This window comes from Roseovarius tolerans (genome assembly GCF_900109855.1).
GTDB lineage: Bacteria > Pseudomonadota > Alphaproteobacteria > Rhodobacterales > Rhodobacteraceae > Roseovarius > Roseovarius tolerans.
This window is the reverse complement of record NZ_FOBO01000001.1, coordinates 1-112,049: the sequence shown is the minus strand read 5'-3', so window position 1 is coordinate 112,049 and position 112,049 is coordinate 1. Positions and strand designations below refer to the sequence as shown.

At 64.3% G+C, this 112,049-nt stretch carries 114 protein-coding genes and 3 tRNA genes; 60 read left to right on the top strand and 57 right to left on the bottom strand.

Annotated elements, in window-relative coordinates; translation table 11 throughout:
- The first annotated feature begins 22 nt into the window (after window positions 1-22).
- From BMX04_RS00570 to BMX04_RS00540, 7 genes are all read left to right on the top strand, one after another.
- Complete coding sequence (locus BMX04_RS00570; protein ID WP_074784202.1) at window positions 23-922, top strand: DMT family transporter; 900 nt, start codon at window positions 23-25, stop codon at window positions 920-922.
- 42 nt (window positions 923-964) lie between these two features.
- Window positions 965-1,657, top strand: coding sequence for a M48 family metallopeptidase (locus BMX04_RS00565; protein WP_074784200.1), 693 nt, complete (start codon window positions 965-967; stop codon window positions 1,655-1,657).
- Window positions 1,658-1,846: 189 nt separating this feature from the next.
- Window positions 1,847-3,163 carry a glutamine synthetase family protein gene (locus BMX04_RS00560; RefSeq protein WP_074784197.1) on the top strand — a complete coding sequence of 439 codons (1,317 nt, stop codon included), beginning with the start codon at window positions 1,847-1,849 and terminating at the stop codon, window positions 3,161-3,163.
- A 50-nt stretch (window positions 3,164-3,213) separates the two neighbouring features.
- On the top strand, window positions 3,214-3,891 hold the full coding sequence (locus tag BMX04_RS00555) for a type 1 glutamine amidotransferase (RefSeq protein WP_074784682.1): 678 nt from the start codon (window positions 3,214-3,216) through the stop codon (window positions 3,889-3,891).
- A gap of 1 nt (window position 3,892) precedes the next feature.
- Window positions 3,893-5,260 carry a glutamine synthetase family protein gene (locus BMX04_RS00550; protein ID WP_050662144.1) on the top strand — a complete coding sequence of 456 codons (1,368 nt, stop codon included), beginning with the start codon at window positions 3,893-3,895 and terminating at the stop codon, window positions 5,258-5,260.
- A gap of 47 nt (window positions 5,261-5,307) precedes the next feature.
- Window positions 5,308-6,612 carry an NAD(P)/FAD-dependent oxidoreductase gene (locus BMX04_RS00545; protein WP_074784195.1) on the top strand — a complete coding sequence of 435 codons (1,305 nt, stop codon included), beginning with the start codon at window positions 5,308-5,310 and terminating at the stop codon, window positions 6,610-6,612.
- Window positions 6,613-6,739: 127 nt separating this feature from the next.
- A complete protein-coding gene (locus BMX04_RS00540) occupies window positions 6,740-7,948 on the top strand; it encodes a DegT/DnrJ/EryC1/StrS family aminotransferase (protein ID WP_074784192.1) in 1,209 nt (402 codons plus the stop codon).
- Between the two features lie 72 nt (window positions 7,949-8,020).
- Here the strand turns inward: BMX04_RS00540 and BMX04_RS00535 are convergent, their stop codons facing one another.
- A complete protein-coding gene (locus BMX04_RS00535) occupies window positions 8,021-8,596 on the bottom strand; it encodes a YceI family protein (RefSeq protein WP_050662147.1) in 576 nt (191 codons plus the stop codon).
- Window positions 8,597-8,722: 126 nt separating this feature from the next.
- A complete protein-coding gene (locus BMX04_RS00530; RefSeq protein WP_050662194.1) occupies window positions 8,723-9,232 on the bottom strand; it encodes a hypothetical protein in 510 nt (169 codons plus the stop codon).
- Window positions 9,233-9,474: 242 nt separating this feature from the next.
- On the opposite strand from BMX04_RS00530, the gene rpsF reads away from it, so the two are divergent.
- The 5 genes from rpsF to BMX04_RS00505 all read left to right on the top strand — a co-directional run bounded on the left by rpsF (window position 9,475) and on the right by BMX04_RS00505 (window position 12,538).
- The gene (gene rpsF / locus BMX04_RS00525) at window positions 9,475-9,828 is read left to right on the top strand and encodes a 30S ribosomal protein S6 (protein WP_050662148.1); all 354 of its coding nucleotides are present in this window, start codon (window positions 9,475-9,477) and stop codon (window positions 9,826-9,828) included.
- A gap of 29 nt (window positions 9,829-9,857) precedes the next feature.
- A complete protein-coding gene (gene rpsR / locus BMX04_RS00520; protein WP_013961325.1) occupies window positions 9,858-10,085 on the top strand; it encodes a 30S ribosomal protein S18 in 228 nt (75 codons plus the stop codon).
- Between the two features lie 11 nt (window positions 10,086-10,096).
- Window positions 10,097-10,717 (top strand): 50S ribosomal protein L9, encoded by a 621-nt coding sequence (rplI, locus tag BMX04_RS00515; RefSeq protein ID WP_074784190.1) that lies wholly within the window; start codon window positions 10,097-10,099, stop codon window positions 10,715-10,717.
- A gap of 189 nt (window positions 10,718-10,906) precedes the next feature.
- Window positions 10,907-11,608, top strand: a complete 702-nt coding sequence (locus tag BMX04_RS00510; protein WP_074784188.1) for an autoinducer binding domain-containing protein — start codon at window positions 10,907-10,909, stop codon at window positions 11,606-11,608.
- Window positions 11,609-11,731: 123 nt separating this feature from the next.
- Window positions 11,732-12,538 (top strand): acyl-homoserine-lactone synthase, encoded by an 807-nt coding sequence (locus BMX04_RS00505; RefSeq protein ID WP_074784185.1) that lies wholly within the window; start codon window positions 11,732-11,734, stop codon window positions 12,536-12,538.
- A gap of 127 nt (window positions 12,539-12,665) precedes the next feature.
- Here the strand turns inward: BMX04_RS00505 and tig are convergent, their stop codons facing one another.
- Together tig and BMX04_RS00495 are read right to left on the bottom strand one after the other, a co-directional pair.
- Window positions 12,666-14,000: a trigger factor gene (gene tig / locus BMX04_RS00500; RefSeq protein WP_074784183.1), complete on the bottom strand. Its 1,335-nt coding sequence runs from the start codon at window positions 13,998-14,000 to the stop codon at window positions 12,666-12,668.
- 123 nt (window positions 14,001-14,123) lie between these two features.
- A tRNA-Leu gene (locus BMX04_RS00495) sits at window positions 14,124-14,208 on the bottom strand.
- Between the two features lie 178 nt (window positions 14,209-14,386).
- Here BMX04_RS00495 and BMX04_RS00490 point away from each other — a divergent pair.
- Window positions 14,387-14,869, top strand: coding sequence for a Hint domain-containing protein (locus BMX04_RS00490; RefSeq protein WP_074784180.1), 483 nt, complete (start codon window positions 14,387-14,389; stop codon window positions 14,867-14,869).
- A 9-nt stretch (window positions 14,870-14,878) separates the two neighbouring features.
- Here BMX04_RS00490 and tspO read toward each other — a convergent pair whose 3' ends face one another.
- The 3 genes from tspO to BMX04_RS00475 are packed head-to-tail and all read right to left on the bottom strand — an operon-like array spanning window position 14,879 to window position 17,936.
- The gene (gene tspO, locus BMX04_RS00485) at window positions 14,879-15,340 is read right to left on the bottom strand and encodes a tryptophan-rich sensory protein TspO (RefSeq protein ID WP_050662154.1); all 462 of its coding nucleotides are present in this window, start codon (window positions 15,338-15,340) and stop codon (window positions 14,879-14,881) included.
- The gene (gene crtB, locus BMX04_RS00480) at window positions 15,337-16,386 is read right to left on the bottom strand and encodes a 15-cis-phytoene synthase (protein ID WP_074784177.1); all 1,050 of its coding nucleotides are present in this window, start codon (window positions 16,384-16,386) and stop codon (window positions 15,337-15,339) included. The genes tspO and crtB overlap by 4 nt, the downstream gene beginning before the upstream one ends.
- A complete protein-coding gene (locus tag BMX04_RS00475) occupies window positions 16,383-17,936 on the bottom strand; it encodes a phytoene desaturase (RefSeq protein WP_074784174.1) in 1,554 nt (517 codons plus the stop codon). The genes crtB and BMX04_RS00475 overlap by 4 nt, the downstream gene beginning before the upstream one ends.
- A gap of 110 nt (window positions 17,937-18,046) precedes the next feature.
- Between BMX04_RS00475 and crtA the strand changes: the two genes are divergently transcribed.
- The 4 genes from crtA to bchO are packed head-to-tail and all read left to right on the top strand — an operon-like array spanning window position 18,047 to window position 22,315.
- The gene (crtA, locus tag BMX04_RS00470) at window positions 18,047-18,751 is read left to right on the top strand and encodes a spheroidene monooxygenase (RefSeq protein ID WP_139194457.1); all 705 of its coding nucleotides are present in this window, start codon (window positions 18,047-18,049) and stop codon (window positions 18,749-18,751) included.
- Window positions 18,748-19,752, top strand: a complete 1,005-nt coding sequence (gene bchI, locus BMX04_RS00465; RefSeq protein ID WP_074784168.1) for a magnesium chelatase ATPase subunit I — start codon at window positions 18,748-18,750, stop codon at window positions 19,750-19,752. The genes crtA and bchI overlap by 4 nt, the downstream gene beginning before the upstream one ends.
- A complete protein-coding gene (locus BMX04_RS00460; RefSeq protein WP_074784165.1) occupies window positions 19,749-21,431 on the top strand; it encodes a magnesium chelatase subunit D in 1,683 nt (560 codons plus the stop codon). The genes bchI and BMX04_RS00460 overlap by 4 nt, the downstream gene beginning before the upstream one ends.
- Entirely contained in the window at window positions 21,428-22,315 is an 888-nt protein-coding gene (gene bchO, locus BMX04_RS00455; RefSeq protein WP_074784162.1) for an alpha/beta fold hydrolase BchO, read from the top strand. Before BMX04_RS00460 ends, bchO begins: the two co-directional genes overlap by 4 nt.
- A gap of 302 nt (window positions 22,316-22,617) precedes the next feature.
- Here bchO and BMX04_RS00450 read toward each other — a convergent pair whose 3' ends face one another.
- The 7 genes from BMX04_RS00450 to BMX04_RS00420 form a co-directional block, all read right to left on the bottom strand.
- Window positions 22,618-23,409, bottom strand: coding sequence for an FAD binding domain-containing protein (locus tag BMX04_RS00450; protein WP_074784160.1), 792 nt, complete (start codon window positions 23,407-23,409; stop codon window positions 22,618-22,620).
- 11 nt (window positions 23,410-23,420) lie between these two features.
- Window positions 23,421-25,784: a xanthine dehydrogenase family protein molybdopterin-binding subunit gene (locus BMX04_RS00445; protein WP_074784157.1), complete on the bottom strand. Its 2,364-nt coding sequence runs from the start codon at window positions 25,782-25,784 to the stop codon at window positions 23,421-23,423.
- Between the two features lie 118 nt (window positions 25,785-25,902).
- Complete coding sequence (locus BMX04_RS00440) at window positions 25,903-26,388, bottom strand: (2Fe-2S)-binding protein (protein WP_050662163.1); 486 nt, start codon at window positions 26,386-26,388, stop codon at window positions 25,903-25,905.
- 117 nt (window positions 26,389-26,505) lie between these two features.
- Entirely contained in the window at window positions 26,506-27,498 is a 993-nt protein-coding gene (locus tag BMX04_RS00435) for a molybdopterin-binding protein (protein WP_074784154.1), read from the bottom strand.
- On the bottom strand, window positions 27,495-28,457 hold the full coding sequence (locus BMX04_RS00430) for an XdhC family protein (protein ID WP_074784151.1): 963 nt from the start codon (window positions 28,455-28,457) through the stop codon (window positions 27,495-27,497). The genes BMX04_RS00435 and BMX04_RS00430 overlap by 4 nt, the downstream gene beginning before the upstream one ends.
- Before the next feature lie 4 nt (window positions 28,458-28,461).
- Window positions 28,462-29,724 carry a vWA domain-containing protein gene (locus tag BMX04_RS00425; protein WP_074784148.1) on the bottom strand — a complete coding sequence of 421 codons (1,263 nt, stop codon included), beginning with the start codon at window positions 29,722-29,724 and terminating at the stop codon, window positions 28,462-28,464.
- A gap of 58 nt (window positions 29,725-29,782) precedes the next feature.
- Entirely contained in the window at window positions 29,783-30,691 is a 909-nt protein-coding gene (locus BMX04_RS00420; RefSeq protein ID WP_139194456.1) for an AAA family ATPase, read from the bottom strand.
- A gap of 205 nt (window positions 30,692-30,896) precedes the next feature.
- Between BMX04_RS00420 and BMX04_RS00415 the strand changes: the two genes are divergently transcribed.
- The 4 genes from BMX04_RS00415 to BMX04_RS00400 all read left to right on the top strand — a co-directional run bounded on the left by BMX04_RS00415 (window position 30,897) and on the right by BMX04_RS00400 (window position 35,398).
- The gene (locus BMX04_RS00415; RefSeq protein ID WP_074784143.1) at window positions 30,897-31,847 is read left to right on the top strand and encodes a phosphoadenosine phosphosulfate reductase; all 951 of its coding nucleotides are present in this window, start codon (window positions 30,897-30,899) and stop codon (window positions 31,845-31,847) included.
- Window positions 31,848-31,889: 42 nt separating this feature from the next.
- Entirely contained in the window at window positions 31,890-32,927 is a 1,038-nt protein-coding gene (gene pyrC / locus BMX04_RS00410; RefSeq protein WP_074784140.1) for a dihydroorotase, read from the top strand.
- 76 nt (window positions 32,928-33,003) lie between these two features.
- Window positions 33,004-33,681, top strand: a complete 678-nt coding sequence (locus BMX04_RS00405; protein WP_074784137.1) for an orotate phosphoribosyltransferase — start codon at window positions 33,004-33,006, stop codon at window positions 33,679-33,681.
- A 229-nt stretch (window positions 33,682-33,910) separates the two neighbouring features.
- Window positions 33,911-35,398 carry a replicative DNA helicase gene (locus tag BMX04_RS00400; RefSeq protein ID WP_050662196.1) on the top strand — a complete coding sequence of 496 codons (1,488 nt, stop codon included), beginning with the start codon at window positions 33,911-33,913 and terminating at the stop codon, window positions 35,396-35,398.
- 18 nt (window positions 35,399-35,416) lie between these two features.
- On the opposite strand, the gene dusA is transcribed toward BMX04_RS00400, so the two are convergent.
- The 7 genes from dusA to BMX04_RS19280 all read right to left on the bottom strand — a co-directional run bounded on the left by dusA (window position 35,417) and on the right by BMX04_RS19280 (window position 42,179).
- Complete coding sequence (gene dusA / locus BMX04_RS00395; protein WP_074784134.1) at window positions 35,417-36,424, bottom strand: tRNA dihydrouridine(20/20a) synthase DusA; 1,008 nt, start codon at window positions 36,422-36,424, stop codon at window positions 35,417-35,419.
- A gap of 177 nt (window positions 36,425-36,601) precedes the next feature.
- Window positions 36,602-37,930: a type III glutamate--ammonia ligase gene (gene glnT / locus BMX04_RS00390; protein ID WP_074784680.1), complete on the bottom strand. Its 1,329-nt coding sequence runs from the start codon at window positions 37,928-37,930 to the stop codon at window positions 36,602-36,604.
- Between the two features lie 72 nt (window positions 37,931-38,002).
- Window positions 38,003-39,346, bottom strand: a complete 1,344-nt coding sequence (locus tag BMX04_RS00385) for an FMN-binding glutamate synthase family protein (protein ID WP_074784131.1) — start codon at window positions 39,344-39,346, stop codon at window positions 38,003-38,005.
- A gap of 10 nt (window positions 39,347-39,356) precedes the next feature.
- The gene (locus BMX04_RS00380) at window positions 39,357-40,034 is read right to left on the bottom strand and encodes a GltB/FmdC/FwdC-like GXGXG domain-containing protein (RefSeq protein ID WP_074784128.1); all 678 of its coding nucleotides are present in this window, start codon (window positions 40,032-40,034) and stop codon (window positions 39,357-39,359) included.
- Window position 40,035: 1 nt separating this feature from the next.
- Entirely contained in the window at window positions 40,036-40,965 is a 930-nt protein-coding gene (locus BMX04_RS00375) for a class II glutamine amidotransferase (protein ID WP_074784125.1), read from the bottom strand.
- 163 nt (window positions 40,966-41,128) lie between these two features.
- A complete protein-coding gene (locus BMX04_RS00370) occupies window positions 41,129-41,776 on the bottom strand; it encodes a helix-turn-helix domain-containing protein (RefSeq protein ID WP_074784678.1) in 648 nt (215 codons plus the stop codon).
- A 244-nt stretch (window positions 41,777-42,020) separates the two neighbouring features.
- On the bottom strand, window positions 42,021-42,179 hold the full coding sequence (locus tag BMX04_RS19280; protein ID WP_175477305.1) for a hypothetical protein: 159 nt from the start codon (window positions 42,177-42,179) through the stop codon (window positions 42,021-42,023).
- Here BMX04_RS19280 and BMX04_RS00365 point away from each other — a divergent pair.
- Window positions 42,165-42,503, top strand: a complete 339-nt coding sequence (locus BMX04_RS00365) for a hypothetical protein (RefSeq protein ID WP_074784122.1) — start codon at window positions 42,165-42,167, stop codon at window positions 42,501-42,503. The genes BMX04_RS19280 and BMX04_RS00365 overlap by 15 nt on opposite strands.
- A gap of 19 nt (window positions 42,504-42,522) precedes the next feature.
- Here the strand turns inward: BMX04_RS00365 and BMX04_RS00360 are convergent.
- The 11 genes from BMX04_RS00360 to iscR all read right to left on the bottom strand — a co-directional run bounded on the left by BMX04_RS00360 (window position 42,523) and on the right by iscR (window position 51,049).
- Window positions 42,523-42,599 (bottom strand) — tRNA-Arg (locus BMX04_RS00360).
- A gap of 48 nt (window positions 42,600-42,647) precedes the next feature.
- Entirely contained in the window at window positions 42,648-43,868 is a 1,221-nt protein-coding gene (locus BMX04_RS00355) for a cysteine desulfurase (RefSeq protein WP_074784119.1), read from the bottom strand.
- A 1-nt stretch (window position 43,869) separates the two neighbouring features.
- Entirely contained in the window at window positions 43,870-44,466 is a 597-nt protein-coding gene (locus BMX04_RS00350; RefSeq protein ID WP_244888440.1) for a YIP1 family protein, read from the bottom strand.
- Entirely contained in the window at window positions 44,463-44,948 is a 486-nt protein-coding gene (locus BMX04_RS00345; protein ID WP_074784113.1) for a YIP1 family protein, read from the bottom strand. Before BMX04_RS00345 ends, BMX04_RS00350 begins: the two co-directional genes overlap by 4 nt.
- Window positions 44,948-46,231, bottom strand: a complete 1,284-nt coding sequence (locus BMX04_RS00340) for a SufB/SufD family protein (protein WP_074784110.1) — start codon at window positions 46,229-46,231, stop codon at window positions 44,948-44,950. Before BMX04_RS00340 ends, BMX04_RS00345 begins: the two co-directional genes overlap by 1 nt.
- A complete protein-coding gene (gene sufC, locus BMX04_RS00335) occupies window positions 46,231-46,986 on the bottom strand; it encodes a Fe-S cluster assembly ATPase SufC (RefSeq protein ID WP_074784107.1) in 756 nt (251 codons plus the stop codon). The genes BMX04_RS00340 and sufC overlap by 1 nt, the downstream gene beginning before the upstream one ends.
- Window positions 46,987-47,018: 32 nt before the next feature.
- A complete protein-coding gene (locus BMX04_RS00330) occupies window positions 47,019-47,624 on the bottom strand; it encodes a hypothetical protein (RefSeq protein WP_074784104.1) in 606 nt (201 codons plus the stop codon).
- 1 nt (window position 47,625) lies between these two features.
- Window positions 47,626-47,934, bottom strand: a complete 309-nt coding sequence (locus BMX04_RS00325) for a hypothetical protein (protein WP_050662182.1) — start codon at window positions 47,932-47,934, stop codon at window positions 47,626-47,628.
- On the bottom strand, window positions 47,934-49,457 hold the full coding sequence (gene sufB, locus BMX04_RS00320; RefSeq protein ID WP_074784101.1) for a Fe-S cluster assembly protein SufB: 1,524 nt from the start codon (window positions 49,455-49,457) through the stop codon (window positions 47,934-47,936). The genes BMX04_RS00325 and sufB overlap by 1 nt, the downstream gene beginning before the upstream one ends.
- 18 nt (window positions 49,458-49,475) lie before the next feature.
- Entirely contained in the window at window positions 49,476-50,519 is a 1,044-nt protein-coding gene (locus BMX04_RS00315; RefSeq protein ID WP_074784098.1) for a cysteine desulfurase family protein, read from the bottom strand.
- 68 nt (window positions 50,520-50,587) lie between these two features.
- On the bottom strand, window positions 50,588-51,049 hold the full coding sequence (iscR, locus tag BMX04_RS00310; RefSeq protein ID WP_074784095.1) for a Fe-S cluster assembly transcriptional regulator IscR: 462 nt from the start codon (window positions 51,047-51,049) through the stop codon (window positions 50,588-50,590).
- A gap of 159 nt (window positions 51,050-51,208) precedes the next feature.
- Between iscR and BMX04_RS00305 the strand changes: the two genes are divergently transcribed.
- Complete coding sequence (locus tag BMX04_RS00305; RefSeq protein ID WP_074784092.1) at window positions 51,209-51,862, top strand: alpha/beta hydrolase; 654 nt, start codon at window positions 51,209-51,211, stop codon at window positions 51,860-51,862.
- Window positions 51,863-51,873: 11 nt separating this feature from the next.
- Window positions 51,874-52,119, top strand: coding sequence for a hypothetical protein (locus tag BMX04_RS00300; RefSeq protein ID WP_050662187.1), 246 nt, complete (start codon window positions 51,874-51,876; stop codon window positions 52,117-52,119).
- Between the two features lie 278 nt (window positions 52,120-52,397).
- On the opposite strand, the gene BMX04_RS00295 is transcribed toward BMX04_RS00300, so the two are convergent.
- Window positions 52,398-54,824: a GcvT family protein gene (locus tag BMX04_RS00295; protein ID WP_074784089.1), complete on the bottom strand. Its 2,427-nt coding sequence runs from the start codon at window positions 54,822-54,824 to the stop codon at window positions 52,398-52,400.
- Between the two features lie 186 nt (window positions 54,825-55,010).
- Window positions 55,011-55,379, bottom strand: a complete 369-nt coding sequence (locus BMX04_RS00290; RefSeq protein WP_050663443.1) for a hypothetical protein — start codon at window positions 55,377-55,379, stop codon at window positions 55,011-55,013.
- 252 nt (window positions 55,380-55,631) lie between these two features.
- Here BMX04_RS00290 and BMX04_RS00285 point away from each other — a divergent pair, with 252 nt between their 5' ends.
- Window positions 55,632-58,040: a GcvT family protein gene (locus tag BMX04_RS00285; protein WP_074784086.1), complete on the top strand. Its 2,409-nt coding sequence runs from the start codon at window positions 55,632-55,634 to the stop codon at window positions 58,038-58,040.
- 74 nt (window positions 58,041-58,114) lie between these two features.
- On the opposite strand, the gene BMX04_RS00280 is transcribed toward BMX04_RS00285, so the two are convergent.
- Together BMX04_RS00280 and BMX04_RS00275 are read right to left on the bottom strand one after the other, a co-directional pair.
- Window positions 58,115-58,336 carry a DUF2842 domain-containing protein gene (locus tag BMX04_RS00280; RefSeq protein WP_074784083.1) on the bottom strand — a complete coding sequence of 74 codons (222 nt, stop codon included), beginning with the start codon at window positions 58,334-58,336 and terminating at the stop codon, window positions 58,115-58,117.
- A 9-nt stretch (window positions 58,337-58,345) separates the two neighbouring features.
- Complete coding sequence (locus BMX04_RS00275; RefSeq protein WP_050663441.1) at window positions 58,346-59,641, bottom strand: adenylosuccinate synthase; 1,296 nt, start codon at window positions 59,639-59,641, stop codon at window positions 58,346-58,348.
- 146 nt (window positions 59,642-59,787) lie between these two features.
- On the opposite strand from BMX04_RS00275, the gene BMX04_RS00270 reads away from it, so the two are divergent.
- The 3 genes from BMX04_RS00270 to BMX04_RS00260 all read left to right on the top strand — a co-directional run bounded on the left by BMX04_RS00270 (window position 59,788) and on the right by BMX04_RS00260 (window position 62,863).
- Window positions 59,788-60,183 (top strand): DUF6524 family protein, encoded by a 396-nt coding sequence (locus tag BMX04_RS00270; protein ID WP_074784080.1) that lies wholly within the window; start codon window positions 59,788-59,790, stop codon window positions 60,181-60,183.
- A gap of 501 nt (window positions 60,184-60,684) precedes the next feature.
- Complete coding sequence (secG, locus tag BMX04_RS00265; RefSeq protein WP_074784077.1) at window positions 60,685-61,047, top strand: preprotein translocase subunit SecG; 363 nt, start codon at window positions 60,685-60,687, stop codon at window positions 61,045-61,047.
- A gap of 172 nt (window positions 61,048-61,219) precedes the next feature.
- A complete protein-coding gene (locus tag BMX04_RS00260) occupies window positions 61,220-62,863 on the top strand; it encodes a CTP synthase (protein WP_074784074.1) in 1,644 nt (547 codons plus the stop codon).
- A gap of 4 nt (window positions 62,864-62,867) precedes the next feature.
- Here the strand turns inward: BMX04_RS00260 and BMX04_RS00255 are convergent, their stop codons facing one another.
- Window positions 62,868-63,440, bottom strand: a complete 573-nt coding sequence (locus tag BMX04_RS00255) for a hypothetical protein (protein WP_074784071.1) — start codon at window positions 63,438-63,440, stop codon at window positions 62,868-62,870.
- A gap of 168 nt (window positions 63,441-63,608) precedes the next feature.
- Here BMX04_RS00255 and BMX04_RS00250 point away from each other — a divergent pair, with 168 nt between their 5' ends.
- From BMX04_RS00250 to BMX04_RS00215, 8 genes are all read left to right on the top strand, one after another.
- On the top strand, window positions 63,609-64,046 hold the full coding sequence (locus BMX04_RS00250; RefSeq protein ID WP_074784676.1) for a tellurite resistance TerB family protein: 438 nt from the start codon (window positions 63,609-63,611) through the stop codon (window positions 64,044-64,046).
- A 53-nt stretch (window positions 64,047-64,099) separates the two neighbouring features.
- Window positions 64,100-64,540 carry a tellurite resistance TerB family protein gene (locus BMX04_RS00245; RefSeq protein ID WP_050663437.1) on the top strand — a complete coding sequence of 147 codons (441 nt, stop codon included), beginning with the start codon at window positions 64,100-64,102 and terminating at the stop codon, window positions 64,538-64,540.
- On the top strand, window positions 64,537-65,280 hold the full coding sequence (locus tag BMX04_RS00240) for a phosphate/phosphite/phosphonate ABC transporter substrate-binding protein (RefSeq protein WP_074784068.1): 744 nt from the start codon (window positions 64,537-64,539) through the stop codon (window positions 65,278-65,280). The genes BMX04_RS00245 and BMX04_RS00240 overlap by 4 nt, the downstream gene beginning before the upstream one ends.
- A gap of 123 nt (window positions 65,281-65,403) precedes the next feature.
- The gene (locus tag BMX04_RS00235; RefSeq protein ID WP_074784064.1) at window positions 65,404-66,177 is read left to right on the top strand and encodes an ABC transporter ATP-binding protein; all 774 of its coding nucleotides are present in this window, start codon (window positions 65,404-65,406) and stop codon (window positions 66,175-66,177) included.
- 30 nt (window positions 66,178-66,207) lie between these two features.
- Window positions 66,208-66,927: a transporter substrate-binding domain-containing protein gene (locus BMX04_RS00230; protein ID WP_074784061.1), complete on the top strand. Its 720-nt coding sequence runs from the start codon at window positions 66,208-66,210 to the stop codon at window positions 66,925-66,927.
- A 57-nt stretch (window positions 66,928-66,984) separates the two neighbouring features.
- The gene (locus tag BMX04_RS00225) at window positions 66,985-67,866 is read left to right on the top strand and encodes an ABC transporter permease (RefSeq protein ID WP_074784058.1); all 882 of its coding nucleotides are present in this window, start codon (window positions 66,985-66,987) and stop codon (window positions 67,864-67,866) included.
- A complete protein-coding gene (locus BMX04_RS00220; protein ID WP_074784055.1) occupies window positions 67,863-68,669 on the top strand; it encodes an ABC transporter permease in 807 nt (268 codons plus the stop codon). Before BMX04_RS00225 ends, BMX04_RS00220 begins: the two co-directional genes overlap by 4 nt.
- Before the next feature lie 4 nt (window positions 68,670-68,673).
- The gene (locus tag BMX04_RS00215; protein WP_074784052.1) at window positions 68,674-69,282 is read left to right on the top strand and encodes a nucleotidyltransferase family protein; all 609 of its coding nucleotides are present in this window, start codon (window positions 68,674-68,676) and stop codon (window positions 69,280-69,282) included.
- Here BMX04_RS00215 and BMX04_RS19275 read toward each other — a convergent pair.
- The 10 genes from BMX04_RS19275 to BMX04_RS00170 form a co-directional block, all read right to left on the bottom strand.
- Entirely contained in the window at window positions 69,270-69,419 is a 150-nt protein-coding gene (locus tag BMX04_RS19275; RefSeq protein ID WP_160316373.1) for a hypothetical protein, read from the bottom strand. The two genes, BMX04_RS00215 and BMX04_RS19275, sit on opposite strands and share 13 nt — an antisense overlap.
- Window positions 69,420-69,517: 98 nt before the next feature.
- Entirely contained in the window at window positions 69,518-70,180 is a 663-nt protein-coding gene (gene scpB / locus BMX04_RS00210) for an SMC-Scp complex subunit ScpB (protein WP_074784049.1), read from the bottom strand.
- A gap of 4 nt (window positions 70,181-70,184) precedes the next feature.
- Window positions 70,185-70,973 carry a segregation and condensation protein A gene (locus BMX04_RS00205; RefSeq protein ID WP_074784046.1) on the bottom strand — a complete coding sequence of 263 codons (789 nt, stop codon included), beginning with the start codon at window positions 70,971-70,973 and terminating at the stop codon, window positions 70,185-70,187.
- Complete coding sequence (gene nagZ, locus BMX04_RS00200; protein WP_244888439.1) at window positions 70,966-71,973, bottom strand: beta-N-acetylhexosaminidase; 1,008 nt, start codon at window positions 71,971-71,973, stop codon at window positions 70,966-70,968. Before nagZ ends, BMX04_RS00205 begins: the two co-directional genes overlap by 8 nt.
- On the bottom strand, window positions 71,970-72,893 hold the full coding sequence (locus BMX04_RS00195; protein WP_074784043.1) for an SPOR domain-containing protein: 924 nt from the start codon (window positions 72,891-72,893) through the stop codon (window positions 71,970-71,972). The genes nagZ and BMX04_RS00195 overlap by 4 nt, the downstream gene beginning before the upstream one ends.
- An 82-nt stretch (window positions 72,894-72,975) precedes the next feature.
- Window positions 72,976-74,721, bottom strand: coding sequence for an arginine--tRNA ligase (gene argS, locus BMX04_RS00190; protein WP_074784040.1), 1,746 nt, complete (start codon window positions 74,719-74,721; stop codon window positions 72,976-72,978).
- Window positions 74,722-74,778: 57 nt separating this feature from the next.
- Entirely contained in the window at window positions 74,779-75,030 is a 252-nt protein-coding gene (locus BMX04_RS00185) for a hypothetical protein (protein WP_074784037.1), read from the bottom strand.
- Window positions 75,027-75,338, bottom strand: a complete 312-nt coding sequence (locus tag BMX04_RS00180; protein ID WP_139194455.1) for a hypothetical protein — start codon at window positions 75,336-75,338, stop codon at window positions 75,027-75,029. Before BMX04_RS00180 ends, BMX04_RS00185 begins: the two co-directional genes overlap by 4 nt.
- 83 nt (window positions 75,339-75,421) lie before the next feature.
- Window positions 75,422-77,236 (bottom strand): cation:proton antiporter, encoded by a 1,815-nt coding sequence (locus BMX04_RS00175; protein WP_074784031.1) that lies wholly within the window; start codon window positions 77,234-77,236, stop codon window positions 75,422-75,424.
- Between the two features lie 3 nt (window positions 77,237-77,239).
- Window positions 77,240-78,409, bottom strand: coding sequence for a deoxyguanosinetriphosphate triphosphohydrolase (locus BMX04_RS00170; protein ID WP_074784028.1), 1,170 nt, complete (start codon window positions 78,407-78,409; stop codon window positions 77,240-77,242).
- A 103-nt stretch (window positions 78,410-78,512) separates the two neighbouring features.
- Between BMX04_RS00170 and erpA the strand changes: the two genes are divergently transcribed.
- Complete coding sequence (gene erpA / locus BMX04_RS00165; protein ID WP_050663425.1) at window positions 78,513-78,836, top strand: iron-sulfur cluster insertion protein ErpA; 324 nt, start codon at window positions 78,513-78,515, stop codon at window positions 78,834-78,836.
- 2 nt (window positions 78,837-78,838) lie between these two features.
- On the opposite strand, the gene BMX04_RS00160 is transcribed toward erpA, so the two are convergent.
- On the bottom strand, window positions 78,839-79,684 hold the full coding sequence (locus BMX04_RS00160) for a Hint domain-containing protein (protein WP_139194454.1): 846 nt from the start codon (window positions 79,682-79,684) through the stop codon (window positions 78,839-78,841).
- Window positions 79,685-79,963: 279 nt separating this feature from the next.
- On the opposite strand from BMX04_RS00160, the gene xth reads away from it, so the two are divergent.
- Entirely contained in the window at window positions 79,964-80,746 is a 783-nt protein-coding gene (gene xth / locus BMX04_RS00155; RefSeq protein WP_074784022.1) for an exodeoxyribonuclease III, read from the top strand.
- A 16-nt stretch (window positions 80,747-80,762) separates the two neighbouring features.
- Here the strand turns inward: xth and BMX04_RS00150 are convergent, their stop codons facing one another.
- Together BMX04_RS00150 and dksA are read right to left on the bottom strand one after the other, a co-directional pair.
- Entirely contained in the window at window positions 80,763-81,932 is a 1,170-nt protein-coding gene (locus BMX04_RS00150) for an FAD-dependent oxidoreductase (protein WP_074784019.1), read from the bottom strand.
- A gap of 85 nt (window positions 81,933-82,017) precedes the next feature.
- Window positions 82,018-82,473, bottom strand: a complete 456-nt coding sequence (gene dksA, locus BMX04_RS00145; protein ID WP_074784016.1) for an RNA polymerase-binding protein DksA — start codon at window positions 82,471-82,473, stop codon at window positions 82,018-82,020.
- Window positions 82,474-82,632: 159 nt separating this feature from the next.
- Here dksA and BMX04_RS00140 point away from each other — a divergent pair, with 159 nt between their 5' ends.
- The 4 genes from BMX04_RS00140 to BMX04_RS00130 all read left to right on the top strand — a co-directional run bounded on the left by BMX04_RS00140 (window position 82,633) and on the right by BMX04_RS00130 (window position 86,484).
- Window positions 82,633-83,472, top strand: a complete 840-nt coding sequence (locus BMX04_RS00140) for an AAA family ATPase (RefSeq protein WP_074784013.1) — start codon at window positions 82,633-82,635, stop codon at window positions 83,470-83,472.
- 276 nt (window positions 83,473-83,748) lie between these two features.
- Window positions 83,749-85,122, top strand: a complete 1,374-nt coding sequence (locus tag BMX04_RS00135; protein WP_074784010.1) for a DUF2927 domain-containing protein — start codon at window positions 83,749-83,751, stop codon at window positions 85,120-85,122.
- Between the two features lie 3 nt (window positions 85,123-85,125).
- A complete protein-coding gene (locus BMX04_RS19270) occupies window positions 85,126-85,293 on the top strand; it encodes a hypothetical protein (protein ID WP_050663419.1) in 168 nt (55 codons plus the stop codon).
- Window positions 85,294-85,299: 6 nt separating this feature from the next.
- Window positions 85,300-86,484, top strand: a complete 1,185-nt coding sequence (locus tag BMX04_RS00130; protein WP_074784007.1) for a vWA domain-containing protein — start codon at window positions 85,300-85,302, stop codon at window positions 86,482-86,484.
- Window positions 86,485-86,757: 273 nt separating this feature from the next.
- On the opposite strand, the gene BMX04_RS00125 is transcribed toward BMX04_RS00130, so the two are convergent.
- The 5 genes from BMX04_RS00125 to BMX04_RS00105 form a co-directional block, all read right to left on the bottom strand.
- On the bottom strand, window positions 86,758-87,303 hold the full coding sequence (locus tag BMX04_RS00125; RefSeq protein WP_074784004.1) for an RSP_2648 family PIN domain-containing protein: 546 nt from the start codon (window positions 87,301-87,303) through the stop codon (window positions 86,758-86,760).
- Window positions 87,300-88,496, bottom strand: coding sequence for an RSP_2647 family RNA methyltransferase (locus tag BMX04_RS00120; protein WP_074784001.1), 1,197 nt, complete (start codon window positions 88,494-88,496; stop codon window positions 87,300-87,302). Before BMX04_RS00120 ends, BMX04_RS00125 begins: the two co-directional genes overlap by 4 nt.
- A gap of 37 nt (window positions 88,497-88,533) precedes the next feature.
- Window positions 88,534-89,169 (bottom strand): DUF6778 family protein, encoded by a 636-nt coding sequence (locus BMX04_RS00115; protein ID WP_050663538.1) that lies wholly within the window; start codon window positions 89,167-89,169, stop codon window positions 88,534-88,536.
- 128 nt (window positions 89,170-89,297) lie between these two features.
- On the bottom strand, window positions 89,298-89,570 hold the full coding sequence (locus BMX04_RS00110) for a hypothetical protein (protein WP_074784672.1): 273 nt from the start codon (window positions 89,568-89,570) through the stop codon (window positions 89,298-89,300).
- A gap of 9 nt (window positions 89,571-89,579) precedes the next feature.
- Window positions 89,580-92,366 carry a [protein-PII] uridylyltransferase family protein gene (locus BMX04_RS00105; protein ID WP_074783999.1) on the bottom strand — a complete coding sequence of 929 codons (2,787 nt, stop codon included), beginning with the start codon at window positions 92,364-92,366 and terminating at the stop codon, window positions 89,580-89,582.
- A 79-nt stretch (window positions 92,367-92,445) separates the two neighbouring features.
- Here BMX04_RS00105 and BMX04_RS00100 point away from each other — a divergent pair, with 79 nt between their 5' ends.
- From BMX04_RS00100 to BMX04_RS00090, 3 genes are all read left to right on the top strand, one after another.
- Window positions 92,446-92,913, top strand: a complete 468-nt coding sequence (locus tag BMX04_RS00100; RefSeq protein WP_074783996.1) for a YbaK/EbsC family protein — start codon at window positions 92,446-92,448, stop codon at window positions 92,911-92,913.
- A gap of 66 nt (window positions 92,914-92,979) precedes the next feature.
- Window positions 92,980-93,429, top strand: a complete 450-nt coding sequence (locus tag BMX04_RS00095) for an RDD family protein (RefSeq protein WP_050663535.1) — start codon at window positions 92,980-92,982, stop codon at window positions 93,427-93,429.
- A gap of 77 nt (window positions 93,430-93,506) precedes the next feature.
- Window positions 93,507-94,337 (top strand): arginyltransferase, encoded by an 831-nt coding sequence (locus BMX04_RS00090; protein WP_074783993.1) that lies wholly within the window; start codon window positions 93,507-93,509, stop codon window positions 94,335-94,337.
- Between the two features lie 6 nt (window positions 94,338-94,343).
- Here BMX04_RS00090 and BMX04_RS00085 read toward each other — a convergent pair whose 3' ends face one another.
- Entirely contained in the window at window positions 94,344-95,156 is an 813-nt protein-coding gene (locus tag BMX04_RS00085) for a protein-disulfide reductase DsbD domain-containing protein (RefSeq protein WP_074783990.1), read from the bottom strand.
- A 134-nt stretch (window positions 95,157-95,290) separates the two neighbouring features.
- Here BMX04_RS00085 and BMX04_RS00080 point away from each other — a divergent pair, with 134 nt between their 5' ends.
- From BMX04_RS00080 to BMX04_RS00030, 11 genes are all read left to right on the top strand, one after another.
- Entirely contained in the window at window positions 95,291-95,857 is a 567-nt protein-coding gene (locus BMX04_RS00080; RefSeq protein ID WP_074783987.1) for a YqgE/AlgH family protein, read from the top strand.
- Window positions 95,858-95,906: 49 nt separating this feature from the next.
- The gene (locus BMX04_RS00075; protein ID WP_074783983.1) at window positions 95,907-97,667 is read left to right on the top strand and encodes a sensor histidine kinase; all 1,761 of its coding nucleotides are present in this window, start codon (window positions 95,907-95,909) and stop codon (window positions 97,665-97,667) included.
- Window positions 97,664-98,893: a sigma-54-dependent transcriptional regulator gene (locus tag BMX04_RS00070; RefSeq protein ID WP_074783981.1), complete on the top strand. Its 1,230-nt coding sequence runs from the start codon at window positions 97,664-97,666 to the stop codon at window positions 98,891-98,893. The genes BMX04_RS00075 and BMX04_RS00070 overlap by 4 nt, the downstream gene beginning before the upstream one ends.
- Window positions 98,894-99,147: 254 nt before the next feature.
- Window positions 99,148-100,149: a DctP family TRAP transporter solute-binding subunit gene (locus tag BMX04_RS00065; RefSeq protein WP_074783978.1), complete on the top strand. Its 1,002-nt coding sequence runs from the start codon at window positions 99,148-99,150 to the stop codon at window positions 100,147-100,149.
- Between the two features lie 114 nt (window positions 100,150-100,263).
- Entirely contained in the window at window positions 100,264-100,944 is a 681-nt protein-coding gene (locus tag BMX04_RS00060; RefSeq protein WP_074783975.1) for a TRAP transporter small permease, read from the top strand.
- Complete coding sequence (locus tag BMX04_RS00055) at window positions 100,944-102,320, top strand: TRAP transporter large permease (RefSeq protein WP_050663529.1); 1,377 nt, start codon at window positions 100,944-100,946, stop codon at window positions 102,318-102,320. The genes BMX04_RS00060 and BMX04_RS00055 overlap by 1 nt, the downstream gene beginning before the upstream one ends.
- A gap of 183 nt (window positions 102,321-102,503) precedes the next feature.
- Entirely contained in the window at window positions 102,504-103,007 is a 504-nt protein-coding gene (locus tag BMX04_RS00050; RefSeq protein ID WP_082237726.1) for a flavin reductase family protein, read from the top strand.
- A gap of 103 nt (window positions 103,008-103,110) precedes the next feature.
- Window positions 103,111-103,983, top strand: a complete 873-nt coding sequence (locus BMX04_RS00045) for a TIGR01459 family HAD-type hydrolase (RefSeq protein WP_074783972.1) — start codon at window positions 103,111-103,113, stop codon at window positions 103,981-103,983.
- Between the two features lie 101 nt (window positions 103,984-104,084).
- Window positions 104,085-104,528 carry a MaoC family dehydratase gene (locus BMX04_RS00040; protein WP_050663526.1) on the top strand — a complete coding sequence of 148 codons (444 nt, stop codon included), beginning with the start codon at window positions 104,085-104,087 and terminating at the stop codon, window positions 104,526-104,528.
- Between the two features lie 420 nt (window positions 104,529-104,948).
- Window positions 104,949-105,917, top strand: a complete 969-nt coding sequence (locus BMX04_RS00035; RefSeq protein WP_074783969.1) for a glycosyltransferase family 2 protein — start codon at window positions 104,949-104,951, stop codon at window positions 105,915-105,917.
- A 198-nt stretch (window positions 105,918-106,115) separates the two neighbouring features.
- Entirely contained in the window at window positions 106,116-107,633 is a 1,518-nt protein-coding gene (locus BMX04_RS00030) for a DEAD/DEAH box helicase (RefSeq protein ID WP_074783966.1), read from the top strand.
- 48 nt (window positions 107,634-107,681) lie between these two features.
- Here BMX04_RS00030 and BMX04_RS00025 read toward each other — a convergent pair whose 3' ends face one another.
- On the bottom strand, window positions 107,682-108,968 hold the full coding sequence (locus tag BMX04_RS00025; RefSeq protein WP_074783963.1) for an ATP-binding protein: 1,287 nt from the start codon (window positions 108,966-108,968) through the stop codon (window positions 107,682-107,684).
- A gap of 39 nt (window positions 108,969-109,007) precedes the next feature.
- Between BMX04_RS00025 and BMX04_RS00020 the strand changes: the two genes are divergently transcribed.
- The 4 genes from BMX04_RS00020 to BMX04_RS00005 all read left to right on the top strand — a co-directional run.
- Entirely contained in the window at window positions 109,008-109,940 is a 933-nt protein-coding gene (locus tag BMX04_RS00020; RefSeq protein ID WP_074783960.1) for an MBL fold metallo-hydrolase, read from the top strand.
- A 60-nt stretch (window positions 109,941-110,000) separates the two neighbouring features.
- A tRNA-Asn gene (locus tag BMX04_RS00015) sits at window positions 110,001-110,075 on the top strand.
- Between the two features lie 137 nt (window positions 110,076-110,212).
- Window positions 110,213-111,757: a DUF6538 domain-containing protein gene (locus tag BMX04_RS00010; RefSeq protein WP_074783956.1), complete on the top strand. Its 1,545-nt coding sequence runs from the start codon at window positions 110,213-110,215 to the stop codon at window positions 111,755-111,757.
- A gap of 40 nt (window positions 111,758-111,797) precedes the next feature.
- A partial coding sequence (locus BMX04_RS00005) for a transposase (RefSeq protein ID WP_139194453.1) occupies window positions 111,798-112,049 on the top strand: 252 nt, incomplete at its 3' end.

The window sequence follows — 112,049 nt, the reverse complement described above, 5'->3', positions numbered from 1 at the left end:
CCCTGACACGAAAGCCTCTGAAATGGAAAACCTGCGCGGCAGTATCCTGATGGTCCTCGCGATGGCCGGCTTCGCGCTGGAGGACATGTTCATCAAGCGGCTGGCGGATGCGCTGCCGGTGGGACAAATCATCATCTTTCTGGGCCTCGGCGGCGCTCTCATTTTCGGGGCGATCACGTTCGCCCAAGGCCGCAGACTCTGGTCGCGCGACTTGCTGTCGCGCCCGGTTCTGCTACGCAATTTCGGCGAGATTGTCGGCACCCTGGGCTTTGTCACCGCCATTGCGCTCACGCCCTTGTCCTCGGCCTCGGCGATCCTTCAGGCCACGCCGCTCGCGGTCACGCTCGGCGCGGCGCTGTTTCTCGGCGAGGCCGTGGGCTGGCGGCGGTGGAGCGCCATTCTGGTGGGTTTCATGGGCGTGCTGATGGTGATCCGCCCGGGGCTGGAAGGGTTCGAGCCTGCCTCGCTTTTCGCCGTACAGGGCGTGATCGGTCTGGCGATCCGTGATCTGGCGACCCGCGCGGTGCCGCGCAGCATCTCCTCGATGCAGCTTTCGACCTATGCCTTTGCCACGCTGGTGCCCACCGGGCTGATCCTCTTGGCGTTCAGCGGCACGCCTGCCCTGCCCTCGGGCCTCAACTGGCGCGATCTGGTGCTGGCGCTCATTTGCGGGGTGGCGGCCTATTACGCCATCGTGGCGGCGATGCGACTGGGCGATGTGGCGGTGATCACGCCGTTCCGCTATTCGCGGCTGATCTTTGCGCTGATCATCGGCGTGACGCTCTTTGACGAACGCCCGGATGTCTGGACCCTGACCGGGGCCGCGATCATCATCGCTTCGGGCATCTACACCTTCTGGCGCGAGCGGCGGCTGGCGCGGCGCGGCGCCACCCCCTCGGCTCCGATCTCGCCACGCGGCTAGCTATCGCTTGCCAGCCATGGTCCGTCGCCCCATATTCACGTCATGCTCAAGTTCACGCCGATCCTGCTCGCCATCCTCTACGCGCTCGCCATGTACCGCTTCTCGGTCTGGCGCACCACACGCGAGCTTGACACCCAATCGACCGAACTGGCCGATCCGGTGCTCAAACGCATGACCGACAGGCTCGCCTCAGCACTCGACCTGCCGCGCGTGCGCGTGCATATCTACGAGATCGACCCGGTGAACGGGTTGGCCGCCCCCGATGGCCGCATCTTCATCACCCGCGGGTTCTATCGCAAATTCAAGACCGGTGAGGTCTCGGCAGAGGAAATGGCCTCGGTCATCGCGCATGAGCTGGGACACGTCGCATTGGGGCATTCGCGTCGCCGGATGATCGACTTTTCGGGCCAGAACGCGCTGCGCACGGCGCTTGCCATGCTGCTGTCGCGGTTTCTGCCCGGGATCGGTGTCTGGATCGCCAATGGTCTGACCACACTTCTGGCCGCGCGCCTGTCGCGCGGTGACGAGTATGAGGCCGACGCCTATGCCGCCGCGCTGCTGACCAAGGCCGGGATCGGCACCGCGCCGCAAAAATCCCTGTTCAAGAAACTCGAGGCGCTGACCTCGGGCGCGGGTGGCGCGATGCCCGCATGGCTGCTCAGCCACCCCAAGACCGACGAACGCATCGCCGCGATCGAAACCCTTGAAACCCGCTGGCAGCAGAGCCTGAGTTGACCCGCGCGCCGCGTCATCCTCGGGCCTGACCCGAGGACCTTGCGGCCAAGAGATCGTCCGGTCGAGCCGGACGATGACGGTGAGAAAGACACGTGCCGCGCACAGCTCGAAATTTTTTGATCAAATTATCTTGGCAAAGCCCCTGCAGCCGGGATAGGTTGCGGCAAATCTCTATCAGGACGCCTCTCAATGGACCTCACACAGTTCCAGACCTTCCGCGTGGCCGCCTGCGATCTCAACGGTCGCATGCGCGGCAAGCGCCTGCCTGCAAGCCACGGCGACAAACTCGGCGGCGGCACCCTGCGCATGCCGCTCAGCTCGCTCAACCTCGATGTTTTTGGCGCCGATATCGAAAACTCTCCGCTGGTGTTCGAGACCGGCGATATCGACGGCTGCCTCTTTCCGACCGAGCGCGGCGCAGTCCCCCTGCCCTGGCTCGACGTGCCGCAGGCGCTGGTGCCGATGGTCATGCATACCGAGGACGGCGCGCCCTTCGCGGGTGACCCGCGCCACGCGCTAGCCGCCGTCCTCGACCGATACGCCGCGCGCGGGTGGGAAGTCTTTGCCGCGACAGAGCTGGAATTTACCCTCGTCGATCCGTCCGGCAAATCCTTGAAAACCGTGCGCGATCCGCGTTCTGGCCGGCGCATGAAGGCCCCCGGCATTCTCAGTCTCGGGCAAATGGATGCCTTCGACGCGTTCCTGTCTGACCTCTATTCCGCCGGGGCCGAAATGGAAATCCCCGTCGAAACCGCGATCAGCGAGGCAGGGATCGGGCAGTTCGAGCTGACCCTGCATCACCAATCCGCAATGCGCGCCGCCGACGACACCTGGCTCTTCAAGACCATGATCAAGGGGCTCGCGCGTCAACACGGATATGTCGCCACCTTCATGGCCAAACCCTTTGGCGACGATACTGGCAACGGCATGCACATGCATTTCTCAGTGCTGGACGGCGACGGTCGCAACGTGTTTGACGATGGTACGGATCAGGGCACCGACATCCTGCGCAGCGCGGTCGCGGGCTGCCTTGCCGCGATGCCGCCCTCGACGCTGATTTTCGCGCCCCACGCCAACAGTTACGCTCGTCTCGTGCCCGGCGCACACGCGCCGACCGGCGCGGGCTGGGGCTATGAGAACCGCACCGCCGCAGTGCGCATTCCCGGCGGGCCCAATGCCGCGCGCCGGATCGAGCACCGTGTCGCGGGCGGTGACATCAACCCCTATCTAAGCTTTGCCGCCATCCTTGGTGCTGCGATCACCGGCATCGAGGACGGCATGACACCCCCTGCCCCGATCACCGGCAATGCGTATGAGGCTGACCTGCCGCAACTCGCCGCCGATTGGGGCGCGGCCATCGACCTTTTCGAGGCCGATCCGCTGATCGCGCGCATCTTTCCGGCGGAGCTGATCCGCAATCTTGTGATGACCAAGCGACAGGAACATGCGCATATCTCGAAGATCGACGCAGAGGACCACTGGAAGACTTATCTCGAAACGGTGTAGCCTCTGTGCAGCAGCACCACGTCAGAATTTGATCAAATAACGAGCCAATGATGAAAATAGGCATCCTCCAAACCGGCCACGCCCCCGACATGCTCCTGCCGGACACGGGCGATTACGACGCAATGATGGCGCGCATGCTGGACGGCCAAGGATTTGAATTCGAGACCTACGCGGTCGTCGATCAAGAGTTCCCAAAAGGCCCGCACGCTGCCGATGGCTGGCTCATTACCGGATCGAAGCACGGCGCTTACGAGGATCACCCATGGATTCCGCCGCTTGAAGAGCTGATCCGCGCCATTCACACCGCAAACCTGCCGATGGTCGGCATCTGCTTTGGCCATCAGATCATCGCGCAGGCGCTTGGCGGCAAGGTGGTGAAACACCCTGATGGCTGGCGCGTGGGGGCCACGCAATACGATATCGAGGGCACCCCCCTCACCCTCAACGCGTGGCACCAAGACCAGGTGATCGAGGCCCCCGACGGTGCCGAAATCATAGGCCGCGCCGAGGGCTGTGACATCGCCGCAATGCGCATTGGCGAGCGGATATACACGGTCCAGCCGCATCCCGAATACGGGGCCACCTTCATGCAGGGCTTGCTGGACCATCGCGCGCCCGGCGTCGTGCCCGACCCGCTGAGCGACCATGCACGCGGGCTGCTCTCCACGCACACCGACAACGCCGCCATGGCCACGCGCATCGCGGATGTCTTCAGGAAAGGGGCCTGACATGGCCGATCTACGCGACTTTACCAAGACGCTGCCACAGGCGGCCCAGACCTATCTGGAGAACCGCAGGCTGGACGAGGTGGAATGCATCATCTCGGACCTGCCCGGCATCGCGCGGGGCAAGGCCGTCCCGGCCTCGAAATTCGCTCGTCAGCAATATTTCCACCTGCCGGACTCGATCTTTTACCAGACCATCACCGGCGACTGGGGCGAGGCCGCGGACGAAGACGGGTTCATCGAGAAGGACATGATCCTGCGACCCGACATGTCGACCACCTCCGCCGCGCCCTGGACGGCGGATTGGACGCTTCAGGTGATCCATGACGCGTTCGACCGCGACGGCGCGCCGATCCCGTTCTCGCCCCGCAACGTGCTGCGCCGGGTGGTCGAAATGTATCACAAGCGCGGCATGAAACCGGTCGTCGCCCCGGAAATGGAATTCTTCCTCGTGGCGCGCAATCTCGATCCGGCGCATGCGATCAAGCCGATGATGGGCCGATCGGGCCGCCCTGCCGCCGCGCGGCAGGCCTATTCGATGACCGCCGTCGATGAATTCGGCCCCGTCATCGACGACATCTACGATTTCGCCGAGGCGCAGGGCTTCGAGATCGACGGCATCACGCAGGAAGGCGGCGCCGGGCAGCTGGAAATCAACCTGCGCCACGGCGACCCGATCAAGCTGGCCGACGAGGTGTTCTACTTCAAGCGCCTCATTCGCGAGGCGGCGCTGCGCCACGATTGTTTCGCCACCTTCATGGCCAAGCCCATCGAGGACGAGCCGGGCAGCGCCATGCATATCCACCACTCGATCCTCGACATCGAAACCGGGCGCAACCTGTTCTCGGGGCCGCAGGGCGGCGAGACGGATGCGTTTTTCCACTTCATCGGCGGCTTGCAGAAACACCTGCCCTCGGCGATCGCGGTGCTCGCCCCATACGTCAATTCCTATCGCCGCTACGTCAAAGACCACGCCGCGCCGATCAACCTCGCCTGGGGCCGGGACAACCGCACCACCGGCATACGCGTGCCGCTCTCGGGGCCGGAATCGCGCCGCGTGGAAAACCGCATGGCCGGGATGGACTGCAATCCCTATCTCGGCATCGCGGCAAGCCTCGCCTGCGGTCTGTTGGGCATCATCAAGGAAGACTGGCCCGACAAGCAGTTCAAGGGCGACGCCTATGCCGGAGAGCCGGATATCCCCAACGTCATGGGCGAGGCGCTCAACGTGTTCGAGGAGGCGAGCGATCTGCACGAAATCCTCGGATCGGAATTCTGCCGCGTCTACAACATCGTGAAACGTACCGAATACGAGGAATTCCTGCAGGTGATCAGCCCGTGGGAACGTGAGCACCTGCTGCTCAACGTCTGATCCGGTCCAAGCGGTCGGATTTTGAGTATTTTGACCAAGAAGACGCCATGAACCTGCTCTATGCCAATGACCGGCGCGGCGAGTACCCGCCAAGCTGGTATGCCGCGACCACCGCACCGCTGGCCCCCTTTGCGCCCCTGCGCGGCGAGGTGCGGGCGGATGTCTGTGTGGTTGGAGCGGGCTATACGGGCCTCTCGGCGGCGCTGCATCTGGCCGAGGCGGGGCTCGACGTGGTGCTGCTCGAGGCGCAGCGCGTGGGCTTTGGTGCCTCGGGGCGCAATGGCGGCCAACTCGGCAGCGGGCAGCGGATGGAGCAGACGGGCCTCGAGCGGTTGGTCGGGCAAGAGGATGCGTCGAAACTCTGGGATTTGGCCGAGGATGCCAAGGCGCTGGTCAAGTCGCTGGTGGCGCGACACGGCATCGACTGTCACCTGAAACCCGGCGTGGCGCATGCCTGTTTCTCGGCTCGCGAAACGGCTCACGAGCATGCCTATGCCGATCATCTGGCCGAGAGATATGGCTACAATCAGCTTGAGAAGCTCGATGAAGGCGCCATGCAGACGCTGTGCCCCTCGCCCGCCTACAGCGGCGGAACCCTCGATATTGGCGCGGGCCATCTGCACCCGTTGGCCTATGTGCTCGGCCTCGCCCGCGCCGCGCAGGCGGCGGGCGTGCGTATCTTCGAGGGGTCGGCAGTGCATCACGTCACGCGCGGCATCCCGGCGCGCGTCGCCACCGATGCAGGCGCGGTCAAGGCCGATCACGTGATCCTCGCCTGCAACGGTTATCTCGGCGGGCTCGACCGCAAGGTTGCCGCCCGCGTCATGCCAATCAACAATTTCATCGCTGCAACCGAACCCCTGGGCAATGAGGCCGCGCGCGTGCTGGCCCGCGACGTGGCCGTGGCCGATAGCAAATTCGTGGTGAACTACTTTCGCCTCAGCCATGACAAGCGCCTGCTTTTCGGCGGCGGCGAGAGCTATGGCTACCGCTTTCCGCGCGACATCGCGGCACTGGTGCGCAAGCCGATGCTGGAGATCTTTCCGCATCTGCGCGACGCGCGCATCGACTATGCCTGGGGCGGCACGCTGGCGATCACCATGAAACGCATGCCCTATCTTGCGCGGCTTGCGCCCAACATGCTCTCGGCCTCGGGCTATTCGGGGCATGGCGTGGGCACCGCGACCCATGCGGGCAAGCTCATGGCCGATGCGGTGCGCGGCGAAGCAGCAGGGTTCGAGACGCTGTCGCGCGTGCCTGCCCCAAACTTCCCCGGTGGAACCGCGCTGCGCACGCCGCTTCTGGTGCTGGCGATGACCTGGTTTTCGATGCGCGATCGGCTTGGCATCTGATTACGGTACCGCTTCGGCTGAAAAACGCACCCCTCACGGGTGAGGCGGGGTTTTCTTTGACAAACTGTCACAATTGCGGCCTATATGTTCCGGAAAACCGAAAGCTACATTCAGGAAACCTGAAAACATGGCAGCCACACCCAATGTCTATGACGCGGAACCCATCCCCGAAGCCGCTCGCGCGGAAATCGACCGGATGCTGCAATCGGGCGACCTCTTTCGCTACACCGCGCCCGAGAATGCGCCGGTCACGTTACTGGAGCAGGAATTCGCAGAGCTTTTGGGCTCGAAATACGCGCTCGCCGTCTCGTCCTGCTCGGCGGCGCTCTTTCTCTCGCTCAAGGCCCTTGGCCTGCCGCGCGATTCGCGCGTGCTGATCCCCGGCTTTACCTTCGCCGCCGTGCCCTCTTCGGTGGTGCATGCCGATTGCGTGCCGGTGCTCTGCGAAGTGGGCGAGAATTACCGCATCGACATTGCGGATTTCGAGGCGCGGCTGGACAATGTGCAGGCCGTCATCATCAGCCATATGCGCGGCCACACCTCGGATATGGACCGGATCATGGCGCTCTGCGACGCGCGCGGCGTGCCGGTGATCGAGGATGCGGCGCATTCGCTCGGCACCACGTGGGGCGGACGCAATATCGGCACCATCGGGCGCGTCGGCTGTTTCAGCTTTCAGTCCTACAAGCTGGTGAATGCGGGCGAAGGCGGGATCATGGTAAGCGACGATGCCGATCTGATTGCCCGTGCCGTCATCATGTCAGGGGCCTATGAGCATAACTGGGCCAAGCATCTGGCCACGCCCGACCCGGAGATCGAGGCCGCGTTCGCCCGTTGGCAGAACCACCTGCCACTCTACAATCTTCGCCTCAACAACCTGTCGGCCGCGATCATCCGCCCGCAACTGCCCGATGTGGCGCGACGGGTGCGCGACGGGCGCGCCAATCACGACTATGTCGCTGACCGGTTCAATACCTCGACCTGGCTGTCGGTTCCGGCAAAACTGCCACCAGAAGAGCGCGCCCCGGACTCCATCCAGTTCAACCTTGTGGGTCTGAGCGACGACGAGACCCGCGCCTTTGCCGAGGCGGCGGCGGCGCGCGGGGTCAAGGTGCAGATTTTTGGCCTCAGCACTGACAATGCCCGTGCCTTCTGGAACTGGCAATTCCTGCCGGGAGAGATGCCCGATCTGCCGCAAACCCGCGCCATGCTGATGCGCGCCTGCGATGCTCGCCTGCCCGCCCGCCTGACGCGGCCTGAATTGGATATGATCGTCGCGGCAGTTTTGGCAGCTGCAGACGATATCATGGCCCCGGACCGCGCCTACGGCACCTGAAAAGCACGATGAAAAAAAGGCCGTTCGCATCCCCGCGAACGGCCCCGCTTTTCCGTGAGTGGAGCAGCGGTTTTATTCGCCCTTGCCAGCCTCGATCGAGATTTTCACCTCGACCTCGTCGCTGACATAGGGGGCGAACTTGTCGACCCCAAAATCCGAACGCAATAGCGTAGTGCTGGCGTCAAAGCCCAGCCACGGCTTGTTGTTCATCGGATGCGCGTCGGCCTTCTGATTGAGCGTGGTGTCGAGCACGACCGATTTGGTGACACCGTTCATCGTCAGATCGCCGGTGATGTTGGCGGTGTTGTCGCCGGTCACTTCAATGCCCGTCGAGGTAAAGGTGACCATGTCACCCTCGCTCGCGCCGAAGAAATCATCGGACATGAAGTGCTCTTCGCGCTTTTCCCAGCCTGTGAACATCGACATCACCGGCATCGAGACATTGACAGAAGAGGCCGCCGGGTCTTCGGCGTCGAACATGATCTCGCCTTCAAAGCCCGAGAACATGCCATAGGTGGTCGAGAACCCGAGGTGATTATAGGAAAACACGACCTGACTGTGGCTCGGGTCAAGCGTATAGGCCTCGGGTGCGGCGAATGCGCCGGTTGCCCCAAAGGCAAGCGCGGCGGCGATCAATGTCTGTCTCATCACGGAAACCTCCAAACAGATTATGTCGAATTGACATGATCGAAATTGGCATGGTTGCCGCGAAGCACAATACTACAGTTTCAAACAGACCCTGTGGATTGGCGAACAATCGCCGGTAGAGCGCCGTCAGGCAACCAGGCTCAGCGCACGGCGCAAGGTCTGCTCGGTGCGCGCATCGTGCAATTCCAGCGTCACGATCTGGCGTCCATCACGGTCCCGCGCGGTCAGCATCCGGTCGCACAGCGACAATTCCGTCAGGTCGTCGAGGTCATGCACCATTACGCGCGCCGTGCGCCCGCCGGGCTGAGGGTAGAGCACGCGCAACTGCCGGGCGTGGGTATCAAGCGCAATCTCGGGAAGATCGCTGTCGCGATCCGACCGGAACAGGCACAACATTCCCGCCCAGAAAAGAGACAGCGAGAACAAGAGTTTGATCAGCATCATCGCCGGATCACCGGCGCCGGTCGGCACGATCCAGACACCGAATGTCGATGCCATCAGTGCCGTGCCACACAATCCGCGCAGCACCCGGGACGCCTCGATCCGGATCATTCGTTGCTCGGGCAGGTGCGCAGGCTCCTGAAAGCTGTGCGGGGCCTCGGTGAATTCACGTTCGAAATCGGGCAATGCAACCATGGTCTTGTCCTTCTGCTTGTACTCTTCAAAAAGTGCCCTCGAAAAGCGCCGGAAATGGGGCGCCGACACGGCAATCCGTGGGCTTGCGACGGACCTTGAAATCGGCTTGCGCCATTCCATGCGGCCATGTATGAGCTAACGACCTTTCGCATTCGTTATTTACCGCGCAGTCTCTCGTGGGTGGGCCGCGAAAGGGAAAATGCCCGTCCTATGAAATGCGCCTTGATAGAAATGGAGCTGACATGCCGCTATATGAGCATGTGATGATCGCGCGTCAGGACCTGTCCAACGCGCAAGCCGAAGGCCTTGTCGAACATTTTGGCGCCGTGCTGACCGACAATGGCGGCACACTCGTGGATAGCGAGTATTGGGGCGTCAAGACGATGGCCTACAAGATCAACAAGAACCGCAAGGGCCATTATGCCTTTCTGCGCACCGACGCACCCGCCTCGGCCGTGCAGGAGATGGAACGCCTGATGCGCCTGCATGACGACGTGATGCGCGTCCTGACCATCAAGGTCGACGAGCACGCCGAGGGCCCCTCGGTCCAGATGCAGAAGCGCGAAGAGCGTGGCGAGCGCCGCGAGCGCCGCTGAACCATCACCTGAAGAAAGGAACATAAACCATGGCTACAAAACCGTTTTTCCGTCGCCGCAAGGTCTGCCCCTTCTCGGGTGATAACGCACCCAAGATCGACTACAAGGACACGCGCCTGCTGCAACGCTATATCTCCGAACGCGGTAAGATCGTGCCGTCGCGCATCACCGCCGTATCCGCCAAGAAGCAGCGTGAGCTGGCCCGCGCTATCAAGCGCGCCCGCTTTCTCGCCCTGCTGCCCTACGCTGTGAAATAAGGAGAAATCAGATGCAAGTGATCCTTCTTGAACGCGTGGCAAAACTCGGCCAGATGGGCGAAGTCGTCGAAGTGAAGCCCGGCTTTGCGCGCAACTACCTGCTGCCTCAGGGCAAAGCACTGTCGGCCTCGGCGCAGAACATCGCCGATTTCGAAGCCCGCAAGGCGCAGTACGAGGCCCAGAACCTCGAAACCCGCAAAGAAGCCGAAGCGATGGCCGACAAACTGAACGGCCAGCAGTTCATCGTGATTCGCCAGGCCTCCGACAGCGGCGCGCTCTATGGCTCGGTCAGCACCCGTGACGCGTCCGACGCCGCCACCGAAAACGGCTTCAGCCTTGAACGCAAGCAGGTCGCGCTGACCCGCCCGATCAAGGAACTGGGCCTGCATGACGTGATCGTCACGCTTCACCCCGAGGTGGAGGCGACGATCCAGCTGAACGTCGCGCGCTCCAACGAAGAGGCCGCATTGCAGGCTTCCGGCAAGTCCATCCAGGACGCCGCCGCCGAAGCCGACGAGGCCGCCGATTACGAGATCGCGGAACTGTTCGAGGATATCGGTGCCGCCGCTTCGGACGATGACGATCTCGCTGAAGTGGCCGAGTCCGTCGAGCGTGACGATAGCGCGAACTGAGCCAGACGCGCCACCTAAACCGAACGCCGCGCGGGCACTCGCGCGGCGTTGCCTGTTATCAAGGGCGGTTTCCACCTGAACCGGTTCGTGGTCTTCGCCCCTCGCAATTCGGGCAATAATCGCTAATGTTGTAAAATCTGCGTGACAGCAACTATACTGCACCGTAGGCAACGCAGCGAGGATAAGAGCATGAAGCTCATCGACCTCAGCAAGATCCCCCATTCTGATGACCGGTTTGCCCGGTTTCTCGATGACGTTTGTCAGTCTCTCGAATTCGACCACGCCTCCTACGCCACCTTCAACCCGATTTCGGGTGCCATTCAAGGCTTTGCGAATTATCGCACTGACTGGATCATGCATTACACCCGCAAGGGACTGCACCGCATAGATCCGACGATCCATATCGGGCGGAAATCAATCGCCCCGGTTGACTGGAACAGGCTGGAGCGCACGCCGCATTTCCAAAGCGTCTTCAATGATGCACCGGCCTTTGGTGTGGCCGCCAGGGGCCTCACCGTGCCTGTTCGCGGCCCCTATGGAGATGTTGGCCTGATGAGTGTGACCCGCGACTGCAGCGATCAAGAGTGGCATCTTCTCAAGAAGAAAGTCATTGGGAACCTGCAAGTTGCCGCTGTGCACATGCACGACAACGTCATGAGTTCAGACCTGCCGATGGCCGCGTTGAACCTTCCGGTGCTATCGACGCGTGAACGCGAAATCCTGCAATGGGTGGCCGAAGGAAAGACCCAGCAGGACATCGGCGACATCCTCGCTATCTCGCACCGCACCGTCGAGGTGCATCTGCGTTCCGCACGCACCAAGCTGGGTGCTCTCAGTACGCCTCAAGCCATTGGTCGCGCGGTGGGGCTTGGCATGATAAAACCGGGCTGACGCGTGTTGGCTCGGCCCGGATGTCGATCACGGTGGCGTGTATCACATACGGGAAACCCCTAATGGCATCTGCGCGCCTGATGCGCGAAACTTCCCCTAGAACAATCATATTGGGGAAGAAACATGATCATCGTCATAGATGCGCTGAATCGAGATCGCTTCAGTGATCTCGTCAAGGAAATGTTCCGGCTGCGGGCACGCGTATTCCGTGACCGGCTGGGATGGGACGTCACGATCACCGACGAAATGGAAATGGATATCTACGATTCGCTTGATCCGGCCTATGTCGTGTCGCTGGACCAGGATGGCCATGTCGTAGGATGCATGCGCCTGTTGCAGACGACGGGCCCGCATATGCTAGCGGATGTTTTCGCGGACATTCTGGAAGGCGAACCGCCGCTGCGCAGCTCGCAGATCTGGGAAGCAACAAGATTTTGCGTTGACACCGAGCGCCTGTCGCGCGGCAGTCGCGCCACCAACTCGATCTCATACGTGACATCAGAGGTGATGGTCGGTGCCTTCGAATACGGACGCGATGCCGGCGTGCTTGACGCCGTTGCGGTGATTGATCCTGTGATGAACCGTGTGATGATCCGCTCTGGTAATGCGCCATATGACTACATCGGCAAGACCGTGGACATGGGCAAAGCGCACGCGCTCGCGGCGCTGCTGGACTGTTCGAATGAACGCATTGATCGCATCCGGACACATGCCGGTATCGACGGCGATGTATTCCTGTCCGACGCGGAGGCTCTTTCGCTGAGCGAACGCGGAAAGGCGCTGCGGACTGAATCGGTCAAATCCGACCTCGAAATCTACTGCGATGAGCAGATCGCGAATGCCACAACCGCAAAAGAAAGGGTGGACGCGCTGCGCCTCAAGGCCACGCTCGTAGAAAAGATTCGTTCGCGCACGGACGTCGACGCCTGACCCCCAAAGGGGCCGATATCGCGCGGATGCTAGGCATGGACGTCCGCGTACACTCACGCACGAACGAAAAGGGCCGCCCCACTTCTCCTCGGGGCGGCCCTTCATTCATAAGACCTCGGCCGGTCGCCTACTCTTCGTCGTTCATCGCCTCGATGGCTTTTTCGAGCTCATCCTTGGACACCTCCTTGTCGGTGACATCGGCCAGCTCGACCACGTAGTCGATCACCTTGTCCTCGAAGATCGGCGCGCGCAGCTGCTGGCGCATCTGCGGGTTCTTTTGGACGAATTCGAAGAATTCACGCTCTTGCCCGGGATATTGCCGCGCCTGGTTCATCACCGCCTGGGTCATCTCGGCATCAGTCACCTCGACTTCGGCCTTCTGGCCCAGATCGGCCAGCAACAGCCCCAGACGCACGCGGCGTTCGGCCAGCTTGGTGTGCTCTTCGGTAGGCTCGACCTCGGGGTGATCATGGCCCTGCACATCAGGGTTCTCGTCATGCCAGATCTGATGCGCGATCTGCTTGGCCTCGGTCTCGACCATGGTGGGCGGCAGGTCAAAGCTGACCTTTTCGTCCAGCGCATCGAGCACATGCCGCTTGAGGATCGCACGCGCGGCCCCGGCATATTCCTGCTCCAGCCGCTCGCGGATCTGCTCTTTCAGCGCGTCCAGATCCTCGGCGCCGTATTTCTGCGACAGTTCATCGTTGAGCTCGGCCGCGACCGGCTCCTTGACGGCCTTGACGGTGCAGTCAAAGACCGCTTCCTTGCCCGCCAGATGCGCGGCCTGATACTCCTCGGGGAAATTGACCGTCACGGCCTTTTCCTCATCGACCTTCACGCCGACAAGTTGCTCCTCAAAGCCCGGGATGAAGCTGCCTGAGCCAAGAGTCAGAGGGTAATCCTCGGCAGTGCCGCCTTCGAAGGCCTCGCCATCGACCTTGCCGACGAAATCGATCACCACCTGATCGCCGTCCTTGGCCTTGCTGCCCTTCTTGCGATCCTTGAAATCCTGCGCACTCTCCGCGAGGTTCTGCAGTGCCTCGTCGACCGAAGCCTCATCCGCCTTGGTCACCATCCGCTCCAGCTTGAGCGACCCCAGCTCGACCTCGGGGATATCGGGCAGTGCCTCGTAGGTCATCTCGATCTCGACGTCGTCGCCCTCTTTCCATTCCTGGTTGGCCATCTTCACGTCGGGCTCGAACGCGGGGCGCTCGCCCTTTTCCTCGAAATGCGCCTTCATCGCGTCATCGACGCTTTCCTGCATCGCTTCACCCAGCACACGCTGACCGAACTGTTTCTTCAGCAGCGGCAGCGGCACCTTGCCCTTGCGAAAGCCCTTGAGCTCGACATCCGGCTGGGCCTCTTTCAGCTTTTCATTGACCTTGTCGTCCAGCGCCTGAGCCGACAGGATCATCTTGTATCCCCGCTTCAGACCTTCGTTGAGTGTCTCGGTGACCTGCATGTTCGTCCTTCCATATGCATCGGGCCGCGGAGGCGTCCGCGGCGGTCAAAATCACGGCTCTTCTATTGAGGCGATTTCATGCGTGCAAGGGAAAACCGGTGCCACGCGGGTCAGCCGGTTCCGTGGTGCGGGTGGAGGGACTTGAACCCCCACGCCTTGCGGCGCCAGAACCTAAATCTGGTGCGTCTACCAATTTCGCCACACCCGCACGGGATCGCGGACCGCAAAAGGGCACCGCTGGCGTGTTCTCTAGCAAAGCGCGCCACCGGATGCGAGGGGAAATCACGCCCCGCACGCCCGGTCAGCACCGAAAAAAAGGCGCGACATTAACCCAATCTTGCCATAATGTGGTGGAAAACTGAGGCAGTCATAAAGCGAGAAACGCCATGAAACCGAATACGGTCAGGCGGACGGGCGGCGATTTGGCCGTGATGCCCGCAATGGAAGCAAGCGGCCTGTGCGCCGACAGCATCATCCTTACTCTCGACGGCGAAACGCGCGTGCGCGATCTACGGCCCGGCGCGCGCGTTATCACCCGTGATAGCGGCACCGCTACGCTGCGCGCCGTGGACCGGCGGCGCAGCGCTTGCCGGGCGGTTCATATCCGCGCCGGATCGCTTGGCCATACCCGGCCCGAACATGACGTCACCCTGCCCGCCACCCAGCCGATCCTGGTGCGGGACTGGCGTGCTCATGCGCTCTTTGGTGCAGGCCGCGCGATGGTCCCCGCAGAACGGCTCGTCGACGGCGAATTCGTCACGCTGCGGCCCACACAGGTGTTCGACCTCTATCACCTGATCTTTGATCAGCCGCATATCCTCTATGTGGACGGTCTGGAACTGGCCAGCATGGCGCAAGACGCGGACTGACCGCCCTCGTTACCCGGCCTCTTCCGGGTTGAGCCGCAGCACCGAGGCGTTCAGCGCCCCGGCCACGCTGACCCATGCCAGATAGGGTAGGAACAGCAGCCCCGCGATCATATCGACCTGCCACAGCGCCACCACCGAGGCCGCGACAGACACCCACAGCCCGCTCAGCACTATCAGCCCCAGCCGCATTTTCTTCAGCCCGAAGAACACCGGTGTCCACAAACCGTTGAGTGCGATCTGCAACGCCCAGAAGGCCATGGCAATCCCGTTATCCGGGCTGACCGCCACCCGCGCACCCGCCGCCGCCATGCAGACGTAAAGCAGCGTCCACGCCACCGGGAACAGCCAGTTGGGCGGCGTCCACCACGGCTTTTTCAAGCGGTCATACCACTCCCCGGGTGAAAACAGCCCCCCGGTGGAGCCTGCGGCGAAACAGGCGGCCAGAAAAATCGCAAAGCAGATCCAGATCATGCGCGATATCTATCGCCCGCATCTCCATCAATCAAGACAAAGCCCCGGCTTGCATCCCGCGCCTTGAGCTGCGCCATTGTCGCATAGAGCGTGTCGCTCCAATCCCCGCGCTGCGGTGCACTTTCCGCCGCTGCTTCGACCAGAAACGTGCATTCCGGCAGGGGCCGCGCATAGATCATCGCCGAGCGCGGCATCACATATGTCGCCCCGGCCCGCAGCATCGCAAGGCTGAGCCAGCCCAGTTTCTGCCGCGTGTTGGTCATCGCCCGACGCGTCACCGAGTCGTAACCCGCCCGGCGCACCTGATGCCCGATCCCGGCATAGACATGGCGCGCGGCAAAAATCCCCGGACGGCAGGCACGCGGCAGCGCCGCAACCCCGGACTCGGAGCGCAGATAGAGATCATCCGCCTCACGCAACAGCCGGTGCAGCATCCCCGCCATCTGCGTCGAGGGGTGCGGTGCCGCCAGAAAATCCTCCGGCTCCAGCCCGGCCTCGTCGAACCACTCCAGCGGCAGGTAAAGCCGCCCCTCGCGCGCATCCTCGCCCACGTCGCGGGCAATATTCGTGAGTTGCATCGCGACGCCCAGATCACAGGCCCGGGCCAAGGCATCGCCATCCCGTACTCGCATCAGAACGCACATCATAGCGCCGACAGCAGAGGCCACCCGCGCCGAATAGGCGCGCAGGTCCGACAGCGTCGAATACCTCCGCCCCATCGCATCCCAGGCCAGTCCCTCCAACAACGCCTCGGGCAACGCGCGGGGCATTTCGAAATCGGCGATGATCGCGGCAAAGGCGCGGTCCGCAGGCGCATTCTGCGGTCGTCCGGCATAGGCCAGATCCAGCCGCTCCTGCAGCCGCAGCACAGCCTCGGATTTGTTCGGTTGCAGATCGACCGCGTCATCGGCCAGTCGGCAAAAGGCATATAGCGCCAGGGCCGGATCGCGCAGGCTTCGCGGCAAAAGCTTGGAGGCGGCATGAAACGAGCGTGAGCCGTGGCGGATCGCCGCCACGCAGTGCTCCATATCGCGCGGGTCAATCATCGGCCGCGCACCGTCTCGGCGTCGGGCACCAGCTTATCCAGCACCTCCGCGCTTGAGATCACCCCCGGCAGGCCCGCGCCGGGATGCGTGCCCGCACCGACCAGATACAGCCCCTGCGCCTCTTCGCTGACATTATGCGGCCGAAACCACGCGCTTTGCAGGATGCGCGGCTCGATCGAGAACCCGGTGCCATGCGGGCTAAGATAGCGGTCGCGGAACGTCTCGGGCGTGAACACCTCCGAGGCGGTCAGATGATCGCCCAGACCGGGCAAAAGCTGCTCCTCCAAGACCTTCTGCACCTTCTGGCGGTAAGGTTCGGCCTCGGCCTGCCAATCCACCGGACTTGCATGGCCCAGATGCGGCACCGGACTTAGCGCATAGAACGTGTCATCGCCCTCGGGTGCCACGGTCGGATCGGTGACAGAGGGGCGATGCACATAAAGGCTCATGTCCTGCGCCAGTTTCCCGGTGCGGAAAATATCCCGCACGAGGCCCTTGTAGCGCGGCCCGTTGAGGATGGTGTGATGCCCCGCATCGCGCCACATCTCCGCCGTGCCCTTGGTGCCGAAGTACCACACGAACAGACCCATCGACCACCGCGCGCGCCGCAGTCGGGCGGGCGTCCAGCGCCGCTTTTTGTGGTTACGCAGCAGATGGTCATAGGTATGGCCCGCATCGGCGTTCGATACCACGATATCGGCGGTCACGATCTCTCCTGAACTCAGCCGCACGCCTCGCGCGCGATCTTCTTTGAGCAGGATCTCATCCACTTCCGCCCCTTGCCGGATCATACCACCCTGATCCTCGACCACCCGCCCCATGGCCCGCGCGATGGCATCGACGCCGCCGATGGCGTAATGCACGCCGAATTCCTTTTCGAGATGACTGACCAGCGTATACATTGAGGTCACGTTGAACGGATCACCGCCAATGAATAGCGGATGAAACGACAGCGCCATGCGCAGGCGCTCGTCCTTGACCCGCCGTGCGGCATGGGCATAGACCGACCGGTCGGCGCGCAGCCAGGCGAATTTCGGCAGCACCTTGATCAGATCCACCAACCGGTGCATCGACCGCCGCCCCAGATCCTCGAACCCGAACCAATAGCGCGCCTCGCTGTCGCGCACGAAGGCGTCATAGCCCTTCAGATCACCGGGCGAGAGCCGCGACACCTCGGCGCGCATCGCGTCACCATCCTGCCGCGCGGTGAAGGTCGAGCCATCCGGCCAGCGAATCTCGTAGAACGGATCGAGCGCGCGCAGATCGACATCGGCGTCAAAATCGCGCCCGCAGGCGGCCCATAACTCACGAAAGATCTGCGGCACGGTCACGATGGTCGGCCCCAGATCGAAGCGGTATCCGTCACGCGTCAGACTCGATCCGCGCCCACCGGGGCTGTCGAGCCGGTCCATCACACTTACCCGGTAGCCCCGCGCGCCAAGCCGCATCGCCGAGGCGAGACCGCCCAGACCGGCCCCGATTACAACGGCATGCGGGGCGCTCGCCCGGGCCGCCTCTTCACTCATTTCCGGATCTAGACGTGTCAACATAACAACATGCTACATGTGTCTAGTTAAATTGACAATCTCGGAATGTACCCTTTTCTATGCCTTGAAACCATGTCACTATTTCTGCACAGATCGTCACAGGGAGCGGCCCGATACAAACCGTCAGCCTCAGTTTCCATCGCTTCGACACCGGTGTCAGTCGGCTCTGGGCCTTTGCCATGATGGGCGCGGCGCGGCTGATGCTGCCGCGCGTGCCCGAAATCGATTTCTGGAAGCTCTGCGGCTCGGGCACCGGCGAAGGCTTTACCCCCGTGCCCAATACCGGCGTCTACGCGATCCTCGCCACATGGCCAGACCACGCCACAGCAGAACGCCAGACCGTGCAGGCCGATGTCTTTCGCCGCTACGCCCGCCACGCGGCAGAGGTCTGGACGGTGTTCCTGACCCCGGTCTCGGCGCGAGGCGCATGGGCGGGCGAAAATCCCTTCCGCCCCGCCGACGATCCCGGAACCGGCCCGCTCGCGGCGCTCACCCGCGCCACCGTGCGCCCGGCCCGCGCGCTGCGCTTCTGGCGGCGCGTGCCCGACATCAGTGCCGTCATCGGCCAGGACCCGAACGTCTCCTTCAAGATCGGCATCGGCGAAGTGCCGCTTTTGCATCAGGTGACCTTCTCGATCTGGCCCGACGCCGAGAGCATGGCCCTATTCGCCCGCGCCGACGGGCCACATGCCCGCGCCATCCGTGCCGTGCGCGAGGGCAACTGGTTTCGCGAAGAGCTTTACGCCCGCTTCCGCGTCACCGCGACGCGCGGAACCTGGCACGGCACCCAACCGATCACCATGAAAGAGCCCGCATGACAGCCCCCTACCCGTTTTCCGCCATCGTCGGTCAGGACCAGATGAAACGCGCGATGATCCTCACCGCGATCGAGCCGGGGCTTGGTGGCGTGCTTGTCTTTGGTGACCGCGGCACGGGCAAATCCACCGCCGTGCGCGCGCTCGCGGCCCTTTTGCCCCCCATCCGCATGATCGAGGGCAGCCCCACCAATGCCGAACGCGCCGAGGACAGCCCCGACTGGGCCCCGCCCCCCGACGGCGCCATCGTCGAGCGCCCCACCCCCGTGGTCGATCTGCCGCTCGGCGTGACCGAGGACCGGGTGACCGGCGCGCTCGACATCGAGCGGGCGCTCACGCGCGGCGAAAAAACATTCGAGCCGGGCCTGCTGGCGCGCGCCAATCGCGGCTATCTCTATATCGACGAGGTCAACCTGCTGGAGGATCACATCGTCGACCTGCTGCTCGACGTGGCCCAATCCGGCGAAAACGTGGTCGAGCGCGAGGGGCTTTCGATCCGCCATCCGGCGCGCTTTGTGCTGGTCGGCTCAGGCAACCCCGAAGAGGGCGAATTGCGCCCGCAGCTGCTCGACCGGTTCGGCCTCTCGGTCGAGGTGCGCTCGCCCACCGATATCGAGGAGCGGATCGAGATCATCCGCCGCCGCGACGCCTATGAGACCGACAATGCCGCCTTTCTCGCCCATTGGCGGGCCGAGGATGCAGCGATCCGCGACGCGATCCTTGCCGCCCGCGCGGCCAAGCCCGATGTGACCACGCCCGACGATATCCTGCGCGATTGCGCAACCCTTTGCACCGCGCTTGGCGCGGACGGGCTGCGCGGCGAGCTGACACTGATGCGCAGCGCCCGCGCGCTTGCCGCCTATGAAGGCGCCGCCGCCATCACCCGCGATCACCTGCGCCGCGTCGCCCCGATCGCGCTCAGCCACCGGCTGCGCCGCGACCCATTGGACGAGGCCGGATCGGTCACCCGCGTCATCCGCCTGACCGAGGACGTGCTGGGATGAGCGGCGCCGCCGCATGGGCTCGCGCGCTGCGCGCGCTCAGCCTTCTGGCGATCGACCCAGAGGGCCTGCGCGGGCTGCATCTGCGCGCGCGCGCGGGCCCGGTCCGGCAACGCTTCGAGACGCTGCTTTTCACACTGCCCGGTCCCGCAAGGCGCATTCATCCCGACCTCAGCGATACCGCGCTTTTCGGCGGCGCGGATGTCGCTGCCACGCTGGCCCAAGGGCGGCTGGTCTGGCAAGAGGGACTGGCCACGCAGCCTGCCCGCCTGATTCTGCCGATGGCCGAGCGCACGCCACCGCATCTCGCCGCGCGGCTGGCACAACTGCTCGATCGCGAGGCGGGGCACGGGCTGATCTTGCTCGACGAGAGCGCGGAGGAGACCGAGCGCGCGCCCGACGCGCTGATCGAGAGGCTGGCTTTTGGCCTCGACCTGAACGAGACCGGCTGGCAGCAGGCGCAGGCGACACTGCCCGCCCCCGCTGATCTCGACGCCGCTCGCGCGCACCTGCCCGAGATCAGGCTACACCCCGACCATATCGCCACGCTCACCGCCCTTGCCGCGCGTTTCGGCATCGACAGCCTGCGCGCGCCCCTGCTGGCGCTGCGCGCTGCCCGCGCTCTGGCCGCCCTGAACATGCGCGACACACCCAATGACGACGACCTGCGCGAGGCGGCGGAACTGGTCTTTGCGCATCGCGCCACGCAGATCCCGCAAGAGGAAGACGAGGCGGAGCCGCAGGACGACACACCGCCCCCCGACCCCGAAACCGACAGCGCCGATACCGACGAAACTCAAGGAGACATCCCCGACGACATGCTGATCGACGCGGTTGCGGCGCTTATCCCCCCGGGGCTGATGGAGCGGCTGCAAAACGCGCGCGGTGTGCGCGGCATGCGCGGTGCCGGGGCCGGCGCGCGGCGCAAGGGCAACCGGCGCGGGCGTCCCCTGCCGTCACGCCCCGGCAAACCCGACGGGCGCGCGCGCATCGACATCGTCGCCACGCTGCGCAACGCCGCCCCGTGGCAACCGCTGCGACGGCAGGGCGAGAGCGGCGCGCGCGTGATCATTCACCCCTCCGACATTCGTCTGCGCAGGTTTGAGACCCGCTCCGACCGGCTGCTGATCTTCGCCGTCGATGCCTCGGGCTCGGCGGCGATGGCGCGGCTCGCCGAGGCCAAGGGCGCGGTGGAACTGCTGCTGGCACAGGCCTATGCGCGGCGCGATCACGTGGCACTCATCGCCTTTCGTGGGAGTGGGGCGGAATTGCTCCTGCCTCCCACCCGCTCGTTGGTGCAGGCCAAGCGGCGGCTGGCGGGCTTGCCCGGCGGCGGCGGCACACCGCTCGCGGCGGGGCTTCTGGCCGGGGCCACGCTGGCGGCACAGGCGCGTGGCCGCGGTCTCGACCCTGCCCTTGCGCTGCTGACCGACGGGCGCGCCAATGTCGCGCTCGATGGCAGCGGCGGACGAGCGGCGGCCATGCAGGAGGCATATGAGGTGGCAGGGTACCTGCGCGCCCTCAGCCTGCCCGCGATCCTTATCGACACCTCGGCGCGCAGCGCCCCCGAGACCGCGCAGCTTGCCCATGGCCTTGGCGCGCAGTACCTCGCCCTGCCCCGTGCCGATGCAAACCGCATCAGCACCGCCGTCTCCACGACGCTCGACGCGACAGCCCGATGAGCGGCGGGGCCGACATCCCGCACGACTGGCCCAACCGCGCCTGCTCGCGTCGTATCCGCCACCGCCCGCATGACTGGCATGTGCAGGAAATGGGAAGCGGCGAGACGCTGCTCTTGCTGCACGGTGCCGGGGCCTCGACCCATAGCTGGCGCGATGTGCTGCCACGGCTGGCGCAGCAATACCATGTCGTGGCGCTCGACCTGCCCGCGCAGGGTTTCACCCGCGCGGGCGACCGCCGGCGCTGCGGGCTGGTCGCGATGTCCACCGATATCGCGACACTGTGCGATACCCAAGGCTGGCATCCCCGCGCCATCATGGGCCATTCCGCCGGGGCAGCCATCGCGCTCGATCTCAGCACGCGGCTTACCGCGCCGGACGGCATGCCTCCGATGGTGATCGGCCTCAACGCGGCCCTTGACCGGTTTGAAGGCATCGCGGGCTGGCTCTTTCCGGTGCTGGCGCGGGTGCTGGCGCTCAACCCGTTGACCGCAACGATCTTCACCATGGGCGGCAACCCGGTCAATCGCGCAAGACGCCTGATCGAGGGGACGGGATCGACGCTCGACCCGGCGGGTCTGGCACTCTACGCCCGGCTCATCTCGGATCGCGGCCATGTTGACGGCACCCTGCGGATGATGTCGCAATGGGAGATTGACGGCCTGCTCGAGCGGCTGGAACGCGTGACCGCCCCCTGCCACCTGATCACCGGCGAAAACGATCTTGCAGTGCCGCCCAAGGTCTCCGACCGCACCGCTGAGCGCCTGCCCAATTGCACGGTCTCGCATCTACCCGGCCTGGGGCACCTTGCGCATGAGGAAGACCCGGAGAGGGTCTGCGATCTGGTGGAGCTGATATTGAGCGAGCCCGCGCCCCGAATACCTTGAGAGGAGGGCGCGGTTGGCCTGTTGCTGCCGTTGAAGTGAGCCGCGCATCGACGGGCCGTGGTACGGCGATCCAACATCAGCTTTATAGCGCTTTATATCAGCCAAGCCCGAAAAACATCCGAGCGCATAGCAGGTTGCAGCCAAATCGCCGTGCCGGGGGACGGCCCGGCGATGCACGGCGGTCTACGACCGCGTATCGCGCGGGTACCTCAATCCAATGGCAGCTCAAGGCCAATCCATGCCACAACAAAAAAGGCCGCCCCCTTCCCAGAGGGCGGCCCACTCTTATCACGCAAACCGCCTCAGCCCGCCGCCGCCACAGCCCGGCGGGTCAGAACGCCCACCAGATGCGCGCGGTAATCGCCCGAGCCATGCATGTCGGAAATCATCCCGTCCCCCGACAGGCTCAGCCCCTCCACCGCACCCGCGGAGAAATCAGACGACAACGCCGCCTCCGCCTCGGACCAGCGAAACACGCCGTCCTCCGACGCGCCAGTGACGGCCACGCGCACACCATCGGCATATTTCGCCACGAACACGCCGACCAGCGCAAACCGCGAGGCGGGCTGCTCGAACTTCTGGTAATTCGCCTTTTCCGGCACCGGAAAACGCACCTCGGTGATGATCTCACCTTCCTCCAGCGATGTGGTGAACATGCCTTCAAAGAAATCATCCGCGGCGATCTTGCGGTTGGTGGTCACCACCGTGGCCCCCGACCCCAGAACCGCCGCCGGATAACAGGAGGACGGGTCGTTATTGGCAAGGCTGCCGCCGATGGTACCGCGATTGCGCACCGCCGGGTCACCGATATTGGCCGCGAGACTTGCCAGCGCGGGATAGGCCCCCGCCCCAGCCGCCACATCGGCATGACAGGTGCCCCCACCGATGCAGAGCGCGCCGTCATCGGCGGTGCAGATACCCTTGATCTCGTCAACGGCAGACAAGCAAACCAGACGCTCCGGCGCTGCAAGCCGCGCCTTAAGCGCCGGAATCAGCGTCTGACCACCGCCAAGGGGCTGGCTGTCGGTCGCATCGCTCAGCAGTTTCACCGCATCGGTCAACCGCGTAGGTCTTTCGATATCGAATGCATACATGATCGCTCTCCTTACCCTTGCATCGCTTGCCAGACGCGCGACGGCGACAGCGGCATGTCGATATGGGTGACGTTTTTGCCTCCCGATTGCAGCGCGTCTATGACGGCGTTCACCACCGAGGGCGGGCTGCCAATGGCTCCCGCCTCGCCACAGCCCTTTACCCCGAGCGGGTTATGCGTGCAGGGCGTCTGGCAGGAATGATCCACCTGATAGAACGGCACGTCATCGGCGCGCGGCATCGCGTAATCCATGTAGCTGCCACTCTGCAGCTGCCCGTTCTCGTCATAGACGCAGGCCTCCAGCAGCGCCTGACCGATGCCCTGACCAATCCCGCCATGCACCTGCCCCGAAACGATCATCGGGTTGATGATATTGCCGAAATCGTCAGCGGCGGCAAACCGCTCGATGGTGACCTTACCGGTGTCTGGATCCACTTCCACCTCGCAGGCATAGGCCCCGGACGGGTAGGTGAAATTCGACGGATCGTAAAACGCCGTCTCCTCCAGCCCTGGCTCGATATCCTCGAGCGGATAGTTATGCGGCACGTAAGCGGCCAGCGTGACATCGCCCCAGGCCACCGACTTGTCGGTGCCCGCGACGCTGAACTGCCCGTCCTTGAGCTCGATATCGGCCTCGCTGGCCTCCATCAGATGGGCCGCGATCTTCTTGGCCTTGTTGATGATCTTCTCGGTCGCCCGCACCATGGCAGAGCCTCCGACCGCAATCGAGCGCGAGCCATAGGTGCCCATGCCCATCGGGGTATTGGCGGTGTCGCCATGCACGATCTCGACCTGATCGGCGTCGATTCCGATCATCTCGGCCACCACCTGCGCAAAGGATGTCTCATGCCCCTGCCCGTGCGAATGCGAACCGGTCATCACCACAAGACCGCCGGTGGCATTCACCCGCACCGTGGCACTCTCATAGAGCCCCGCGCGCGCGCCCAACTGGCCGACAAGGTTCGACGGCGCGATGCCGCAAGCCTCAATGTAGCAGTTGATCCCAAGACCGCGCAGGCGACCCTTGGCTTCACTCTCCTTGCGCCGCGCGTCAAAGCCCTTGAAATCAGCGATCTCTTCCAGCTTGTCCATCGTGGCGTGATAATCGCCGGTGTCATATTCCACCGCCACCGGCGTGGCATAGGGAAACTCGGTGATGAAGTTCTGCCGACGCAGAGCTATTGGATCGACCCCCAATTCACGCGCCGCTTTGTCGATCACGCGCTCCAATTGATAGGTCGCCTCGGGCCGCCCCGCGCCACGATAGGCATCGACCGGCACGGTATTGGTAAAGACCGCCTTGACGTTCACATAGATCAGCGGCGTCTTGTAGTTCCCGGCCATCAGCGTGCCATGCAGCCAGGTCGGCACCGAGGGCGCAAAGGTGCTCAGATACGCGCCCATATTGGCATGGGTGTCGGTGCGCAGCGCGGTGAAGTTGTTGTCGGCATCCAGCGCCAGTTCGACCTTGGTCACATGATCGCGGCCATGGGCGTCGGTCATAAACGCCTCTGAGCGCGAGCAAGTCCATTTCACCGGGCGATTGAGCGCCTTGGCGGCGAAGGTGCAGAACGCCTCTTCCGCATAGTGAAAGATCTTGGAGCCGAAGCCGCCGCCCACATCCGGGGCCACCACGCGCAACTTGTGCTCGGGGATGCCCAGCACGAAGGCCCCCATCAAGAGCCGGATCACATGCGGGTTCTGGCTGGTGGTATAAAGCGTGTGATCCCCGGTCGAGCGATTGAAATCGCCCACGGCCACGCGCGGCTCCATCGGGTTGGCGACCAGCCGGTTATTGACCAGTTCCAGAGTGGTCACATGCGCGGCGGACTTGAATGCCTCGTCAACGGCGGGTTTGTTCTCCTCAACGAAGCCCCAATCATAGCAGAGGTTCGAGGTCAGGTCGTCATGCACCTTCGGCGCGCCATCCTTGAGCGCCGCCTTCATATCCACGACCGCCGACAATTCCTCGATATCAAGCTCGATCGCCTCGGCGGCATCGCGCGCCTGTTCGCGGGTCTCGGCCACCACGGCAGCGATCGGATCACCGACATGGCGTACCTTGCCTTGCGCCAGCACCGGATGGCCCGGCTCCTGCATCACCTCGCCGTGCCGGTCGGTCACCTGCCAGCCGCAGGGCAGCCCGCCAATGCCTTCGAAATCCGCCCCGGTAAAGATGCGGATCACACCGGGCATCCCCTCGGCGGCGCTTGTGTCGACGGTGTTAAGCCGCCCATGCGCCATGTCCGAGCGCAGGAAATGCACATAGGCCTGCCCGCGCAGATTGATGTCATCGGTGTAGTTTCCCGTGCCGGTCAGAAACCGCACGTCCTCGCGCCGCTTGGTGCTGGCGCCGATGCCTCCGTCCTTTGGCATGTCTTGACCTCCCTGAATGGTCCGGGGTCACCCCCATCAAACCCGCAGCATTTTCATCTTGCCCGAAATATTCCGGGGGAGCGCCGCAGGCGCGGGGGCAGCGCCCCCTCTTGTCCGCTTATTCCGCCGCGATCTTGCTCACATCCTGGCCGGATGCCGCGAGGATCGCCTTGACGATATTGTGATAGCCCGTGCAACGGCACAGGTTCCCTTCGAGGTAGTCGCGCACCTCGGCCTCGGTGGGCGTGGGGTTGTCCTTAAGCAGTGCCGCCGCCGACATCACCATGCCCGGCGTGCAGAACCCGCATTGCAGCCCGTGATGGTCCTGGAACGCGGCCTGAATGGGATGCAGCGTGCCGTCGGGCTCGGCCATCGCCTCGATGGTTTTTACCTCCATGCCCTCGGCCTCGGCGGCGAACATGGTGCAGGCCTTGACGGCGCGGCCCTCCACATGCACCACGCAGGCCCCGCATTGGCTGGTGTCACAGCCGACGTGCGTGCCCGTCAGGCCCAGGTTCTCTCTCAGGAAATCGACAAGAAGCGTGCGGCCTTCGATCTGGCCCGACGCTGGCTTGCCGTTCACGGTCATCTTGACCTCTGGCATTGGCTCCTCCCGGTTCGATTGTATCTTTCTCCCAATCAGACCTTAGTCACTTCTGTCTGACTGTCCAATGCGACTAAAGCATGCCTCCCGCCACTTGAGAACCCGGTTTCTTTTGTCTCAGCCGCGCGGGCCGCGCCGAGGCTGCGGACGCGTCGGGATTTCCTTGAGCAGGCCACCCACCCCCATCGCGGCGATCTCCGCCGCGCCACAGGCCAGGCCGCAGGCGACCCGCGCCAGCACCCAATCGGCCCCGTGCAACACCGGGCTTCGCGCCGAGCCGGGCAGGCCGATCACCGGCTTGCCCATTATATCACCCAGAAACAGCAGGTTGCCGGGATCGACCGGCATGCCGAACCGCTCTACCTGCCCGCGCGCAAGGCGCAGCGCCTGCGGCGCGGTATCATAGGGGTCCGACGTGGCAGAGGCGGTGAGGATCAGCACGATTTCGCCCTTGGCCGCGCGTATGGCCCGCGCCAGCGCGCCTTCCTCATGGGCACATGTCACCACTTCCGCCATCTCCATGCCGAGGCCCGTGACCCGTGCATCGATCGCCTCCACGCCCTTGGTCCCCGGACCGCCCGGCACGTCCGTGACGATCAGGCTCACCGTTGTGTAGCGCGCCGTGGCCAGCCGCACCGCCCCGCGCGCGGCCTCTGCTGCGGCCTCCACCGCCACGCCCGGCACGCCATAGGCGATGATCTTGACCGTCGCGATCATGCCGCCCGCGCGGATCTGATGATGGTCGGGCACGGTGGCCACGGTGATCATCGGATGCACCGCATTGGCGGCATTGATCGCGCCCACGTCGAGGCAGACCACGCCGGGCCGCTCCGCCGTCAGGTTCACCCGTCCCGTGAAGGGGTGCCCGCACGCGATCCCGGCAGCCCCCGCATGCAACGCATCCGCCAAGGTTTGCGCCGCCGCATCCTCATGCAGATCCCCAGCCTCAAGCCGAGCGACTGTGACAGTGTCATAGCCCGCCTCCGCCAGCGCCGCGATCTCACCTGCGCCCAGCACCGCGCCCTTGCGCAGCCGTCCCGCCGCCACCTGCTCTGAATGCGCCAGGATCGCACCCTCCGCCTCGTTGAGCGGCACGGGGCCGAACTTCATGCGCCTTTCCTCAGAACCCACGTCATCTCGGCCAGAACGCTCACCGCGATCTCCGACGGCCCTGCCGCCCCAATGTCGAGACCGATGGGCCCATGAATCCGCCCGATCTCGGCCTCGGAGAACCCGGCCCCGGCCAGCCGTTCCACGCGCTTCGCATGCGTCCGGGTAGACCCGAGCGCACCGATGTAGAACACGTCAGAGCGCAGCGCCTCGATCAGCGCGGGATCATCGAGCTTGGGATCATGGGTCAGCAGCACCAGCGCGGTGCGCAGATCCAGGCCCAGGGCCCTCAGCCCCTCGTCGGGCCAGTCGTGCAGCACCGTCTCGCCGGGAAACCGCGCCTCGCTGGCAAAGCTTTCGCGCGGGTCGATCAGGATCGGATCATAGCCCGCTATGCGCGCCATCGGCACTAGGGCTTGCGCGATATGCACCGCCCCCACCACGATTATGCGCAGCGGCGGGTTGTGGATGCCAACGAACGTCTCGCCATCCTCCTCGAACCCCGAACGGTCCATCCGAAAGCGGCCCTCATGCCCCTCGCGCTCCAGCCTGCGCCCCCCCGGCCCGGTCACATAGGCCACCGGCACGCGCGCTTCCCGCGCCAGCACCAGATCCGCCAGCAGATCCTCTGGCATGACCGAGCCCACCGGCTCCACCAACACCCGGATCGTGCCGCCGCACGCCAGCCCCACGGCAAAGGCATCGCCATCGCTGACACCGTATTCCAGCATGACCGACCGGCCCTCCTCGATGGCATCGAGCGCCTCGGCGACCACAGCCCCCTCGACACAGCCACCCGAGACCGAGCCCTCAATCTCAGCCTCGCCGCTGATCGCCAGTTGACTGCCCACCCGGCGCGGCGCGCTGCCCCAAGTCTCAACCACCGTGGCCAACGCCGCCCCCTTGCCTGCCCGGTGCCATTCGAGCGCGGTCTTTGGAATATCGTCGAACAGATCCATTCCCTCATCCCTCCTGCAACGCCGCCATCAGCCGCGCCTTTTCGCCATCGTCATCCCGACGCGAAATCGCCTCGGCCAGATCCTCCAGCGTGGCGATGGAATGGCCCGCGCGGAAGGCGTCCACATGCGGCAGCATCGCGCGGATGCCTTGCGCCTTGGGCGCAAACCCCTCCCACCTCAGCAGCGGGTTGAGCCATATGAGCCGTCGCGACGACAGGTGCACGCGTTCCATCTCGTGGCTCAGCGCCTCGGGCGCGTCGCGGTCGAGACCGTCGGTGATCAACAGCACCACCGCGCCCTGCCCCATCACCCGGCGCGACCAATCGCGATTGAACGCGTGCAGCGACGCCCCGATGCGCGTGCCGCCCTCCCAATCCTGCGCCTGTTTCCCGGCGGCGGCAAGGGCCGCATCCACATCCCGCGTCGCCAACTGGCGGGTGATATTGGTCAATTGCGTGCCAAACGTGAAGGCATGCACGCGCGCCCAGCCCGCCCCCTTCTGATTGGCGACTGCGTGGAGAAAGTGCAAGACCATGCGGCTATATTGGCTCATAGAGCCGGAAATATCGCACAAAACGACAAGATTGGGCCACCGCTCGCGCGGCTTTTTGCGGTGAATGCGGCGCATTTCACCGCCGTGGCGCAGCGCCCCGCGCATGCTGCGGCGCATGTCGAGCCGCGCGCCCTGCGGGTTCGCCACGCCCCGGCGCGAGGCAAAGGGTTTGACCGGCAAAGTCAGCCGCGCCAGCATGCGCTTGGCCTGCGCCACCTCGGCATTGCTCATCTGCTCAAAATCAAGTTTCCGAAGCCGCTCCTCGCCCGACATCGTGGCGGAGGCGTCGATGTCGATATGCACCTCGTCGCTGTCATGCTCCTCGATCTCGGGCGCGTCGCGCGCCACACCGTCAAGCAGCGCCTCCGCCGCGCGCTTCTCGGCGGCCTGCGCACTGCGATCCTCCTGCACACCCCGGATGGCGGGCAGCATCATCGCCATCATGTGCTCCATATAGCGCGGATCGCGCCAATAGAGGCGAAAGACCTGCGCGAAAACCGTCAGATGTTCCGGCCGCGTCACAAGGCACGCGCGCAGCGTGTAAAAATAATCCTCCCGACTCGTGAACCCGGCGGCGGCCACCGCGCGCACCGCGTCGATCACCCGCCCCGGCCCGATTGGCAACCCCGCCGCCCGCAGCGCGCGGGCGAAATGGGTGATGTTGTGCGTCAGCTTGGGATCGTCGGGCAACTCCAGCGGGGCATAGTCTGTCATGGCATCGCGTGGGGGCGCCGCCCCCACACCCCCGGAGTATTTCGACCAAAAAGAAACATCAGGCGGGTGCCAGCGTGCTGCGCACCTCGTCGAGGATACGCTTGGCCTCGGAGCCCTGCATCCGGGCGATATCGTCCTGATATTTCAGGATCGCGCCGAGCGTATCGGCGATCACCTCGGGGCTAAGGCTGATCACGTCGAGCGCCAGCAGGCATTTGGCCCAGTCGATGGTCTCGGCCACGCCCGGTTTCTTGAACAGATCCTCGGTGCGCAGCGCCTGCACGAAAGCCACCACCTCGCGGCTCAACTGCTCGGCCGCCTCGGGCGCGCGGGCCTGCAATATCTCGATCTCGCGGTCGAAAGTCGGATACTCCACCCAATGATAAAGACAGCGGCGTTTCAGGGCATCATGCACCTCGCGGGTGCGGTTCGATGTTAGGATCACGATCGGCGGCTCGGGCGCGTGGATCGTGCCAAGCTCCGGAATCGTAACCTGAAAATCCGAAAGCGCCTCCAGCAAGAACGCCTCGAAGGGCTCGTCGGTGCGGTCGATCTCGTCGATCAGCAACACCGGCGCGCCGCCCGCTTGCGGCCGCATCGCCTGCAGGAGCGGGCGCTCGACCAGATAATCCTCGGTGAAAAGCTCATCCTTCAGATGTCCGCGATCCACGCCCCCTGCGGCCTCGGCGGTTCGGATGGCGATCATCTGTTCGGCGAAATTCCATTCATAGACGGCGCTTGCCGCATCCAACCCCTCGTAACATTGCAACCGGATCAAACGCCGCCCCAGACCTGCCGCGATGGCCTTGGCGATCTCGGTCTTGCCGGTGCCCGCCTCACCCTCGAGGAACAGCGGCCGCCCGAGGGTCAGCGCGAGATAGGTCACCGTGCCCAAGGCGCGCCCACAGACATAATCCTGTCCCGCCAGCATGTCCTGAACTGCACCGATGGATGTGGGGTTTTGCACGCTCTCGCCTCCGCTGCACCTTGCCTGCGCTCATCAAGTGCATCGCAACTGCCCATCGGTCAAGGGCGCAGACCTCACACAAAGGTCGCAAATCCGCGCGGAAAGCTCTTGGATTCTCCCAAGTTTTGCCCCAATGCGAGGCCATGTTTAACCATATTAATGGACGGCGCAGACCGACCACGCGTGACCGAGGGTTCAAGCAGTGATGCAAGACAGCGCCGATATATCCAAGGCCGATCTTTCCGGGCTGACCTGGGAGGCTTGGATCGAGCAGGTCGACACGCTGGCAGGCGATGACGGCTATTGCCAGCCACTGGGCGACAGGCACGCTGCCCTGCTGATCGAGCGCAAGCCGGTTCTGCTGGTGACCTTCGAGAGTTTCAATCGCCTGCCCGACAGTTCCGCCACCGCACAGCCCTTTGGCTGGTCGATGATCGAGCGCTTTGGCTGGTCACATCTGTGCCTGCTCAGCCACGGCGACACATGGTTTCGCGACACCCGTGTCTATGGCTATTTCGACAGGCTGATCGACGACGGCTTTTTCGATGAATTCGATCAAGTGATTTTCTACGGCGCGGGGCCCTGCGGCTATGCAGCGGCGGCCTTTTCGGTCGCCGCCCCCGGCGCGCGGGTGGCGATGCTCAGCCCGCAGGCGACACTCGATCCGCGCGTCGCGGAATGGGACGACCGGTATCTGCACATGCGCCGCACTGCGTTCACCGACCGCTACGGCTATGCCCCCGACATGCTCGATGCCGCCGACGCAGCCGTCCTGCTCTATGATCCGGAGGTGGAGCTTGATGCGATGCATGCCGCGCTCTTCACCCGCGCCAATGTGGTCAAGTTTCGCACCCGGTTCCTCGGCTACCAGATCGCGCAGACCCTGCAACGCATGGGGCTTATCGCGCAGCTGCTGGCCGCGCTCAGCGAGGCCCCCCTCACACCGCTCGACATCGCGCGGATGTGGCGCGCCCGCCGCGAGGAGACCCCCTATCTCGCCAACGTGATGCGCCGTCTCATTGCGGATGAGCGCTATCACCTCACGGTGCTGCATTGCCGCAACGCCATCGCCCGCAAGGTCGGCGGCCCGCGCTTTCGCAAGGCGCTCGGCATGGCCGAGGCGCGACTTGCGAGCACCACCGATAGCACCGCCTGACCCTCTGGTCTTGGCGCGCGCGATTGTGTATGCGCATGGGCCATGACACAGACCCTGACCCTCCGCCATCCCGACGACTGGCACCTGCACCTGCGCGATGGCGCGATGCTGCGCGCCGTCCTGCCCGAAAGCGCCCGCCATTTCGCCCGCGCCATCATCATGCCCAATCTCGTGCCGCCGGTGGTCACGTCCCATGACGCCCATGCCTATCGCGACCGGATCATGGCGGCGCTGCCTGATGGCGCGGATTTCACCCCCCTGATGACGCTCTACCTCACAGAGCAGACCGACCCCGATGACGTCGCCGCCGCCCACGCGAGCGGCCTCATATCGGCGGTCAAACTCTACCCCGCAGGGGCCACCACCAACTCCGCCTCGGGCGTGCGCGACTTTGACAAGGTGCGGCCGGTGTTCGAAAAAATGGCCGAGATCGGCCTGCCGCTCTGCGTGCATGGCGAGGTGACCGATGCGGATATCGACATCTTCGACCGCGAAGCGGTGTTCATCGACCGTGTGCTCGATCCGGTCCGCCGGGCCACGCCGGGGCTGCGCGTGGTCATGGAACATATCACGACGCGGGACGGTGTAGACTATGTCAAGGCGAACGACCGCGATCTCGCTGCCACCATCACCACCCATCACCTGGTGATCAACCGCAACCACATCCTCGTGGGCGGGATCAAGCCGCATTACTACTGCCTGCCTGTGGCCAAGCGCGAGGAACACCGCCTCGCCCTGCGCGCCGCCGCCACGTCGGGCGACGGGCAGTTTTTCCTCGGCACCGACAGCGCGCCGCATACCGACCCCCTGAAGGAAAGCGCCTGCGGTTGCGCAGGCTGCTTCACCGCCTCCAACACCATGTCGATCCTCGCCCATGTGTTCGAGGAAGAACGCGCACTTGACCGGCTCGAAAGCTTCACGTCGCTCAACGGCCCTGCCTTCTATGGCCTGCCTGCGAACGATGCGCAGATCACCCTCACCAAGGGCGACGCGGTCATCTATCCTGACAAGATCGAAACAGAGGACGGCCCCGTCACCGTATTCGACCCCGGCTTTGCGCTGCACTGGCAGGTGAGCTGATCTTCATCTTGCCCAAAATATTCCCGCCGGAGGCATCAAATCTCTTCGGCGCACCGCCCAACCCAAGGACCACGCCATGATCCCCGCCACCTACCCGCCCAAAGCCGAAATCGCCCGCCTCACCGCCCGCATGCTGCTCGAAATCGGCGCGGTGCATTTCAATGCGGACGAGCCCTTCACGCTGGCCTCGGGCCTGCCCTCGCCCACCTATATCGACTGCCGCAGGCTGATCTCCTACCCGCGCATCCGCAGCACCTTGATGGATTTTCTCACCGTCACCGTGATGCGCGAGGCAGGCTTCGAAGCGTTCGACAACATCGCGGGCGGCGAAACAGCGGGCATTCCCTTTGCCGCATTGGTGGCCGAACGCATGGCCCTGCCGATGACCTATGTGCGCAAGAAGCCCAAGGGTTACGGTCGCAACGCCCGCATCGAAGGCGCGATGAGCGAGGGACAACGGGTGCTTCTGGTGGAGGACCTCACCACAGATGGCGGCTCGAAGCTCAGCTTTGTCGATGCCATCCGCGAAACCGGGGCGAGTTGCGGGCACACCGCCGTGATCTTCTATTACGGCATCTTCCCCGAGACCGAGAAAACCCTCGGCGATCACGGTGTCGCCCTGCATCATCTGTGCACCTGGTGGGACGTGCTGGCAGAGGCCCGCGATCAGGGATCAATCAACGCCGACACCCTCGATCAGGTCGAGGAATTTCTGCGTGATCCCCGTAAGTGGCAGGAAGCAAACAAGAAATAAAATCCTGTTCCGACGCGGTGGATAACCTGCATCGCGAATCGAAATCGCCCTCCAGATATGGTAGTATAACAGGCGCGCACCACAGAATGCGGGGCGCGAACAGGCAGGGGCGGCTTATTCAGAGGGTTATCCCGGCAACCATCCACAGGCTTATACATGTGGCATGCGCGCGGGCTTTGGCTTAGAACACCCGAACGCCAAAAAGACAAAGACGACAGGGACAGCAGGCATGAACGAGGTCAGCGTATTCAATCCAACCGGCACCGAGATTCAGGCCGCCGAGACGATGCCGCATTCGATCGAGGCAGAGCAACAGATCCTCGGCGCGATCCTGACCAATAACGATGTCTATGACCGCATCGCTGCCATCATCGGCCCGCAACATTTCTACGACCCCGTCCATGCCCGCATCTACGAGACCGCCGCCGCGCGCATCGCCAAGAATAATCTTGCCTCGCCAGTCACCCTGCGCGCCTTTCTCGAAGAAGATGAGGGGCTGCAGGAACTCGGCGGCGCGAATTATCTTGTGAAACTCGCCGGTGCCGCGATCTCGACCTATGCCGCGCGTGACTATGCGCAGATGATCTATGATCTCGCGATCCGGCGCGAACTGATCGCGCTCGGCCATGACATCGCAGGCAAGGCCGCCCGCGTCCATGTCGACAGCGAGCCCAAGGACCAGATCGTAGAGGCAGAACAAAAGCTCTACCAATTGGCCGAGCAGGGACAATCCGAATCCGGTTTTCAAAGCTTTCTCAAGGCCGTAACCGACGCAGTGAATGTCGCCAACGCGGCCTATCAGCGCGAAGGCGGGCTCGCGGGCGTCTCCACCGGCCTGCTCGACATGGATGGCAAGCTGGGCGGGTTGCACAAGTCCGACCTGCTGATCCTCGCCGGGCGTCCCTCGATGGGCAAGACCTCGCTCGCCACCAACATCGCCTTCAACGTCGCCCGCGCCTACAAGAAAGGCACCCGGCCCGACGGCACGCAGGGCGCCGTGGATGGCGGCGTCGTCGGATTTTTCTCACTGGAAATGAGCGCCGAACAATTGGCAGGCCGGATTCTGGCCGAAGCGTCCGAGATTTCCTCGCACAAAATCCGTCAGGGCGACATGGACGAGGAAGAATTCCGCCGCTTCGTCGAGGCCGCCAAATCGCTCGAATCCTGCCCCCTCTTCATCGACGACACTGCGGCGATCCCGATCTCGCAACTCGCCGCCCGCGCCCGCCGCCTCAAGCGCACCCACGGGCTCGACCTGCTGATCGTCGACTACCTTCAACTGGTGCGCGGCACCTCCGAGAACCGCGTGCAGGAAATCGGCGAAATTTCCATGGGTCTCAAGGCGATCGCCAAGGAACTCGACATTCCGGTACTGGCCCTGTCGCAGCTCTCCCGCCAGGTCGAAAGCCGCGAGGACAAGCGCCCGCAACTGTCGGACCTGCGCGAATCCGGCTCGATCGAACAGGACGCCGACGTGGTGATGTTCGTGTTCCGAGAAGAGTATTATAAGGAGCGCGAAAAGCCCGGTGATCACGAGATGGAAAAGATGGCCGAATGGCAGGAAGCCATGTCGCGTCTGCACGGCAAGGCCGAGGTGATCATCGGCAAGCAGCGGCACGGTCCCATCGGCACGGTCGAGCTCAGCTTCGAGTCGCAATTCACCCGGTTCGGCAATCTCGTGAAACCATGGCAACAGGGCGGCGGCGCGGAATTCTGAGGCCTCAACGGACCATCGTCATGCCGTCACCCGCGCGGCCGCCTCGATGTCCGACAGCGCGCGTTCCACCAGTTCCGGCCCCGCATCGGGCCGCGTCGCCCCTTCCGACAACGTCCTGCGCCAGCCCCGTGCCCCGGGCCGCCCAGCAAACAGCCCCAACATGTGCCGCGTGACCTGGTTCAGCCTGCCACCGTTGGACAGATGCGACTCGATATAGGGGAGCATGGCGCGCACCGCCCCTTCCGCAGTGCTGTCAGGTCCCTTTGCGCCAAAGATCCGCCGGTCCGCCGAACAGAGGATATCGACGGGTTGATGATAGGCCGCGCGCCCCACCATGACCCCGTCAAGACCTGCGTCCAACAGGTCAACCGCCTGATCCAGATTGGTAATTCCGCCGTTGATCGAGATATGCAAGTTCGGGAAAAGCATCTTCATCCGCTGCACCAGATCGTAATCGAGCGGCGGAATATCGCGGTTCTCCTTGGGGCTGAGCCCCTGCAGCCATGCCTTGCGCGCATGGATTTGCACCCGCTCACAACCCGCCGCCACGATCCGCGACAGGAATTCCGGCAGCACCGCCTCGGGGTTCTGATCATCGACCCCGATCCGGCATTTCACGGTCACATCCACATCGACCACATCCCGCATCGCCGCCACGCATTGCGCCACAAGCCCCGGATCCTGCATGAGAATCGCGCCAAACGTGCCCGATTGCACCCGGTCCGACGGACAGCCGCAATTAAGGTTGATCTCGGCATAACCCGCCTGCGCCCCAAACCGCGCCGCCCGCGCCAACTCCGCTGGGTCAGAGCCCCCAAGCTGCAAAGCCACGGGATGCTCCTCCGCGCTGTGCTCAAGCAGATGCAACGCACCGCCACGCACCAGCGCGGGCGCAGTCACCATCTCGGTGTAGAGCAACACATGCCGACTGAGCAGCCGGTGCAAGTACCGACAATGCCTGTCGGTCCAATCCATCATAGGGGCACAGGACAGGCGCGCGGCCGCGGTGGCTGCGTTGTTGGGCATTAAAGATCTCCTCGGGACCGCGCGTATTTGAAACAGACCCACTGTGCACATCATACGCACACGGCACCTGCCCTTCCACCCCACCCCGCAGAAAGACAGGAAGACGGTGGCGTTCGGGCAATCGGACGCTAGCTTGAAGACGACATTGCCATTGGTGCAAACGCGCCCCTCGCCCGCTCAGATGTCCAGCGTGTTGTCCTTTTCCCATTGGGTGAAATGCGACACATAGGCGTTCCATTCCTGCATCTTTAGGGTCAGGAACGCAGAAGCAAACGCCTCACCCATCGCCGCCTTCAATGCCTTGTCCTTGTCATAGGCGCGCAGCGCGTCGAGCATGTTGAGCGGCAGGCTGGGCGCGCCGCGCACCTTGTGGCCTTCGGCATACATGTCGATGTCATGGCGCTTGCCCGGGTCCGCCTGCGTCCGCAACCCCGACAGCCCCGCCGCGATGATCACCGCCTGCAGCAGATACGGGTTGGCCGCGCCATCGGCCAGGCGCAACTCGAACCGGCCGGGGCCGGGAACGCGCACCATGTGGGTGCGGTTGTTGCCGGTCCAGGTGACGCTGTTGGGGGCCCAAGTTGCCCCGGACGAGGTGCGCGGCGCATTGATGCGCTTGTAGCTGTTGACTGTCGGGTTGGTGATCGCCGCCAGAGCGCTGGCGTGTTTCATGATCCCGCCGAGGAAATGCTTGCCGCGCTCCGACAGGCCGACCTCGCCCGTCGGGCCGTCACCGTCACCGGCAAAGACATTGGTCGCCGCCGCGTCTCCGGGCGCGTCCCAGACCGAGACATGGACATGGCAGCCATTGCCGGTCAGCCCTTCGACGGGCTTGGGCATGAAGGTGGCGCGAAAGCCATGGCTCTCGGCCACCGACTTGACCATGAACTTGAAGAAGGAATGCTTGTCGGCGGTCTTGAGCGCGTCGTCGAATTCCCAGTTCATCTCGAACTGGCCGTTCGCATCCTCGTGGTCGGTCTGGTACGGGCCCCAGCCGAGATCAAGCATGTAGTCGCAGATCTCTCGTACCACGTCATAGCGGCGCATCACCGCCTGCTGGTCGTAGCACGGCTTTTCGGCGGTATCGAACGGGTCGCTGATCCGGTCACCCTCGGGTGTCAGCAGGAAAAACTCGGCCTCGACCCCGGTCTTGACGTACAGGCCCTCGTGGGCGGCCTCGTCAATCAGCCGCCGCAACACGTTGCGCGGGGCCTGCGCCACGTCCTCGCCCTCCATCACGCAATTCGCGGCGACCCATGCCACCTCCGGCTTCCACGGCAACTGGATGACCGTGGACGGGTCTGGAAGGGCCAGCATGTCAGGATGCGCCGGTGTCATGTCGAGCCAAGTGGCGAACCCGGCAAACCCGGCACCGTCTTCCTGCATGTCCGCGATGGCCTGCGCCGGGACCATCTTGGCGCGTTGGCCGCCGAAGAGATCGGTGAAGGAAATCATGAAATACTTGACGCCCGTGTCGGTGGCGAATTTGGCGAGATCCATGGTCATGCGCTCTGTTCCCTGTTGTCTGTCATCGAATTGAAAAAGGCGCAGCATCGGTGCCGCGCCTTCGGAGGTCTCCTAGAATGCCGGGCCGGGCTTGCCGGGCCACCAATCGGTTCCGGCCAACGGCACCTTTGCCATCGCCGCCGCTTCCATCGTGAGCGCGCAGAGGTCCTCGGGCTCGAGGTTCTGCAGCCTGTTCTTGCCGCAGGCGCGCGCGATGGTCTGGGCCTCGAGGGTCATCACCTTGAGGTAGTTGCGCAACCGCCGCCCGCCCTCGACCGGATCGAGCCGCGCGGCAAGCTCCGGGTTCTGCGTGCTGATGCCCGCCGGGTCATTGCCTTCGTGCCAGTCGTCATAGGCCCCGGCGGTGGTGCCGAGTTCGCGGTACTCGTCTTCCCATTTGGGATCGTTGTCGCCGAGCGCGATCAGCGCCGCCGTGCCGATCGAGACCGCATCCGCCCCAAGCGCCATGCACTTGGCGACATCCGCCCCGCTGCGGACACCGCCCGAGACGATCAACTGGACCTCACGGTGCATGCCAAGATCTTCCAACGCGCGGACGGCCTCGCGGATACAGGCGAGTGTCGGCATGCCGACATGTTCGATGAACACGTCCTGCGTGGCCGCCGTGCCGCCCTGCATCCCGTCGAGAACGACCACATCTGCGCCCGCCTTGACCGCCAGCGTGGTGTCGAAATAGGGCCGCGCACCCCCGATCTTGATGTAGATCGGAACACGCCAGCCGGTAATCTCGCGCAACTCCAGGATCTTGATCTCAAGGTCGTCCGGCCCCGTCCAGTCGGGGTGGCGGCAGGCCGAACGCTGGTCGATGCCCTTGGGCAGATTGCGCATCTCTGCGACGCGGTCGGTGATCTTCTGCCCCAGCAGCATGCCCCCGCCGCCGGGTTTCGCGCCCTGCCCGACCACGACCTCGATGGCATCCGCCTTGCGCAGGTCATCGGGGTTCATGCCGTAGCGCGACGGCAGGTACTGGTAGACCAGCGTCTTTGAGTGGCCCCGTTCCTCTGGCGTCATGCCGCCGTCGCCTGTGGTGGTCGAGGTGCCCGCAAGCGTGGCCCCCCGGCCAAGCGCCTCTTTCGCGGCACCCGAAAGCGCGCCGAATGACATGCCTGCGATGGTGATGGGAATGTCGAGTTCTACTGGGTTGCGGGCATGGCGCGTGCCAAGCGTCACCGAGGTGTCGCAGGCCTCGCGGTAGCCTTCGAGCGGATAGCGAGAGATCGACGCCCCAAGAAAAAGCAGGTCGTCGAAATGCGGCACCTTGCGTTTCGCACCGCCACCGCGAATGTCGTAGATACCGGTGGCCGCCGCGCGGCGTATCTCGGCGTTCACGCTCTGGCTGAACGTGGCTGATTGAATGGGCGGGGTGCGCGGGGCGCCGCTGTGATCGTCTTTCATGGCAGCCACCTCAATACGCGTTGTCGATGTTGAAATTGTAGAGTTGCCGGGCCGACCCGTAGCGCCTGAACTCCTCGGGTCTGGCATCGCACCCGCCGCGTTCGAGAAGATCAGCCAACAGCGCGACATGCTCCGGGCGCATGTCCTTCTCGACACAGTCGGCTCCCAGCGACTTGACGGATCCGCGCACGAAGAGCCGCGCCTCATAGATCGAGTCGCCCAGCGCATCACCCGCATCGCCGCAGACGACAAGATTGCCCGATTGCGCCATGAAGGCCGACATATGCCCGACATTGCCATGCACTATGATGTCGATGCCCTTCATCGAGATGCCACAGCGCGACGACGCATTGCCTTTGATCACCAGCGTGCCGCCATGGCCGGTGGCCCCGGCATATTGCGAGGCGTCGCCGTCGATCACGACCGTGCCCGACATCATGTTCTCGGCCACCCCCGGCCCGACAGAGCCCCGGACATTGACCGTCGCCTGCTTGTTCATCCCCGCGCAGTAATAGCCGGTGGAGCCTTTGACGGTGACCTCGATGGGTGCGTCGAGACCGACGGCAATCGCGTGGCTGCCGCGCGGGTTCTCGATATCCCAGGCAGTGCCGTTGGTCGCCCCGGCCTGCGCCTGAAGCGTGGCGTTCAAATCACGCAGCGGCGTGACTGCCATGTCGATGATCTGCATCTTACGCGGCCTTTTCCGTTGGGGTGGAGGTGTCACCGTGGCTCCAGAAATAGACGGTCGCGGGTTCCGGTTCCCACACGCGCGCCTGCTCGATGCCCGGCAGGTTCACCAATGCGCGGTATTCGGAGCCGAAGGCCACATATTGATCGGTTTCCGCCATCACGGCGGGTTTGCAGGCAATCGGGTCGCGCACCACGCCGAACCCGTCCTTGGTGCCGAAAACAAAGGTGAAGAAACCGTCGAGATCGATCAGCGAGCCTTCCAGCGCCTCGCCCAGCGTCGCCCCGTTCTGCATGCGCCATGTCAGGTAGGCCGCGCCGACCTCGGTATCGTTCTCGGTCTCGATATGCATGCCCTCGCGCCGCAGCTTGCGGCGCAGGCGGTTGTGGTTGGACAGCGACCCGTTATGCACGAGGCATTGATCTGGCCCGGTGTTGAACGGATGCGCGCCCATGGTCGTGACCAGCGACTCGGTCGCCATGCGGGTATGGCCGATGCCGTGCGTGCCGGACATGGCGCGCAGGTCGAACCGCTCGGCGACCTCGGTGGGCAGACCGACCTCCTTGTAGATCTCGACCGTATCGCCCGACGACATCACCCGGATATCGGGGTTTATCCCGGCGAGCGCGGCAGCAGCTTCGGCAAGTTGCCCGCGCGGGAGTTCGAGAACCGCATGAGTGTCCTTGCGACGCAGCCGCACATCGAGCCCGAGCGCGGCCCCAAGATCCGCCTCCAGCGTGGCGAAGGCCTGATCGGGCGTGTCCGACTGGACCGTCAGCTTTGACACCGCCGGATTGTCGGCACCGTATATGGCGATGCCGGCGCTGTCGGGGCCACGATCCGTCATGGTGATCAGCATGTCCGTCAACATCGATCCAAGCCGCGGTTCAAGCGCCTCGTCCTTCAGAAAAAGCCCGACAATTCCGCACATTCGCGTCTGCTCCATGTCATGATTCCGCCCCTTGGGGTATCTCTCGAAAAAGCTAGCATCACGACACGTGACACGCAACAAAAGTGAAAAAAGTTTCCCTTAAGGCAATATCTCTCGCGTCATTCCTTGGCGCGTCCGCCTAAAAAAGCGGCACCGCTCCGGATCACTTGCGCTGCGGATAGCTGATGATCGACAGATACCGGATCGGGAACTTGATCAACTCCTCGGGACCATGCGGCGCGTCGGCGTCAAAGAACAGCGTGTCCCCCGGCTCCAGACGATAGGCATCGCTGCCATGGCGATACCCGACAATGCCGTCGAGCATGTAGATCATCTCGATCCCATCATGCTGGAAGGTCTTGAACGTGTCGGACTCGTCGTTCAGCACGATCAGGTAGGGCTCGACGATCACGCCACTGTTGTTCGATCCGATATGGCCGAGCAGCTTGTACTGGTGCCCAGCCCGCGTGCCCGCCCGTTCGGTCTCAACCCCCTCCCCCGCTTTCGTGTGCACCGCCTCGCGCCGCTCCTCGTACTGCTTGAAGAACGCGGTCAGCGGAACCGACAGGGCATTCGCCAGCGCCTGAAGCGTCGTCAGCGACGGTGAGGTGTTGCCGTTCTCGATTTTCGAGAGCATGCCGATGGACAGGTTCGTCAGCGCGGACAGTTCCGCCACCGTGATGTTCTGCTTCTTGCGAAACGCCCGGACCTCGCGCCCGATCGCAACTTCGAGAACCTTTTCCTTTTCCTCCAATCCCTTATGGGGATCCTGTGTCAGCTTGGCCAAGTTTTCCGCCTTTTGGATGTTCATGATCACGATGCTGTCGCGACTATAGGGACATTCCGGCGACAATCCCACGGTTTGATTGCCGCTCAGGGATTGCCCCAAAACCGCGTCACACAGGAAAAATCCATGCAATCATTCACGTCATCAACATCTATTGCGGCGTGCCGCAGACGCAGGAATGGATAACGCGCCAAGGCAATCAAACGCGCGGATGGACCCTCAGGCCATGAAATGCCCCGGCCATCCATAGGACAACCGGGGCATTGGATCAGGCGACCAAGAAATCCGCCTGCGTGTCGAGCCCGACAATCAGCGGATCGTGGTCGGAGGAGGCGACCACGTCCTCGCTGAAGGAGCCGGCATCGTTGAAGCGGCTGTTGTAGTTCAGCAGATCAGGCTCTTGTGCGTTGATGTGCCACTCGGTCACGCCGGTGACGAGCCCGGCGATATCGTCCGAGGCGAGCGCCTGATCGAGCGAGCCCTGCTGGCCGTCGAAGATGAAGCTGAACGCGTCTTCCTGACCGATGAAGCTGTCGATCAGATCGAAATAATCCGGGTCCTCGGCGATGGTCTGGACCGGGTCTTCCTTGGCATAGGCGTTGAAATCACCCAGAAACAGGGCGTTTTCCGTGCCGGTGCCGTAAGGTCAACGTATAGAAATTGTGTCAAACACGGCGATTGGGCGATCCCGCTCCGAGTGGCTTGCGGCACCATCGAATCTGACCGCTCGACATCGCCGCAGACCGCGTAGTCTCAGACTGTGGGGCAAGTGGTGGACCCATCAGGATTCGAACCTGAGGCCTCTGCCTTCGGAGGGCAGCGCTCTATCCAGCTGAGCTATGGGTCCACTTGGAGCACCGTATAGCGGGGCCATTGCGACCCCGCAATCGTAAATTCAGCCGAAAAGCTCGTGGGCCAGTTCAAGAGCGTCGATCAGCGCATCGACCTCGGCACGGGTGTTGTACATCGCGAAAGACGCACGACAGGTGGCCGTGACGCCCAGGTGATCCATCAGCGGCCCGGCACAGTGATGGCCCGCGCGCACCGCTACCCCCTTCTTGTCGAGGATGGTGGAAATGTCATGCGCATGCGCCGCCCCGTCCATGGTAAACGAAAAGATCGCCGCCTTGTCGGGCGTGGTGCCCTGCACGCTCAGCCAGTTGAGGCCCGCGAGACGTTCCTGCGCGTAGTGACACAGATCGTCCTCGTGGCGCGCGATATCCGCCATGCCGACGCCCATCATGTACTCCAGCGCGACCCCAAGCCCGATGGTCTGAACGATGCCCGGCGTGCCTGCCTCGAATTTCATCGGCGGGTCGTTATAGCTCACGGCGTCCTTGCTGACCTCGCGGATCATGTCACCGCCACCCATGAAGGGGCGCATTTCCCTGAGCCGCTCGGTCTTCACGAAGATCGCGCCAGAGCCCGAGGGACCATAGAGCTTGTGCCCGGTGATGGCGTAGAAATCGCATCCCAGATCGTCGACATTCACCGGCATATGCACCGCCGACTGAGAGCCGTCCACGAGTACCGGCACGCCCTTCTCGCGCGCTGCATCACAGATCGCCTTCACATCAACCTTGGTGCCCAACACATTGGAAAGATGCGTGATTGCGATCAGCTTGGTCTTGGGCGTGATGGCGTCGATGATCTTCTGCGGGTCGAGATAACCGCGCGAATCCACGTCCACCCATTTCAGGGCGACGCCCTGCCGCTCGCGCAGGAAATGCCAGGGCACGATATTGGCGTGATGCTCCATCACCGACAGCAGGATCTCGTCGCCCGCTTCCATCCGCGGCATGGCCCAGCCATAGGCGACCATGTTGATCCCCTCGGTGGTGCCGGAATTGAGCACGATCTGCTCCTCATCCGCCACGCCGAGAAACCGCGCGATGATGCCGCGCACACCCTCGTATTTCTCGGTGGCGAGGTTGCTGAGGTAATGCAGTCCGCGATGCACGTTGGCATATTCATGAGCATAGGCCGTGGTGATCGCGTCGATCACCACCTGCGGCTTCTGCGCCGAAGCCCCGTTATCGAGATAAACCAATGGCTTGCCGTTCACGTCTCGTGCGAGAATCGGGAAATCGGCGCGGATCTTTTCTATATCGAGCATCTCAGCCCCCTCCCATCACGACAACACCGACAAGGCTCAGGAACGCGCTCAGCCCGACCGCCATCGCCACGAGCGACAGAAGGATCACCCCTGCCGCCTTGAACATGTTGCCGAACCGGTGCGCGGCATCGACAAAGCTTATCAGTATGTAGATCCCCCACACCGCGGCGACGATCACGGCAAGCGCCCCCAGCACGGGCGCGACAAGAACCAGAACCAGCACGCCCACCTGCACCAGCAGCCGCAACACTTGCAACCATGTCAGCAGGACCAGGATGTCGTCCATCGATCCGGGCGCCCCCCCCAGACCCTGCCCCACGTAATGGAGCGCGATCACAGTGATTGCCAAGGCCCCGAACAGGAAAACTGCGAACAGGATCGGCGAATGAAACGCGGGCGGCATCAGGGACGCCGAGGGATCGGTCGGCGGGCTGAGTTGCAGCGACAGCGAGTAGACGATCGAATTCAGGATCGACAAAAGCGCAAGCGCCATCCACAGCCCCTGCCTTGGCAGCCGCATCTCGATCAGCGCACGCGCCGCCTCCTGCGGCTGAAACAGGGTCTGCCGCACCAGGTCCTTGAATTGATCGGGTATCATGCGCTGCTCCATTCCGCCTCTCGCAGACCGGATAGCCAGAACCAGCCGAAAACACCACACCAGATCAGCCCGACGCCCTGCAATCCCGGCCCGGGGCCGACAAAGCCGGCCACCAGCCCGTGCAACAGGATCAGCGGGCTTGCCGCCAGGAACGCCCAGAACAGCGCCAGCCGCGCGCCATAGGCGGTGCCACGCCCACCGCTCAGCCGCGCGATCCCGTGGCTGATCAGCGCAATCGCATAGAGCAGGAGCGGCGCGATAAAGAGCCACGCCATCAGCGCACCGCCCAGAAGCGGGTTGAGGTCCCGTTCGGCCAGATGCGCCTCTCGTGCGAGGCGCGGCCATTGCGCGACGAAGACCACGACGCAGGCGCCTACCAGCATCACCAGCGCGCGATCCTCGCGCTCGCCCATATCCAGCAGTCGCCGCACCACCCGGCGCGGCCCGCGATAGGTGGCGACGATGTCGCGGGTGACCGGCATCAGCCCTTGCGCCAGTCCAGCCAGGTCGCCAGCTGCCCGTTGATCTCTTCGCGCAGGGCGTCGTCCTCGATCTCCTCGACCGCCTCGGCGACAAAGGCGAGGGTCAGCAGGTCCGTGGCGATATCCTTCGGAAGCCCCCGTGCGCGCAGGTAGTAGAGCGCATCCTCGTCGATCGCACCCGAGGTGGAGCCATGCGAACAGGCCACGTCATCGGCATAGATTTCCAGTTCCGGCTTGACCAGGAACTCACTGTCGCCATCCAGCAGCATCGACTGGCTGATCTGATAGCCATCGGTCTTCTGCGCGCCGGGCTTGACCAGGATCTTGCCCTGGAACACGCCGACAGCACCGTTGCTCAGCACCTTCTTGAAGACCTGACGGCTCTCGCAGCGCTCGGCGTCATGGGTGATGAACACCGTGTCATCCTGATGGAAATCGCCATCGCCCATCGCAGCACCGGCCACATGCGCCACCGCATCATCCCCGGTCAGCGTCACCACGCATTCATTGCGCGTCAGCACACCGTTGGCGGTCAGGGTAAAGCATTTGAACACGCTTTCGCGGCCCAGCCGGGCAAAGAGATTGGTGACCGCGCGCCGCTCGTGGTCGCGGCCCTGCGCACGCACCACGTGCAGAGTGCCGCCATCGGCCACGTCGACCTCCATGCAATTGTTGAACCGCGCCGCCGCCGGCCCGTTCTCGAGGATCGTCGCACAGGCCCCCTCCTCGACCCGCACCACGTGATGCAGGAACACGTCCGACGCGGTCGCCTCATGGGTATAGATCAGGTTGATCGGCTTGCTCGGGCGTCCGGTCACCCGAATGGTCACGCCGTCGCCCGCATAGGCGGTGTTGAGCGCCGCCAGTGGCCGGTCCACTGGCACCTGACCGGCCGCTTCCAGCGTGCCGTAGAAATCCTCGGCCCAGTGCTCAGTGCTGCAACAGACATCTTCCAACCGGTCGATCACGACCCCTTCCAGCGTCAGGTCATCCGACAGTTCGGGATCGAACATCCCGTCCACGAAGACAATCTTGAGCCGGTCAAAACTGTCGAACACCGGCGCTTCGCCATCGTCGAACAGCGCCGCCTGCGGCGGCTCGGGCTGCACCAGAGTGTCGGGCCGGGTGAATTTCCAGTATTCATCGCGCCGATGAGGCAGGCCCATACTGCGCAACCGCGCCAGCGCCTCTTGCCGCGCCTCGGAGGTGCAGCCGACATCGGGCACGACCATCGACGCCAGCCGCGCCTCGGTGGCCGAATGCTTGGTATCGTCCAACGCCATCACGCCACCTCTGCCTTCAGGTTTTCATAGCCGTTCTTCTCAACCTCGAGCGCCAGTTCCGGCCCGCCGCTCTTGATGATCCGGCCTTCGGACATGATGTGCACCACGTCCGGCCTGATGTGATCCAGCAGGCGCTGATAGTGGGTGATCACCAGAAACCCGCGCCCCTCATCGCGCAGCGCGTTCACACCCTCGGCCACCAGCTTCATCGCATCCACATCGAGGCCCGAGTCGGTCTCGTCGAGAATGCACATCTTGGGCGCCAGCATCGCCATCTGCAGGATTTCGTTGCGCTTCTTCTCACCGCCCGAAAAGCCCACATTCACCGGCCGCTTGAGCATGTCGGCGTCGATCTTGAGGGTCTTGGCCTTCTCGCGCACCTCCTTGAGGAAATCGGCGGCGCTCATCTCGTCCTGCCCGCGCGCCTTGCGCTGAGCATTTACGGCGGTGCGCAGAAAGGTCATGTTGCCCACGCCGGGGATCTCGACCGGATATTGAAACGCCAGAAAGAGACCCTCGGCGGCGCGCTCTTCGGGCTCCAGCGCCAGCAGATCGACCCCGTCGAGCGTGGCCGAGCCTTGCGTGACCTCATAGCCATCGCGCCCCGACAGAACATAGCTCAGCGTCGATTTGCCAGACCCGTTCGGGCCCATGATCGCATGCACCTTGCCCGCCTCGACGGTCAGGTCCACACCCTTGAGAATGCTCTTTTCCTCGTCTTCAAGATCGACGTGCAGGTTTTTGATTTCCAACATTTTATTATGTCCTTCCTATTGTCTTCGCGGCGTCAGGGCCGCTGCATCATCTCTATCGTCGTCAAGAGCATCTCCGGCCGCAGCGGCAGCGGGGCCACCTCGAATTCGGCCATCCGCCCGATCACCCGGCGCGGCGCGCCGATGAATTGCTCGATCCGGTGATACTGCTTGCGCGGCACGTAATCGTCGAAGAGCAGCGTCACGGGCCGCGTCGTGTGCAGCGCCACGGCCATCGCACAGCCCACCCGGAACCGCCCGTCGACCAGCACCACGTCGGGCTGCCCGACCGTATCCAGATCCCAGACCGCCAGCGGATACCGCGCATAGCGCGACCAGCCGCTTTGGTCCTTGGGAAAGCCCCATGCCTTGGTCGGCCCGATATCGGACCAGATCACCTCGACCGTCGTGCCTTCGGCGGGCGCGGTCATCGCGAACCAGTCGCGCATCATCTGCGCCCAGTCCGTGTCGCTCTCGACCGAGATCACCGTCTTGCCCGGCATCTCGGCGGCCATCACGGTCGATCCGCCAGAGCCATATTCGAGGATCACCGCCGCCTGCTCATAGGCATCCCGCAGATGCGCCGCCTCCGCCTCGGGCAGCGTCAACTCGGGCCGCTCTATGCTCACCGCGTCCTGCATGTCAGCCAGGCTCACCGGCGCGCGCCCGGTCGATCAGGCGCACCATTGCGATAGTCAGCACGCTCCAGCACAGGAACAGGCCCAGTCCGATGATCAGTTCGACCATCTCGGCCCGCTGCGCGGCGATCATCCCGTTTTCCACGCATTCCGCGACAATCTCATCATGCCCGAGCGCCAGCAGGAAGATCGTGAAATGCCCGAGGATCAACAGGCCAAGCCGCCGCCCCTCCTGCCGCAAACGCGGCGGAAACCGCGTCAGCCACGCAATCGCAAGCCGCTGCGGGCCGTTGATGGTGCCCTGCCCTGTCATCAGCCAACAGACCCTTCCAGCGAAATCGCCACCAGTTGCTGCGCCTCCATGGCGAACTCCATCGGCAGCGCCTGCAACACGTCGCGGCAGAAGCCGTTGACCACGAGCGCTACCGCCTCTTCCTCGTCCATCCCGCGCGAGCGGCAATAGAACATCTGGTCGTCATCGACCTTGGAGGTGGTCGCCTCATGCTCCACGCGGGAGGAGTTGTTCTTGACCTCGATATAAGGCACCGTATGCGCCCCGCATTTATCGCCGATCAGCAGGCTGTCGCATTGCGTGTAGTTGCGGCTGTTCTTGGCCTTGGGATGCATCGACACCAGCCCGCGATAGGTGTTCTGCGCCACCCCGGCGCTGATCCCCTTGGAGACGATGCGCGAGCGGGTGTTCTTGCCCAGATGGATCATCTTGGTGCCGGTATCGGCCTGCTGATGGTTGTTCGCGATGGCGATGGAGTAGAACTCGCCCTGGCTCTCGTCGCCGCGCAGGATGCAGCTGGGATATTTCCACGTCACGGCAGAGCCGGTCTCGACCTGCGTCCACATCACCTTGGCCCGGTCGCCCCGGCAATCGGCACGCTTGGTGACGAAATTGTAGATCCCGCCCTTGCCGTTCTCATCGCCCGGATACCAGTTCTGCACCGTGGAATATTTCACCTCGGCATCTTCCTCGACGATGATCTCCACCACCGCGGCATGCAATTGGCTCTCGTCGCGCTGCGGTGCGGTGCAGCCCTCGAGATAGCTCACGAACGATCCCTTGTCGGCGATGATCAGCGTCCGCTCGAACTGCCCTGTATTCTCGGCATTGATCCGGAAATAGGTGCTGAGTTCCATCGGGCAGCGCACGCCCGGCGGAATGTAGACGAACGAGCCATCCGAAAAGACCGCCGAATTCAGCGTCGCATAGAAATTGTCCGACACCGGCACGACCGACCCGAGATACTTCTTCACCAGTTCCGGGTGTTCCTTGATCGCCTCGGAGATCGAGCAGAAGATCACCCCGGCCTTGCGCAACTCGGCCTGAAACGTGGTGCCGACGCTGACACTGTCAAACACCGCATCGACCGCCACCTTGCGGCCCTCGGCGGGCGCATCCTCGGCCCCTTCGACCCCGGCAAGGATCATCTGTTCCTTCAGCGGAATGCCCAGCTTGGCATAGGTTTCCAGCAGCTTGGGATCGACATCATCCAGCGATTTCGGCTTCTCGGCCATGCTCTTGGGGCGCGCATAGTAATACTGCGCCTGAAAATCGATCGTGGGATAATCGACCATCGCCCAGTTGGGCTCTTTTTTCTCCAGCCAACGCCGATAGGCCGCCAGACGCCAATCGGTCATCCACTCCGGCTCTTCGTTCTTCGACGAGATCAGCCGCACGATGTCCTCGTCGAGGCCCATCGGTGCGTAATCCATCTCGATATCGGTGTTCCAGCCGTGCTTGTAGGCACCGCCCACCTGCCGCACCGCATCGACCGTCTCCTGATCAACGCCTTCCTTGACTTGGGTCTCGTCCAAAGCAACCATCGGCTATCTCCCTTCTTCTCAGGCCTTGCGCGCCTGATGTTTTGTGCAGCGCGTCAGCCAGCTTTCGGCAAAGCGCATGATCTCGTCTTCCGTCACATCCGGCCCCAGCGAGACGCGGATCGCGCAACTGGCATGGGCCTCGTCATAGCCCATCGCGCGCAACACCCGGCTCGCTCTGACCTTGCCACTCGAACAGGCGCTCCCCGCCGAAATCGCAAAGCCTGCAAGGTCCATTGCCATGACCTGCGTCTCGCCCTTCCAACCCGGCGTTATGAAGCAGCTTGTGTTGGGCAAACGCACCGAGTCTTTCCCGACAAAAATAGTCCCGTTCCCAGTCTCTGCAATAGTTGATTCTAGAATCTTTCTAAGTTTTTCGACCCGATCCCAGACCCCCGCCGCCAGATCGCGCGCCGCCGCCTCTGCGGCCGCGCCGAATCCGGCAATGCCGATCACGTTCTCGGTGCCCGCGCGGCGGCCCATTTCCTGCCCGCCGCCCCGGATCTGCGCCGCAAGATCGGTGCCACGCCGGATCACCAGCGCGCCCACGCCCTTGGGTCCGCCCAGCTTGTGCGCCGACACCAGCGCCATCTGCGCCCCCGACCAGTTGAACGCCACTGGCAGCTTGCCAAAGCCCTGCGTCATGTCGCTCACCGCCAGCCCTTCGGGCAACTCCTGCACCACGCCGGTCTCGGAATTGGCCAGTTGCAGCGCCGACTGCGCGGGATCCACCACCGTCACCCCACCAGCGCCGTCCACCGCCAGGTTCTCAGCGATCCAGGCCCCGACCGCATCATGCTCGATCGCGGCCCCGCTCAGGCCGCGCCCGGCACAGGCCAATGCGGCGCCTTCCGTGGCCCCCGAGGTAAAGATCACATCCGCCCCTTCAGCCCCAAATGCCGCGGCCACCTGCGCCCGCGCCCGCTCCACCAGCCCCTTGGCGGCGCGCCCCTCGGCATGCACGCTCGACGGGTTGCCCATCAGGTCCATGGCCTGGATCATCGCGGCCCGCGCCTCCGCGCGCAGCGGGGCCGTCGCATTGTAATCGAGGTAAACCCTGTCCATGCCTGCCGTTTCTTTATGGTTGCAATACTCCGGGGGCGTGGGGGCTGCCCCCCACCCGTCCCAAGGGTTTAGTCCTCGTCCACCACCGAAAAGAGATGCGGCACCGCCGGGCACGGAGCCAGCGAATTGCCCGCCACGTCACTCAGCCTTGTCTGATGCAGGAATACATAGACCTGCGCGCTCAGCCCTTCCCACAGCCGGTTCGCCATAGATTGCGCGCGCGACCCGCTCGCCCCACCCGAGGCGCCCGCGCCCTTGTGCAGCGCATCCACCGTCTCGTCGACCGCCGCGAGCACATCGGCCACCCGGATTTCGGTCGCGGGCCGCGCCAGCCGGTAGCCACCGCCGGGCCCGCGCACCGAGGTCACAAGTTCCGCCCGCCGCAGCTTGACGAAGAGCTGTTCGAGATAGGGCAGAGAGATGTCCTGCCGTCGCGACACCTCGCCCAAGGTGACCACCTCGCCATCGGGTTGCAGCGCGATATCGACCAGCGCCACCATTGCGTAACGCCCCTTGGTGCTGAGTTTCATGGGCCTCTCCCCTCGCGAACAGATTGACCTTGCGCGACGCAGGGCTTATCTCGCTCTGAGCCAGTCCGGCACTGACCGTAATTTAGAAATGTTCTAAGGTGGTCGAGCGAATTCGTCAAGATTCTCTCCAGCCCCCGAAACAAGGACAAAAGGGACCCTATGCCCGAGGTAATCTTTCCCGGCCCCGAAGGCCGTCTCGAAGGCCGCTACCATCCGCAAGCCGACAAGGACGCACCGATCGCCATCGTGCTGCACCCGCATCCGCAATTCGGCGGCACGATGAACAACAAGGTCGTCTACAACCTGCATTACGCCTTCTACAACATGGGCTTCACCGTGCTGCGCTTCAACTTTCGCGGTGTCGGGCGGTCTCAGGGTGAATACGATCAGGGCGTGGGCGAGTTGTCGGATGCGGCCTCGGCGCTTGATTACCTGCAATCCATGAACAACAACTCCAAGCATTGCTGGGTCGCGGGCTTTTCGTTCGGCGCGTGGATCGGCATGCAGCTTTTGATGCGCCGCCCCGAGATCACCGGCTTCATCTCGGTCTCGCCGCCGGCCAACATGTATGATTTCAGCTTTCTCGCGCCCTGCCCCGCCTCGGGCCTGATCATCAACGGCAGCCATGACCGCGTCGCCCCCCCGGCGGACACCACCGCGCTGGTCGGCAAACTGCACGAACAGCAAGGCATCACCATCACCCATGAAGAGGTCGAGGGCGCCGACCATTTCTTCCGCGACCCCTATATGGACGGCATGATCGACACGGTCTCGACCTATGTCAAACGTCGCCTGACCGAGAGCACGCGCTAGGGGGCCGTCCGATGGGTATCACCGAGGATCTTGCAGACGAGTTGGCCCGCGACGTCATCAAGGCGATCGACGCCACCGGTGACGAGGATCTCGTGTCCGATATGCAGAAGGTGCTCGGGGCCACCTCGCAGACCGCCGAAGAGGCGTTTCTCACCGCCCTTCGCGTGCGCCGCGCCAATATCAAGGCGCGGGCGCTGCTGATGGACAAGCTCAAGAAATTCAAGGCCGCGAAAGAGTCTGGCAAGGGCGACGGCTGAACGGTCGGGCGCAATCTTTGCGGTTTTGGGCCTGGAGCGGACATTGGAGCTCAGCACTAATGCGCGGAATCAAGGTGCCGCAGGCACCGCCGCGCAGCGCCCGACCGCCGGGCGGGCGCTTTTGCAACGTATCAAGCCATTGAAAACGCGGGAGTGTTGGCGGGCATAAAGTGCGGTCCACCGAGGTTGCTGCGCCCACCCGGCGGTCGGGCACCGCGCGGCTAGTCTCTGAAACCGCCAACGGCAGTAGCAGGCGCGTCCCAGCCCCGTCACACCCCTCACGCCCTGAGCCGCACCCCCTCCGGATCGAACGGCGGCTCGTGCAGGACGTGCGCGCGGTGCGGTTGGCCCAGCACCATCACCTCAACCGCATCACCCGGACCGGCATCGCCCTTCACATAGCCAAGCGCCAGGCTCATCCCCACCGCATAGCCGTAAGCCCCCGAGGTCACACGCCCCACGCCCACGCCATCCTTGAAAATTGGCTCACCGCCCGTCGCATCGGCATTCGAGGCAGTCACCTCCGCCTCCTCCAGCGCCAGCAACACCAGTCGCTCGCGCGGGGCCTCCCCGATCACCGCCTCCAGCGCCGCCTTGTTCAAAAAATCCTTGTCCATCTTACACAGCCCCGCCAGCCCGGCCTCCTGCGGCCAGTATTCGGGGCTGTATTCGCGGGACCAAGACCCATAGCCCTTCTCGATCCGCAGACTCATCAACGCGCGGCTGCCCACCGGCCCCGCGCCCATCTCGCGCCCCGCCTCGATCAGCGCCGCATAGAGCCGCGCCTGATCCTCGGTCGCACAATGCAACTCCCAGCCCAGATCGCCGGTGAAACTCACCCGGAGCGCCACGCAAGGAACCCCCGCGATCTCGATCTTCGCCGAGCGCATGAACGCAAAATCCTCGGTGCTGAGCGACGCATTGGTCAACCGCTGCAACATCTCGCGCGACCGTGGCCCCGCCACGTTAAAGCCGCAGACCGCCTCGGTCAGGCTCTCGAACACGGTCCCCTCCGGCAGCGGCACCGCATCGAAAAACCGCTTGTGATAGCGCTCCGCCATGCCCGAGGAGATCACCCAGAATTCCTCTTCGCCCAACCGCGTCACCGTCGCATCCCCGGCAATCCCGCCACGCACCCCGATCAGCGGCGTGAGACACGACCGGCCCACAGCCTTCGGCATCCGGTTGGCGAAGACGGCGTTGAGCCAGTCCTCCGCCCCCGGCCCCTTGACCCGGTACTTGGCGAAATTCGAAATGTCGATGATGCCTGCCCGCTCGCGCAGCATCCGGGCCTCCTCACCCACCGGCCCCCACCAGTTCTGCCGGGTGAAGCCGTTGGTATCGACGGTGCCAGGCACCTCAGAGAACCACAGCGGATGCTCCCAGCCATAGTTCAGACCAAAGACCGCGCCCATGTCCTTCTGCATCTCATAGGCGGGCCGCACCCGCAGCGGCCGCCCCGCCGCGCGCTCCTCATTGGGATAATGAATCGCAAAGCGATGCGCGTACTGATCCTTGACCTTCGCCTTCACAAACTCCCGGTCATTGGCCCATAGGCCAAACCGCGCGATATCCCAAGCGAACATGTCGTATTTCATCTCGCCATGCACTAGCCATTCGGCCACCATCCAGCCCATGCCCGCCGATTGGCTGAACCCCGGAATGATCCCGTTACAGCAGAAATAGCCTTTCAACTCAGGCACCGGCCCAAGGATCACATTGGCATCGGGCGACCAGATCATCGGGCCGTTGATCACCCGCTTGATCCCGGCCTCACCCACCACCGGCACGCGGTCGATGGCGCGCATCATGTTGTCCTCGATCCGCTCCAGATCGTCGGGGAAAAGATCATGCGCAAAATCCAAGGGCGTGCCCTCTTCCGCCCAGAACCGCATATCGCGCTCATAGGCGCCGATCAGCAGGCCCTTGCCCTCTTGTCGCAGGTAATACTCTCCGTCCCGGTCCGCGACCGACGGCAGGCGCCGGTCCATACCGGCGATCTCGGCAATCGTCTCGGTCACGAAATACTGGTGTTCGGTGGGCTGCAACGGCAGTTCGATCCCCGCCAGTTTCGCCACCTCGCGGCCCCACAGACCGGCGGCGTTGATGACCCAGGGCGTGTGGATATTGCCCTTGGGCGTCTCGACGATCCATGTCCCGTCCGCCTGTGGCACCGTCGCCATCACCGGCGTAAAGCGATGGATCTCCGCGCCCCGCTGCCGCGCGCCCACCGCATAGGCATTGGTCACGCCCGAGGGGTCGACATTGCCGCCATCGGGCTCATACATGATGCAGCGGATGCTGTCGAAATTCACCAAAGGGTGCAGCCGCTCTGCCTCGTCCCGCGAAATCTCGTGGAAATTCATCCCGTAAAGCTTGGCCTTGGCGGCCTGAAGCCGCAGCTGATGCGCCCGGTTCTCGGTCTGCGCCAGATAGAGTGAGCCGGGCTGAAACACCCCGCAGCTTTGCCCGGTCTCCTCCTCCAGCGCATTATAGAGATTCATCGTGTAATGCTGCAAACGGCTGATATTGGCGCTGTCATGCAGCCCATGAATATTGGCCGCGGCATGCCATGTGCTGCCGCTCGTCAACTCGTCACGCTCGAGCAGGACGGCATCGCTCCAGCCCAGCTTGGCCAGATGATAGAGGATCGAGCATCCGATAACGCCGCCGCCGATCACGACAGCCTGTGCATGGGTCTTCATGGGTATCCCTCGGGTTTTTCTCGCCCTTCACCCTGAAGCGCACACCGCTCCTGCGATTGCCGATTTCCGACATATCCTGTCGCGGTGATGCAAGGCACCGACAAACATGAAAAGGATCGGCCTGCCACCGAAGGGGCAGGCCGCAGGACAGGATTGAACGGTCAGGTCAGTGGGGGCTGACCCGGTTCAGCATGCACCGAAGGTTTGGCTGAACACCGTACTTCCTGCCACCACCACCGACACCTTGACACCGGTCGGGATGCCGAAATGCGTGCAGATCGTCAGACAGGCCTGTGCCGCCGTCCCGTTGGGGATATGCACCGGCAGGTGAAGGCAATGCTTGCCCAGCCCCAAAGGCAGCGTCAGACACACCTGATTGTTCGAGATGGTCACCGCAATGCATTGCGCCGCCACCGCGATATGCGCCCCAACCATGGGCAGGCCCGACTGCGCGGTCAGGTTCTGAAGCTTCTCATTTCCCGAATGGGTGCGCCGTGCAGCATCGAGAGCGGCATCAACGGCTTCACTGTCAAACTCATAAAAATCTTGTGCCATTTCAAAGGCCTCCTTGGAAAAATTAAAGTCCCCGCTAATTACTGCGGGTAATACTATTATATATTAAGCTGAGTTTATTTTCAATGATTCGTCTTAAGGTTGTTTTTCTGCAAACTTCTTTTCAGGACAGCACTCCCCTCGCCGAAATCGCCGCACCATGCCCCGATCCAAATACGGCAGCATTTGTCGCAGACAGACATGATCTTTCCGGCACGGCAGGCAGGCTCGACCAAAACATCAGGGAGGCGTGACATGAAAACCAGCACCCGAGTGGTCGTGATCGGCGGCGGTGTCGTCGGCTGTTCCGTGCTCTATCACCTGACCAAACTGGGCTGGTCAGATGTCATGCTGCTGGAACGCTCGGAGCTCACCTCCGGCTCCACCTGGCACGCGGCGGGCGGCTTTCACACGCTCAACGGCGACACCAACATGGCCGCCCTTCAGGGCTACACCATCCGGCTCTACAAGGAACTCGAAGAGCTGACCGGCATGTCCTGCGGGCTGCATCACGTCGGCGGCGTGACGCTCGCCGACAACCGCGACCGCTTCGACATGATGCTCGCCGAGCGCGCCAAGCATCGCTACATGGGCCTCGACACCCATATCGTCACCCCCGAGGAAATCCGCGAGATTGCCCCCGTCACCAATATCGAGGGCATCATCGGCGGGCTTTATGACCCATTGGACGGCCATCTCGACCCGTCGGGCACCACCCACGCCTATGCCAAGGCCGCGCGCATGGGCGGCGCGCAGATCGAAACCCATTGCATGGTGCAAGAAACCAACCAGCGCCCCGACGGCACATGGGACGTGGTGACGACCAAGGGCACCATCCACACCGACCACGTGGTCAACGCAGGCGGCCTCTGGGCGCGTGAGGTCGGCGCGATGGCGGGCGTCTACCTGCCGCTCCACCCGATGGAGCATCAGTATATCGTTACCGACGAGACGCCCGAGATCTATGAGCGCGACAGCGAGCACCCCCATGTCATGGACCCGGCCGGCGAAAGCTATCTGCGGCAAGAAGGGCGCGGCCTGTGCATCGGCTTCTATGAACAACCCTGCAAACCCTGGGCGGTGGACGGCACGCCCTGGGATTTCGGCCATGAACTGCTGCCCGACGACCTCGACAAGATCGAGGCCAGCATCGAATTTGCCTATCGCCGCTTTCCCGTGCTGGAGCGCGCGGGCGTCAAATCGGTCATTCACGGCCCCTTCACCTTCGCCCCCGACGGCAACCCGCTGGTCGGCCCCATCCCCGGCCTGCGCGGCTACTGGTCGGCCTGCGGCGTGATGGCGGGCTTTTCCCAAGGTGGCGGCGTCGGCCTGATGCTGGCGCAATGGATGACCGAAGGCGAATGCGAGCGCGACGTCACCGCCATGGACGTGGCCCGCTTCGGCGACTGGATCAGCCCGGGCTATACCCGCCCGAAAGTCATTGAAAACTATCAAAAACGCTTCTCCGTCTCCTACCCGAACGAGGAACTGCCCGCCGCCCGCCCCTTCCGTCAAACCCCGATGTATGACGTGTTCGACCGGATGGGCGCCGTCTGGGGCGCGCAATACGGGCTGGAGGTGGTCAACTACTTCGCCGAAGATAACGAGCCGCGCCTAGAGACCCCCTCCTTCCGCCGCTCCAACGCGTGGGAGGCGACGGCCCGCGAGGTCCGCGCCGTGCGCGAGAGTGTCGGCATCAACGAGGTGCACAATTTCGGAAAATACCTCGTCAGCGGCAGAGGTGCCCGCGACTGGCTCGACCGGATCATGGCCGGGCGCATTCCCAAACCGGGGCGGCTCTCGCTCACCCCGATGCTCTCGCCCAAAGGACGGCTATGGGGCGATTTCACCGTGTCCTGCCTCAACGATGAGACCTTCCAACTCACCGCCTCCTACGGCGCGCAGGCGTTCCACATGCGCTGGTTCGCCCAAAACGAGGCGGCGGGCGTGCGGGTCGAGAACATCTCGGATCGCCTCAACGGCTTCCAGATCGCGGGACCAAAGGTGCGCGACGTGCTCATCGCCTGCACTCGCGACAGGCTCGCGGACATGAAATTCATGGATATCCGCCCTGCCGTCCTCGGCATGGTCGATTGCCTCATTCAGCGCGTCAGCTACACCGGCGATCTCGGATACGAAATCTATTGCGACCCGATGGCGCAACGCGCGCTCTGGGACGTGCTGTGGAGCGAAGGGCAGAACCACGGCATGAAACCCTTCGGCATGCGCGCGATGATGTCGCTGCGGCTCGACCGGTTCTTCGGCGCGTGGCTGCGCGAGTTCTCGCCCGACTATACCGCTGCAGAGACCGGCATGGACCGCTTCATCGCGTGGCAGAAAAACACCGATTTCATCGGCCGCGCGGCGGCAGAGGCCGAGCGCGCCCAAGGAGCTGCGCGCACGCTCGTCGCCTTCGAGGTCGAGGCCGAGGATGCCGATGTGAACGGCTACGAACCGGTCTGGATCGAGGGCGAAGTGCACGGTTTCTGCACCTCGGGGGGGTACTCGCACCACGCAGGAAAATCCATCGCCCTCGCCCTCATTCCGACCGAACGCGCGCGCGACGGGCTGACGGCCGAGATCGAAATCCTCGGCCACCGCCGCGCCGCCCGGCTGATCACCAAGCCACTCTTTGACGCCGACGGCGCGCGGATGCGGGGCTGATCGCAAAACCCCGGCGCAGGTCATGACTTGCACCGGGGTTTAGTCGAGTATTTTCAGAAAGGTGAAAGCCGCAGTTAATCCCGGCGTTCATCCGGGTCGGATTGACCGACGCCAAGAAACAGCCGCTTGAGCGGGATGATCCAGATGAAGCCCAGCCCCACATACACCAGCAGTTCAACCCAGAACGACGGTCGGTCGATCCAGTTCACAAGGCTCACGGCAGCCACGATATAGGCGGGCAGCCCCACCAGAAGCACTACCAGAGACCAGCGTTTCCGGGCCTTGTAGCTGAGCATTCCGCCTCCTCAATCCGCGAACGGGTCGGTCACGAGGATGGTGTCCTCGCGCTCCGGTGAGGTGGAGAGTAGCGCAACCGGACAGTCGATCAACTCTTCGACGCGGCGCACGTATTTGATCGCGTTGGCAGGCAGATCGGCCCAGCTACGCGCGCCCTCGGTCGATTCGGACCAGCCCGGCAGTTCCTCGTAGACGGGCGTGCAGCGGGCCTGCTCCTCGGCGGCAATCGGCAGGTAATCCAGCCGCTTGCCGTCGAGATCATAGGCCACGCAGATCTTGAGCGTCTCGAATCCGTCAAGCACGTCGAGCTTGGTGAAGGAAATGCCGTTCACGCCGCTCGTGACACAGGTCTGCCGCACGAGGCAGGCGTCGAACCAGCCGCAGCGCCTCTGCCGCCCGGTCACGGTGCCGAATTCATGGCCCCGCTCACCCAATCGCTGGCCATCTGCGTCCTGCAATTCGGTCGGGAACGGCCCCTCGCCCACGCGGGTGGTGTAGGCCTTGACGATGCCCAGCACGTAATCGATCGAGCCCGGCCCGATCCCGACACCCGTCGCCGCTTGGCCTGCGATCACATTCGACGAGGTGACAAAGGGATAAGTGCCGAAATCAATGTCCAGCAGCGCACCCTGCGCGCCCTCAAAAAGGATCCGCTTGCCCGCCCGGCGCTGCTCGTTGAGCACCTTCCAGACCGGGGCGGCATAGGGCAGGATCTGCGGCGCGATCTCCATCAGCTGCGCGATCAGCGCCTCGCGGTCCACCGCCTCGATCCCCAGCCCCCGACGCAGCGGGTCGTGATGCTGAAGCGCCCGGTCCACCCGCGCGATCAGCGTCTCTTCATCGGCCAGATCGGCCACCCGCACCGCGCGACGTCCCACCTTGTCCTCATAGGCGGGGCCGATGCCGCGCCCGGTGGTGCCGATCTTGGTACCCTTGCTCGCGGCCTCTTCGCGGGCGCGATCAAGCTCACCGTGAATCGGCAGGATCAGCGGGGTGTTCTCGGCGATCATCAGCGTCTCAGGCGTGATCGACACCCCCTGCTCGGTGATCTGCGCGATCTCCTTCACCAGATGCCACGGGTCGAGCACCACGCCATTGCCGATCACGCTCAGCTTGCCACCCCGCACCACGCCCGAGGGCAGCGCGTTCAATTTGTAGACCTTGCCGTCGATCACGAGGGTATGGCCCGCGTTGTGGCCACCCTGAAACCGCGCGATCACGTCGGCGCGCTCGCTCAGCCAGTCCACGATCTTGCCTTTTCCCTCGTCCCCCCACTGGGCCCCGACGACGACGACATTTGCCATGATTTACCCCTCGGCATTTGGTCCAAACCGCGCGCCGGTATAACGGGGGCCGCACGCGGGCGAAACAGCTAAATCACCGCGCCCCACTGGACAGCGCGTCCGCCCTGCGGCACATCGGGGCCGTGCAGTGCAAAAGCGAGGGTGACATGGGATTTCTGGCAAGATGGGCGGTGGCCTTCGTGCTGCTGGCGCTGACCTTCAACCCGACCCAGTGGAATTTCATCACCTGGGCACGGGGTAATTTCAGCGCGCAGATGCCGCTGACGGTTCTTCTGGGGCTGATCCTGCTGGTCGGCTACATCATCTACCTGCGCGCCACGCTGCGCTCCATCGGCGGCTTCGGCATGGGGCTGGTGCTGGCGATCGCGGCGGCACTGGTCTGGGTGCTGCATGATTTCGGGTGGATCAGCTTCGACAATCCCACGCTGAATGTCTGGCTGGCGCTGGTCGCGCTGTCGCTGGTGCTCGGCATCGGGCTCAGCTGGTCCCACGTCCGCCGCAAGCTCTCGGGGCAGGCGGATATGGATGATGTGGACGAGTAGCGCGGATGGCCGAGAGGCCGTAGTCTTTGCGGTTGTGCCGTGGAATGCGTGTCCCGAAAACAGACGGCGCGAATGGGCTGGAGCGGACCTTGGCAGTGAGCCGCGCATCGCCGGGCCGCGGTGCGGCGATCCAACGTTGGTTTGGCAAGATTTTATATCAGCCAAGACCGAAAAACATGCGAGCGCAGAGCTGGTTGCAGCCAAATCGCCGTGCCGGGGGGGCGGCCCGGCGATGCGCGGCGGCCTTCGGCCTTGTTCCGCGCAGGGTGCTTCAATCAGATGACCGCTCCAGGCCAATCCCGACCAATGCATCCGACGCATGCACCTCATCGACAGCCAGGCGCCAATGAAAGCTCCGGCTTCCCCCGCCCCGGCTGAGTTTCTTCCGACCCGCACCAGAAGACCCCTCTGCCAAAGCCTCCCACATTGCCGGGTTGCGGGCGGCAGCGGAATTGCATAGATACCGCGCAGACCGCGATCAAGTGATAGGCCCTGTGACCCATGGAAAACGTCGTCCTGACCATCCACCTGCTTCTGGCGCTCGCGCTGATCGGCGTGGTGCTGCTGCAACGCTCCGAAGGCGGCGGGCTTGGAATGGGCGGCGGTGGCGGCGGCGCCATGACGGGCCGGGCCGCGGCCACGGCCCTGGGCAAGGTCACATGGATCCTCGCGGCGGCGTTCATCGTGACCTCGATCACGCTGACCATCATCGCAGCGCAGCAATCGGCGGGCAGTTCGGTGCTCGACCGTCTTGGCGACCAACCCGCCCCGGTGGAGCAAAGCGTGCCCGGCCTGCCCGACGACGGCTCGCTCCTGCCGCCGTCCTCGGGCGACACAGCCCCGCTGACGCCCACCGCCGACTGACCACAAACGATTGAGGGCCGCGCCAAAACCGCAACATGATCTTGCGGTCTGCTTGCGCATCCCTCCCGAATCCTCTATTGGTTAAATCCCGTGATGGATGGCCTTTTCAGGGCCAATCCGGGCTTTTGATCAAGCATCACAAACGCAGTATCACGGGGGGCTTTGCGCGCGCATGGCACGTTACATTTTCATCACCGGCGGCGTCGTATCCTCGCTTGGCAAGGGGCTGGCCTCGGCCGCTCTCGGTGCGCTTTTGCAGGCGCGCGGCTTCTCGGTCCGCCTGCGCAAACTCGACCCCTATCTCAACGTCGATCCGGGCACCATGTCACCGTTCGAGCATGGCGAGGTCTTCGTCACCGATGACGGGGCCGAAACCGATCTCGATCTCGGCCACTATGAACGCTTCACCGGCGTGCCCGCCCGGCTAACCGATTCCGTCTCCTCGGGCCGGATCTATTCCAATGTGCTCGAACGCGAACGCCGTGGCGATTACCTCGGCAAGACCATTCAGGTCGTCCCCCACGTCACCAATGAAATCAAGGACTTCCTCGCCATCGGCGAGACGGAAGTCGATTTCATGCTGTGCGAGATCGGCGGCACCGTCGGGGATATCGAAGGTCTGCCCTTCTTCGAGGCGATCCGCCAGTTCAGCCATGACCGGGCGCGCGGGCAATGCATTTTCATGCACCTCACGCTGCTGCCCTATCTCGCCGCCTCTGGCGAACTCAAGACCAAGCCGACCCAGCACTCGGTCAAGGAATTGCAGAGCATCGGCATCGCCCCCGATATCCTCGTCTGCCGCTCGGAACAGCCGATTCCCGACAAGGAACGCGAAAAGATCGCGCTCTTCTGCAACGTCCGCAAGGAGCACGTCGTCGCCGCCTATGACCTCAAGTCGATCTACGAGGCGCCGCTGGCCTATCACCACGAAGGGCTCGATCAGGCCGTGCTTGACGCCTTCCAGATCAGCCCCGCGCCGCGCCCCGACCTCAACGTGTGGCAGGACGTGGTCGACCGCATCCAAAACACCGACGGCGCGGTCAATATCGCCATTGTCGGCAAATACGTGCAACTGGAAGACGCCTACAAGTCGATCAAGGAGGCGCTCATTCATGGCGGCATGGCCAACCGGGTCAAGGTCAACGTCGAATGGGTCGATGCCGAGATTTTCGAGCGCGAAGACCCTGCGCCGCATCTCGAAGGCTTCCACGCCATTCTGGTTCCGGGCGGTTTCGGCGAGCGCGGCACCGAAGGAAAGATCAAGGCCGCCGAATTTGCCCGCACCCGCAAGATCCCCTATCTCGGCATCTGTCTGGGCATGCAAATGGCGGTGATCGAGGCGGCGCGCAACGTCGCCGGGCTCAAACATGCGGGCTCCGAGGAATTCGATCACGAGGCCGGTAAAAAACGCTTCGAGCCGGTGGTCTACCACCTCAAGGAATGGGTGCAGGGCAACGAAAAGGTCAGCCGCAATGTCAGCGACGACAAGGGCGGCACCATGCGCCTCGGCGCCTATGACGCGGTGCTCAAGGAGGGCTCTCGCGTGGCGCAGATCTATGGCACGACCCAGATCGACGAACGCCACCGCCACCGCTACGAGGTGGACACAAAGTATCGCGAGAAACTTGAAGACTGCGGCCTGACCTTTTCGGGCATGTCCCCCGATGGCCGCCTACCCGAAATCGTCGAATGGTCGGATCACCCGTGGTTCATCGGCGTGCAATATCACCCGGAACTGAAATCCAAACCCTTCGCGCCGCACCCGCTTTTCGCGGATTTCCTGCGCGCGGCGGTGGAAACCTCGCGGCTGGTCTGACGCCTCAGCCGCGCGGCTCCTTGTATTTCAGGATATCGCGATCCACCCCCAGCCCGATCAGTGGGGCCAGCAGCGCGCGCCAAAAGCTCGGGCGCGCGTTCCGCCAGGCGGTCTGCTCCGGCGGCGCGCTCAATTCATCATTCAGCATCGGCGCAAGAATCGCCTCGTCGAGGATCCAGCGCCCGCGCCGCCCTTCGCGCCGGTCTGCCGCCTGATACTCGAGCCATCGCCGCAGAGATCTGTCGCTCGACGGCTTGCTGCCGGGCTGCACCAGATAGAACCCGCTATTGATCCGTAGGCAGATATTGTCGAGCACCCGCGCCGTGCCGCGCAGCGGGGCGGGCACGTGACCCTTGGGCATGTAATTGAAGCGCTCCGGTGCGCCGTTGAAAAACACGCAAACGGCCACGCGCAGATCGATTCCCTTTTGCGCCATGGCCCAGCCCAGCACCGACTCGGGATGCTGTGACCAGTCATAATTGGTGGCAAGATCGGCCATCTCCCGGACTGGCAGGCTGCGAAGCTGTGCCAATTGCGCCTCTGCCGACATCCCGGCCCACGCGTCAGCCTCGCTCATATCAAACTCCGTATTTCAACTAGCAGCATGCCTTTCTTTCGGCCCACAAAATGGGATTTCTTGGGAGCAATTGTGTCACCGTTGCGGCGCTGCACATTTTCGCGCGCCTCGCATGCGATCAGCGAGAATTCGCTTGGGTGCGCGGCCCGCGCGGATTACGATTTATGCATGCTGTCCCGTATCCTGCACGCCTTTCAGGCGCCCAAGCCCGGCCCCCTGCCCGAACCCGACGAGAAACTCGCACTCGGGGCACTGATGGTGCGTGTCGCCAAGTCCGACCGCCATTACGACCTCGCGGAAATCAAGCGTATCGACCGCCTCCTCACCCGGCTTTACGGGCTGAAACCGATCGAGGCGGCCAAGATGCGCGCCACCTGCGAGAAACTCGAACATGCCGCCCCCGATACCGACCGATTCGGCCTCCTGATCCGCGAAACCGTCCGCCTCGAGGCCCGCGTCGCCGCACTCGAGGCGCTTTGGGAAGTGGTCCTTTCGGATGGCGACAGCCAACCTCAGGAGCTGCAGGTGCTCGACGCCGCCCGCGAGGCGATGGGGCTCAGCCATGCCGACAGCGACACCGCCCGCGCGCAGGCCGAGGCGCAGTAACCGCGCGCAATTCTCCATTGGCCCGCGCGCCGCATCGCCCTATACCTGTGCCCATGTTCGCAGATTTCCTCAACCGGCTCATCCAGCCCGAACCTGATCCGCTCGACGATGGCGATGCCCGTCTGGCGCTCACCGCCCTGCTTGTCCGTGTCGCCCGCAGCGATGGCGATTACGCGGCCGCCGAAATCATTCGAATCACCCGCATCGTCGAGGCACGGTACAACCTCTCGCATGACGCGGCAGAGGCCCTGCGCATGGATGCCGAAACCCTCGAATCCGAGGCCCCCGACACCGTCCGCTTCACCCGCGCGATCAAGGATGCCGTGCCCTACGAAGAGCGTGTCGCGGTGATCGAGGCACTGTGGCAGGTGGCCCTCGCCGATGGCGAACGCGAGAGCCACGAGGATTCGCTGCTGCGACTGGTCTCGAACTTTCTGGGCATCTCCGACCGCGACAGCGCGCTCGCCCGCCAACGGGTCACATCCACCGGATGATCGCCGCCCTGCCGATGTATGACCGCCCCGAGACGGTGGCGGCCAATGACCGGCTCTGGCAAGGCCTGCGCGCGGCTTTGGGATACGGCCCCGAGACGCTCACCCGCGACGGCGATCTCTGGAACATCTGGCAAAGCCCCGATCTGCTCATCGCGCAGACCTGCGGCTACCCGTTCCGCGCCCGGCTGCACCCTCATGTGCAGCTCATCGGCACGCCCGTGCTCGCCCTGCCCGACTGTCCGCCGGGGCACTATTGCAGCGCCCTTGTGATCCGCGCCGACGATCCGCGCGACACACCCGAGGCCTTCGCCGCCACTCCCTTCGCCTATAACGAGGCGCTCTCGCAATCCGGCTGGGCGGCGCCGCAGACATGGGCCGCCGCGCGCGGCTTCCACTTCTCGAACCCGGTCCAGACCGGCGCGCATCGCGCTTCGGCCATGGCCGTCTCAGAGGGCCGCGCAGATATCGCCGCCATCGACGCCCTCACATGGGAAATCCTTCACGCCCATGACCGATTCACCGACGGTTTGCGCGTTCTCGCCCGCACCGACCCAACCCCGGCCCTGCCCTATATCACCGCCCGAGACCGCGACCCCGCGCCGCTCTTCAACGCGCTGCAAACCGCCATCGCCGGGCTGTCGCAACCCGACCGCACAACCCTCGGGATCACCGGCCTGATCCGTCTGCCCGCAACGGATTATCTCGCCGTGCCCAATCCCCCGCCACCGCCTCCGAATTGAGCTGACGATACGTCAATTCGGACGCCAGCCCCGCCATTCGCCCGCATTGCAAGTTGCATTGCACCATTTTTTCAGCCCTATTGTCATGAAAACGATAAACGACCAGCCAACAGGGTGACGCGCTTGACCACGACTCCGGTCCTCGAAATCCGTAATCTGCACAAGGCCTACGGCGCGCTCGAGGTAATCAAGGGCGTCGATATCACCGCGCCCAAGGGGCATGTGATCTCGCTCATCGGCTCGTCCGGGTCGGGCAAATCCACCATTCTGCGCTGCGCCAACCTGCTCGAAGACAGCCAGCAGGGCGATATCCTCTTCAAGGGGGAGCCGGTGACATGGCGCGGCGAGGGACTGAACCGTCACCCGGCGGACGCGGGTCAGGTCCTGCGCATCCGCACCAACCTTTCCATGGTGTTTCAGCAATTCAACCTCTGGGCCCACATGACCATCCTGCAAAACGTGATGGAGGCCCCCGTCACCGTTCTGGGCCGTGACCGCGCCGAGGCCGAGCACGCCGCGCGCGGCTATCTCGACAAGGTGGGCATCGGCGACAAATGCGACGTCTACCCGGCGCAGCTTTCGGGCGGCCAGCAACAGCGCGCCGCCATCGCCCGCGCCCTCTGCATGGAGCCCGAGGCACTACTCTTCGACGAGCCGACCTCGGCCCTCGACCCGGAACTTGAACAAGAGGTGATCCGCGTGATCAAGGATCTGGCCAATGAGGGCCGCACCATGATGATCGTCACCCACGACATGAGCATGGCCCGCGATGTCAGCGACCACGTGGTCTTTCTGCATCAGGGCCTGATCGAAGAAGAAGGTGCGCCCGACGCGCTCTTCGGCGCACCGAAATCCGAGCGGCTACAGGGCTTTCTCAGCTCCACCATGGCCGCCTGAGACCAACCAACCAAAGGGAGAAAACCACTCATGAAAAAACTCATGCTTTCCACCGCCGCCTTCGCCATGATGGCGGGTATGGCCATGGCACAGGACGTCGTCCGCCTCGGGACTGAGGGCGCCTACCCCCCGTGGAACTTCATCAATGACGCGGGAGAGGTCGACGGCTTCGAGCGCGAACTTGGCGACGAGCTGTGCACCCGCGCAGAACTCAACTGCGAATGGGTGACGAACGATTGGGACAGCATCATCCCCAACCTCGTTTCGGGCAACTATGACGCCATCATCGCCGGCATGTCGATCACCGACGAGCGCGATCAGGTCATCGACTTCACCCAGAACTACACGCCCCCCGACCCCTCGGCCTATCTCGGCATGTCCGAGGGCGTGGACGTCACCGGCGGCGTGATCGCCGCACAGACCGGCACCATTCAGGCGGGTTACGTCGCCGAATCCGGGGCCACATTGGTCGAGTTTGCCACGCCTGAAGAAACCATCGCCGCCGTCCGCAACGGCGAGGCGGATGCGGTGCTGGCCGACAAGTCCTTCCTCGCGCCCGTCGCGGCCGAAGATGCCGACCTGATGTTCGTGGGCGAAGACGTGCCGCTTGGCGGCGGCGTCGGCATGGGCGTGCGCGAATCCGATGGCGAGTTGCGCGAAACCTTTGATGCCGCAATCCAGTCGATGAAGGATGACGGCTCGCTCAACGAAATGATCAAGAAATGGGAAGTCTCCTCGACCTTCGAGTGACCTAATCCCGCCCCCGCGCGCCCTGCGCGGGGGCCTCTCCACCCGAGGGAGACCGCCATTTTTTCCTTCTGCGCCGATCCATCGACTCTTGAGGGCCTGAAATGGCTGTCGTGCTACCTCACCACGGGCAAGCACGCCAATCTCTATGTCGCCACCGGCACCGTCCTGCTCTTGCTGGCGATCACCGCCCCCACCGCGCTCGCCTTCGGCTTCGGCGGGGCAATGGCGGCGCGCTCGCGGATCTGGCCGATCGCATGGTTCGGCAAGGGCTATATCGCCATCGTGCGCGGCGTGCCCGATATCGCGTTCTTTCTCTTTTTCGTCATCGCCCTCGATCAGCTCTTCGAGGCGATCCGCCACAAGGTCAAATGCCCCGACTGGGACCAGGCGATCTGGCAGGGCAATGATTTCGTCGTCTGTCAGGCGGCCAAGCTGCCCCTCGGCAACGATCCACAATGGATGCACGAAACCTACGGCTTTTTCCTCGCCGTCCTGACCTTCGCCATCGTGTTCGGCGCGTTTGCCGCCAACGTCCTATTTGGCGCCATGCGCGCCGTTCCGCATGCGCAGCTTGAAACCGCCGCCGCCTACGGCTTCTCGCGGCGTCAGACCTTCTGGCGCATCCTCGTGCCGCAGATGTGGGTCTACGCGCTGCCCGGCCTCAGCAATCTCTGGATGGTGCTGACCAAGGCCACGCCGCTGCTCTTCCTTCTGGGGGTCGAGGATATCGTCTACTGGGCGCGCGAATTGGGCGGCACCGCCAACCCCCGCTTTACCGACTACCCGCATGGTGACTGGCGGATGTGGTATTTTCTCGGCCTGATGGTCTTCTACCTCGGCCTCACCCGCATTTCCGAGCTTTATCTCGAACGCCTGATGCAGCGCCTCACCCACGGACAGGCCACGACGGGCGGCGAAGCGCAGAGGAAAGCCGCATGAGTTGCTGGCAGACCGTTCAGGACTACGCCTTCCGCTCGCTCGGCTACGGCGAACGCCTGCTCCCGCGCGAAGGCTATACGCTGTGCGAGCATTTCACCCTGATCGGGTCGGGGATGATCTGGAATGTCTATTTCGGCGTGCTCGCCCTTCTGGCCGGGTTCTTCCTCGCCACGCTCGTGGCGCTTGGCAAGGGTGCGCAGAACCCGCTCCTGCGCAAACCCTCGGAATGGTTCATCTTCGTCTTTCGCGGCTCGCCCCTCTTTATCCAGTTCTTCTTCGCCTATTTCCTGTTCCTCTCGCTGAAATCCGTCAGCCCGGTCTTCGACGCCTTCACCTCGGCCTGGCTCGGGGCGCTGATCGTGCTCTTTCTCAACACCGCCGCCTATTCCGGAGAGATCTTCTACGGCGCGCTGCGTTCCATCCCCAAGGGCGATGTCGAGGCCGCCGATGCTTACGGCTTCACCGGCATGGCGCGGTTTCGCCGGATCATCTGGCCCACCATGCTGCGCCTCGCCTGGCCCGCCTACACGAATGAGGCGATCTTTCTCTTTCACGCCACCACGCTGGTCTTTTTCTCGGGCTTTCCGGCCTGGCAGCAACGCGGCGACGCGCTCTATTACGCCAACTACTTCGCCGACAAGACCTTCAACCCCTTCGTGCCCTACCCGATCCTTGCGGGGTATTTTATCCTGCTCACGCTGGTGATCATCGGGATTTTCGGGCTGATCAACCGCCACCTCAACCGCCACTTACCACAAGAGGCACGGCGCGGGCTGAAACTGCGGATGAACGTGATCCGCTGACGGCATGGCGGATGTGCTGATCCTCATTCCCGCCGCCGGGGCCTCGTCGCGGATGCGCGGGCGCGACAAGCTGATGGAGGAGGTGCGCGGTGCGCCCCTTCTGCGCGACCGGGTCGAAATGGCGCTCGGCCTCGGCCATCCCGTGCTCGTCACCCTGCCGCCCGACCGGCCGCAGCGGACCGAGGCGTTGCGCGATCTCGCGCAGCCGCATCTCTCCACCCTCGTTGTCGAGGATGCCGCCACCGGCCTTTCGGCCTCACTGCGCGCCGGGGCTGATTGGGCACTGCGCCACGACCATAGCGCGCTCTTGGTGCTCTTGCCCGATCTGCCGGACCTCACCGCAGAGGACATTAACACCGTGCTGCAAGCCTATGATGAGAGTAAAATAATCCGTGCCACGGCCCAGGACGGAACCCCAGGACATCCCGTGCTCTTCCCGGCCGATTTCCTGCCTGCGATGCGCCACCTCACAGGCGATCAGGGCGCACAGGACATCCTGCGCGCCAACCCCGTTCAAACCGTCAGATTACCGGGCACCCGCGCCACCACCGATCTCGACACGCCCGACGCGTGGACCGCGTGGCGCAGCGCCTCGCCCGATCAGGACCGGTGATCGCTATCCCGGGGCGGGCGCTTGGCCCCGCCACCCATGCGCTTGCCGACCGCGTCCATCCCCGCATTCACACCCCGGCTCAGAAACCGGCGCATGACGATGCGGATCACCATGTTGATCATCTGATTGGCGTTCATTGCGCCTCTCCTCTCGCTGCCTCTGGCAGACTATAACACGCAAACGTGCAGATTTCAGGGCAAGGCCGGTAAAAGTTGACAGGCCGATGCAAACCGCCTCAATCCTCGAACAATTCGTTCTGCCCGGGCGCGGTCTCGCTCTCGTCGGCCTCTTCGCCCTCGCCCAGTTGCGGCATCGTGCCGGGCGGCGGACGGTTCTCCAGCAACCCAGCCGCGCGCAATTCCTTGAGCCCTGGCAGATCGCGCGCGCTCTCCAGCCCGAACTGATCCAGAAACTCCTGCGTCACCACAAAGGTCACCGGACGCCCCGGCGTCATCTTGCGCCGACCAAAGCGAATCCATTCCATTTCAAGAAGTTGGTCGACGGTGCCCCGGCTGACCGACACGCCCCGGATCTCCTCGATCTCGGCCCGCGTGACCGGCTGATGATAGGCGATGATCGCCAATGTCTCGATCGCCGCCCGGCTCAGCTTGCGGGTCTCCACCGTCTCGCGGCTCATCAGATAGCCCAGGTCGGGCGCGGTGCGCATCGCCCAGGCATCGCCGACCTTGGCCACCCTGACCCCACGCCCCTCATACCTTTTGCGCAAATGCACCACCGCTTCCGCCGGATCACAGCCATGCGGCATCCGCTCGCCCATATCGCGCGTGCTCAGCGGCTCGGCACTGGCAAACAGCATCGCTTCGACCATCCGCTCCTGCTCCGCCATGGGCGGCGCGTCGAACAGGCTTTCTTCTTTCTTTTCTGTTTCTTCTGACAAACTCTTAATCCTTACGCCGCAGCTCGATCGGGGCAAATGTCTCGGCCTGCCGCAATTCCACCCGGCCTTCCTTCACCAGTTCCAGCGAGGCCGCAAAGGTCGAGGCCGTCGCCGACCTGCGCCGCCCCGGATCGGTGGTGAATGCGTCGGGCAGATAGCTTGAGATATCCGTCCATGTCCCGGCGAAACCAATGAGCCCCCGCAACCGCTCCAGCGCCTGTTCCATGGTGAAAATCGCGTCCCGGTCCATGACATAGGGGCGAAACTCGTCGCGCGTCCTGATCCGCGCATAGCCCTGCATCAGTTCCAGCAACGTCGCGGTATACTGCACCTTGCGCAGCCGCATCACGTCCTCGGGAATGCCGCGCGCAAAGAAATCCCGCCCCAGCCGGTCGCGCCCCATCAGCCGCGCCGCGCAATCGCGCATTGCCTGCAACCGCTCTAGCTGAAACGCCAGATGCGCCGCCAGTTCCTCGCCCGAGGGCCCGTCCTCGGTCGGGTCGGGCGGCAGCAGCAGCCGTGATTTCAGAAACGCCAGCCACGCCGCCATCACCAGATAATCGGCGGCCAGTTCCAGCCGCAACGCCTTGGCGCGCTCCACAAACGCAAGATATTGCTGCGCCAGTTGCAGCACGGAAATCTTGCGCAGATCCACCTTCTGCGTCCGGCTCAGCGTCAGCAGCAGGTCGAGCGGCCCCTCGAACCCGTCCACATCGACGATCAGCGCCTCGGCGGCCAGACGGTCCGCCACATTGGTCACTGCCTCACCCTGATCGAAGTCGTCCTCAGCCATGCACGCGCCCACTCATCAGCGCGTCAAGCTGCGCCGAGAGGGCCGAAATGTCAACCGGATCAGGCGATTTGCGCCATGTCAGCGCCCGTTCCGCGCGGCGCTGCGCCGCGTCAGACATCTCGCCCGCCGCCTCCGCCACCGCCTGCCGCTCCGCCAGCGTGCCGTTGCAATGCAGGATCACGTCACAGCCTGCGCCAAGCGCCTTGTGCGTGAGATCAGGCAGCGTGCCCTGCAGCGCCTTCATCGAGATATCGTCGGTCATGATCAAACCGTCAAAGCCGATCTCGTCCCGGATCACCCGCATCATCGGCGCCGACAGCGTGGCGGGCTCGCCGTCGATGGCCGAATATACAAGATGCGCCGTCATCCCGAGCGGCAGATCGCTCAACTTCCGAAACGGCTCAAAATCAACAGCTTGCAGGTCACTCTTCACAGCATTCACTACCGGCAGATCGTGATGGCTGTCCGCCTCGGCGCGGCCGTGGCCGGGGATGTGCTTGACCACCGGCAAAACGCCCCCGTCCAGCAGGCCATCCGCCACCGAACGACCGATCGCCGCCACCCTTTCCGCGTCCTCGCCGTAGCAGCGATTGCGCAGGAACGGATGCGTGCCCGGCCCGGCCACATCGACCAGCGGCGCGCAATTGCTGTCGAGCCCGAGCGCATGCAGTTCCGCCGCAATGATCCGGTAGCGCAGATACATCGCCCGAGCGGCCTCTGCCCCGGCCTGTGCCACCTGATCCAGCGGCGCGGGCCAGTCGCGCCACTGCGGCGCGCGCAGCCGCTGCACGCGCCCGCCCTCCTGATCTATGCTGATGACCGCGTCATGCCCCGCCGCCTCGCGCATCTCGGCACAAAGCGCCCGCACCTGATCCGGCGTGTCGATGTTGCGCGCGAACAGGATAAACCCGAATGGGCGCGCATCGCGAAAAAACGCTTTCTCGTCAGGGGTCAGACACCGCCCTTCGGCATCGAGGATCATCGCGCCATAGCGCGTCACCGGGTGACCACCGGAATGCAATCGGCGCGTTCGGCGACCAGCGCCGAACAGAACCGCCGCGCCTCGCCCAGATCGGCAAAGCCCATGGCGCGCAGCCGGTAAAAGGTCCGCCCGCCGCTCTCGGCCTTCTGAATGACCCGGTTCTTGCCCTCCAGAAAATCCTCGAACCGGCTGTGCAACCGGTCCCATTCCTCACGCGCGACAGCCGCCGACTCGAACGCCCCAAGCTGCGCGAGGCGCGTTCCGGTCGGGATCGCCTCGGGATCAATCTCTTGCGCCGCAGACTCCGTGCTGCGGGCCGCCGCCACGGCGAGCGCCACCGCCTGCGATACATCGGGGCGCTGACGCGGACGCAAGGACCGGCTCAGCCCACCCTCGACCGCCGCCTGCTGCGGGGCCTCTTCGGCATCCTCCTGCGGCGGATCGAGCGGGGTCAGCGGGGCCACGTCTTCGGCGACCAGATCGGCCAGCGCCTGCACCGAGGCTTGCTGAAGCACCTCGGGCGCGTCATCCGGGGTTTCCTCACCCGCCTCGGCGGTCGGGCTCACCTCTGCCGCCTCAGTCGCCGCAACAGCCGCGCGCGGCACATCCTCCAACGTCAGATCGAGCGGCGGCGGCGCCAAGATCAGGCGATCCGCAGGCGCCGCAGCGATGCCTTCGGCGGCCACCGCATTGACGGCCAGCCCCTGATGATCGGCCGCCTGCCCGCCCGGATCTTCGGGGGCCATCCGCATCGGCCCCTCGACCGCGCGCACCACCGGCACACCCGACACATCGCGCATGATGAGTTTATAGCCCCAGACCCCTACACCCGCGACAAGCGCAAGTGACAGGACCGCGCCTGTGATATTGGTGAGTGTCCCGAGTGTCGCCGTGCGTGCGGGCGCGGGTTCGAACCCTGCATCGTGCATTTCAGCCATGCTCTGCCTCTTGCCTCACCGGCGATACATGGCCGCCGGGAATTGATCATACTGCCTCATCCCCGGCCTGATGTCGGATCGCTTAACGCATCTCTTCCGCCGGAGTTACACCCAAGATACCAAGACCTGCGCAAATAACAACGGTTACGGCACGCACGAGGGCGATTTTCGCCTGTGACGTGGCCGGATCACCCTCTTGCAGAAAGCGCAGCGCCGGCTCGTCATGGCCGCGATTCCACAGCCCGTGCAGATCCGAGGCCAGATCGTAGAGATAGAACGCCACCCGGTGCGGCTCGTTCGAGCGGCCCGCGATCTCGACAAGGCGCGGCCATTCGGCCACCTTCTTGGCGACCGCGATCTCGGCCTCATGGGTCAGCCCCGACAGATCCGCCGCCGCAAGCGTGGCATCATCCACCGCGATCCCCGCGTGCTGCGCCTTGCGCAGCACCGAATTCACCCGCGCATTGGCGTATTGCACGTAGAACACCGGGTTGTCCTTGGATTGCTCCATCACGCGTGCGAAATCGAAATCGAGCGGCGCGTCGTTCTTGCGCGTGAGCATGACAAACCGGGTCACATCCGCGCCCACCTGATCGACCACGTCGCGCAGCGTCACGAACGTGCCCGCGCGCTTCGACATCTTGAACGGCTCGCCGTTCTTGTAGAGCTTGACCAGCTGACACAGCTTGATATCGACCGGCACCCGCCCCTCCGACAGCGCCGAAACAGCGGCCTTCATCCGCTTGACATAGCCGCCATGATCCGCGCCGAACACGTCGATCAACAGGTCGAACCCCCGGCTGATCTTGTCATAGTGATAGGCGATATCGGGCGCGAAATAGGTCCAGCCGCCATCGGATTTCATGATCGGGCGGTCCACGTCGTCGCCGTGTTCGGTCGATTTGAACAGTGTCTGCTCGCGCGGCTCCCAATCCTCGGGCATCTTGCCCTTGGGCGGTTCCAGCACGCCGCGATAAATCAGGTCCTTGCCCCGCAGATCCTCGATCGCCGCCTCGATCAGCCCGGTGCCGTAAAGCGACTTTTCCGAGAAAAACACGTCCATCTCGACGCCGAGCGCCTTGAGATCGGCGCGGATCAGTTCCATCATCGCTTGGGTCGAAAACTCGCGGATCGGTTCCAGCCAGACCTCTTCGGGCTGATCCAGATAGGCCTCGCCCACCTTGTCCTTGAGGGCGCGGCCCACCTCGATCAGGTAATCGCCCGGATAGGTGCCATCGGCAAACGCCACCTCCTGCCCATGCGCCTCAAGATACCGCAGGTAGACCGACCGCGCCAGGACATCGACCTGCGCGCCGCCATCGTTGATGTAATATTCCCGCGTGACCTGATAGCCGTTGAAATCCAGCAGGCTCGCCAGCGCATCGCCAAAGACCGCGCCCCGCGTATGGCCCACATGCAGCGGCCCGGTCGGGTTGGCCGAAACATATTCGACATTGACGCGGCGGCCCTGCCCCATGTTCGAGCGCCCGAAATCCGGCCCCGTCTCCAGCACGGTCCGCAGCACGCCATGCCACAGCCCCGGCGCCAGCCGCAGGTTCAGAAACCCCGGCCCCGCCACCTCGGCCACGGCAACGCGGTCGTCCTCGGCCAGCAACTCGGCCAGCGTGGCGGCAATGTCGCGCGGCTTCAGCCCGGCAGGCTTCGCGAGCACCATCGCGGCATTCGTCGCCATGTCGCCATGCGCGGGATCGCGCGGCGGCTCCACCGTGACATTCCCCATGTCGAGACCCTCGGGCAATTGCCCCGCCGCCTGCATCCGGGCCAGCGCGTCCAGCACGAGACTGCGGATGTCGGTAAAGAGATTCATGGCACGCCCTTCCTGCTGCGATGCGCGCCGGTTTACCACCGCCAGCCCGCGCGTCAATCACTCAGGCCCCAGATGCAGAACCGAGCCACAGGGCCCGGCCCGCTCCCCCGCCGTCAGCATCGCCACCGCAGGCCAGAGCCGCGCGCCACAGGAGCGCTCCGCGCCCTCGGGCGCCAGCCGCAACGCATTGACCATCGCGCGGTTGCCGAATTCCTCCTGCATATGGCCTGCAAGGGCCCACATCGCGGCATCATAGGCCAGATCTTCGGCGCGGGCCCCCGGCCCCGGCGCGCGAAACACCGCGATCACGCGCCCAGCCCCGGGCGGCGCGGCATGCGAAGGGGCTGCAGATGCAGCAACAGATCCAGCGGGGTGGCGTCCCACACCGCGCCAAGCCGGTCACAATGGTCCGGCCGCAGCGCGTTCAGGCCCAGCGTCTCGATCATGTCGGGCCACGCCCGCGCCACCGCCCGCGCCCGGCTGGCCGTCTGCTCCAGCACGACCACCCGCGCGCCCGCCTGCGCGCAGGCATCCGCAAGGCATCGCCCCGCATCGCAGCCCGCAGCCGCGATCATCACCGTCTTGTCAGACAGCCCCCCGTTCACACGTATACCCACCCGATCGCTACGCACCCCGCGCGACAGGTATCACCACGCAGCAAAGGGGGCAACGCCGAGGGTGCCGCGCCCCGCCTTTCCGCCTAGTCCGCCGTGTCGCGCGGCGGCCCAAGCGCGACAAGCCGCGTGCCGTCGCCACCCTTGGCCTCGCTCTCGCGGGTGACAAAGGACAGCCCGCCACCCGCCGCCAATTCGGCCAGCGGCACCGCGTCGGGGTTGTCGCGCTGCCAGTCCTCCAGCGTGTAACTGTCGCTCAGCTTGGTGGCGCGCACTTTCCATCCCTGGCTCATGTGGCGGGCAATCTCGTAATAGCCCAACTCCCCGCCTATCTTGCGCCCGCCCAGCGTGGCGGGCAGCGCATGGCGCGCATTGTCCTCTTTCGCGCGGCGCAGCTGATAGACATTCTCGCGCCCGAATTCCGGGGCAAGGTCGGTGGCCACCAGCGTGTTATAGGCGTCGTTGTCGGTCACCGCCAAAACACGCCCGAAATTCACGATCTCGACCCCGTGCTCGGCGGCCTCTGACAGGATATCGCCGAAAAATGTGCGCAGCCCGGCCTCGCGGGCCGTGCGCAGGTGCGTGCGATTGGGGTCCGAGATCAGCACCGGCACCTCCAACTCCGACAGCGCCTTGCCAAGAGAGGCCGAGAATTGCGAGCCGCCGACGATGATCACCCCCGGCACCCCCTGCCCCGCCAGCCCCAAAAGCTGCCCCATGGGGCGCAGGGAAAACCCGTGCAGCACCACCGTCGCCGCCACCAGTGCAAAGGCCAGCGGCGTGAGCCGTGCGGCATCCTCAAAGCCAAGCGCCACCAGCCGTTCACCGAAGAGACCCGCCACCGCCACCAGAACCACGCCGCGCGGCCCGGTGAACGCCACCAATAGCCGTTCGTTCATCGCCACCTTGGTGCCCACAAGCGAGACCATCACCGTTACCGGGCGCACCAGCAGGATCGTCACCACGACAAACACCGCCGCGCGGGCATCGAGCAGCGCCAGCGCCTCCATGTTCATCGACGCAGCCAGCAGGATGAACACACCCGACACCAGCAATACCGTCGCATGTTCCTTGAACCTGCGCAGTTCGGCATAGCTTGGCAGGTCGGTATTGGCCATGTAGACGCCCATCACCGTCACCGTCAGCAACCCGCTCTCATGCAGCACGGTATCCGACAGCGCGAACACCCCCAGCAGCACCGCGAAAAGTACCGGCACTTTCATGAATTCCGGCACATGCCCCGCCGTGAAGGCCCGGACCAGCCCCCAACCGGCCCCCAGCCCCAGCACCAACGCCACCACGATACCCCACGCCATCGACAGCGCGGCCCCGCCCGCCGTCTCGGATGCGGCCATCACCAGCACCACCTCGAAGGCCAGCACGGCGGCGAGCGCGCCAACGGGATCGTTGACGATCGCCTCCCATTGCAGCAGTTGCGCGGGGCGCCGCGCCAGCCGCGCCTGCCGCAGCAGCGGCGCGATCACCGTGGGGCCGGTCACGATCATGATCCCGCCGAACACGGCGGCAACGGGCCACTCCAGACCGGCGGCATAATGCAGCGCCAGCGTAGAACCGAGCCAGCCAAGCGGTGCGCCGATGATGACCAGCCGCCAGACCCCTTCGGCGGCCCCCCGCAGGCTCTGCAGGTTCAATGTCAGACCGCCCTCAAAGAGGATGATCGCCACCGCGATGGCCACCATCGGGGCCATCAGCGGCCCGATATCGCGCGCCGGGTCGAACAGGCCCAGACCCGGCCCCACCGCCAGCCCCGCCAGCAGCATCAGCACGATGGCGGGCATGCGCAGCCGCCAGGCCAGCCATTGCGCCCCGACGCCCAGCGCGCCCACCAGCGCGAACACCATCACCGGGGCCAGTTCGCCCGCCTGTTGTTCAACGGCCATCGCTCATACTCCTTCGGGTGTCGCCGGGTCGGGGTCACCGTCGATCAGCCGCGCATGGCTCTGCAACGCGAAACGGTCGGTCATCCCGGCGATGTAATCGCTCACCAGCCGCGCCAGTGCGGTACGGTCAGCGGCCTGCGCCACGTCGCTGCGCCATTCCTCGGGCAGATGTTCGGGCGCATCGAGGTAAAACGGGAACAGGTCGCTGACCACGCGATGCACCATGGCGCGCATCTCGTTCACTTTCGGCGCGCGATACATGCGGGTGTAGAGAAACCGGCGGATCGCCTGCAGATCCGTCCAGAGCGCAGGCGAGAACCGGATCACCGGCACACCCAGATGGCGCACTTCCTCGACGGATGCGGGCTGCATCTCCGCCAGCGTGGCGCGCGAGCCGCTGATCACGTCGCCCACCATCACCCCGAACACCCGGCGCAACGCCTCATGCTTGCGGCGTTTCGGATCGAGCCGGGGATAAAGCCGGTCCACCTCGGCAAAGCAATCGCCGACGATGGGCAATGCGGCGATCTCGTCATCGGTGAACAGACCCGCGCGCAGCCCGTCATGCAGGTCGTGGTTGTTGTAGGCTATGTCATCCGACAGCGCCGCGACCTGCGCCTCGGCCCCGGAATGGGTGGCAAGCTCCAGATCGTGCTCCGCGTTGTAATCGGCCAGCGCATAGGGCAGCGGACCAGCGACCGGGCCGTTATGCTTGGCAATGCCCTCCAGCGTCTCCCATGTCAGGTTCAGCCCGTCGAAGGCGGCGTAGTGCCGTTCCAGCAAGGTCACGATCCGCAGCGCCTGCGCGTTGTGATCGAACCCGCCATAGGGGGCCATCAAGGCCGCCAGCGTGTCCTCGCCCGCATGGCCAAACGGGGTGTGTCCCAGATCATGCGCTAACGCCACCGCCTCGGTCAGTTCCGCATTGAGGCCAAGCGCCCCCGAGATCGTGCGCGCCACCTGCGCCACCTCGATCGAATGGGTCAGCCGGGTGCGGTAGTAATCCCCCTCATGGGCGACGAAGACCTGCGTCTTGTGCTTCAATCGGCGAAAGGCGCTCGAATGGATGATCCGGTCGCGGTCGCGCTGAAACGGCGAACGGAACGCGCTTTCCTCTTCGGGCACGCGGCGGCCCCGGCTGCGCGCCGGATCGGTGGCATAAGGAGCCGTCATTCTGCATGTCCTTGTCGCCTGTTGCCTCGACCTCTATATTACAGATCGAATACCGACGTGAAACCGACGTTATGCAGCACACGACAATCCCCGGAGATGCGCCATGCAAATGCCCCCCACTGTGACCCCGCGCGCCTTTGCCCGTCTGGCAGAGATCGGAGCAGGCGAACAGAATCAGGCCCTGCGCGTCGCCGTCGAAGGCGGCGGCTGCTCGGGGTTCCAGTACGACATCAAGCTCGACCAGCCCGCCGAGGACGACATGGTGCTCGAGGGTCAGGGCCAGAAAGTCGTGGTCGACAGCGTCTCGCTGCCCTTCCTCGCCGGGGCGACGATCGACTTTAGCGAAGAGCTGATCGGCGCACGCTTCGTGATCGAGAACCCCAATGCAAGCTCGTCCTGCGGCTGTGGCACCTCGTTCTCGATGTAGGGTCAGGCGGCGCAGGTGTCGCGCGGCGTAGCCCCGTCGCGCAGCAATCGCGCCTCATGCGCCCGCAGCGTGCGCCGCGCGGCGCTCATCTGCGGGCCCTGCCCCCCGAACTCGGGGAAAAGCGCGATAATTTCGGCGCGTAACGCACTGGTTTCCTTGCAAAGATAATCGCCGAACAGGAAACTCTCGCTCGCCAATCCCTCGGCCATGACGATTTCATGCGCATCGAACATGAAATGCACATAAGTCACCTGCGCACAGGGCGCACGGTGGATGGTGTCGCCGTTGACCAGCATATGCGCCGGGCAAAGCGCCTCGTCCTCCCCAAGGTAGAACGCCGCGCGCCAGTCATCGAGCAGGATACGGTGTTGCGGCGAGACCAGAAGCGCCCCGTGATCCCCAAGCGCCCTTGGCGCGAACCGGATCGGGGCAAAGGCACCGCGCCCCGGCACCGTGCGCTGCCCGATCCAGCGGATCGGTTGCGCCCCATGATCCAGCGTCTCCACAAGATCCCCGATGCGCAACCCCTCGACCGGGACAAACCCGCCGGGCACCGCGATCCGCGACCCGGCGACGAAACACGGGGGCCCGAAACTGCCCACCGGAAACTGCGTGTTCTGCGTGACGAAGGTGGTGGCCGTTGCCGTTCCACCATCCGGCAAGACCGAGCCATCGGAAGGGGTGAAATAGCGAGCCCCGTCATCCGTGTAGAACGTCACCCCGGTGATCGTCACCCCGTTTATCGTGACGGTATCTCCGTCCCAGACCGAATTAACGTTGCTGCCGTTGATCTGATCGCCGGAATTGGGCCGGATCAAGCCATCATCGTCCGCATCGTTGATTTCCATCGTGACGACGGTGATCGTTGTCGGAAGGCCCGGCGGAACGCCCGGGTCAAAATTTCCAGCTATGGTTTGATCCGTGAAAACAGCCACGTGACACTCGCTCGCTCTGGTTCAGCACATCTTGCTATCTCTCCAGCGATAAGATTGTTTTTTGGTTTAAATGTGGACGGCGTCGGCCCTTTTTGTGAACGCACCCCATCTCGGCGCGCGTTTCTGAAACCACTTGCAACCCCACAAACGCGCTGCGATAGCTGCAAAACCTGCCGAGAGGGGACATCCGCCATGAAGATCGCGAGTTTCAACATCAACGGGATCAAGGCACGCCTGCAGGCGTTGACCGATTGGCTCGACGACGCGTCGCCTGATGTGGCCCTGTTGCAGGAAATCAAATCCGTCGACGATAATTTCCCGCGCGAGATGTTCGAGGAGCGCGGCTATAACGTCGAAACCCACGGACAAAAGGGCTTCAACGGAGTGGCGATCATGTCCAAGCGCCCGCTCGAGGACGTCACGCGCGGCCTGCCCGGCGACGACGCCGACGAACAGGCCCGCTGGATCGAAGCGACGGTGATGGGAGATACCCACGCTCTACGGCTCTGCGGGCTGTACCTGCCCAACGGCAACCCTGCACCGGGCCCGAAATACGACTATAAACTGGCCTGGATGGAGCGGCTGCACGCCCGCGCAGCAGCACTTTTGGACACCGAAGAGCCGGTGCTCATGGGCGGCGATTACAACATCATCCCGCAGGATGAGGACGCCGCCCGCCCCGAGGCCTGGCACGAGGACGCGCTCGCCCTGCCCGACAGCCGCGCCGCCTTTCGCCGCATCCTGAACCTCGGCTTCACCGAGGCATTCCGCGCCCGCACCCAAGGCCCCGGGCATTACAGTTTCTGGGATTATCAGGCCGGGGCGTGGAACCGCAACGACGGCATCCGCATCGACCATTTCCTGCTCAGCCCGCAAGCCGCGGACCTGATGACCGACTGCCATATCGAAAAAGACGTGCGCGGGCGCGAAAAACCATCCGATCACGTGCCCGTCTGGGTTGACCTCGACGCCTGAACGTCGCGCAATGGCCTTAGACGGCGCGCGTTACATCATGCCCATATAGCCAGTCGAACTGGCGCATCATCCGGTCGGGGACGACTGCGCCGCTGGCGCGCAGGGCGGTGTGTGCGGCCCATCTCAGCGGCGGGAAGGACAGGTGATATTTCCACGCGTTGCGGCTGGCAGCCCCGACAACCCGCGCGGCACGCCCCTCGCGGCGCGCCTGATAGCGCGTCAGGGCGGCCTCGCGGGTGGCCTCATCGCGCAGCGCATCGGCCAGCACCCACGCATCCTCGAGCGCCATCGACGCGCCCTGCGCCATGAACGGCAAGGTGGGATGCGCCGCATCCCCCAAAAGCGCCAGACCATCGCGCTGCCAGACCTTCGCCACCGGATGCCGGAACAGGCCCCACAGATGGACCTCCTCGACCGCGTCGAGCATGGCCCGCAGATCGGCGCTGAAATCCCCGAAGGCCGCGCGCAGCGCCATTGGGTCGTCCCGCTGACTCCAGCTTTCTGCGGTCCAGGCGGCGCGTTCCTGCACCGCCACGAGATTGAGCAGCACGCCGTCCCGCAACGGATAGCTCACCACGTGGCGCATCGGACCCATATGCACCTGCACCTCGGGGCCGCGATCCCACAGGTTCGGCACTGTCGCGCGCCACGCCACCTGCCGCGTGAAGAACGGCGTCGAGACACCATTCAGAACCGGGCGCACCACCGAATGCAGGCCATCGGCCCCGATCACCAAATCGGCCTCGGTCCGCGCCCCGCTGGCCAGATGTACGCATGGCTGTGCGCCGCCTTCGACCGAGGAGACCTTTTGCAGCAGACGGATACGTGCCCCGGCCTCGCGCGCGCCCTCGGCCAGAACCTCGATCAGATCGGCGCGGTGGATAAAGTAATAGTCCCGGCTGTCGAGCGCCCCGAGATCGAGCCGCAGCACTTCACCCCGACGGTAATCGCGCAGGCAGACCGCCTCTGCCTGCACCGCACGCGCCTGCAGTGCCGCATCCAGCCCAAGCGCGCGCAGCACGGCAAATCCGTTCGGGCTGATCTGCAGCCCGGCGCCGACCTCCGATATCTCGGGGGCCTGTTCGAGCACGCTCACATCCGCCCCGCGCAGGGCCAGCGCACGCGCCACGGCGAGCCCGCCAATCCCCGCGCCGATCACGCATACCTTGAGCGTATCCAGTTTCATCCTAGCCTTTCAAAGACAAAACGCGCCGGAGAGTGATCTCCGGCGCATCATCTGCAAGAAGTCCCCGCGCACGGTCACCGTGCCATCAGTCGTCGCGGTGAACCTTTTCACGCCGTTCATGGCGCTCCTGCGCCTCGAGCGTCATCGTGGCGATCGGGCGCGCGTCCAGCCGCTTGAGGCTGATCGGCTCGCCGGTCTTTTCACAATAGCCGTATTCCCCTTCGTCGATCCGGCGCAGTGCGGCGTCGATCTTGGCGACCAGCTTGCGCTGACGGTCACGGGTCCGCAACTCGAGTGCGCGGTCGGTTTCCTCACTCGCGCGGTCGGCCACATCGGGAATGGCCCGGGTGCCATCCTGCAACCCTTCGATGGTTTCACGGCTGCCTTCCAGCAACTCCAGACGCCACTTCATCAGCTTGCGACGGAAATATTCGAGCTGGCGTTCGTTCATGAACGGCTCGTCCTCGGCAGGCTGATAATCCTCGGGCAGAAATACTTCGGCTTTCATCTCGATCCCCTCATCAAGGCCAGTGTCTGGCATCGTTTACTCCTCAGACAGTGGGTGCCCCATTGGGGGCTGATCTACACCTGACCGCCCGGATTGTCACTAGCCAATCACATGCCATTGATGTGAAATGTCGAACGGACTAGTTTAGCCGCGACACCGCTGCGCGCGGTCCCGAAAAGGATTGATAAACCGATGAAATTCGAAGGCACCGACGCTTATGTCGCCACCGATGACCTGACCGTCGCGGTCAATGCCGCAGTCACGCTGGAGCGTCCTTTGCTGGTCAAGGGAGAGCCCGGCACAGGCAAGACTGAACTGGCGCGACAGGTGGCGCACGCGCTCGGGTTGCGACTGATCGAGTGGAACATCAAATCGACCACCCGCGCACAACAGGGCCTCTACGAATACGATGCCGTAAGCCGGTTGCGCGACAGCCAACTGGGCGAAGAGCGCGTGCATGATGTGCGCAACTACATCCGACAGGGCAAGCTCTGGGAGGCGTTTGAGGCGGGCGAAAAGGTCGTGCTGCTGATCGACGAGATCGACAAGGCCGATATCGAGTTTCCCAACGACCTTCTTCAGGAACTCGACCGCATGGAATTCCATGTCTACGAGACCGGCGAGACGATCCGCGCGCGTCATCGCCCGGTGATCATCATCACCTCGAACAACGAAAAAGAACTGCCCGACGCCTTCCTGCGGCGCTGTTTCTTTCACTACATCCGCTTTCCCGAGGCCGAAACGATGAAAAAGATCGTCGAGGTGCATCACCCCGGCATTAAGGAGGCCTTGCTGACCGCCGCGCTCACCCAGTTCTACGAGATCCGCGATCAGCCCGGGCTCAAGAAAAAGCCCTCCACCTCCGAGGTGCTCGACTGGCTCAAGCTGCTTCTGGCCGAGGATCTGAGCCCTGAGGATCTCCGCCGTGACGGCGCGGACGCCCTGCCGAAACTGCACGGCGCCCTGCTCAAGAACGAACAGGACGTGCATCTCTTCGAACGCCTCGCCTTCATGGCGCGGCGGCAGCGCTGAGGCGATGTCATGCGGGCGCGATCCGTCACCAAAGACAGACCGGCCCGCCCCGCAACTCGCGCGAGAGGCGATTGCCACAATTTTGCCTTGATTGCTCCTTACGCAGAACAGGATGTACATCAACTCTGCCCCGGACCCGGCACTGGATGCGGCAAGGGACGGACGTGGTTTGCTTCGGTTGCAACCGCGTCTCTTTTTGCCTCGCCCCGCCGTAGTCCGACCTTGCGCCATTCCGGCATCGGGTCGTTTACTGGCATAACTAGTTTCGGGGGCCTGATGCGCCGTGTCATTCTGCCAATCTGTCTGATGCTCGGGGCCTGCGTGCCCGGCAATTATACCTATAACGAACCCGCGTCGCGTGCCGCCCTCCCGCAAGAGAGCACGATGCCCCCGATGAAGGCGTTTTCCGCACCCCGACCGGTGCCGCCACAGCGCTCCAACCGCGATATCATCCGCGATTTTCTCGATCTGAGCTTCCAGATGGAGTCGGGGCGCATGCTCCAGCACTTCTCGCGCTTCGAGGGACCGGTCACCTTGCGCGTGACGGGCGAGCCGCCGATCTCGCTGATGGCCGATCTCAACCGCCTGATCCACCGCCTGCGCACCGAGGCCGGGATCGACATTCGCCGCGTGAGCGACGAGGGTGCCAATATCACCATCGAGGCCGTGAGCCGCGACGATATCCGTCGGCAACTGCCCACGGCAGCCTGTTTCGTGGTGCCCAACATCTCGCGCATCACCCAGTATCGCAGCGCGCGCAACGCCCGCAGCACCGACTGGACGCGGATCACCCGGCGCGAGAAGATCGCGATCTTCGTGCCCAACGATTCCAGCCCGCAGGAGGTGCGCGACTGCCTGCACGAAGAACTGGCACAGGCGCTCGGTCCGCTGAACGATCTCTACCGCCTGAACGACAGCGTGTTCAATGATGACAACGTCCACGCGGTGCTGACCGGTTTCGACATGCTGATCTTGCGCGCCTATTATTCACCGGAATTGCGCGCCGGTATGACCCGCCGCGAAGTCGAAGCACGGCTGCCCGCGATCCTGTCGCGGCTCAATCCGGGCGGCGACCGGATCGGGCCGCGTTTCTACGGCTCGACGCCACGCGCCTGGATCGACGCCATCCAGACGGCGCTTGGCCCCGGTGCACGCCCCGCGCAACGGCGTGAGGCCGCAGTGGACGCGCTGCGCATCGCGCAGGCCGTGGGCTGGGCCGATCACCGGCGCGCGTTCAGTCATTTCGCGCTCGGACGGCTGACCCAGGCCAGAGACCCCGATTTCGCGCAGGATCAGTTCGCCGCCGCCGATCAGTTCTATCAGCGCACCCCCGGCACCGAGTTGCACCGCGCCTTTACCGCCGCACAGCTGGCCAGCTACGCGATCGCGCAGGGCCGGGGCGAGGATGCTCTGATGCTGATCGGCCCGCATCTCGGCACGGCAGAGCGATTTGAGAATGCCGCCCTTCTTGCAACATTGCAGATGCTGCGCGCCGAGGCGCTCGAACTGACCGGACGCGTCGCCGAGGCGCGCAGCGTCAGGCTGGACAGTCTGGGCTGGGCGCGCTACGGCTATGGGGCGGATTGGGCGGTGCGCGCGAAACTGCGGGAAGTTGGCGCGCTCAGCCCGCTCAAGGGACCGAACGGGTAAGCGATGATTGTAATCACAGGCGCAGTTCTCGGGGCCATCGGTGGCGCTGCCGTGGCCTATAGCCGCAAGGGAAAACTCGCGGATATTCTGCTCTATGCCTTTGTCTACGGTCTGGTCTTCGGCCTTGCCGGGCTGTTCACGACACTGATCATCCATCGCAGCGCGATGTAAGCCGCGATGTTTCTGCCGTTTTTCGAACAACTCCGGAAAGCGGGCCTGCCCGTGTCCCTGCGCGAATTCCTCACCTTCCTCGAGGCAATGCGCGCCAATCTGGTGATCTACGATGTCGAGGGGTTCTATTACCTCGCGCGCAGCGCGATGGTGAAGGACGAGCGGCTTATCGACCGTTTTGACCGGGCCTTCGCCGCCAGTTTCTCCGGGCTGGACAGCATCACGATGCAGGATGTGCTCGACACCGTCGACCTGCCCGCCGACTGGCTGGAAAAGATGGCCGAAAAGCATCTCAGCCCCGAGCAGAAGGCCGAAATCGAGGCGCTTGGCGGGTTTGACAAGCTGATGGAGACGCTGAAAGAACGGCTCAAGGAACAGGAAGGCCGCCATCAGGGTGGCTCGAAATGGATCGGCACCGCCGGCACGTCGCCTTTCGGTGCCTACGGCTACAACCCCGAGGGCGTGCGCATCGGTCAGGATGAGTCCCGCCATCGCCGCGCCGTCAAGGTCTGGGACAAACGCGAATTCCGCAACCTCGACGACAGCGTGGAACTCGGCACGCGCAACATCAAGGTCGCGCTCAAGCGCCTGCGCCGGTGGGCGCGCGACGGGGCACATGATGAACTGGACCTCGACGGCACGATCCGCGCGACAGCCGAACATGGCTATCTCGACGTGAAAACCCGGCCCGAGCGGCGCAACGCCGTCAAGGTGCTGTTGTTTCTCGACGTGGGCGGCTCCATGGATCCGCATATCAAGGTGGTGGAGGAGCTGTTTTCAGCCGCGCGCGCCGAGTTCAAGCATCTCGAATACTATTACTTCCACAATTGCCTCTACGACGGGGTCTGGCGCGACAATGCACGCCGCTGGAACGCGCAAACGCCGACCTGGGAAGTGCTCAACACCTACGGGCCCGATTACAAGTGTATCTTCGTGGGCGATGCCAGCATGAGCCCCTATGAGATCGCCTATCCGGGCGGTGCCAACGAGCACTGGAACGCAGAAGCCGGACAGGTCTGGCTGGACCGCGCCCGCGCGCAATGGCCCGATCACCTGTGGATCAACCCGGTGCCGCGCCGCGAATGGGACTATACCCATTCCATCGGCATGATCCGCGAACTCTTCGACGACCGCATGGTGCCGATGACGCTTGAAGGGCTGGATCAGGGGATGAAGGCGTTGCTGCGCTGATATCGCATTCGAAGGACGGGGTGGATTATGGCCTGGAGCGGACATAGCACCCCGCCAGAAGGTGCCGCGTGATCGCAGGGCCGGGGACTGGCGATGCAACGGCCGTGGCGGGTACTTTATCCCAGCCAAGTCATTCTAAACTCAACACGTTGTGCGCCCGACCAAATCGCCAGGCCGCGGGACGGCCCGGCGATCGCGCGGCACCTTCGGTGCGTTTCGCGCGGTTGGCTCTTATGTCCGCTCCAAGCCAGACCACCCCAGCCCCCAGCCAGATCACCCTCCCGAGAGCGCCTTGGCCAGTCGCGGCAGCCGCGCCTTCTTCAACAGCGGACGCATTTCCCAATCCCCCTGCGACAGCCGCCGTGCCTCTGCCAGAACGCCCGCCGCCACCTCCGCGACCAGCCCCGGCTGTGCCTGCCAGATGCCATGCAGGAACCCGTCGGGATCAGCCCGCCACAGCCCCTCCTCGGCCAGGATGTTGCGCGGAAAGTCACGTGCGTTCAGGGTAAGGATGCCGTCGGCAGACCCCGCGATCGCTGCGGCCAGAACATGGGCATCGGCGGGGTCAGGCAGCCACAGCCGGGCTTCGAGCGAGGGCGCATAAGCGACGTCTGCCTTAGGCCACCGCGCCGCCATCAGCGCGGCCTCTCCCGCCGCCTGCGCCTGCGCATCCGGCCCCAGTTTTGCCGCCGCGTGCAGCCACTCGCCGATGATCCGCTCGGACCAGAGCGGGGTGAAGGCCCCTGCCCCGGCCACACCCAGGATCATCTCGCGCATCACCGTGGGATAGATCACGCAGGTATCCAGCAGGACCTTCATAGCCCGTAAAAGAGCGCCTTGAGATACCCCGATTCCGCCAGCTGCGGATGCAGCGGATGATCCGGCCCGGCAAACCCGGTATGAATGAGCGCGCCCGCACGCCCGGCGCGCCCGATGCCACGTGTGCAGGCCGTACGAAAGCGCGCCAGATCAGCGGCATGCGAGCAGGAGCAAAGCCCCAGATACCCGCCCGGAGCGACCAACCCCGCCGCCAGCCGTGCGACCCGCTCATAGGCACGCAAGCCCTTTTCAAGCGCAGGTTTGGAGGGGGCAAAGGCGGGCGGATCACAGATCACCAGATCGAATTCCGCGCCCTCGTCGATCAGCGCCTCCATCACCTCGAACGCGTCGCCGCGACGGGTGTCAAAGCGGGCCTCGACCCCCATCCGTGCCGCGCCCTCGCGCGCCAGATCGAGCGCCGGGGCAGAGCCATCCACCGCCAATGCACGCTCCGCGCCCCCCGCCAAAGCGGCTAGGGCGAAACCGCCCACATGGGCAAACACATCGAGCACGCGCGCGTCTTTGGCCAGCCGCGCGGCAAACGCGTGATTGGGGCGTTGATCATAGAAAATACCGGTCTTCTGCCCGCCCATAAGATCCGCCATGTAAGTGGCACCATTCATCGGCACCGGCACCGGCCCCTCGGGCGCATGTCCGACCAGAACCCCGCTCAGATCGTCAAGCCCTTCCAGCCCCCGCGCCCGGCCCGAGGCGTTCTTGAACACCGTCGAGACGCCTGTCACCTCTTGCAGCGCCGCCGCGATCTCGGGCAGCAGAACATCGGCCCAGGCCGCATTGGGCTGGATCACGGCGATGTCGTCGAACCGGTCGATCACGACACCAGGCAGACCGTCCGCCTCGGCATGGACGAGCCGGTAAAACGGCGCCTCGAACAGCCGGGCCCGCAACGCCTGCGCGCGCGCCAGACGCGCCGTAAGCCACGCCTTGTCGATCCGCGCGCCGACATCACGATCCAGCATGCGGGCCATGATGCGCGAGGCGGAATTGACCGCCACGAGGCCAAGCGGCGCGCGCTCGGCATCCTCGAGCACGGCGATGCTGCCCGGCGACAGCGCCCGCGTGCGCCGGTCGGTGACGAGTTCATTGTCGAACACCCAGGGCGCGCCATGGCGAATGGCGCGCGCCTCTGTCTTGGGTTTCAGGCGGATCACGGGATAAGGGGGCGGTGTCATGCCGCCCCCTTACGCCGTTTCCCCAGCCCAGGAAAGATCAGATTTGATTGAGCGCGCCCATGAGGCCGAGCGCCTCGGCATGATCGCCCTGCGGCTGGCGCAGTTCGGACCGGATCACGTTGGAAAGCTGCTCGGAGATACGCACCTTCTGCGTGATCCCCTGCCGCTCGGCATCAATCGCCGCCTGCCCGCCAAACGCCTTGAAATCGGCCTTGACCCGTTTCGGTGCGCCATAGGCTTCGCCAGTGGCGGGGTTGCGCAGGACGTATTCGAATTGCACCGCATGTACGCCGCCGATGGTATAGCGCGCCTTTTCGCTCAGCGCGTGAAACCGCGTGACCCTGACATCGAGGATCGCGGGCACAGACCCCTTGGGCATCTGCGACACGCCGGTTTGCAGGGCAGTCTCGAAGATCGCCTTGACCTGCGCGTGACGGTCGCCGGGGGGGTCCTCGCGCCACACGATGTCACCACCGGGGTAATAGCGGTTCGCCTCGGACGCCTTCAGCGATTTCGGCACCGTCACGCGAACATCCTGAATGTCCAGCGAGACCGGCACCGATTGGGTGATCGCGCTGTCCAGCGGGGCGTTGCGGGTGGCGGTATCGACGCTGGCACAGGCCGACAGGCCAAACCCCAGAACCAGTGCGGCGGCGAGACGAAATGTGATCATGATGTCTTCCAGGGCGTTGCCTGTTATGGTTGCAACCTGAAGGTGACCCCGAATTGAGGCGCATTTTAGACGAACTCAGCGCATTTTCCGTGCATTCCCAAGGCGGATGGGACGTCCAAAGCCCCTTTTCACAAGTCGCGCGGGCGCGATCGCCAGCCGCCGCGACGGCGCGCGGGGCCCGATTTCTCCATCCCCTCGCGCAGCACCTGCGTCATCGGATGATCGGGATTGTCGGGCGCATATTGCTCGATCAGCGCGGCAATCGCCACCTGCGGGCTGCCCTCCTGCGGCTGCGACAGCGCCCAGTCGAGAAAGATCGAGCGGCATTCCCCCGGCCCGATCCCGTCGATGCGGTACGCCTCGCGGATAAGCCCCTTGGGATCCAGCGGATCGCGCTGCATGGCCATGGCTCAGCCCTCCCCCGGGATGCGATCAAGGTGGGCGTCGATCACCTCTGCCGCCGCCGTGCAGGCCATGTTCAGGCGCTCTTCAAGCATGCTCAGCGTCTCCTCCGAGGTCTCGCGCAGCAAAAACGCCGCACCGCCCTCGCCGATACGGTCAGGCGCAAGCGTCTTGTCGCTGATCAGCCGAGACACCATCTGCACACGCCAACAAAGCGCATAGGCACGGGTGAGCGCTGCGCTGTCGGCGTCACTCAACCAGCCGATTGCGACACCGCCCGCAAAGCCCGACGCCACATCGCGCGCCGCCTGCCCCGCCATCAGGTTCCCGGCCTGCGCAACAAGTTCCAGATCGAGCAGGCGACCCGGCCCCAGCTTGGCATCCCAGGGTCCGTCGGACGGCTTGGCCTCGGCCACCCTTGCGCGCATTTCCTTGACCGATGCAAGCGCGGGCGCGGGGGCGGATTTCTCGGCGATGAGGCTCGACCGGAATGTCTCTACATCCGCCGCAAGCCCTGCATCACCGGTGATCACCCGCGCCCGTGTCAGCGCCAGATGCTCCCATGTCCACGCCTCGTTCTGCTGGTAATTCTCAAAGGACGGCCAGCTTGTCGCGACAGGCCCCTGATTGCCAGAGGGGCGCAGCCGCATGTCCACCTCGTAGAGCCGCCCCTCAGCCATCCGTGCGGTCAGGGCGGTGATCATCGCCTGCGTCAGCCGCGCGTAATAGGGCCGCGACGCCAGCGGACGCCGACCGTCGGAGCCCTCCGCCTCACCCGTGTCATAGATCACGATCAGGTCGAGATCGGAACCGGCGTTGAGCCGCTCTGCCCCAAGCGAGCCCATGCCCACCACGACCGCGCCACGGCCAGGCGGGCGGCCATGTTTCTCACTGAACTGATCAATCACCCTTGGCCAGACCGCGCTTATCACCGCCCCGGCCAAGTCGGCATATTGCTGCCCCGCCTGATCCGCGTCGATCAGGCCGCGCAGGTGATGCACGCCGATACGGAAATGCCATTCCTTGTGCCAGCGGCGCGTGGCATCGAGGGCGCGCTCGTAATCCGCCTCTCGCGCCAGCCGTGCCGCCAATTCCTCTTCCAGCGCCGCACGGCCCGGCCAATCCGCAAAGAAATCCCCGGCGATCACCGCGTCGAACACCCCCGCATTGCGCGACAGATACTGCGCCAGCACCGGGGCCGTGCCGACGATATCGACAAGCAGGTCAATCAGTTGCGGATTGGCCTCGAAGAGCGAAAACACCTGCACCCCCGCAGGCAGACCCGACAGGAACCCGTCAAAGGCCAGCAGTGCCTCGTTCGGCTCGGTGGTGCGGGCAAGGCGCGCAAGGATATCGGGCTTGAGCCGGTTGAAAATCTCCACCGCCCGGGCGGAACGCAGCGCCGGATAACTGGGCCAGCGGGCGATCACATCACCGTCGAGCGTGTCCGGCACGGGGCACTCCTCGGCCCCGGTATCCTGCGCGAAGAAGCCCTCGATCAGATCATGCACCTCGGTCAGCCGCGCCTCTAGATCAGCGCGCAGATCCCCCGTGTCACGTCCCATGAAGGCGGCGAGCCGGTCGAATTCCTCGGCCGAGTTGGGCAAAAGATGCGTCTGCGCATCGCGCAGCATCTGAACCCGGTGCTCGACCTCGCGGTGAAAGCGGTAATGACGGGTCAGCGTCTCGGCCGCGCTCTCGGGAATCCAGCCCTTTTCCGCCAGCCGCGCCAGCCCCGGCACCGTGCCGCGCACCCGCAGATCGGTATCACGCCCGCCCGCGATCAACTGCCGGGTCTGGGTGAAGAACTCGATCTCGCGGATGCCGCCGCGCCCCAGTTTCATATTGTGCCCCTCAAGGCAGAGATGCCCGCCCAGCCCCTTATGCTCGCGGATCGCGAGGCGCATGTTATGGGCGTCCTCTATGGCCGCAAAATCAAGATGCTTACGCCAGACAAACGGGGTCAGCGTCGCGAGAAACCGGTCACCGGCCGCGATATCGCCCGCACAGGCCCGCGCCTTGATATAGGCCGCGCGCTCCCATGTGCGGCCCAGGCTCTCGTAATAGGTCTCGGCGGCGGCCATCGCCATGCAGACCGGCGTGACGCCCGAATCCGGGCGCAGCCGCAGATCGGTGCGAAACACATAGCCCTCGGCGGTGCGGTCGCTCAGCAGCGCCGACATCTTGCGCGTGGCGCGGACAAAACTGGCGCGCGCCTCGTGGAAATCGTCGCGCTCGAACCGGGTTTCGTCGAACAGGCAGATCAGGTCGACATCAGAGCTGTAATTGAGCTCATGCGCGCCCATCTTGCCCATCGCGAGCACCACCATTCCGGCACCAGTGGCGATGTCTTTCTCACTCATCCCCGGCAGCTTGCCGCGCCGGATTTCCGCACCGATCGAGGATTTCAGCGCCAGATCGCAGGCCAGATCAGCAAAATCCGTCAGGCGGCCGGTTACCTCCTCCAGCGGCCAGACGCCCGCCAGATCGGCAAGCCCGGTGAGCAGCGCCACGCGCCGCTTGGCCTCGCGCAGGGCCGGGCCAAGACGGTCCGGTGGCACGTCCTTCAACCCCGCAAATAGCGTCTCCAGCGCTGCCTCAGGCGCATCCAGAGCGTCACGCAGCCACCCGGCTTCCTGAAGAATGAGCGATTTCAGGAACGGGCTGCACCCCCCCGCCCCGGCCAGCAGATCCGACAGCGGACCAGTGAGGTCGGGCAGCGCGGCACGCGCCTCCTCTCCCTCTGCGGGGTCAAAGGGTCGCGGCAGGCGGGTCAGGCGGTCAGTGAATGTCATGGCACGAGTGATACAAGGCGGGCGGGTCTGGTCAATGGCTGACAGAGTTGAAATAAGAGGAAAAAACCGGAGAAACGCCATGAGCAAGAGCCTCGCCCGCGTGACCCGTGCCCTGCAGGAGGCCGGGCTCGAGATCGCACCCATCGAGATCGGCAACGCCACCACCGCGCAAATGGCAGCCGATCTGGTCGGCTGCGATATCGCGCAGATCGCCAAGTCGATCATGTTTCGCGGGCAGCAGAGCGGCACGGCGATCCTCTTCGTCACCTCAGGGGCCAACCGGGTGGACGATGCCCGCGCCAGTGCGGTGGCGGGTGAGACGCTTGGCAAGGCCGATGCCGCGCTGATCCGGGCGCAGACCGGCTTTGCCATTGGCGGCGTGTCGCCGGTGGGGCACCTGACGCGACCGCGCGCGTTCTTCGATCCGCATCTCTTGACCTTCGCCGAGGTCTGGGCGGCGGCGGGCACGCCCCGGCATCTATTCGGCATCGCCCCCCGGCGCCTGATGGAAATGGCGGGCGCGCAAGAGGCGGGTTTCACCGCCTGACCCCTTGCAAATGCTCCGCCCATGCCCATCCTAAAGGGCGATGACCCAGACCCGATTGGCCCCCGCATGAGCGATATCACCTGGCACCTGCCCGACCCGGAGCGGCAACCGGAGTTCTATGCCGACGTGGCGTCAAAACGACTCGTCGCCTTTATCGTGGATACCATCCTGATCATCTTGATCTGCCTGCTGATCGTGCCCTTCACCGCCTTCACCGGCCTGTTCTTCTTTCCGGTGCTGATGGCGGTGGTGGGCTTTGCCTACCGGGTCGTGACCATCGCGCGCGGCTCGGCCACATGGGGTATGCGCCTGATGGCGATCGAGTTTCGCGCGTCCGACGGCCAGCGCTTCGATCTTGGGCTGGCCTTCGCGCATACGCTGGGGCTGACGATTTCCTTTGGGTTACCGATCCTGCAGGTCATTTCCATCGTCTTGATGCTCACCGGGCCGCGCGGTCAGGGTCTGAGCGATCTGGTTCTGGGCAGCGTCGCCGTTAACCGCCGCGCCGCGATGTGACAGAGGCGTGACAAGCCTCTTGGCGAGGGCGGTGATGGTTGTTATCGTCCGGTCCTAGGACAACGCGGAACACTCCCATGCGACACACGCTTCCCATAGCGCCCCAGTTCTATGTGACGGCACCGCAGCCCTGCCCCTACCTGCCGGGCCGGATGGAGCGCAAGCTGTTCACGGCCCTGCAGGGCGAGGGCGCGCAGCGCCTCAATGACGGGCTGTCGAAACAAGGGTTTCGCCGGTCGCAGAACGTGCTTTGCCGCCCATCCTGCGCCGATTGCGCGGCCTGTCTCTCGGCACGAATCAACGTGGCCGAGTTCACCGCCTCCAAGAGCCAGAAGCGCACCGCGCGCCGCAATGCGCATCTCAAGCGCCGGGCGACCTCGCCCTGGGCGACCGAGGATCAATACGACCTCTTCCGCCGCTATCTCGAGAGCCGCCACGCCACTGGCGGCATGGCCGACATGGACACGTTCGAGTTCGCCGCGATGATCGAAGAGACCCCGATCCGCACGCGTGTCGTGGAATATACCGACCCCGAGAGCGACGGCCTGACTGCCGTCTGCCTCACCGATATTCTCGATGACGGGGTGAGCATGGTCTATTCGTTTTACGAGCCGAACCAACCCAAGGCGTCTCTTGGCACCTATATCATACTCGACCATATCGACATCGCGCGCGAGAATGGTCTGCCGTATGTCTATCTCGGCTACTGGGTGCCCGGCAGCCCCAAGATGGGCTACAAGGCCGCGTTTTCCGGTCTTGAGGTCTATGTAGGCGATACCTGGCGCAAGATGCACGACCCCGACGCGTTTCGCGCCCAGGCCCACCCGCTGGTCAATGATCCGATTTCGGAACAGGTGGCGAATATCGCCCTGCCAGATGGCGGGCCGACCCGCCGCACCGGTCGCTGAGCCGCGTCAGGGGCTGGGACAGCCCCGGATGTCCACGGCATCGCCCGTGCTCAGCACCGTCAGCCGCAACCCCGACCGATCCAGCAGGAAGCCGCGCCCCTCGACATGGTGCATCTCGGTCTCGGCCTGCAACATGGCGCCACTGCGCTTGGTGTTCGTCTGCGCAACCCAGAGGTCGGCATTGTCGGTCTCGAGCACCACCAGTTCCTGTGCGCCCATCTGCTCCATGTCGATCTGTGCCACTAGGCGCAGACCGCCACCGGCAATCGGCGTGACCGAACAGGCGACCCGCCCGACGCCCGCCTCCGCTGCCGTGTAGGGGCGGGCGGCAAGGGCTGCTGTAATGCGCGGATCGCGATCACCGGACCCAAGCGGCAGATCCAGCCCAACGCCGATCTCGACCGGCACGCAGATATCGCTGCAAACGCCGATTTCCATCTCAGCCGACAGCGAGATCGGCACATTCGCCTGTTTCGGCGTCAATCGCACCGGCAAAACGAGATCATGGGTATAGCCGATCGTGCGCATGCCGTTGGTTATCGTCTGCTCGGGGGTGGGCCAGATGATTTCCACCTGCGACAGGTTTTGCGACCCGCGCCAGTCGAACCGGGGCGGTATGCCCGCGTCACCCGGCGCGCGCCAATAGGTCTTCCACCCGTCCTCGAGGCGAAACCGCAACGCGGCCATGTGCCGACCGTCGGACATCTGCCATCCCGGCAGCACCGAGACGCTGACCATGTCATCGGCAGATTGGGCCGCCCCCGGCGAGGCGAGCGACATGACGGCGATCAGGAGAGGCACGAACAGGGATTTGAACATGTCCTTCAAATGGGGGATTTCGACGGAAATGCCAACTCACATTCAAGAGAGAAATCTTGCCACGATTTTAACACCCGTCTTGCACCGGGCTGTCCCTGCCCCCATTCTGGGGCCATGAGCAGAAGGGGCAACACGTGACGGAAGCGACCGATCTGACAGGAAAAATCCTTATCGCGATGCCCGAAATGGGCGATCCCCGCTTTGCCAATGCGGTGGTGTTTCTCTGTGCCCATTCCGAGGACGGCACGATGGGGCTGATCATCAACAAACCGACACAGGAATTGCGCATGCGCGACCTGCTCGAACAGCTGGAGATCACGCCCGGCCCCGACTTGCGCGACCTTCCGGTGCATTTCGGTGGCCCGGTGGAACATGGGCGCGGCTTTGTGCTGCATGATTACGGCTATCATTCCGCGATCTCGACACTCGATATCGACGATGCCTTCGCGATGACCGCGACGCTCGATATCCTCGAAGACCTCGCCGACGGGCGCGGTCCGACACATGCGCTCCTTGCGCTTGGCTATGCTGGATGGGGGCCGGGTCAACTCGAGGCCGAGATTGCGGATAATGGCTGGCTGACCTGCGAGGCCGACAAGGATCTGGTCTTTGCCACCGCCGATACCGACAAGTGGGAGGCCGCCCTGTCGCGCCTCGGCGTGTCGTCCCTGATGCTGTCCTCCGATGCCGGGCGCGCCTGAGCGGATTGCTGCTGGTCAACATCTGTCACGCGCTGATAGATTACCGACCATGTTCCGCGCTGCCCCCCGCATCATGCTGGTGCTTCCCATTCTGCTGGTCGTCGCCCTGATCACCGGCTCTGTGTGGAAATACGGCTACAGTCAGGCGCTCGACGCGCTCTCGCGCCGGGGCACGGCGGATATGTCACTGGTTTTGGGCGGGCTGGTCTCGGACCTGCAACGCTACCGCGATCAGGCGGTGGCCCTGGCCGATCACCCGACGCTCACGGTTCTGACCGGATCGAGCGTGCCGCATCAGGAAGCGGCGGCCAATCGCCTGCTGACCGCATCGGCGGACCGGACCGGGGCTGCCGGTCTCTACTTTGTCGACGCCGCCGGAAATCTTCTGGCAGGCACGCGCGGTGCCCTTCCGCAGAACCTGACCGGCTCTGCCGCCTTTGCCCGTGCAATGGACGGCGCGCTTGGCACGACCCATGCCATGCAGCCTGCAGGCGACAGCCGGATATTTCAGTTCGCCGCCCCCTCGTTCGGGGCTGATGGCAGGGTGAACGGGGCGTTGATCAGCGTGGCCAATGCCGAGAATGTAGAATTTGGTTGGCGCGGCTTGCAGACGGCCGTGTTCCTGGTGGATGAGGCGGGCCGCGTCTTCATGTCCAACCGCTCCGAACTGCTGGGCTGGGGCAAGGTGCCCGGCGCGGCGCAGCTGGTGCCGCCCGGTGGCGCACCGATCCGCTTTGCACAAAACCGCAGCGGCCCGCATGAAATCTGGCAGATCGACCTTGGCCCCTACCTGCCGCGCCGCGCGCTACAGGTGAGCGAGGCGCTGCCGCGGATCGGCATGACCGGGGCCGCACTGGTCGATGTGGCCCCGGCGCGGCGCATCGCGATGTTGCAGGCCGGTGCCGTGGGCGGGATGCTCTTGTTTTTCGGCGCGCTGCTGCTCTTTGCGCAGGAACGCCGCCGCACGCTGGCCCGCGCCAATGCCGAGCTAGAGCGGCGCGTGGCCGACCGCACGGCAAGCCTCACCGAGACCAACCTCGCCCTGCGCCGCGAAATCCGCGAGCGGCAGGAGGCCGAGGCCGCACTGCGCCGCGCACAGGCTGAACTGGTGCAGGCTGGCAAGCTCAGCGCGCTTGGCAAGATGAGCGCCGGGATCAGCCACGAACTCAACCAGCCGCTGATGGCGATCCGGCAATTCGCCGCCAATGGCGGCGCGTTCCTGCAACGCGGCACACCCGAGAAGGCCGCCGAGAACCTCACCCGCATCGACGAGATGGCCCACCGGATGAGCCGCATCATCCGCAACCTGCGCGCCTTCGTGCGCAACGAGAATGAACCGGTGACCCGCGTCGATATGGTGCAGGTGGTGCAAACCGCACTCGAGATGACTGGCGAGCGACTGGCCAGCGATGGCATAGAGGTGGACTGGCAGCCCCCCGCGCATCCGGTACCCGTGCGCGGCGGCGATGTGCGGCTTGGCCAGGTCGTGCTCAACCTCATCACCAACGCCGCCGATGCCATGTCCGAAAGCGACGCGCGCCGCCTCTCGATCACCCTCACCGACGGTGCGCCGGTCACGCTGCGTCTGTCTGATACCGGGCCCGGCATCGAGGAGCCGGAAAAGATTTTCGACCCGTTCTATTCCACGAAACTCGTCGGCGCGGGCGACGGCATGGGGCTGGGCCTCTCGATCTCCTATGGCCTCGTCCAGAGTTTCGGCGGCAAGATCACCGGGGCCAACACCTCGCGCGGCGCGGAATTCACCGTCGAGCTGGAGCCATGGACAGAGCAACAGGAGGGTGCGGCATGAGCGGCGAGGTGCTTGTGGTGGATGACGACCGCCCGGTCCGCGAGGCGCTGACACAGACGCTGGAACTGGCCGAATACCGGGTGCGCGCCGTCGGCTCCTTCATCGAGGCCAAGGACCATATCGCGCCCGATTTTTCCGGCGTGATCCTGTCGGATATCCGCATGCCGGGGCGCGACGGGTTTCACCTGCTCAGCTATACCCGCGCCTTGGATGATGAATTGCCGGTGATCCTGCTGACCGGCGAAGGCGACATCCCGATGGCGGTCAAGGCCATGGGCGAAGGCGCCTTCGATTTCCTTGAAAAGCCCTGCGCACCGGATCAGCTGATCCCGGTGTTGGACCGCGCGCTCAAGAACCGGCGTCTGGTACTGGAGAACCGCCGCCTGAAGGCGCAGCTTGAAACCGGCGACCCGGCGGCGCGCATGCTGTTCGGCACCTCGCAACTGGCAGAGGACATGCGCCAGACCGTGCGGCAGGCGGCGCGCGCGGGCACCGAAGTGCTGGTCACCGGCCCACCCGGCGCAGGCGTGTCCAAGGTGGCCGAGGTCATCCACCTGATGTCGCAAGGCGCGAGTGGCCCTTTCGTCAAGCGCGCGGCGGCGGGGCTCGATCCACAGGCGCTCGAGACCGCCTATGCGCAGACGGCAGGCGGCAATCTCTTCCTCGACGAGATCTTGGCTCTGCCCACGGCGAGCCAGTATGCGCTGCTCGAACGGCTCGACCCGGGGGGCGAGGCGCGGCTCATTGCGGGCAGCACCGCCAATCTCGGGCAGGCCGCCGCCGAAGGGCGCTTCAACGCCGATCTCTTCTACCGGCTGGAGGTGCTGCGCGTGCGCATCCCGGCCCTGTCGGAGCGGCCCGAGGATATACCCGTCCTCTTTCGCCACTACGTCGCACAGGCGGCCGAGCAGGCCGGGCTCTCGTCCCCCGAAATCAGCCCCGATCACCTCGCAGCACTCATGGCGCAGGATTGGCCCGGTAACGCCCGCTCGCTGATGTCCGCGGCGATGCGCTTCGTGCTGGGCATGCCCGACAACGCGGCGGAAGCGGCGGAACTCGGGCTCACGGAACAGATGGCGCGGGTGGAACGCTCGCTGCTGGTCGCGGCCCTCGGGCGGCAGAACGGGCGCGCAGCGCAAGCCGCGCAGGCGCTCAAGCTGCCGCGCAAGACCTTCTACGACAAGCTGGCGCGCTACGGGATTCGCCCCGAGGATTACCGCCGCTGATCCACGCCCAACCTGTGCGGAAATCCGCACAAGCCCCCAAGGCCACGTGCGGATTACCGCACAAGCTATGCTGCAGGCGCAAAGCGGCCATGTGAAAATTGCCCTGCAAACACCTGATATAAGGCCAAAAATCAGGCAGCGCGCCCTAAAATCACGCAAGCCTTGAGCGGCGCGCGTGATTCTCTCACCATAGCGTCACCGCGCCCCGAACCGGGCGTTTCGGAACCTACAAAAATCCATGGGAGGAGACCAACATGAAATTCCTGACCGCTGCCGTATCGGCAATGGCCCTGACCGTTGGCGCAGGCGCCGCGATGGCCGCCTGTGACGATGGAGAGATCGTCGTCAAGTTCAGCCACGTCACCAACACCGACAAGCACCCCAAGGGCATCGCCGCGTCGATGCTGGAAAGCCGCGTCAACGAAGAGATGAACGGCACAATGTGCATGGAGGTCTATCCGAACTCCACGCTCTACAATGACGACAAGGTGCTCGAGTCGATGCTGCAGGGCGACGTGCAACTTGCCGCACCGAGCCTCTCGAAATTCGAGAAGTTCACCAAGCAGTTCCGCCTCTTCGACCTGCCCTTTTTGTTCTCGGACGTGAATGCGGTCGACCGCTTCCAGGCCTCCGAGACCGGTCAGGCGATGCTCGACAGCATGCAGCGCCGCGGCCTTCAGGGCCTCGCCTACTGGCACAACGGCATGAAGCAGATGTCTGCCAACGTGCCGCTGCTGGAACCGTCGGATGCCGAGGGCCTGAAGTTCCGCGTTCAGTCCTCGGACGTTCTCGTCGCACAGATGGAAGCGATCGGCGGCAGCCCGCAGAAGATGGCCTTTTCCGAGGTCTACGGTGCGCTGCAGCAGGGCGTTGTGGACGGGCAGGAAAACACCTGGTCCAACATCTACGGCAAGAAGTTCTTCGAGGTGCAGGACGGCATCACCGAGACCAATCACGGCATCATCGACTACCTGTTGGTGACCAGCGTCGACTGGCTCGACAGCCTTGATGCGGATGTGCGCGATCAGTTCCTGACTATTGTCGCCGAAGTGACCGAGACCCGCAACAGCGAGTCCTCCAAGGTCAATCAGGACGCCAAGCAGGCGATCATCGACGCCGGCGGCGTGGTGCGTCAGCTGACGCCCGAGCAGCGCGAGAAATGGGTCGAGACGATGAAGCCCGTCTGGGAGCAGTTCGAGGGCGATGTCGGTGCCGAGAATATCGACGCGGCCGTCGCTTCGAACAGCAGCTCGTAAACCTGCATTGACGGTGCCGCCCCGGATCATCGGGGCATCGGTATCAGTATCGGGCGGGCCCCCGTGGCCCGCCCGACCTGCAACAGACTTCTGCAAGATCAGGGAACCGGGACGATGCAGCACAAGACTGGGCTAATCGACCAGATCGAGGAGACGGTGATCGCCGCGCTGCTCGGACTGATGACACTCATCACCTTCGCCAATGTGGTGACGCGCTACGTATTCAACTCGAATATCCTCTGGGCATTGGAACTGACGGTGTTCATGTTCGGCTGGCTGGTGCTTCTGGGGGCCTCCTACGCGGTCAAGAAACACGCGCATCTGGGGGTGGACGCGATCCTAAACATGGTGTCGCCACCCGCGCGCCGCGTGCTTGCGCTGATCTCGGTCGCGGCGTGCCTCATGTTTTCACTGCTGCTGCTCAAGGGCTGCTACGATTACTGGGCGGTCTTTGCCGATCTGCCCCCCACCTCGGGGCGCTGGTTCCCGACAGGCTTCGACATGAGCGCCCGCAGCCAGAGCTTCTACGAGGTGCAGGACGTGCCGATGGTCGGCGTCTTCCGTTTTCTGGAGGACATGATCAACTACGGCGAAACCTACGAGAAACTGCCCAAGGTCGTTCCCTATATCGTGCTGCCGATCTCCGCACTGCTGCTCGTGCTGCGCTTTTCGCAAGTGGCCGTCGCGATCTGGCGCGGCGATGTGGATCGTCTGGTCGCCAGCCACGAGGTCGAGGACGAGCTTGACGAGATCCGCGCCGGACATGCGCGCGACGAGCAGGGAGGATCCAACTGATGGATGTCGTCCTGCTCTTTTCCATGGTGATCGGGCTTCTGCTGATCGGCGTGCCGATCGCCATTTCGCTCGGCCTCAGCTCGACCATCTTCCTGCTGATCTATTCCGAAAGTTCACTCGCCTCGGTCGCAGGCACCCTGCTCGAAGCCTTCGTCGGCCACTACACCCTGCTCGCGATCCCGTTCTTCATCCTCGCTTCGGCCTTCATGACCACGGGCGGCGTGGCACAGCGGATCATCCGCTTCTCCATCGCCTGCGTCGGGCACCTGCCGGGCGGACTGGCGATTGCGGGGGTCTTTGCCTGCATGCTCTTCGCCGCACTGTCGGGGTCGTCCCCCGCGACCGTTGTGGCCATCGGCACGATCGTCATCGCGGGCATGCGTCAGGTCGGTTATACCAAGGAATTCGCCGCCGGTGTGATCTGTAACGCCGGCACGCTCGGCATCCTCATTCCGCCCTCCATCGTGATGGTGGTCTATGCCGCCTCGGTCGATGTGTCGGTGGGGCGGATGTTCCTTGCGGGGGTCATCCCGGGCCTGCTCGCGGGATTCATGCTGATGACCACGATCTATGTCATCGCCAAGATCCGCGACCTGCCAAAGGGCGACTGGCAGGGCTGGGGTGAAATCTGGGCCTCGGGCCGCGAGGCGGGCTGGGGCCTGTTCCTGATCGTAATCATCCTGGGCGGCATCTATGGCGGCATCTTCACGCCCACAGAGGCCGCGGCGGTGGCGGCAGTCTATTCCTTCTTCATCGCCTGCTTCATCTACCGCGACATGGGGCCGCTCGCCACCACCGGCGACGGCAAGAACACGAGCCTCTTGCGCAAGCCGCACGCGCTCATCACCGCCTTTGTCCACCCCGACACCAAGAAAACGCTGTTCGAGGCGGGCAGGCTGACGGTGACGCTGCTTTTCGTCATCGCCAACGCACTGATCCTGAAACACGTGCTGACCGACGAACAGATCCCGCAAAGCATCGCCAACGCGATGCTCGGGGCGGGCTTCGGCCCGGTGATGTTCCTGATCGTGGTCAACGTGATCCTGCTCATCGGCGGGCAGTTCATGGAGCCCTCGGGCCTCTTGGTGATCGTGGCGCCACTGGTCTTTCCGATCGCCATCGAGCTTGGCATCGACCCCATTCACCTCGGCATCATCATGGTGGTGAACATGGAAATCGGGATGATCACGCCGCCCGTGGGGCTCAACCTCTTCGTCACTTCCGGCGTGGCGGGCATGCCGATGATGGCCGTGGTGCGTGCCGCCCTGCCCTTCCTTGCGGTGCTCTTCGTGTTCCTGATCATGGTCACCTATATCCCGTGGCTATCGACCTTCCTGCCCAACACCTTCATGGGGCCGGAGATCATAACCAACTGACGCGAACAGACCGTGCGTCATCCGCCACGCGAGGGAAACTTCGCGTGGCGTTTTTCATCCAAGCTGCGGATTTGCGGTTGGAATGCGGTGCACCCCGCGCTACCTGCGCCGTCGCGGTGACGTCTTTACCCCGCCCTGTTTCATCGCTACCCAAAGGCCTGACCCCAGTTCGAGGAGAGACGCGTGACCCAAGAGACCCCGAGCGTGGAACGTGACGCATTCCTTGCGGCCATGCGGCAGGTCGCAAGCACCGTCACCGTGGTCACGACCGACGGTCCTGCAGGGCGTGCAGGCGCGACCGTAAGCGCCTTCACCTCGCTCTCGGCCGATCCGCCCTCGGTTCTGGTCTGTCTGCGCACCGACAGCCGGATCGCCTCCACCGTGGCCGAAAACCGCGCCTTTTGCGTGAATATCCTGCCGGAACATGCTGTCGAAGTGGCCCGCGCCTTTGCCGGGCCCTCGCCCGACAATGCCGAGGACCGGTTTGCCGGGCTGTCCTTCGAGGCCGACGCGCATGGCCCCATCCTGCCGCGCGCCACCGCCTTTTCCTGCACGCTCACCGAACGGATGATCCATGGCAGCCACGCGATCTGCATCGGACAGGTCACCCGGCTCAGCAATACCGGCGAGCGTCCGCTGACCTATCTGAGCGGCGACTACCACATCGTGCGTCCGCATCGCGACTGACGCCTTCCCGTTTCTTTATGGCGAAAATACTCGAATCCCACGGCTGGCCAAACCGCGCGGCCCCTGCCATATCTGCGCGCGACCCAGCCAAGGAGACGCGCCCATGACCCGTATCATCACCGACCTGCATGAGGTATCCGACCGTTACGACGCGCTCTTTGTCGATCTCTGGGGATGCGTGCATGACGGCGTGCGTGCCCTGCCTGATGCCTTCACCGCCTTGCAGGCCTATCGCAGGGCGGGCGGCACGGTGATTCTGGTGACCAACGCGCCGCGCGCCCGCGACGCGGTGGCACGGCAACTCGACGGGTTCGGCGTGCCGACCGATGCCTGGGACAGCATCGCCACCTCCGGTGACAGCGCCCGCGCGGCGATGTTCCGCGGTGTCGTGGGGCAAAAGCTGTGGTTCATCGGACAGTCCCATGACGAGAGCTTCTTCGAGCCGCTCCAGATCATCGAGGACCCGGTCGAGGTCACCCGCGTGCCACTGGAAGAGGCCGATGGCATCGTCTGCGCCGGTCCCTTCGATCCCCATGCCGACCCCGCCGAGATGCGGCCGCAATTCCTCTATGCCAAGCAAAAGGGCCTCAAGCTGCTCTGCGCCAATCCCGATCTCGTCGTGGATCGCGGCGAAACCCGGGAATGGTGCGCCGGCGCATTGGCGCAGCTTTACACCGAGATGGGAGGCGAGAGCCTCTATTTCGGCAAGCCGCATCCACCGATCTACGATCTTGCGCGGCGGCGGCTCTCGGCCCTCGGGCGCGACGTAGAGAGCCACCGCATCCTTGCCATCGGCGACGGCGTGCAGACCGACATCAAGGGGGCCATGGGCGAGGATATCGATTCTCTTTTCATCACCGGCGGTCTCGCCGCGAAGGAGACCAAAACGTCGCACCAGCCCGAGGAAAATGCGCTAACTGATTATCTTGAAAGGGAAATGACCTCTCCAACCTACGCGATAGGGTTCCTGCGCTGACAGAAACCACTTGCTTTTTCTGCATCCGCAAAGTAATAAAATTCCAATTGCGGGCGTGAAAGCGCCTGAATGTTACACGGCAAACCCTGCGGAGGGCGGAGATGTTGGATAATATGCCGCGCGGCACGATCTGTATCGAGGATATCGAAATGGGCATGACGCGCCACCTGCGCAAAGTCGTGACCGACCGCGATATCGAGATGTTCGCCGAGGTCTCGACCGACCACAATCCGGTGCATCTGGATGACGCCTATGCGCAGGACACGATCTTCGAGGGGCGCATCGCGCATGGCATGCTCACCGCCGGGCTGATCTCGGCGGTGATCGGTGAGCAGCTTCCGGGTCATGGCACGGTCTATATGGGCCAGACGCTGAAATTCCTCGCGCCCGTGCGCCCCGGCGACATGGTCCATGCCGAGGTCGAGGTCGTGGGCATCGACCACGGCAAGCGCCGCGTGCAGCTTGATTGCCGTTGTCTGGTCGAGGGCAAGAAGGTGCTGATCGGCGAAGCCACCGTGCTCGCGCCGTCGCGCAAGTTCGACTGAGCCACTGCTGATCGCCGCCGCGCGGCTTCGCGCCATGCTCTTTTTTGCACGGCATCACGTGTGCAATTGGCCATTTGCGGACATTACAACTTTGCAAGAAGGTGCCGCGCGGTCGCAGGGCCGGGGACTGGCGACGCAACGGCTGATGCCCGCACTTTATCCCAGCCAAGTCATTCTAAACTCAACACGTTGCGCGCCCTATCATATCGCCAGGCCGCGGGACGGCCCGGCGATCGCGCGGCACCTTCGGTGCGTTTCGCGCGGGTGCCTTGATCCAACGGCAGCAACAGGCCAATCGCCCCGCCGATCCCCATCCACCGCCCCCGGACGCGCCTGAAATCGCCCACCCGATAGATTGCACCAGACACTCAGCACAGCTCTGCCCTTGCGCAGCACCACGCCACGCCGCATGCTCCGCACATGAGCCCGTCCCCCACATGGGGCCTTGTCGCCACGATCAAGGCCCCCACCAAAGACATCCTGAATTTCGCCGCCCATCACCTCGATCTGGGCGCGCACCGGGTGCATGTCTATCTCGACGCGCCCAACCCGCAGGCCGAGGCGGCGCTGCGCGCGCATCCCAAATGCCGGGTGATCCTATGTGACGACGACTACTGGCATCGCCGTCGCCGCAAGGGACGCCCGGACCGGCACCAGCCGCGCCAGAGCCTCAACGCCACCCATTGCCTCAACAAACGCCCGCAGGTCGATTGGCTCGCGCATATCGACGTGGATGAATTCCTCTGGCCTGCCAGCCCCCTGCCCGCGCAACTGGCCGCCTTGCCCGAGGACACGCTCAGCGCCCGCATCCGCCCCATCGAGGCGCTCGCCCCCGACCCCGTCGATCCTCCGGCAGCGGGTACGCACTGGTTCAAGTCCTGCGCCCTGTTGCAGATGCCCCGCCGCGAGCAGACCAACGCCATCTATCCCACCTACGGCCCGCATCTCAACGGCGGCTTTCTCAGCCATGTGGCGGGCAAGGTGTTTGTCCGCACCGGCCTGCCCGACATCAGCCTGCGCATCCACAACGCCTTCCGGGACAAGGTGATGGATGACGCGCCCGCAGAATTGTCCGACACGCATCTCTGCCATCTCCACGCCCCCTCGTGGGAGGATTGGCAGGCCGCCTATCGCTTTCGCCTCGAACAGGGCTCCTACCGCGACAGCCTCAAACCCGCGCCGCAGCCCGGTGGTGGCGGGCTCAACATGCACGGCTTGTTCAGGATGCTCGAGGACGAGGGCGGCGAGACGGCGCTGCGCAGCTTTTACGACGAGGTCTGCGTCGCCTCCCCTGCCCTGCGTGCACGCCTCGCAGCACATGGGGCCCTGCATTCCATTCCCCTCGCGCTCGATGAAAAACGGCAAAAGCACTTCGCCGGTTTCGTCTGATTGTTTCGAATTCATACACAATCTGCGGCCCCTCGGGCCATTGCCCTGGCACCTCGGAGGCATGTCATTGACCGCACCCGGCGCTTCAGGTATGGGACGCGCAGCGGGTCACCCATGTGGAGAACCACAGGCCCAGGAGGGGCCTGACCCGGCGACAGACGTACGGGCCAGGATTGTGTCCGTAAACCACGGATACGCATGACCAAATTTTCAGACCTGAATCTCAACCCCAAAGTCCTCAAGGCGATCGAGGAAGCGGGATACGAAACCCCCACCCCCATTCAGGCGGGTGCCATTCCCCCGGCCCTCGAAGGGCGCGACGTTCTGGGCATTGCCCAGACCGGCACCGGCAAGACCGCAGGCTTCACCCTGCCGATGCTGTCGCTGCTGTCGCGGGGACGCGCCCGCGCACGCATGCCGCGCAGTCTGGTGCTGTGCCCGACCCGCGAATTGGCGGCGCAGGTGGCCGAGAATTTCGACACCTATTCCAAGCATCTCAAACTGACCAAGGCGCTGCTGATCGGCGGGGTCAGCTTCAAGGAGCAGGACAAGCTGATTGACAAGGGCGTCGATGTCCTGATCGCCACACCGGGCCGGTTGCTCGACCATTTCGAACGCGGCAAGCTGTTGCTCACCGGCGTGCAGATCATGGTGGTGGACGAGGCCGACCGCATGCTCGACATGGGCTTCATCCCCGATATCGAACGGATTTTCAGCCTCACGCCGTTCACCCGGCAGACGCTCTTTTTCTCGGCCACCATGGCCCCCGAGATCGAGCGCATCACCAACACGTTCCTGTCGGCCCCCGCGCGGGTCGAGGTTGCCCGTCAGGCAACGGCATCCGAGACCATCGAGCAGGGCGTGGTGATGATCAAGGCCACCCGCCGCGACCGCGCCGATAGCGAAAAACGCGCTGTTCTGCGTGCTCTGATCGACGGCGAGGGCGAGGCCTGCACCAACGCGATCGTGTTTTGCAATCGCAAGATCGACGTGGATGTGGTCGCCAAATCGCTAAAGAAAAACGGCTATGACGCGGCCCCCATCCATGGCGACCTCGATCAGAGCCAGCGCACGCGCACCCTCGATCAATTCCGCGCCGGGGACCTGAAAATTCTCGTCGCCTCGGATGTGGCCGCGCGCGGCCTCGATGTGCCGGCGGTCAGCCATGTGTTCAACTACGACGTGCCCAGCCATGCCGAGGATTACGTCCACCGCATCGGCCGCACCGGCCGCGCCGGGCGCTCGGGCAAGGCGATGATGATCTGCAATCCGCGCGATGAGAAGAACTTTGCCGCGATCGAGGCGCTGCTCCAGAAAGAGATCCCGCGGCTCGACAGCCCGGTGCAATCCGCGGGCAGCGACACGCCGGTCGAGGCCGAGGCGGAGGACAAGCCCGCCAAGCCGAGCCGCAGCCGTAGCCGCACGGTCAGCCGCAAGAAGGCCGACGCGCCGCAGGAGGCCCCTGTCGAGGTGCAGGCCGAAACTCCCCCCGAGACGCCGAAGGCAGAGCCCAAGCCCCAAGCCAAACCCCAGGACAAGTCGCAAGACAAGCCCCAGGACCGTGGCCAGGAGCGCAGCCAGGGCCGTGGCCGCAGCGGCGGCTCCGGCCGCAGTGGCGCAGGTCGTGGCGGCGATCAGGGCAGCAAGGTGGTGGGCATGGGCGATCACATGCCCAGCTTCATCGCGCTCAGCTTCGACGAACGTCGCGTCGGCTGACCGGGACCAGCCACCGCAAGCCGTCTGACGACGGCTTGCACCCCAAGGCTAGCGGGCAATCACGATATCCGCGCAAAGCCCGCCCAACCGCTCGCTTTCCCCAAGCCGCAGCGTGCCGCCATGGGCGCGCGCCACGTCCAGCACGATCGACAGGCCCAGCCCCACGCCGGTCCCGCGATTCTGGTTCCGCGCAGGGTCCAGCCGGGCGAAGGGCTTGACCGCCTCCTCCCGGTTCTCGGGCGAAATCCCCGGCCCGTCATCCTCGACCCGAATGCGCAACGATTTGTCGGTCATCGTCACGGACACGTCCGCGCGTGTTCCATATCGCACCGCATTGCCGATCAGGTTTTCGACCGCGCGGCGGATATTCTCGGCCCGCAAGGCGATCTGCCCCTCGCCATGTGCCTCGATCAGGGTGACGGGGCTCTGCGCGCGCTGCGCATCCTCGACGACCTGACGCACGAGAGCGACCGGGTCCACCGGTTCGGGCTCTGCCCCATGAGCCCCGCGCGCAAAGGCCAGAAACCCCTCCAGCAGGCGCTCCATTTCAACAACATCGCGCAGCATCGGCGCAGCCTCGTCCTCATCCAGCATCGCAAGGCTCAGCCGCAGCCGCGTCAGCGGTGTTCTCAGGTCATGGCTGACCCCGGACAGCATCAAGGTGCGCTGCTCGATCTGCCGCTCCAGCCGCGCGCGCATATCGACAAAGGCATTCCCCGCCGCCCGCACCTCCAGCGCCCCGGCGGCCCGGTACGGCACATGCCGCCCGCGCCCAAAGGCCTCTGCCGCCTCGGCAAGCCGTGAAATGGGCCGCAGCTGCTTGCGCATGTAGAAATATGACACAGCGGTCATCAGGATGCCGTAAAAGGCGAGGTTGACCAGAACCTGATAGGGCCGCCGCGCCGATACCCTGCGCCGGTCGAAACTCAGCTCCGTAACCGCCGCGCCATCTTGGAAATACAGCATCACCACCTGGCTGTCCGAGAGCGAAACACGCGCCAGGTCGGGGAAATAACCGCGCAATTCGCGCACCGCCACGACGCCCGAAATGTCGAACCAGTCATAGCTGTCGGTCGCGGGCATATCGGCCTCGGAAACCCGGCGGCGCTCGATTTCCAGCGCGTCGGCCACCGGGCTGCCCTCCGGCTCGTCCAGCACCAGCCGCACCTCGCGCGCGACCGTCTTCACCATCTGCTGCGTCACATCGTCGAACAGGCGCTGCGCAAAGACCAGAGAGACCACCAGCAGCAGCGTGATCACCGGCAGCAGCAGGATAAGTGTCGCCCGGGCATAGAGACCGCGTGGCAGATAGCGTTTGAGGATGCGTTTGGACATGGCTAAACCTATCCCCGTCGAGCACCGGAAGGAAGAGCGATGCGACTTGAACAGGGAGCGGCCCCACCCGTCGGCATCGCGCAGCCGATTGGCCGCGATTTGCGCCGCATCCTCGCCCCCAACCCCTCGCCGATGACATTCTGGGGCACCAATACCTATCTCCTCGGGCACCGCCAGATCGCGGTCGTCGATCCCGGCCCGGACAGCGGCGCCCACCTGGCCGCGATCCTCGACGCACTCGCCCCCGGTCAGAGCATCAGCCACATATTCGTGACACATGCACATCTCGACCACTCACCGCTAGCCGCGCGCCTCGGACAGGAAACCGGTGCGCCGGTGCTGGCCTTTGGTGATGCCCGCGCCGGGCGCAGCCCGGTGATGGAACAGATCGCGCAGAACGCCCAAATCGGCGGCGGTGAAGGCGTGGATACAGCGTTTGCCCCGGATATCAACCTGCGCGACCAGGACTGCGTCGAGGGCGACGGCTGGAGCGTGACCGCGCTCTGGACACCGGGGCATTTCGGCAATCACCTGTGCTTTGAGGTGGGCGATACGGTGCTCAGCGGTGATCTGGTCATGGGCTGGGCCAGTTCGCTGGTCTCGCCGCCCGACGGTGACCTGACCCAGTTCATGGCCTCCTGCGCCCGTCTGCAACAGCGGGCAGCCAAGGTGCTCTTGCCGGGGCACGGTGCACCGGTGACGGACCCTGCCGCACGGCTCGACTGGCTCCTCGCGCACAGGCGGATGCGCGAAGCCGAGATCCTCTCGACCCTGGCCGATGGCCCACAAACCGCCGCCGCACTCGCCGCGCGCATTTACACCGATACGCCAGCCGCCCTCCTGCCCGCCGCAAGCCGCAACGTACTCGCGCATCTCATTGACTTGACCGGAAAATCCCTCGCCCGCCCCCTCGGCACACTGGACGCAGATACCCTTTTCGAGCCGGTCGCGTCGCCACCAGCGAATTCGTGAAATTTTTGTCACAAACCCTCTGGACCTCTCCAGACCGGATTGCTATACGCGCTCTCGTGTTCCGGCGTAGCTCAGCGGTAGAGCAGTTGACTGTTAATCAATTGGTCGTAGGTTCGATCCCTACCGCCGGAGCCAATCATCCAGCAAGCCCTTGAAAACATTGGTTTTCCGGGATTCGGACTCGGAGCTCGTCGACGAGGTGCACAAATCAGTGCACACGGCGGTGCACAACACGTGCACAGGAGGGCATGTCCATGCCCCGGACTCGGAGCTTGCCGCCCCATCTCGAAATCCGCCGCGCCGGCTATTACTGGCGCAGACGCCTGCCCCGGTCCTTGCGGGACCGGCGTATCCACGCATCCGGCGCCCCGGAAGAGAAAAAACCGAAAAAAGAATTTTTTTGTTTTTCGCTTCGCCTCCACGTCCTCAGCGACGCGAAGATCCTGGCCCGCCGCCTCACCGAGATGAGCGACCTGGTCTTCGCCGCAGACGCGGAGGCGATGATGGCCATTGCGCCCGAAATTCAGGTCAGGATGCTGGAAAGCCTCGCGCGCTTCGAGATCGAGGCGTTCGAGCGCGCGCGCTCTGTCGCCGGCCCGCGTAGCCCGGACGCCGCCGCGATGGACCTGCGGCGCGAGGAGGCGCTTCAGACCACCCTGCGGCAGGCTCTCTATCTCGGAGATCGGGAGGTGGCCCGGCATCCCCTGCGCCATGTGGCCGACCATCTCGGGCTCGCGCTCGACGAGTCCGATGACGGCTGGACCGCGCTGGCCTACGAGGCCACCAAGGTTCTGCTTGATGTCAGCCTGGAGCGGGCACGGCGCCAACAGGGCCTCTACGACCAGCCATCCATATTCTTCCGTCGTGCCGTCGAGACGGCCGGTGGCCGCGATGCGGCGCCGAGCCCGCCACCGACGGCAGCGGCCGTTGCTCCGGCAACGTTCGCCATGACCGATCCTGCACCGGCGCCTCTGCCCGCCGCACCGGTGGCCAGTGCCGAGGTGGTTGCGCCCGAGGCACCTGCGACAACGTCTCCGGTAACGCAGGAAGAGCCCGTTCAGGCGGCGGAACCATCCACAAATGTCGGCGGATCGCTCAGCAACACCACGTCCCTGACGCCGACCGTGGTGCCGGCCGGGCTCGAACGCCCGGAGGGCTATGACGAACGCGCCTGGCAGCAGGCCCGGATCATCGCGCGTCCGCCGCGCATTCTGGTCGACCGCAGCCTGCTGTCCAAGGAGTCGCGGGCCGTCCTGGAAAAGCAGCGAGGCATCACGCTTGTCGAGGCCATCAATCTCTATTTCGAGCTCTTGAGCTGGGGATACCGTGCGCCGTTTTCGCAGGACCAGAAGCGCAAGAAGATTCCGGAGAAACTGAAAAGCGCGACCGTCGAGGAACGTCTCAACGAGGACCACCGCGGAAAGCTTCGTCTTGCCCTCGATTTCTGGCCATCCGTGATTGGGGATGAGCCCGTGGACGAGGTCAGCGTCGAAGAGCTCAACGATGCCCTTGAGCGTTTTTGGGGCGTCCCGGCCAATCACGGACGGTCCGCGAAGGAGCGTGGCAAATACAACCTCCTCGAAAAGATCGAAAAGGCAGACGCCGCGGAGGCCCAGCTCGACAAGGACATCGCGGCCGCCGAAGCCCGTGGTGCCGGGGCCGAGGAGATCGACAAAATGCGTCTCAATGGTCATAAACCGCGGATTTCAGTGACCACCTTCATCAAGCATGGGCGCGTGTTGCGAGCCATTGGCGAGATGCTTTGGGACATGCTGTCTGACGTCAGCGCCTATGGGACAGATTTGAGGTTTTCGTAACGGAGGATTTCTGGTTCATCGCAGCCACCAAGGAGCGAAGATGAACAAGAAATCCGGAACATCGAAGGACGCGGCTGACAAGCTGGTCAAAGGGATCAAGCGCAAGACGCGCAAGCATTACTCGGCGGAAGAGAAGATCAGGATCGTGCTGGCGGGCCTGCGCGGCGAGGAGAGCATTGCCGCGCTGTGCCGACGCGAGGGTATCAGCGAGAGCCTGTATTACACTTGGTCGAAGGAATTCCTCGAGGCGGGCAAGCAACGCCTGGCCGGGGATACCGCCCGCCAGGCGACA

Excerpts from the sequence above, each read along its gene's own strand:
- BMX04_RS00570 (WP_074784202.1), top strand. The coding sequence starts at position 23 with ATGGAAAACCTGCGCGGCAGTATCCTGATGGTCCTCGCGATGGCCGGC.
- BMX04_RS00565 (WP_074784200.1), top strand. The coding sequence starts at position 965 with ATGCTCAAGTTCACGCCGATCCTGCTCGCCATCCTCTACGCGCTCGCC.
- BMX04_RS00560 (WP_074784197.1), top strand. The coding sequence starts at position 1,847 with ATGGACCTCACACAGTTCCAGACCTTCCGCGTGGCCGCCTGCGATCTC.
- BMX04_RS00555 (WP_074784682.1), top strand. The coding sequence starts at position 3,214 with ATGAAAATAGGCATCCTCCAAACCGGCCACGCCCCCGACATGCTCCTG.
- BMX04_RS00550 (WP_050662144.1), top strand. The coding sequence starts at position 3,893 with ATGGCCGATCTACGCGACTTTACCAAGACGCTGCCACAGGCGGCCCAG.
- BMX04_RS00545 (WP_074784195.1), top strand. The coding sequence starts at position 5,308 with ATGAACCTGCTCTATGCCAATGACCGGCGCGGCGAGTACCCGCCAAGC.
- BMX04_RS00540 (WP_074784192.1), top strand. The coding sequence starts at position 6,740 with ATGGCAGCCACACCCAATGTCTATGACGCGGAACCCATCCCCGAAGCC.
- BMX04_RS00535 (WP_050662147.1), bottom strand. The coding sequence starts at position 8,596 with ATGAGACAGACATTGATCGCCGCCGCGCTTGCCTTTGGGGCAACCGGC.
- BMX04_RS00530 (WP_050662194.1), bottom strand. The coding sequence starts at position 9,232 with ATGGTTGCATTGCCCGATTTCGAACGTGAATTCACCGAGGCCCCGCAC.
- rpsF (WP_050662148.1), top strand. The coding sequence starts at position 9,475 with ATGCCGCTATATGAGCATGTGATGATCGCGCGTCAGGACCTGTCCAAC.
- rpsR (WP_013961325.1), top strand. The coding sequence starts at position 9,858 with ATGGCTACAAAACCGTTTTTCCGTCGCCGCAAGGTCTGCCCCTTCTCG.
- rplI (WP_074784190.1), top strand. The coding sequence starts at position 10,097 with ATGCAAGTGATCCTTCTTGAACGCGTGGCAAAACTCGGCCAGATGGGC.
- BMX04_RS00510 (WP_074784188.1), top strand. The coding sequence starts at position 10,907 with ATGAAGCTCATCGACCTCAGCAAGATCCCCCATTCTGATGACCGGTTT.
- BMX04_RS00505 (WP_074784185.1), top strand. The coding sequence starts at position 11,732 with ATGATCATCGTCATAGATGCGCTGAATCGAGATCGCTTCAGTGATCTC.
- tig (WP_074784183.1), bottom strand. The coding sequence starts at position 14,000 with ATGCAGGTCACCGAGACACTCAACGAAGGTCTGAAGCGGGGATACAAG.
- BMX04_RS00490 (WP_074784180.1), top strand. The coding sequence starts at position 14,387 with ATGAAACCGAATACGGTCAGGCGGACGGGCGGCGATTTGGCCGTGATG.
- tspO (WP_050662154.1), bottom strand. The coding sequence starts at position 15,340 with ATGATCTGGATCTGCTTTGCGATTTTTCTGGCCGCCTGTTTCGCCGCA.
- crtB (WP_074784177.1), bottom strand. The coding sequence starts at position 16,386 with ATGATTGACCCGCGCGATATGGAGCACTGCGTGGCGGCGATCCGCCAC.
- BMX04_RS00475 (WP_074784174.1), bottom strand. The coding sequence starts at position 17,936 with ATGTTGACACGTCTAGATCCGGAAATGAGTGAAGAGGCGGCCCGGGCG.
- bchI (WP_074784168.1), top strand. The coding sequence starts at position 18,748 with ATGACAGCCCCCTACCCGTTTTCCGCCATCGTCGGTCAGGACCAGATG.
- BMX04_RS00460 (WP_074784165.1), top strand. The coding sequence starts at position 19,749 with ATGAGCGGCGCCGCCGCATGGGCTCGCGCGCTGCGCGCGCTCAGCCTT.
- bchO (WP_074784162.1), top strand. The coding sequence starts at position 21,428 with ATGAGCGGCGGGGCCGACATCCCGCACGACTGGCCCAACCGCGCCTGC.
- BMX04_RS00450 (WP_074784160.1), bottom strand. The coding sequence starts at position 23,409 with ATGTATGCATTCGATATCGAAAGACCTACGCGGTTGACCGATGCGGTG.
- BMX04_RS00445 (WP_074784157.1), bottom strand. The coding sequence starts at position 25,784 with ATGCCAAAGGACGGAGGCATCGGCGCCAGCACCAAGCGGCGCGAGGAC.
- BMX04_RS00440 (WP_050662163.1), bottom strand. The coding sequence starts at position 26,388 with ATGCCAGAGGTCAAGATGACCGTGAACGGCAAGCCAGCGTCGGGCCAG.
- BMX04_RS00435 (WP_074784154.1), bottom strand. The coding sequence starts at position 27,498 with ATGAAGTTCGGCCCCGTGCCGCTCAACGAGGCGGAGGGTGCGATCCTG.
- BMX04_RS00430 (WP_074784151.1), bottom strand. The coding sequence starts at position 28,457 with ATGGATCTGTTCGACGATATTCCAAAGACCGCGCTCGAATGGCACCGG.
- BMX04_RS00425 (WP_074784148.1), bottom strand. The coding sequence starts at position 29,724 with ATGACAGACTATGCCCCGCTGGAGTTGCCCGACGATCCCAAGCTGACG.
- BMX04_RS00415 (WP_074784143.1), top strand. The coding sequence starts at position 30,897 with ATGCAAGACAGCGCCGATATATCCAAGGCCGATCTTTCCGGGCTGACC.
- pyrC (WP_074784140.1), top strand. The coding sequence starts at position 31,890 with ATGACACAGACCCTGACCCTCCGCCATCCCGACGACTGGCACCTGCAC.
- BMX04_RS00405 (WP_074784137.1), top strand. The coding sequence starts at position 33,004 with ATGATCCCCGCCACCTACCCGCCCAAAGCCGAAATCGCCCGCCTCACC.
- BMX04_RS00400 (WP_050662196.1), top strand. The coding sequence starts at position 33,911 with ATGAACGAGGTCAGCGTATTCAATCCAACCGGCACCGAGATTCAGGCC.
- dusA (WP_074784134.1), bottom strand. The coding sequence starts at position 36,424 with ATGCCCAACAACGCAGCCACCGCGGCCGCGCGCCTGTCCTGTGCCCCT.
- glnT (WP_074784680.1), bottom strand. The coding sequence starts at position 37,930 with ATGACCATGGATCTCGCCAAATTCGCCACCGACACGGGCGTCAAGTAT.
- BMX04_RS00385 (WP_074784131.1), bottom strand. The coding sequence starts at position 39,346 with ATGAAAGACGATCACAGCGGCGCCCCGCGCACCCCGCCCATTCAATCA.
- BMX04_RS00380 (WP_074784128.1), bottom strand. The coding sequence starts at position 40,034 with ATGCAGATCATCGACATGGCAGTCACGCCGCTGCGTGATTTGAACGCC.
- BMX04_RS00375 (WP_074784125.1), bottom strand. The coding sequence starts at position 40,965 with ATGTGCGGAATTGTCGGGCTTTTTCTGAAGGACGAGGCGCTTGAACCG.
- BMX04_RS00370 (WP_074784678.1), bottom strand. The coding sequence starts at position 41,776 with ATGAACATCCAAAAGGCGGAAAACTTGGCCAAGCTGACACAGGATCCC.
- BMX04_RS00355 (WP_074784119.1), bottom strand. The coding sequence starts at position 43,868 with ATGCTCGATATAGAAAAGATCCGCGCCGATTTCCCGATTCTCGCACGA.
- BMX04_RS00350 (WP_244888440.1), bottom strand. The coding sequence starts at position 44,466 with ATGATACCCGATCAATTCAAGGACCTGGTGCGGCAGACCCTGTTTCAG.
- BMX04_RS00345 (WP_074784113.1), bottom strand. The coding sequence starts at position 44,948 with ATGCCGGTCACCCGCGACATCGTCGCCACCTATCGCGGGCCGCGCCGG.
- BMX04_RS00340 (WP_074784110.1), bottom strand. The coding sequence starts at position 46,231 with ATGGCGTTGGACGATACCAAGCATTCGGCCACCGAGGCGCGGCTGGCG.
- sufC (WP_074784107.1), bottom strand. The coding sequence starts at position 46,986 with ATGTTGGAAATCAAAAACCTGCACGTCGATCTTGAAGACGAGGAAAAG.
- BMX04_RS00330 (WP_074784104.1), bottom strand. The coding sequence starts at position 47,624 with ATGCAGGACGCGGTGAGCATAGAGCGGCCCGAGTTGACGCTGCCCGAG.
- BMX04_RS00325 (WP_050662182.1), bottom strand. The coding sequence starts at position 47,934 with ATGACAGGGCAGGGCACCATCAACGGCCCGCAGCGGCTTGCGATTGCG.
- sufB (WP_074784101.1), bottom strand. The coding sequence starts at position 49,457 with ATGGTTGCTTTGGACGAGACCCAAGTCAAGGAAGGCGTTGATCAGGAG.
- BMX04_RS00315 (WP_074784098.1), bottom strand. The coding sequence starts at position 50,519 with ATGGACAGGGTTTACCTCGATTACAATGCGACGGCCCCGCTGCGCGCG.
- iscR (WP_074784095.1), bottom strand. The coding sequence starts at position 51,049 with ATGAAACTCAGCACCAAGGGGCGTTACGCAATGGTGGCGCTGGTCGAT.
- BMX04_RS00305 (WP_074784092.1), top strand. The coding sequence starts at position 51,209 with ATGCCCGAGGTAATCTTTCCCGGCCCCGAAGGCCGTCTCGAAGGCCGC.
- BMX04_RS00300 (WP_050662187.1), top strand. The coding sequence starts at position 51,874 with ATGGGTATCACCGAGGATCTTGCAGACGAGTTGGCCCGCGACGTCATC.
- BMX04_RS00295 (WP_074784089.1), bottom strand. The coding sequence starts at position 54,824 with ATGAAGACCCATGCACAGGCTGTCGTGATCGGCGGCGGCGTTATCGGA.
- BMX04_RS00290 (WP_050663443.1), bottom strand. The coding sequence starts at position 55,379 with ATGGCACAAGATTTTTATGAGTTTGACAGTGAAGCCGTTGATGCCGCT.
- BMX04_RS00285 (WP_074784086.1), top strand. The coding sequence starts at position 55,632 with ATGAAAACCAGCACCCGAGTGGTCGTGATCGGCGGCGGTGTCGTCGGC.
- BMX04_RS00280 (WP_074784083.1), bottom strand. The coding sequence starts at position 58,336 with ATGCTCAGCTACAAGGCCCGGAAACGCTGGTCTCTGGTAGTGCTTCTG.
- BMX04_RS00275 (WP_050663441.1), bottom strand. The coding sequence starts at position 59,641 with ATGGCAAATGTCGTCGTCGTCGGGGCCCAGTGGGGGGACGAGGGAAAA.
- BMX04_RS00270 (WP_074784080.1), top strand. The coding sequence starts at position 59,788 with ATGGGATTTCTGGCAAGATGGGCGGTGGCCTTCGTGCTGCTGGCGCTG.
- secG (WP_074784077.1), top strand. The coding sequence starts at position 60,685 with ATGGAAAACGTCGTCCTGACCATCCACCTGCTTCTGGCGCTCGCGCTG.
- BMX04_RS00260 (WP_074784074.1), top strand. The coding sequence starts at position 61,220 with ATGGCACGTTACATTTTCATCACCGGCGGCGTCGTATCCTCGCTTGGC.
- BMX04_RS00255 (WP_074784071.1), bottom strand. The coding sequence starts at position 63,440 with ATGAGCGAGGCTGACGCGTGGGCCGGGATGTCGGCAGAGGCGCAATTG.
- BMX04_RS00250 (WP_074784676.1), top strand. The coding sequence starts at position 63,609 with ATGCTGTCCCGTATCCTGCACGCCTTTCAGGCGCCCAAGCCCGGCCCC.
- BMX04_RS00245 (WP_050663437.1), top strand. The coding sequence starts at position 64,100 with ATGTTCGCAGATTTCCTCAACCGGCTCATCCAGCCCGAACCTGATCCG.
- BMX04_RS00240 (WP_074784068.1), top strand. The coding sequence starts at position 64,537 with ATGATCGCCGCCCTGCCGATGTATGACCGCCCCGAGACGGTGGCGGCC.
- BMX04_RS00230 (WP_074784061.1), top strand. The coding sequence starts at position 66,208 with ATGAAAAAACTCATGCTTTCCACCGCCGCCTTCGCCATGATGGCGGGT.
- BMX04_RS00220 (WP_074784055.1), top strand. The coding sequence starts at position 67,863 with ATGAGTTGCTGGCAGACCGTTCAGGACTACGCCTTCCGCTCGCTCGGC.
- BMX04_RS00215 (WP_074784052.1), top strand. The coding sequence starts at position 68,674 with ATGGCGGATGTGCTGATCCTCATTCCCGCCGCCGGGGCCTCGTCGCGG.
- BMX04_RS19275 (WP_160316373.1), bottom strand. The coding sequence starts at position 69,419 with ATGAACGCCAATCAGATGATCAACATGGTGATCCGCATCGTCATGCGC.
- BMX04_RS00205 (WP_074784046.1), bottom strand. The coding sequence starts at position 70,973 with ATGGCTGAGGACGACTTCGATCAGGGTGAGGCAGTGACCAATGTGGCG.
- BMX04_RS00195 (WP_074784043.1), bottom strand. The coding sequence starts at position 72,893 with ATGGCTGAAATGCACGATGCAGGGTTCGAACCCGCGCCCGCACGCACG.
- argS (WP_074784040.1), bottom strand. The coding sequence starts at position 74,721 with ATGAATCTCTTTACCGACATCCGCAGTCTCGTGCTGGACGCGCTGGCC.
- BMX04_RS00175 (WP_074784031.1), bottom strand. The coding sequence starts at position 77,236 with ATGGCCGTTGAACAACAGGCGGGCGAACTGGCCCCGGTGATGGTGTTC.
- BMX04_RS00170 (WP_074784028.1), bottom strand. The coding sequence starts at position 78,409 with ATGACGGCTCCTTATGCCACCGATCCGGCGCGCAGCCGGGGCCGCCGC.
- erpA (WP_050663425.1), top strand. The coding sequence starts at position 78,513 with ATGCAAATGCCCCCCACTGTGACCCCGCGCGCCTTTGCCCGTCTGGCA.
- BMX04_RS00160 (WP_139194454.1), bottom strand. The coding sequence starts at position 79,684 with ATGGAAATCAACGATGCGGACGATGATGGCTTGATCCGGCCCAATTCC.
- xth (WP_074784022.1), top strand. The coding sequence starts at position 79,964 with ATGAAGATCGCGAGTTTCAACATCAACGGGATCAAGGCACGCCTGCAG.
- BMX04_RS00150 (WP_074784019.1), bottom strand. The coding sequence starts at position 81,932 with ATGAAACTGGATACGCTCAAGGTATGCGTGATCGGCGCGGGGATTGGC.
- dksA (WP_074784016.1), bottom strand. The coding sequence starts at position 82,473 with ATGCCAGACACTGGCCTTGATGAGGGGATCGAGATGAAAGCCGAAGTA.
- BMX04_RS00140 (WP_074784013.1), top strand. The coding sequence starts at position 82,633 with ATGAAATTCGAAGGCACCGACGCTTATGTCGCCACCGATGACCTGACC.
- BMX04_RS00135 (WP_074784010.1), top strand. The coding sequence starts at position 83,749 with ATGCGCCGTGTCATTCTGCCAATCTGTCTGATGCTCGGGGCCTGCGTG.
- BMX04_RS19270 (WP_050663419.1), top strand. The coding sequence starts at position 85,126 with ATGATTGTAATCACAGGCGCAGTTCTCGGGGCCATCGGTGGCGCTGCC.
- BMX04_RS00130 (WP_074784007.1), top strand. The coding sequence starts at position 85,300 with ATGTTTCTGCCGTTTTTCGAACAACTCCGGAAAGCGGGCCTGCCCGTG.
- BMX04_RS00125 (WP_074784004.1), bottom strand. The coding sequence starts at position 87,303 with ATGAAGGTCCTGCTGGATACCTGCGTGATCTATCCCACGGTGATGCGC.
- BMX04_RS00120 (WP_074784001.1), bottom strand. The coding sequence starts at position 88,496 with ATGACACCGCCCCCTTATCCCGTGATCCGCCTGAAACCCAAGACAGAG.
- BMX04_RS00115 (WP_050663538.1), bottom strand. The coding sequence starts at position 89,169 with ATGATCACATTTCGTCTCGCCGCCGCACTGGTTCTGGGGTTTGGCCTG.
- BMX04_RS00110 (WP_074784672.1), bottom strand. The coding sequence starts at position 89,570 with ATGCAGCGCGATCCGCTGGATCCCAAGGGGCTTATCCGCGAGGCGTAC.
- BMX04_RS00105 (WP_074783999.1), bottom strand. The coding sequence starts at position 92,366 with ATGACATTCACTGACCGCCTGACCCGCCTGCCGCGACCCTTTGACCCC.
- BMX04_RS00100 (WP_074783996.1), top strand. The coding sequence starts at position 92,446 with ATGAGCAAGAGCCTCGCCCGCGTGACCCGTGCCCTGCAGGAGGCCGGG.
- BMX04_RS00095 (WP_050663535.1), top strand. The coding sequence starts at position 92,980 with ATGAGCGATATCACCTGGCACCTGCCCGACCCGGAGCGGCAACCGGAG.
- BMX04_RS00090 (WP_074783993.1), top strand. The coding sequence starts at position 93,507 with ATGCGACACACGCTTCCCATAGCGCCCCAGTTCTATGTGACGGCACCG.
- BMX04_RS00085 (WP_074783990.1), bottom strand. The coding sequence starts at position 95,156 with ATGTTCAAATCCCTGTTCGTGCCTCTCCTGATCGCCGTCATGTCGCTC.
- BMX04_RS00075 (WP_074783983.1), top strand. The coding sequence starts at position 95,907 with ATGTTCCGCGCTGCCCCCCGCATCATGCTGGTGCTTCCCATTCTGCTG.
- BMX04_RS00070 (WP_074783981.1), top strand. The coding sequence starts at position 97,664 with ATGAGCGGCGAGGTGCTTGTGGTGGATGACGACCGCCCGGTCCGCGAG.
- BMX04_RS00065 (WP_074783978.1), top strand. The coding sequence starts at position 99,148 with ATGAAATTCCTGACCGCTGCCGTATCGGCAATGGCCCTGACCGTTGGC.
- BMX04_RS00060 (WP_074783975.1), top strand. The coding sequence starts at position 100,264 with ATGCAGCACAAGACTGGGCTAATCGACCAGATCGAGGAGACGGTGATC.
- BMX04_RS00055 (WP_050663529.1), top strand. The coding sequence starts at position 100,944 with ATGGATGTCGTCCTGCTCTTTTCCATGGTGATCGGGCTTCTGCTGATC.
- BMX04_RS00045 (WP_074783972.1), top strand. The coding sequence starts at position 103,111 with ATGACCCGTATCATCACCGACCTGCATGAGGTATCCGACCGTTACGAC.
- BMX04_RS00040 (WP_050663526.1), top strand. The coding sequence starts at position 104,085 with ATGTTGGATAATATGCCGCGCGGCACGATCTGTATCGAGGATATCGAA.
- BMX04_RS00035 (WP_074783969.1), top strand. The coding sequence starts at position 104,949 with ATGAGCCCGTCCCCCACATGGGGCCTTGTCGCCACGATCAAGGCCCCC.
- BMX04_RS00030 (WP_074783966.1), top strand. The coding sequence starts at position 106,116 with ATGACCAAATTTTCAGACCTGAATCTCAACCCCAAAGTCCTCAAGGCG.
- BMX04_RS00025 (WP_074783963.1), bottom strand. The coding sequence starts at position 108,968 with ATGTCCAAACGCATCCTCAAACGCTATCTGCCACGCGGTCTCTATGCC.
- BMX04_RS00020 (WP_074783960.1), top strand. The coding sequence starts at position 109,008 with ATGCGACTTGAACAGGGAGCGGCCCCACCCGTCGGCATCGCGCAGCCG.